The 113,437-nt window shown below is 62.3% G+C and carries 102 protein-coding genes, 2 tRNA genes and 2 pseudogenes (2 of these 106 running past the window's edge); 30 read left to right on the plus strand and 76 right to left on the minus strand.

The features are described 5' to 3' along the window. Positions 1-66, plus strand: partial view of a LysR family transcriptional regulator gene (locus ACN6KF_RS09345; RefSeq protein WP_434956584.1) — the 3' portion only. The gene continues 834 nt to the left of window position 1, outside the view; 66 of the gene's 900 nt are visible here — the last part of the coding sequence; its start codon lies beyond the left edge, outside the window; the stop codon is at positions 64-66. 120 nt (positions 67-186) lie between these two features. Here ACN6KF_RS09345 and guaA read toward each other — a convergent pair whose 3' ends face one another. The 6 genes from guaA to ACN6KF_RS09375 form a co-directional block, all read right to left on the minus strand. Continuing rightward, positions 187-1,737, minus strand: coding sequence for a glutamine-hydrolyzing GMP synthase (gene guaA / locus ACN6KF_RS09350; RefSeq protein ID WP_434956585.1), 1,551 nt, complete (start codon positions 1,735-1,737; stop codon positions 187-189). Positions 1,738-1,949: 212 nt separating this feature from the next. Then, entirely contained in the window at positions 1,950-3,254 is a 1,305-nt protein-coding gene (locus ACN6KF_RS09355) for an RsmB/NOP family class I SAM-dependent RNA methyltransferase (RefSeq protein WP_434956586.1), read from the minus strand. Between the two features lie 3 nt (positions 3,255-3,257). Further along, complete coding sequence (locus ACN6KF_RS09360) at positions 3,258-3,680, minus strand: MAPEG family protein (RefSeq protein ID WP_434956587.1); 423 nt, start codon at positions 3,678-3,680, stop codon at positions 3,258-3,260. After that, the gene (gene guaB / locus ACN6KF_RS09365) at positions 3,680-5,176 is read right to left on the minus strand and encodes an IMP dehydrogenase (protein WP_434956588.1); all 1,497 of its coding nucleotides are present in this window, start codon (positions 5,174-5,176) and stop codon (positions 3,680-3,682) included. The genes ACN6KF_RS09360 and guaB overlap by 1 nt, the downstream gene beginning before the upstream one ends. A 227-nt stretch (positions 5,177-5,403) precedes the next feature. Next, positions 5,404-6,621: an LL-diaminopimelate aminotransferase gene (locus tag ACN6KF_RS09370; protein WP_434956589.1), complete on the minus strand. Its 1,218-nt coding sequence runs from the start codon at positions 6,619-6,621 to the stop codon at positions 5,404-5,406. A 135-nt stretch (positions 6,622-6,756) separates the two neighbouring features. Next, positions 6,757-7,134 (minus strand): hypothetical protein, encoded by a 378-nt coding sequence (locus tag ACN6KF_RS09375; RefSeq protein ID WP_434956590.1) that lies wholly within the window; start codon positions 7,132-7,134, stop codon positions 6,757-6,759. Positions 7,135-7,298: 164 nt separating this feature from the next. Here ACN6KF_RS09375 and ACN6KF_RS09380 point away from each other — a divergent pair, with 164 nt between their 5' ends. Next, on the plus strand, positions 7,299-9,128 hold the full coding sequence (locus tag ACN6KF_RS09380; RefSeq protein ID WP_434956591.1) for a PHA/PHB synthase family protein: 1,830 nt from the start codon (positions 7,299-7,301) through the stop codon (positions 9,126-9,128). Positions 9,129-9,267: 139 nt separating this feature from the next. Continuing rightward, positions 9,268-10,932, plus strand: a complete 1,665-nt coding sequence (locus ACN6KF_RS09385; protein WP_434956592.1) for an L-lactate permease — start codon at positions 9,268-9,270, stop codon at positions 10,930-10,932. Between the two features lie 42 nt (positions 10,933-10,974). On the opposite strand, the gene ACN6KF_RS09390 is transcribed toward ACN6KF_RS09385, so the two are convergent. The 4 genes from ACN6KF_RS09390 to ACN6KF_RS09405 form a co-directional block, all read right to left on the minus strand. Further along, positions 10,975-11,760: an inositol monophosphatase family protein gene (locus tag ACN6KF_RS09390; RefSeq protein WP_434956593.1), complete on the minus strand. Its 786-nt coding sequence runs from the start codon at positions 11,758-11,760 to the stop codon at positions 10,975-10,977. A gap of 53 nt (positions 11,761-11,813) precedes the next feature. After that, positions 11,814-12,945, minus strand: a protein-coding gene (gene prfB / locus ACN6KF_RS09395; protein WP_434956594.1) for a peptide chain release factor 2 whose coding sequence is annotated in 2 segments (ribosomal slippage) — positions 11,814-12,875 and positions 12,877-12,945 — 1,131 coding nt in all. Because the reading frame shifts where the segments join, the coding sequence is not laid out codon by codon here. A 195-nt stretch (positions 12,946-13,140) separates the two neighbouring features. After that, the gene (locus ACN6KF_RS09400; protein WP_434956595.1) at positions 13,141-15,555 is read right to left on the minus strand and encodes a penicillin-binding protein 1A; all 2,415 of its coding nucleotides are present in this window, start codon (positions 15,553-15,555) and stop codon (positions 13,141-13,143) included. 258 nt (positions 15,556-15,813) lie between these two features. Further along, positions 15,814-17,124 carry an N-acetylmuramoyl-L-alanine amidase gene (locus ACN6KF_RS09405; RefSeq protein ID WP_434956596.1) on the minus strand — a complete coding sequence of 437 codons (1,311 nt, stop codon included), beginning with the start codon at positions 17,122-17,124 and terminating at the stop codon, positions 15,814-15,816. Between the two features lie 811 nt (positions 17,125-17,935). On the opposite strand from ACN6KF_RS09405, the gene ACN6KF_RS09410 reads away from it, so the two are divergent. The 5 genes from ACN6KF_RS09410 (at position 17,936) to ACN6KF_RS09430 (ending at position 24,278) form a co-directional block, all read left to right on the plus strand. Then, the gene (locus tag ACN6KF_RS09410; protein ID WP_434956597.1) at positions 17,936-20,644 is read left to right on the plus strand and encodes an Rne/Rng family ribonuclease; all 2,709 of its coding nucleotides are present in this window, start codon (positions 17,936-17,938) and stop codon (positions 20,642-20,644) included. A 252-nt stretch (positions 20,645-20,896) separates the two neighbouring features. After that, a complete protein-coding gene (locus ACN6KF_RS09415; protein WP_434956598.1) occupies positions 20,897-21,676 on the plus strand; it encodes an NAD kinase in 780 nt (259 codons plus the stop codon). A gap of 5 nt (positions 21,677-21,681) precedes the next feature. Beyond that, positions 21,682-22,284: a hypothetical protein gene (locus ACN6KF_RS09420; RefSeq protein ID WP_434956599.1), complete on the plus strand. Its 603-nt coding sequence runs from the start codon at positions 21,682-21,684 to the stop codon at positions 22,282-22,284. Between the two features lie 30 nt (positions 22,285-22,314). Continuing rightward, a complete protein-coding gene (locus ACN6KF_RS09425) occupies positions 22,315-22,836 on the plus strand; it encodes a CoA-binding protein (protein ID WP_434956600.1) in 522 nt (173 codons plus the stop codon). 155 nt (positions 22,837-22,991) lie between these two features. Then, positions 22,992-24,278: an O-acetylhomoserine aminocarboxypropyltransferase gene (locus tag ACN6KF_RS09430; RefSeq protein WP_434959643.1), complete on the plus strand. Its 1,287-nt coding sequence runs from the start codon at positions 22,992-22,994 to the stop codon at positions 24,276-24,278. On the opposite strand, the gene ACN6KF_RS09435 is transcribed toward ACN6KF_RS09430, so the two are convergent. Then, the gene (locus ACN6KF_RS09435; RefSeq protein ID WP_434956601.1) at positions 24,257-25,348 is read right to left on the minus strand and encodes a COX15/CtaA family protein; all 1,092 of its coding nucleotides are present in this window, start codon (positions 25,346-25,348) and stop codon (positions 24,257-24,259) included. The genes ACN6KF_RS09430 and ACN6KF_RS09435 overlap by 22 nt on opposite strands. A gap of 369 nt (positions 25,349-25,717) precedes the next feature. On the opposite strand from ACN6KF_RS09435, the gene ACN6KF_RS09440 reads away from it, so the two are divergent. Next, a complete protein-coding gene (locus tag ACN6KF_RS09440) occupies positions 25,718-25,951 on the plus strand; it encodes a DUF2842 domain-containing protein (RefSeq protein ID WP_434956602.1) in 234 nt (77 codons plus the stop codon). Between the two features lie 16 nt (positions 25,952-25,967). Here ACN6KF_RS09440 and ACN6KF_RS09445 read toward each other — a convergent pair whose 3' ends face one another. Next, complete coding sequence (locus ACN6KF_RS09445) at positions 25,968-26,834, minus strand: LysR family transcriptional regulator (protein ID WP_434956603.1); 867 nt, start codon at positions 26,832-26,834, stop codon at positions 25,968-25,970. 94 nt (positions 26,835-26,928) lie between these two features. On the opposite strand from ACN6KF_RS09445, the gene ACN6KF_RS09450 reads away from it, so the two are divergent. Next, the gene (locus ACN6KF_RS09450; protein ID WP_434956604.1) at positions 26,929-27,939 is read left to right on the plus strand and encodes a zinc-dependent alcohol dehydrogenase family protein; all 1,011 of its coding nucleotides are present in this window, start codon (positions 26,929-26,931) and stop codon (positions 27,937-27,939) included. 26 nt (positions 27,940-27,965) lie between these two features. Here ACN6KF_RS09450 and ACN6KF_RS09455 read toward each other — a convergent pair whose 3' ends face one another. From ACN6KF_RS09455 to ACN6KF_RS09500, 10 genes are all read right to left on the minus strand, one after another. Continuing rightward, a complete protein-coding gene (locus tag ACN6KF_RS09455) occupies positions 27,966-28,496 on the minus strand; it encodes a DsbA family protein (protein WP_434956605.1) in 531 nt (176 codons plus the stop codon). Further along, positions 28,496-28,765, minus strand: a complete 270-nt coding sequence (locus ACN6KF_RS09460; RefSeq protein WP_434956606.1) for a DUF1467 family protein — start codon at positions 28,763-28,765, stop codon at positions 28,496-28,498. Before ACN6KF_RS09460 ends, ACN6KF_RS09455 begins: the two co-directional genes overlap by 1 nt. Positions 28,766-28,798: 33 nt before the next feature. Then, entirely contained in the window at positions 28,799-29,164 is a 366-nt protein-coding gene (locus ACN6KF_RS09465; RefSeq protein ID WP_434956607.1) for a TfoX/Sxy family protein, read from the minus strand. Positions 29,165-29,176: 12 nt separating this feature from the next. Beyond that, a complete protein-coding gene (locus tag ACN6KF_RS09470) occupies positions 29,177-29,554 on the minus strand; it encodes a HesB/IscA family protein (RefSeq protein WP_434959644.1) in 378 nt (125 codons plus the stop codon). Between the two features lie 111 nt (positions 29,555-29,665). Beyond that, complete coding sequence (locus ACN6KF_RS09475) at positions 29,666-30,049, minus strand: SUF system Fe-S cluster assembly protein (protein ID WP_434956608.1); 384 nt, start codon at positions 30,047-30,049, stop codon at positions 29,666-29,668. Positions 30,050-30,060: 11 nt separating this feature from the next. Beyond that, positions 30,061-31,305 carry a cysteine desulfurase gene (locus ACN6KF_RS09480; protein ID WP_434956609.1) on the minus strand — a complete coding sequence of 415 codons (1,245 nt, stop codon included), beginning with the start codon at positions 31,303-31,305 and terminating at the stop codon, positions 30,061-30,063. A 116-nt stretch (positions 31,306-31,421) separates the two neighbouring features. Further along, entirely contained in the window at positions 31,422-32,744 is a 1,323-nt protein-coding gene (sufD, locus tag ACN6KF_RS09485) for a Fe-S cluster assembly protein SufD (protein WP_434956610.1), read from the minus strand. Positions 32,745-32,746: 2 nt separating this feature from the next. Next, positions 32,747-33,493: a Fe-S cluster assembly ATPase SufC gene (gene sufC / locus ACN6KF_RS09490; protein ID WP_434956611.1), complete on the minus strand. Its 747-nt coding sequence runs from the start codon at positions 33,491-33,493 to the stop codon at positions 32,747-32,749. A 54-nt stretch (positions 33,494-33,547) separates the two neighbouring features. Further along, the gene (gene sufB / locus ACN6KF_RS09495; protein WP_434956612.1) at positions 33,548-35,020 is read right to left on the minus strand and encodes a Fe-S cluster assembly protein SufB; all 1,473 of its coding nucleotides are present in this window, start codon (positions 35,018-35,020) and stop codon (positions 33,548-33,550) included. A gap of 54 nt (positions 35,021-35,074) precedes the next feature. Beyond that, positions 35,075-36,250 carry a cysteine desulfurase family protein gene (locus tag ACN6KF_RS09500; RefSeq protein WP_434956613.1) on the minus strand — a complete coding sequence of 392 codons (1,176 nt, stop codon included), beginning with the start codon at positions 36,248-36,250 and terminating at the stop codon, positions 35,075-35,077. A gap of 350 nt (positions 36,251-36,600) precedes the next feature. Between ACN6KF_RS09500 and ACN6KF_RS09505 the strand changes: the two genes are divergently transcribed. After that, positions 36,601-37,260: an alpha/beta hydrolase gene (locus ACN6KF_RS09505; protein ID WP_149255056.1), complete on the plus strand. Its 660-nt coding sequence runs from the start codon at positions 36,601-36,603 to the stop codon at positions 37,258-37,260. Between the two features lie 76 nt (positions 37,261-37,336). Further along, entirely contained in the window at positions 37,337-37,819 is a 483-nt protein-coding gene (locus tag ACN6KF_RS09510; RefSeq protein WP_434956614.1) for a GNAT family N-acetyltransferase, read from the plus strand. Between the two features lie 243 nt (positions 37,820-38,062). On the opposite strand, the gene ilvD is transcribed toward ACN6KF_RS09510, so the two are convergent. The 23 genes and pseudogenes from ilvD to ACN6KF_RS09625 form a co-directional block, all read right to left on the minus strand. Beyond that, a complete protein-coding gene (gene ilvD, locus ACN6KF_RS09515) occupies positions 38,063-39,904 on the minus strand; it encodes a dihydroxy-acid dehydratase (protein WP_434956615.1) in 1,842 nt (613 codons plus the stop codon). A gap of 132 nt (positions 39,905-40,036) precedes the next feature. Next, on the minus strand, positions 40,037-41,233 hold the full coding sequence (locus ACN6KF_RS09520) for a patatin-like phospholipase family protein (RefSeq protein WP_434956616.1): 1,197 nt from the start codon (positions 41,231-41,233) through the stop codon (positions 40,037-40,039). Between the two features lie 36 nt (positions 41,234-41,269). Beyond that, positions 41,270-42,940: a ribonuclease J gene (locus tag ACN6KF_RS09525; RefSeq protein ID WP_434956617.1), complete on the minus strand. Its 1,671-nt coding sequence runs from the start codon at positions 42,938-42,940 to the stop codon at positions 41,270-41,272. Positions 42,941-43,227: 287 nt separating this feature from the next. Further along, positions 43,228-43,983, minus strand: coding sequence for a biotin--[acetyl-CoA-carboxylase] ligase (locus tag ACN6KF_RS09530; protein ID WP_434956618.1), 756 nt, complete (start codon positions 43,981-43,983; stop codon positions 43,228-43,230). Between the two features lie 13 nt (positions 43,984-43,996). Continuing rightward, positions 43,997-45,427 carry an NADH-quinone oxidoreductase subunit NuoN gene (nuoN, locus tag ACN6KF_RS09535; protein WP_434956619.1) on the minus strand — a complete coding sequence of 477 codons (1,431 nt, stop codon included), beginning with the start codon at positions 45,425-45,427 and terminating at the stop codon, positions 43,997-43,999. A 14-nt stretch (positions 45,428-45,441) separates the two neighbouring features. Then, entirely contained in the window at positions 45,442-46,941 is a 1,500-nt protein-coding gene (locus ACN6KF_RS09540; protein ID WP_434956620.1) for an NADH-quinone oxidoreductase subunit M, read from the minus strand. Next, positions 46,941-49,064 (minus strand): NADH-quinone oxidoreductase subunit L, encoded by a 2,124-nt coding sequence (gene nuoL / locus ACN6KF_RS09545; protein ID WP_434956621.1) that lies wholly within the window; start codon positions 49,062-49,064, stop codon positions 46,941-46,943. Before nuoL ends, ACN6KF_RS09540 begins: the two co-directional genes overlap by 1 nt. 4 nt (positions 49,065-49,068) lie before the next feature. Continuing rightward, positions 49,069-49,377 (minus strand): NADH-quinone oxidoreductase subunit NuoK, encoded by a 309-nt coding sequence (gene nuoK, locus ACN6KF_RS09550; RefSeq protein ID WP_068282543.1) that lies wholly within the window; start codon positions 49,375-49,377, stop codon positions 49,069-49,071. Positions 49,378-49,380: 3 nt separating this feature from the next. Further along, positions 49,381-49,989: an NADH-quinone oxidoreductase subunit J gene (locus ACN6KF_RS09555; protein ID WP_434956622.1), complete on the minus strand. Its 609-nt coding sequence runs from the start codon at positions 49,987-49,989 to the stop codon at positions 49,381-49,383. 103 nt (positions 49,990-50,092) lie between these two features. Next, positions 50,093-50,611 (minus strand): NADH-quinone oxidoreductase subunit NuoI, encoded by a 519-nt coding sequence (nuoI, locus tag ACN6KF_RS09560; protein ID WP_068282998.1) that lies wholly within the window; start codon positions 50,609-50,611, stop codon positions 50,093-50,095. Further along, the gene (gene nuoH, locus ACN6KF_RS09565; RefSeq protein ID WP_434956623.1) at positions 50,608-51,657 is read right to left on the minus strand and encodes an NADH-quinone oxidoreductase subunit NuoH; all 1,050 of its coding nucleotides are present in this window, start codon (positions 51,655-51,657) and stop codon (positions 50,608-50,610) included. The genes nuoI and nuoH overlap by 4 nt, the downstream gene beginning before the upstream one ends. Positions 51,658-51,666: 9 nt before the next feature. After that, on the minus strand, positions 51,667-53,745 hold the full coding sequence (nuoG, locus tag ACN6KF_RS09570; protein ID WP_434956624.1) for an NADH-quinone oxidoreductase subunit NuoG: 2,079 nt from the start codon (positions 53,743-53,745) through the stop codon (positions 51,667-51,669). 276 nt (positions 53,746-54,021) lie between these two features. Continuing rightward, a complete protein-coding gene (nuoF, locus tag ACN6KF_RS09575; protein WP_434956625.1) occupies positions 54,022-55,323 on the minus strand; it encodes an NADH-quinone oxidoreductase subunit NuoF in 1,302 nt (433 codons plus the stop codon). A 117-nt stretch (positions 55,324-55,440) separates the two neighbouring features. Beyond that, positions 55,441-56,157, minus strand: a pseudogene (gene nuoE, locus ACN6KF_RS09580) (NADH-quinone oxidoreductase subunit NuoE); the annotation flags it as partial. A 155-nt stretch (positions 56,158-56,312) separates the two neighbouring features. Next, positions 56,313-57,500, minus strand: a complete 1,188-nt coding sequence (locus ACN6KF_RS09585) for an NADH-quinone oxidoreductase subunit D (protein ID WP_434956626.1) — start codon at positions 57,498-57,500, stop codon at positions 56,313-56,315. An 86-nt stretch (positions 57,501-57,586) separates the two neighbouring features. After that, positions 57,587-58,198 carry an NADH-quinone oxidoreductase subunit C gene (locus ACN6KF_RS09590; RefSeq protein WP_434956627.1) on the minus strand — a complete coding sequence of 204 codons (612 nt, stop codon included), beginning with the start codon at positions 58,196-58,198 and terminating at the stop codon, positions 57,587-57,589. An 11-nt stretch (positions 58,199-58,209) separates the two neighbouring features. Beyond that, positions 58,210-58,797: a NuoB/complex I 20 kDa subunit family protein gene (locus tag ACN6KF_RS09595; RefSeq protein ID WP_149255038.1), complete on the minus strand. Its 588-nt coding sequence runs from the start codon at positions 58,795-58,797 to the stop codon at positions 58,210-58,212. Continuing rightward, the gene (locus ACN6KF_RS09600) at positions 58,788-59,153 is read right to left on the minus strand and encodes an NADH-quinone oxidoreductase subunit A (protein ID WP_434956628.1); all 366 of its coding nucleotides are present in this window, start codon (positions 59,151-59,153) and stop codon (positions 58,788-58,790) included. The genes ACN6KF_RS09595 and ACN6KF_RS09600 overlap by 10 nt, the downstream gene beginning before the upstream one ends. 480 nt (positions 59,154-59,633) lie before the next feature. Next, positions 59,634-59,710 (minus strand) — tRNA-Asp (locus ACN6KF_RS09605). Between the two features lie 95 nt (positions 59,711-59,805). Continuing rightward, on the minus strand, positions 59,806-60,483 hold the full coding sequence (locus ACN6KF_RS09610; RefSeq protein ID WP_434956629.1) for a COG3904 family protein: 678 nt from the start codon (positions 60,481-60,483) through the stop codon (positions 59,806-59,808). Between the two features lie 137 nt (positions 60,484-60,620). After that, positions 60,621-62,039 carry an AtzE family amidohydrolase gene (locus ACN6KF_RS09615; protein ID WP_434956630.1) on the minus strand — a complete coding sequence of 473 codons (1,419 nt, stop codon included), beginning with the start codon at positions 62,037-62,039 and terminating at the stop codon, positions 60,621-60,623. Beyond that, positions 62,036-62,227, minus strand: a complete 192-nt coding sequence (locus ACN6KF_RS09620) for a DUF4089 domain-containing protein (RefSeq protein ID WP_434956631.1) — start codon at positions 62,225-62,227, stop codon at positions 62,036-62,038. Before ACN6KF_RS09620 ends, ACN6KF_RS09615 begins: the two co-directional genes overlap by 4 nt. 75 nt (positions 62,228-62,302) lie before the next feature. Continuing rightward, the gene (locus ACN6KF_RS09625; RefSeq protein WP_434956632.1) at positions 62,303-63,109 is read right to left on the minus strand and encodes a glycosyltransferase family 2 protein; all 807 of its coding nucleotides are present in this window, start codon (positions 63,107-63,109) and stop codon (positions 62,303-62,305) included. A gap of 410 nt (positions 63,110-63,519) precedes the next feature. Between ACN6KF_RS09625 and ACN6KF_RS09630 the strand changes: the two genes are divergently transcribed. Next, the gene (locus ACN6KF_RS09630) at positions 63,520-64,593 is read left to right on the plus strand and encodes a class I SAM-dependent methyltransferase (protein ID WP_434956633.1); all 1,074 of its coding nucleotides are present in this window, start codon (positions 63,520-63,522) and stop codon (positions 64,591-64,593) included. Between the two features lie 28 nt (positions 64,594-64,621). On the opposite strand, the gene ACN6KF_RS09635 is transcribed toward ACN6KF_RS09630, so the two are convergent. From ACN6KF_RS09635 to ACN6KF_RS09665, 7 genes are all read right to left on the minus strand, one after another. Then, on the minus strand, positions 64,622-65,065 hold the full coding sequence (locus ACN6KF_RS09635; protein ID WP_434956634.1) for a GNAT family N-acetyltransferase: 444 nt from the start codon (positions 65,063-65,065) through the stop codon (positions 64,622-64,624). After that, on the minus strand, positions 65,065-66,063 hold the full coding sequence (glpX, locus tag ACN6KF_RS09640; protein WP_434956635.1) for a class II fructose-bisphosphatase: 999 nt from the start codon (positions 66,061-66,063) through the stop codon (positions 65,065-65,067). The genes ACN6KF_RS09635 and glpX overlap by 1 nt, the downstream gene beginning before the upstream one ends. Positions 66,064-66,152: 89 nt before the next feature. Continuing rightward, positions 66,153-67,478, minus strand: a complete 1,326-nt coding sequence (locus ACN6KF_RS09645) for a homoserine dehydrogenase (RefSeq protein WP_434959645.1) — start codon at positions 67,476-67,478, stop codon at positions 66,153-66,155. A 124-nt stretch (positions 67,479-67,602) separates the two neighbouring features. Beyond that, complete coding sequence (locus tag ACN6KF_RS09650) at positions 67,603-67,746, minus strand: hypothetical protein (RefSeq protein ID WP_434956636.1); 144 nt, start codon at positions 67,744-67,746, stop codon at positions 67,603-67,605. Beyond that, positions 67,743-68,660, minus strand: a complete 918-nt coding sequence (locus tag ACN6KF_RS09655; RefSeq protein WP_434956637.1) for an alpha/beta hydrolase family protein — start codon at positions 68,658-68,660, stop codon at positions 67,743-67,745. The genes ACN6KF_RS09650 and ACN6KF_RS09655 overlap by 4 nt, the downstream gene beginning before the upstream one ends. Before the next feature lie 86 nt (positions 68,661-68,746). Further along, positions 68,747-69,511: an RlmE family RNA methyltransferase gene (locus ACN6KF_RS09660; RefSeq protein WP_434956638.1), complete on the minus strand. Its 765-nt coding sequence runs from the start codon at positions 69,509-69,511 to the stop codon at positions 68,747-68,749. Continuing rightward, entirely contained in the window at positions 69,508-70,701 is a 1,194-nt protein-coding gene (locus ACN6KF_RS09665) for a Ppx/GppA phosphatase family protein (RefSeq protein ID WP_434956639.1), read from the minus strand. Before ACN6KF_RS09665 ends, ACN6KF_RS09660 begins: the two co-directional genes overlap by 4 nt. A gap of 22 nt (positions 70,702-70,723) precedes the next feature. Between ACN6KF_RS09665 and ACN6KF_RS09670 the strand changes: the two genes are divergently transcribed. Both ACN6KF_RS09670 and ACN6KF_RS09675 read left to right on the plus strand, forming a co-directional pair. Beyond that, entirely contained in the window at positions 70,724-71,917 is a 1,194-nt protein-coding gene (locus ACN6KF_RS09670) for a bifunctional 2-C-methyl-D-erythritol 4-phosphate cytidylyltransferase/2-C-methyl-D-erythritol 2,4-cyclodiphosphate synthase (protein WP_434956640.1), read from the plus strand. 27 nt (positions 71,918-71,944) lie between these two features. Continuing rightward, positions 71,945-72,454, plus strand: coding sequence for a CinA family protein (locus ACN6KF_RS09675; protein WP_434956641.1), 510 nt, complete (start codon positions 71,945-71,947; stop codon positions 72,452-72,454). On the opposite strand, the gene ACN6KF_RS09680 is transcribed toward ACN6KF_RS09675, so the two are convergent. Beyond that, the gene (locus tag ACN6KF_RS09680; protein WP_434956642.1) at positions 72,451-72,921 is read right to left on the minus strand and encodes a type II toxin-antitoxin system RatA family toxin; all 471 of its coding nucleotides are present in this window, start codon (positions 72,919-72,921) and stop codon (positions 72,451-72,453) included. The two genes, ACN6KF_RS09675 and ACN6KF_RS09680, sit on opposite strands and share 4 nt — an antisense overlap. A 157-nt stretch (positions 72,922-73,078) precedes the next feature. On the opposite strand from ACN6KF_RS09680, the gene ACN6KF_RS09685 reads away from it, so the two are divergent. Next, positions 73,079-73,993 (plus strand): bifunctional helix-turn-helix transcriptional regulator/GNAT family N-acetyltransferase, encoded by a 915-nt coding sequence (locus ACN6KF_RS09685; protein ID WP_434956643.1) that lies wholly within the window; start codon positions 73,079-73,081, stop codon positions 73,991-73,993. A 39-nt stretch (positions 73,994-74,032) separates the two neighbouring features. Here ACN6KF_RS09685 and lipA read toward each other — a convergent pair whose 3' ends face one another. The 9 genes from lipA to ACN6KF_RS09730 form a co-directional block, all read right to left on the minus strand. Further along, positions 74,033-74,992 carry a lipoyl synthase gene (gene lipA, locus ACN6KF_RS09690; RefSeq protein ID WP_434956644.1) on the minus strand — a complete coding sequence of 320 codons (960 nt, stop codon included), beginning with the start codon at positions 74,990-74,992 and terminating at the stop codon, positions 74,033-74,035. 129 nt (positions 74,993-75,121) lie between these two features. Continuing rightward, on the minus strand, positions 75,122-76,561 hold the full coding sequence (lpdA, locus tag ACN6KF_RS09695; RefSeq protein WP_434956645.1) for a dihydrolipoyl dehydrogenase: 1,440 nt from the start codon (positions 76,559-76,561) through the stop codon (positions 75,122-75,124). Between the two features lie 79 nt (positions 76,562-76,640). Beyond that, positions 76,641-77,186, minus strand: coding sequence for a hypothetical protein (locus ACN6KF_RS09700; protein WP_434956646.1), 546 nt, complete (start codon positions 77,184-77,186; stop codon positions 76,641-76,643). Beyond that, complete coding sequence (locus ACN6KF_RS09705; RefSeq protein ID WP_434956647.1) at positions 77,183-78,547, minus strand: pyruvate dehydrogenase complex dihydrolipoamide acetyltransferase; 1,365 nt, start codon at positions 78,545-78,547, stop codon at positions 77,183-77,185. Before ACN6KF_RS09705 ends, ACN6KF_RS09700 begins: the two co-directional genes overlap by 4 nt. Positions 78,548-78,557: 10 nt before the next feature. Continuing rightward, positions 78,558-79,934: a pyruvate dehydrogenase complex E1 component subunit beta gene (locus tag ACN6KF_RS09710; RefSeq protein ID WP_434956648.1), complete on the minus strand. Its 1,377-nt coding sequence runs from the start codon at positions 79,932-79,934 to the stop codon at positions 78,558-78,560. 56 nt (positions 79,935-79,990) lie between these two features. Further along, entirely contained in the window at positions 79,991-81,049 is a 1,059-nt protein-coding gene (gene pdhA / locus ACN6KF_RS09715; protein ID WP_434956649.1) for a pyruvate dehydrogenase (acetyl-transferring) E1 component subunit alpha, read from the minus strand. A 264-nt stretch (positions 81,050-81,313) separates the two neighbouring features. After that, complete coding sequence (locus ACN6KF_RS09720) at positions 81,314-81,628, minus strand: FtsB family cell division protein (RefSeq protein WP_434956650.1); 315 nt, start codon at positions 81,626-81,628, stop codon at positions 81,314-81,316. Positions 81,629-81,815: 187 nt separating this feature from the next. After that, entirely contained in the window at positions 81,816-83,096 is a 1,281-nt protein-coding gene (gene eno / locus ACN6KF_RS09725) for a phosphopyruvate hydratase (RefSeq protein WP_434956651.1), read from the minus strand. A gap of 97 nt (positions 83,097-83,193) precedes the next feature. Then, positions 83,194-83,724, minus strand: a complete 531-nt coding sequence (locus ACN6KF_RS09730) for a hypothetical protein (protein WP_434956652.1) — start codon at positions 83,722-83,724, stop codon at positions 83,194-83,196. Positions 83,725-83,865: 141 nt separating this feature from the next. Between ACN6KF_RS09730 and queF the strand changes: the two genes are divergently transcribed. Continuing rightward, positions 83,866-84,327, plus strand: a complete 462-nt coding sequence (queF, locus tag ACN6KF_RS09735; RefSeq protein WP_434956653.1) for a preQ(1) synthase — start codon at positions 83,866-83,868, stop codon at positions 84,325-84,327. 166 nt (positions 84,328-84,493) lie between these two features. On the opposite strand, the gene kdsA is transcribed toward queF, so the two are convergent. The 5 genes from kdsA to ACN6KF_RS09760 form a co-directional block, all read right to left on the minus strand. Then, the gene (kdsA, locus tag ACN6KF_RS09740; protein WP_434956654.1) at positions 84,494-85,327 is read right to left on the minus strand and encodes a 3-deoxy-8-phosphooctulonate synthase; all 834 of its coding nucleotides are present in this window, start codon (positions 85,325-85,327) and stop codon (positions 84,494-84,496) included. Positions 85,328-85,503: 176 nt separating this feature from the next. After that, entirely contained in the window at positions 85,504-86,379 is an 876-nt protein-coding gene (locus ACN6KF_RS09745) for a VOC family protein (protein ID WP_434956655.1), read from the minus strand. Between the two features lie 93 nt (positions 86,380-86,472). After that, positions 86,473-88,101 (minus strand): CTP synthase, encoded by a 1,629-nt coding sequence (locus ACN6KF_RS09750; RefSeq protein ID WP_434956656.1) that lies wholly within the window; start codon positions 88,099-88,101, stop codon positions 86,473-86,475. A gap of 125 nt (positions 88,102-88,226) precedes the next feature. Further along, positions 88,227-88,631: a preprotein translocase subunit SecG gene (secG, locus tag ACN6KF_RS09755; RefSeq protein WP_434956657.1), complete on the minus strand. Its 405-nt coding sequence runs from the start codon at positions 88,629-88,631 to the stop codon at positions 88,227-88,229. Between the two features lie 111 nt (positions 88,632-88,742). Then, complete coding sequence (locus tag ACN6KF_RS09760; protein ID WP_434956658.1) at positions 88,743-90,449, minus strand: lysine--tRNA ligase; 1,707 nt, start codon at positions 90,447-90,449, stop codon at positions 88,743-88,745. 156 nt (positions 90,450-90,605) lie between these two features. Between ACN6KF_RS09760 and ACN6KF_RS09765 the strand changes: the two genes are divergently transcribed. After that, entirely contained in the window at positions 90,606-91,241 is a 636-nt protein-coding gene (locus ACN6KF_RS09765; protein WP_434956659.1) for a MarC family protein, read from the plus strand. Between the two features lie 138 nt (positions 91,242-91,379). Here the strand turns inward: ACN6KF_RS09765 and ssb are convergent, their stop codons facing one another. After that, a complete protein-coding gene (gene ssb, locus ACN6KF_RS09770; RefSeq protein WP_434956660.1) occupies positions 91,380-91,874 on the minus strand; it encodes a single-stranded DNA-binding protein in 495 nt (164 codons plus the stop codon). 419 nt (positions 91,875-92,293) lie between these two features. On the opposite strand from ssb, the gene ACN6KF_RS09775 reads away from it, so the two are divergent. After that, positions 92,294-92,734 (plus strand): hypothetical protein, encoded by a 441-nt coding sequence (locus tag ACN6KF_RS09775; protein WP_434956661.1) that lies wholly within the window; start codon positions 92,294-92,296, stop codon positions 92,732-92,734. 263 nt (positions 92,735-92,997) lie between these two features. Here the strand turns inward: ACN6KF_RS09775 and ACN6KF_RS09780 are convergent, their stop codons facing one another. Then, positions 92,998-94,539, minus strand: coding sequence for a hypothetical protein (locus ACN6KF_RS09780; RefSeq protein WP_434956662.1), 1,542 nt, complete (start codon positions 94,537-94,539; stop codon positions 92,998-93,000). A 532-nt stretch (positions 94,540-95,071) separates the two neighbouring features. Between ACN6KF_RS09780 and ACN6KF_RS09785 the strand changes: the two genes are divergently transcribed. Beyond that, the gene (locus ACN6KF_RS09785) at positions 95,072-95,200 is read left to right on the plus strand and encodes a YgdI/YgdR family lipoprotein (RefSeq protein WP_245197435.1); all 129 of its coding nucleotides are present in this window, start codon (positions 95,072-95,074) and stop codon (positions 95,198-95,200) included. An 861-nt stretch (positions 95,201-96,061) separates the two neighbouring features. Here ACN6KF_RS09785 and ACN6KF_RS09790 read toward each other — a convergent pair. After that, positions 96,062-97,027 (minus strand): annotated as a pseudogene (locus tag ACN6KF_RS09790) (transposase). A gap of 291 nt (positions 97,028-97,318) precedes the next feature. Beyond that, positions 97,319-97,687, minus strand: a complete 369-nt coding sequence (locus ACN6KF_RS09795) for a helix-turn-helix domain-containing protein (RefSeq protein ID WP_434956663.1) — start codon at positions 97,685-97,687, stop codon at positions 97,319-97,321. Positions 97,688-98,290: 603 nt separating this feature from the next. Here ACN6KF_RS09795 and ACN6KF_RS09800 point away from each other — a divergent pair. Further along, positions 98,291-99,055, plus strand: coding sequence for an outer membrane protein (locus tag ACN6KF_RS09800; protein ID WP_434956664.1), 765 nt, complete (start codon positions 98,291-98,293; stop codon positions 99,053-99,055). 408 nt (positions 99,056-99,463) lie between these two features. Here the strand turns inward: ACN6KF_RS09800 and ACN6KF_RS09805 are convergent. Continuing rightward, a tRNA-Ser gene (locus ACN6KF_RS09805) sits at positions 99,464-99,554 on the minus strand. Positions 99,555-99,909: 355 nt separating this feature from the next. On the opposite strand from ACN6KF_RS09805, the gene mazG reads away from it, so the two are divergent. The 9 genes from mazG to ACN6KF_RS09850 all read left to right on the plus strand — a co-directional run bounded on the left by mazG (position 99,910) and on the right by ACN6KF_RS09850 (position 110,119). Continuing rightward, positions 99,910-100,752, plus strand: a complete 843-nt coding sequence (gene mazG, locus ACN6KF_RS09810; RefSeq protein ID WP_434956665.1) for a nucleoside triphosphate pyrophosphohydrolase — start codon at positions 99,910-99,912, stop codon at positions 100,750-100,752. Between the two features lie 143 nt (positions 100,753-100,895). Next, on the plus strand, positions 100,896-101,699 hold the full coding sequence (locus tag ACN6KF_RS09815) for a DeoR/GlpR family DNA-binding transcription regulator (RefSeq protein WP_434956666.1): 804 nt from the start codon (positions 100,896-100,898) through the stop codon (positions 101,697-101,699). A gap of 511 nt (positions 101,700-102,210) precedes the next feature. Beyond that, positions 102,211-103,740, plus strand: coding sequence for a glycerol-3-phosphate dehydrogenase (glpD, locus tag ACN6KF_RS09820; RefSeq protein WP_434956667.1), 1,530 nt, complete (start codon positions 102,211-102,213; stop codon positions 103,738-103,740). Positions 103,741-103,790: 50 nt separating this feature from the next. Next, positions 103,791-105,287, plus strand: a complete 1,497-nt coding sequence (gene glpK, locus ACN6KF_RS09825) for a glycerol kinase GlpK (protein WP_434956668.1) — start codon at positions 103,791-103,793, stop codon at positions 105,285-105,287. 61 nt (positions 105,288-105,348) lie between these two features. Next, positions 105,349-106,068, plus strand: a complete 720-nt coding sequence (locus ACN6KF_RS09830) for an MIP/aquaporin family protein (protein WP_434956669.1) — start codon at positions 105,349-105,351, stop codon at positions 106,066-106,068. Between the two features lie 156 nt (positions 106,069-106,224). Next, positions 106,225-106,722, plus strand: coding sequence for an AAA family ATPase (locus tag ACN6KF_RS09835; protein ID WP_434956670.1), 498 nt, complete (start codon positions 106,225-106,227; stop codon positions 106,720-106,722). 175 nt (positions 106,723-106,897) lie between these two features. Continuing rightward, complete coding sequence (locus tag ACN6KF_RS09840) at positions 106,898-108,817, plus strand: SGNH/GDSL hydrolase family protein (RefSeq protein WP_434956671.1); 1,920 nt, start codon at positions 106,898-106,900, stop codon at positions 108,815-108,817. Positions 108,818-109,154: 337 nt separating this feature from the next. Beyond that, entirely contained in the window at positions 109,155-109,403 is a 249-nt protein-coding gene (locus ACN6KF_RS09845) for a YMGG-like glycine zipper-containing protein (protein ID WP_105862915.1), read from the plus strand. 197 nt (positions 109,404-109,600) lie between these two features. Beyond that, positions 109,601-110,119 carry a hypothetical protein gene (locus tag ACN6KF_RS09850; protein WP_434956672.1) on the plus strand — a complete coding sequence of 173 codons (519 nt, stop codon included), beginning with the start codon at positions 109,601-109,603 and terminating at the stop codon, positions 110,117-110,119. Positions 110,120-110,132: 13 nt separating this feature from the next. Here ACN6KF_RS09850 and ACN6KF_RS09855 read toward each other — a convergent pair whose 3' ends face one another. The 4 genes from ACN6KF_RS09855 to ACN6KF_RS09870 all read right to left on the minus strand — a co-directional run. Continuing rightward, positions 110,133-110,855: a class I SAM-dependent methyltransferase gene (locus ACN6KF_RS09855; RefSeq protein WP_434956673.1), complete on the minus strand. Its 723-nt coding sequence runs from the start codon at positions 110,853-110,855 to the stop codon at positions 110,133-110,135. Beyond that, positions 110,848-112,209, minus strand: coding sequence for a GTPase HflX (gene hflX, locus ACN6KF_RS09860; protein ID WP_434956674.1), 1,362 nt, complete (start codon positions 112,207-112,209; stop codon positions 110,848-110,850). Before hflX ends, ACN6KF_RS09855 begins: the two co-directional genes overlap by 8 nt. Before the next feature lie 50 nt (positions 112,210-112,259). Further along, positions 112,260-112,517, minus strand: a complete 258-nt coding sequence (hfq, locus tag ACN6KF_RS09865; protein WP_068290859.1) for an RNA chaperone Hfq — start codon at positions 112,515-112,517, stop codon at positions 112,260-112,262. Positions 112,518-112,746: 229 nt separating this feature from the next. Further along, positions 112,747-113,437 carry the 3' portion of a D-amino-acid transaminase gene (locus ACN6KF_RS09870; RefSeq protein WP_434956675.1) on the minus strand. 170 nt of this gene lie beyond the right edge of the window, so the window shows 691 of its 861 coding nt (coding positions 171-861); its start codon lies beyond the right edge, outside the window; the stop codon is at positions 112,747-112,749.

A 113,437-nucleotide genomic window follows, 5' to 3' on the forward strand; every position in this document is an offset into this window, starting at 1 on the left:
CGCAATCCCTCGGCAGCGTTCAGAGCGTTCATTGACCTTGCTCGCGAAGTCGCCAATCAAGGATAGCGAATGGAACCATGCCCCGGGGCGACTGTCCGGATCGCCTGTTTTCTTTCGCCTTCTATCAGCAGCAGAGCGATTTCGAAACCGCCGTTTACCGCCGAACACCGCCGTTTCTACTACCTATCACTCCCACTCGATCGTGCCGGGGGGCTTGCTCGTCACGTCGTAGACCACGCGGTTGATGCCCTTCACCTCGTTGATGATGCGGGTCGCGGCCCGGCCGAGGAAGTTCATGTCGAAGGGGAAGAAATCGGCGGTCATGCCGTCGACCGAGGTCACGGCGCGCAGGCCGCAGACGCTGTCATAGGTGCGCCCGTCGCCCATCACGCCCACGGTGCGCACCGGCAGCAGCACGGCGAAGGCCTGCCAGATCTTATCGTAGAGGCCGGCCTTGCGGATCTCGTCGAGATAGATGGCATCGGCCGCACGCAGCGTGTCGAGCTTTTCCCGCGTAATTTCGCCGGGGATGCGGATGGCCAGGCCCGGGCCCGGGAAGGGATGGCGGGCGACGAAGGCTTCCGTGAGGCCGAGTTCACGGCCGAGCGCCCTCACCTCGTCCTTGAAGAGTTCGCGCAGCGGCTCCACCAGCTTCATGTTCATGCGCTCGGGCAGACCGCCGACATTGTGGTGCGACTTGATCGTCACCGAGGGGCCGCCGGAGAAGGAGACGCTTTCGATTACGTCGGGATAGAGTGTGCCCTGGGCCAGGAATTCGGCGCCACCGATCGTGCGCGCCTCCTCCTCGAAGACCTCGATGAAGAGACGGCCGATGGTCTTGCGCTTCACTTCCGGATCGGTGACGCCGGCAAGCTCGCCGAGGAAGCGCTCGGACGCGTCCACATGCACCAGGGGGATGTTGTAGTGCTCGCGGAAGAGGCCGACGACCTGATCGGCTTCCCCGGCCCGCAGCAGGCCGTGGTCGACGAAGACGCAGGTAAGCTGGTCACCGATCGCCTCATGGATGAGCACAGCCGCAACTGAGGAATTGACCCCACCCGACAGGCCGCAGAGCACCCTGCCCTTGCCGACCTGCTTGCGGATCTTCTCGATCATCTCGGCGCGATAGGCCGCCATGGTCCAATCCGACTCGATACCGACGATCTTCTGCACGAAGTTCTTCAGGAGATTGCCGCCATCGGGCGTATGCACCACTTCGGGATGGAACATGGTGGTGTAGTAACGCCGCTCCTCGTTCACCGCGATGGCGAAGGGGGCGTTCTCAGAGGTGCCGACCACCCTGAAACCGGCGGGCAACTGGGTAACCCGGTCGCCATGGCTCATCCACACCGGATAGCGCTTGCCCGGCTCCCAGAAGCCTTCGAACAGTGGGCTCGCCTCGAGGATCTCGACATCGGCGCGGCCGAACTCGGCGGCGTGCCCACCCTCGACCTTGCCCCCGAGTTGGGTTGCCAAAGTCTGCTGGCCATAGCAGATCGCCAGGATCGGCACGCCGGCGTCGAACACAGCCTGCGGTGCGCGGGGGCTGCCCGCCGTCGTCACCGAGGCCGGGCCGCCGGAAAAGATCACGCCCTTCGGCTTCAGCTTCTCGAAAGCCTCGGCGGCGCTCTGGAAGGGATGGATCTCGCAATAGACACCGACTTCGCGCACGCGGCGTGCGATCAGCTGGGTGACTTGCGAACCGAAATCGATGATGAGGATGGCGTTGTGTGTCATGGCAGGGAGGTAGTCGACCTAGGTTTTTGATGCAACCGAAGGAAGGCCAAAATCTTGCAACGTCGCATAGTATTCAGCAAGATTTTGCATAAGATCTTGCGCTGGCGCCAATTCGCGGCGATGAGCGTGAATTGGTGTGCCGGTCTTCACACCGGCAATATAACTCAGGCAAGCACCGCAGTTCCATGCCGGTCTGAAGACCGGCACACCATCTACTTCCTGTGCAGCAGGGCGATAAAAAAACCATCCGTGCCGGAACGATGGGGCGAAAGCTGCAAGCCGGTGCCGCCCGACGAGCTGAAACGCGCGAAAGCCGAGAGCCCCGCGCCCTTGGCCAGTTCCGGCAAGGAGGCAGCGGTGAAATCGGCATGGTCGGCCAGGAAGGCCTTCACCGAGGCATCGTTCTCTTCGGGCAGCACGGAGCAGGTGACGAAGACCAGCCGCCCGCCCGGCTTCACCGCGCGGGCACCGGCCCTGAGCACGGCGGCCTGGTCTTTCTGGCGATCGGCCAGGCTGGAGGGGCGCATGCGCCATTTGGTGTCGGGGCTGCGGCGCCAGGTGCCGCTTCCCGAGCAGGGCGCGTCCACCAGCACCAGATCCATGCGGCCGTCGAGATCGTCGATCGCCAAGGCGCCACCAGATACACGTCCTCTTGGCGTACGGACCTGAACGTTGCGCACACCCGCCCTGGCGAGCCGGTCATGTATCGGCGCCAGGCGGCGCTTGTCGCTGTCGGTGGCGAAGACCTGGCCCTTGTTCTCCATCGCGGCCGCGAATTCCAGCGTCTTGCCGCCGCCGCCGGCACACAGGTCGAGCACCTGCTCGCCGGGTTTCGCCGCCGCGACGAGGCCGGCCAATTGCGAGCCCTCGTCCTGGATCTCGAACCAGCCCTTCTGGAAGCTCTCCTCGGCCTGGACAGCCGGGCTGCGGCCGTCGGCGCCGAGCGGCACGCGCACGCCCCAGCGTGATAGCGGCGTGGCGCTGGCGCCAAGAGGCTCCAGTTCGGCGAGCAGCTTGTCCCGCGAAGTCTTCAGCGTGTTGACGCGCAGATCCACCGGCGCGCGTTCGGCCAGGGCCCGCCCCTCCGCGATCGCATCCTCCCCGAAAGCCGCCTCGAAGGAAGGCCAGAGCCAGCGTGGCACGTCCGCCTGGATGTCCGGCTCGGCATCGGCCAGCTTGCGTCCGGCCAGCGCCTTGCGCTCGTCATCTGTCAACGGCTCTGGCGCGAAGCGCTCGCCGGTGAACAGCGCGTCGAGCGTTTCGATCGTCTCTCCGCGCTGCAAAACCAGCATGCCGATCAGCGAGGCGCGTGGTGTCTCGCTGTCCATCAGCCAGCGCGCCGAGGCGCGGCGGCGCAAGGTGTCATAGACCAGTCCCGCCAGCGCGGCACGGTCGCCGGAACCGGCGAAGCGATGCGAGAGCCCCCAGTCCTTGAGCACATCGGCAGCAGGACGGCGGCGGGCCTCGATATCGGCGAGAATTTCGAAGGCGGCGGAAATGCGGGCAGCAGGGATCATCGATCAGGCGCCTGTGTAAACTTTGAAGGCAAAAAGCAACCAGGCAAGGATCAGCGCCGCCACACCGACGGAATAAGCCCGGAAACGAAACTTTACGCGATTGGACGTGATGTGAATGCCCGCATGCACATAGCGCGAAACCACGAAGATCCAGGCAAGCACGACGAAGAAGATATCCGTGGCATGCGTGATCAATTCCAGGGCGGTGATCGCATAGAACAATACCGGGATCTGGAACTGATTGTCGAAGCTGCTGCTCACCTGCAGTGGCAGCTTGGGCCAAGCGCGCCCGTTGAGCCGCACATCATCAAGGTCGATACCTCCTTGACGCAAGGCCGCAGCCCGAACCATGCCGAGGCGAAACAACAATGCGAATGTCAGCAGGACCTGCAGGAAGACGGGCGTGAGAACGGCTGCAATCGACATCAGTTGCGGCCGGGATAGTTCGGGCTCTCGCGGGTGATGGTCACGTCATGCACATGGCTTTCGCGCAGGCCGGCATTCGAGATGCGTACGAAGCGCGCGCGCTCCTGGAAATCGGCGATCGTCTCGGCGCCGACATATCCCATCGAGGCGCGCAAGCCCCCGGCGAGCTGGTGCAGCACGGCTGAGACCGGACCCTTGTAAGCAACCTGGCCTTCGATTCCTTCCGGCACGAGCTTCATCGAATCCTTGATGTCGGCCTGGAAATAGCGGTCGGCCGAGCCGGCGGACATGGCACCGATCGAGCCCATGCCGCGATAGGATTTGTAGGAGCGGCCCTGATAGAGATAGACCTCGCCGGGCGTCTCGTCGGTACCGGCCAGCATCGAGCCGACCATTGCGACCGAAGCGCCGGCCGCGATCGCCTTGGCGAAATCGCCGGAGGTCTTGATGCCGCCGTCGGCGATCACCGGTACGTCATGCTCGCGCGCCGCATTGGCCGAGTCGATGATGGCGGTGAGCTGCGGCACGCCGACGCCCGCCACGATGCGGGTGGTGCAGATCGAGCCCGGACCGATGCCGACCTTGATGGAATCGGCCCCCGCACCGATCAGGGCGCGGGTCGCCTCGCCGGTGGCGACATTACCGGCAACCACCTGCACCGAATTGGACTGGCGCTTGATGCGCGCGACCGCGTCGAGCACCTTCTGCGAATGGCCATGGGCGGTATCGACCACGATCATGTCGACGCCGGCATCGATCAGCATTTCGGAGCGGGCATGGCCGCCATCGCCGACGGTGGAGGCGGCGGCAACGCGCAGGCGTCCCTCACCGTCCTTGCAGGCGTTGGGATGCAGCGTCGCCTTCTCGATGTCCTTGACGGTCATCAGGCCGACGCAGCGATAATCCTCGTCGACCACCACCAGTTTCTCGATGCGGAACTGATGCAGCAAGCGCTTGGCCTCTTCCTGCTCCACGCCGGTCTTCACCGTGATCAGGCGTTCCTTGGTCATCAGTTCGGCCACGGGCTGGTCGAGCTTGTCGGCAAAACGCACGTCGCGATTGGTGAGGATACCGACCAGGATGCCGGGTACGCCCGGCGCTGCGCCGGTGACAATCGGGATGCCGGAGATGCGATGGCGCTTCATCAGGGCCAGCGCATCGGCCAGCGTCGCTTCCGGCGGGATGGTGATCGGGTTCACCACCATACCGCTCTCGAAACGCTTGACCTGGCGGACCTGCTCGGCCTGCTCTTCGGGGGTAAGGTTGCGGTGGATCACGCCGATGCCGCCATTCTGCGCCATGGCGATCGCCATGTTCGCCTCGGTTACCGTGTCCATGGCCGAAGCCAGCAACGGCAGATTGACCGAGATGGAACGGGTGACGCGCGAACGGATGTCGGCCTGAGCCGGCAACACTTCGGAATGTCCGGGTGTCAGCAGCACGTCGTCAAAGGTAAGCGCTTCAGGAAAAAGCGATAAATCAACGATGCGTGTCATTGCCAACTCTCAATCAGGAAAAGCAGAATTGATCCGGCTTCGGGGGGCAGGAATTCGTTCCGCCGGAGCTGGGTTGGCGCGATCGTTTACCATTTGAAATCGACAAGGGAAAGACGGGCAGCCGTCTTTTTACTGCCTGTCAGCCATGCATTTTTCGTCGTGAGAGGAAATTTCGGTGTGCCGGTCCTCTCAGCTCCGTCGATGTGGAGCAGGACCGGCACACCGCATCACGCTGATTTCGTCAGAGGCAGCACATTGTGCAGGGTCTGGTCGGCGCCATCCATGAACTTACGGATATTGCGCGCCGCCTGGCGGATGCGCTGCTCGTTCTCCACGAAGGCGATGCGCACGAAATCGTCACCATGCTCGCCGAAGCCGATACCGGGCGCGACCGCAACAGACGCCTTCTCGATCAGGAGCTTGGAGAACTCGACCGAGCCCAATTCCTTGAACTTGGGCGGAATCGGCGCCCAGGCAAACATCGAAGCCGGCGGGATCGGCACTTCCCAGCCGGCGCGGGCGAAGCTTTCGACCAGGGCATCGCGACGCTTGCGATAGGTCTCGCGCATCTCGGCGATGCAATCTTCCGGACCGTTCAGCGCCGCGGCCGCCGCGACCTGGATCGGCGTATAGGCGCCGTAGTCGAGATAGGATTTCACGCGGGCGAGCGCGGCGCAGAGCCGCTCATTGCCGACGGCAAAGCCCATGCGCCATCCCGCCATCGAGAAAGTCTTGGACAGGGTGGTGAATTCGACCGCAACATCCATCGCGCCCGGGATCTGCAGCACGGAGGGTGTCGGCTCCGAGCCGAAATAGATTTCCGAATAGGCAAGATCCGAGAGCACGAACAATTCATGCGTCTTGGCGAAGGCGATCAGGTCCCGATAGAAATCGAGGCTGGCGACGCAGGCCGTGGGATTGGCGGGATAGGAGACGATCACCGCGATCGGCTTGGGGATCGAGTGCTTCACCGCTCGCTCGGCCGAGCGGAAGAAATCCTCGTTCGGCTCGGCCGGAACCGAGCGGATGACGCCACCCGCCATCAGGAAGCCGAAAGCGTGGATCGGGTAGGACGGATTGGGGCACAGCACCACGTCGCCGGGCGCGGTGATGGCGGTCGCCATATTGGCGAAGCCTTCCTTGGACCCCAGCGTGGCGACGACCTGGGTATCGGGATTGAGCTTCACGCCGAAGCGGCGGGCATAGTAATTGGCCTGGGCCTTGCGCAGGCCCGGAATGCCCTTGGAGGCCGAATAGCGATTGGTGCGCGGCTTCTGGGCCGTTTCGATCAGCTTGTCAGTGATGAATTTCGGCGTCGGCAGATCGGGGTTGCCCATGCCCAGGTCGATGATATCTGCCCCCTGCCCGCGTGCTGCCGCCTTTACCCGGTTGACCTGCTCGAAGACATAGGGCGGCAAACGGCGGGTTGAGTAAAAGTCGGACATGACGATGCTTTCGCGCGACGGCGCATTCAGGGTTACGGGGAGCGAACCTCTAAATCATTTCGATGAATGATGGCAAAAGAAATGCCAAAAATCTGCGCCAATCGTGAAAATCGATCTACGGCAGCACGATATCGATCATTGCGGTGGGAAGAAGCCGACATGCTTGCGCTGCGACGGGGGAACACGCTTTGAGGCTACCTTGCGGTTGGCCTGTGAACGCGCCTTGAGTTCCTCAGGACTGGGCTGCCGCCCCGGTGTCGCCAGCAGGCTGGCTTCCAGTGCCTTGCGCTCGCTCATGGACAGGATCTGGTCGCCGCGGGGCGGCGGCAGCGCGCCGATCCTGGGATAGGCGTTGGGTTGGCTCACGCGGGACTGAGTGACGAAAGGCTGGGGCGTCGGCAACGGACCCGAGGTCAGCCCGAAGCGCTTGCTGGTCTGGCCAGAGCCCCCGGCACAGCTTGCAAGCCCGATGCCGGCCAAGACGGCGACGACGAGGAAGGAATGGATCCGCATGACGTTCTCGCAATTTCTCCCCCTCTTATAGAGCGCCGGCCGATCGGCAAACAGGGAAAATCGATGAAATCAACGTCATGGTTCACAAAGCCATGCGAAGAAGCATTCACAGGAAGGAAAAACATGTTCTAATGAAGGGCCGTGAGAAGCCAAGAAGGGACGCGATGAAGAACGACAAAACCGCCAATCCGCCCCCCTCAGCCGAAACCGTGGCAGCTTTCGGACCGGTCGATATCGAGGTGCTCGCCCGCAATATGGGCCGAGCCGTGGAAGAAGGCGGCAAGGCTCTGGCGGCCTATCTGCGCCCGCGGGAGGATGGCAGGGTCAAGAGCGACATCACCGAGGAAGTCACCGACGCCGTCAATTCCATCGGCCATCTCGCCCAATATTGGCTGTCCGATCCGCAGCGCGCGATGCAGGCCCAGACCAGCCTTGCCAGCGGCTTCATGTCCCTCTGGACCTCCTCGTTGCAGCGCATGGCCGGCGAGGAAGCCAAGCCTGTGGCGGAGCCTGACCCGAAAGATGCACGCTTTCGCGATCCCGAATGGAGCCAGAACCAATATTTCGACCTGCTCAAGCAGGCCTATCTGATCACCAGCCGCTGGGCGGAAAAATTGGTGCACGAGGCCGACGGGCTCGAGCCTCGCATGCGCCACAAGGCCGATTTCTATGTCCGGCAGGTCTCGGCCGCGATCTCGCCGAGCAATTTCATCGCCACCAATCCTGCGCTCATCCGCGACACGCTGGCCGAGAACGGCGAAAACCTGGTGCGCGGCCTGGAGATGTTGAAGGAGGATATCGACGCCGGCGAGGGCGAGCTGAAGATCCGTCAATCCGACACCTCGAAATTCGAGGTGGGCGTCAATCTCGCCACCACACCGGGCAAGGTGGTGTTCCGCAATGCCACCATGGAGTTGCTGCAATATACGCCGACCACGGCCGACGTGTTGAAGCGACCCATCCTGATCTGTCCGCCCTGGATCAACAAATTCTACGTCCTCGACCTGACGCCCGAAAAGAGCTTCATCAAATGGTGCGTCGACCAGGGCCTGACCGTCTTCGTGATCTCCTGGGTGAACCCGGACGAAAAGCAGCGCAACAAGGGCTTCCTCGAATATATGAAGGAAGGTCCGGTCACCGCCCTCGACGAGATCGGCAAGATCACTGGTGAGAAGGAAGTTTCCGCCATCGGCTACTGCGTCGGCGGCACCTTGCTGTCGGTGACGCTGGCCTGGCTGGCCGCCAAGGGCGACACACGCATCGCATCCGCCACCTTGTTCGCTACGCAGGTCGATTTTGACAAGGCTGGAGATCTCAAGGTCTTCGCCGATGAGGACCATATCCAATGGATCGAGAAAACCATGGCCGAGCACGGCTATTTTCCCGGTTCCAAGATGGCGGCCGCTTTCAACATGCTGCGCAGCCAGGAATTGATCTGGCCTTATCTCGTCAACAATTACATGCGCGGCAAGCAACCTACCCCGTTCGACTTGCTCTACTGGAATGCGGATGCCACCCGCATGCCCGAAAAGAACCACTCCTTCTATCTGCGTAATTGCTATCTGGAGAACAACCTCACGCGCGGGCGCATGACGGTGGGTGACGAGACCCTCGACCTCAAGAAGGTCAAGATCCCGATCTACGAACTGGCCACGCGCGAAGACCACATCGCCCCGCCCAATTCCGTGTTCATCGGAGCGCAGGCCTTTGGCGGGCCGGTGCGCTATGTCCTGTCCGGCTCTGGCCACATCGCCGGCGTGGTGAACCCGCCGGCCCGCAAGAAGTACCAATACTGGCTGGGCGGCCCCACCACGGGCAGCTATGAGGACTGGCTGGAGGGAGCCACCGAACACCCCGGCTCCTGGTGGCCGGACTGGCTGACCTGGCTGAAGAAGCAGGCGCCCGAGGAAGTCCCCGCCGACAAGCGCAAGCCTGGCGGACGTCGCAAGCCACTCGGCGATGCCCCCGGCAGCTATGTGCGTGTGAAGTCTTAAGGCGAACCGAGACGGATCATGCGGCCCCGCGCATGTAGCAGGGCCGCATCTGAATACCTGTCTTGATTTTACGGTCAAATCGTCCGACGTTCCACATGGCATACCCCAACGATACAAGTCGTAATCGGGAAGCCCTGACATGTGGAATCAGACTTACAACCCCCTCGGCAACGAAGTACTTTCCACCATAGCGGCCGCCATCCCCGCGGTAACCTTGCTAGTTCTGATCGCCAGCGGCAAGGTCAAAGCCCATATCGCGGCGGTGGTCGCCCTCATCGCCGCAAATCTCATCACGGTCTTCATCTTTACCATGCCCGCGGGCCTGTCGATCCGTGCCTCCCTGCTCGGCGTCGTCACCGGGTTCTTCCCGATCGGGTGGATCGTTCTCAACGTGATCTACCTCTACCGCATCACCGTCGAAAGCGGCCGGTTCGAACTCCTGCAGCGGGCCATCGGTGGTGTCACCGAAGACCGCCGCCTGCAATTGCTGCTGATCGCCTTCTCCTTCGGTGCCTTTTTCGAAGGGGCATCCGGCTTCGGCACGCCCGTTGCCATCACCGGCGCGATCCTGATCGGCCTCGGCTTCTCGCCTCTGGCGGCTTCCGGCCTGTCATTGATCGCCAACACCGCACCGGTCGCCTACGGCGCCTTGGGCACGCCGATTCAGGGACTGGCATCGGTGACCGGGCTCGATCCCTATATGCTGGGCGCCATGGTCGGCAGGCAATTGCCCCTGTTCTCCCTGATCGTGCCCTTCTGGGTCATCGGAGCCTTCGCCGGGTGGCGCGGCATGATCGGCGTATGGCCGGCGATCCTGGTCACCGGCATCTCTTTCGCCGTGCCGCAATTCCTGATCTCCAACTACATCAATCCCTGGATCGTCGACATCGGCGCCTCGCTGATTTCGATGGGCTGCCTGATCCTCTTCCTCAAGGTCTGGCAGCCGAAAGAGCTCTGGCTCTCGCCGGCCCTGCGCAGCAACGACCCCTCGGCAAATCTGGCAAGGCCTCGCACGGAGGCCGATCGCGCCGCCTTGACCCAGAAGCAGCTCTGGGGTGCCCTGCTTCCCTGGATCCTGGTTTGCATCTTCATGCTGATCTGGGGCACCGGGGCCTTCAAGACCTGGGCCAACGCCATCTTCTCCTGGAACTACCAGGTGCCTGACCTTCACAATCAGATCAGCAGGGTGGCGCCCGTCGTCCCCAAACCCACGCCGGAAAGCGCGATCTTCTCCTTCACCTATCTGTCCTTCACGGGCACGGGCATGCTCCTGGCAGCCCTCGTGTCCGGCCTGCTGATGGGTTTTTCGCCCGCCAAGCTCATCGTCGAATATGGCCGCACCATCAAGGTGTGCGCGATCTCGCTGATCACTATCTCGGCCATGCTCGCGATCGGCACGCTGACACGCCTGTCCGGCGTCGACGCCACCCTTGGTCTCGCCTTTGCGGCGACGGGCGTGTTCTATCCCTTCTTTGGAACGTTGCTCGGCTGGCTCGGTGTCGCACTGACCGGCTCGGACACCTCCTCCAACGTGCTGTTCGGCAACCTGCAGAAGATCACCTCGCAGCAATTGGGCCTGTCACCGGTGCTGATGGCAGCCGCCAATTCCTCCGGCGGCGTGATGGGCAAGATGATCGATGCACAATCGATCGTCGTGGCCTCTACCGCGACCAATTGGTATGGGCATGAAGGCACGATCCTGCGCTACGTCTTCCTGCACTCGATCATTCTGGCCTGCCTCGTCGGCCTGTTCGTGACCCTGCAAGCCTATGTCTATCCCTTCACCGCCATGGTGCTGGGATGACATATTCCCCAGGCCGGGATGAGAGCCGGCCTGAATCTCGCTTCAGCCGAGCACTTCCACGAGCGCCGGATAGATCGCCGGCCCTCCCGCGATGATGGCGTTGCCCTGCACCAGGCCGTCACCGGCAAGGAAATCGTTGGTCTGGCCGCCGCCGGCGCGGATGATGGCGATGGCGCCGAGGCAATCCCAGGAGTTGATGTGGGATTCGACATAGCCGAGCAGGCGGCCGCAGGCGACATAACACAGGCACAGCGCGCCCGAACCGTTGCGCTGATACATGCCGCCCGCTTCGAGCAACCGCGCCAGCACGGCCAGAACTTCGCTCGGCTTGATGCGGTTGTTGTAGCCGACGCTGACCACGCCTTCGCTGAGAGCACTACCCTTGTGAGGAGCGATCGGCCGGCCATTGAGCGTGGCCGACGCGATCAGCCCGCCGGCGAACAGTTCATCGTCCTTGGGCGCGTAGACGAGCCCGAACTGCAATGCGCCATCATAGACGAATGCGATCGACACGCACCAGGAAGACAAGCCGCTCAGGAAAGGCTGGGTGCCGTCGATAGGATCGACGACCCAGATGCCGCGCCTGTCCCCAATGCCGCTCGGCCCGGTTTCCTCGCCGAAGAAGCCATCGTCCGGATAGGATTCGGCGATACGCTTCTTGATCAGCAGCTCGGTCTGCAGGTCGGCCTCGCTGACCACGTCCTGCAATCCCTTGCTCTTCACCGTCAGGCTGCCTAGCTCGTTGAAATAGCCGAGCGCCAGGGCACCGGCCTCCTTGATCAGGCCGTGGGCAAAGGAGTAGCGCTGATAGATCGGATCGGAACTCATCTCTAACGTGCTCTATTCAAAAGAAAAAGCCGGAGCGCAGCTCCGGCTTCTCACTAGTCGATGTCTTCGACCGCGTCGGGCCCGCCGCCATAGACGCGCTGGGCCAGGGCGGACTTCATGAAATCGTCGAGGTCGCCGTCCAGCACGTCGCCGGGCGTACCCGAAGTGTAGCCCGTGCGGGTGTCCTTCACCATCTGATAGGGCTGCAGGACATAGGAACGGATCTGGTGGCCCCAGCCGATGTCGGTCTTGCCGGCATGGGTCGCCATTGCCGCTTCCTCGCGCTTCTTGAGCTCCGCCTCGTAGAGGCGCGCCTTCAGCATGGCCCAGGCCGTCGCACGGTTCTTGTGCTGCGAACGATCCTGCTGGCAGGCCACCACGATGCCCGAGGGATTGTGGGTGATGCGTACAGCCGAATCCGTCCGGTTGACGTGCTGACCACCGGCGCCGGAGGCGCGATAGGTATCGATGCGGCAATCGGACTCGTTGATCTCGATGTTGATCGAGTCGTCGATCACCGGATAGACCCAGACGCTGGCGAAAGACGTGTGCCGGCGTGCGTTGGAATCATAGGGCGAAATGCGCACGAGGCGATGCACGCCCGACTCCACCTTGGCCCAGCCATAAGCCTTGGTGCCCTTCACCAGGATGGTGGCCGATTTGATACCGGCGGTTTCCCCGTCCGTGAAGTCCATCAACTCGACCTTGAAACGGTGCCGCTCGCCCCAGCGCGTATACATGCGCAGGAGCATATTGGCCCAGTCCTGGCTCTCGGTGCCGCCGGCTCCGGAGTTGATTTCGATATAGGTATCGTTGTTGTCGGCTTCACCGGAGAACAAAGCCTCGAATTGCCGTTCGACGACCTCTTTCTTGAGCGCGGTCAGGGCGATCTCCGCCTCGTCGACGATCGACTCGTCGCCATCGGCCTCGCCGAGCTCGGCGAGCTCGAGCGTCTCATCCAGATCCTTCTCGATGCGCACGAGAGCAGACAGCCGATCATCGAGATCGGTGCGCTCACGCATCAGCTTCTGTGCCTTCTCGGCGTCGTTCCAGAAGTCAGGTTGTTCGGAGAGGTGGTTCAGTTCTTGCAGGCGGGCGTAGGAGGTATCCCAGTCAAAGATGCCTCCTCAGCAGTCCAGCAGACTGCTTGATTTCGTCCGCCAAGGACAGGATTTCAGCGCGCATGAATGAATCGCTCGTTCGGGATTGCTAGAGTAAAGCGCGTTCAAGTGTGAACGCTTATTTGCTCTAATTCTTTGTTTCCAAGCCAATCCAACGGATTGGCTAGAGCGTCTTTGTGATTCTAGATGATTCCGTCAAATCGCAAAACGCTCTAGTCGGGCTTCATATAGGCAAGCTACCGGGTGAGGGAAAGGACAATCAGTAGAGATCGCCCGTCCCCATCGAGACGGGCCCGCCACCACCGCCCTCCGAGCCACCGCCGGAGCCGATGACGGTGTAGTTGTCGGGCGGCGCCGTGCCGGGTTTGAAGGCTTCCAGAATGGCACCGCCGCCATCGGAGCGCATGCCGGTCTTGCGGTCGATGCGGATCAGCTTGATGCCGGGCGGCACGCGGAAGGGCACCGGCGCCTTGTCCGCCAGGGCGGCCTTCATGAAGGAGCCGAAGATCGGCCCGGAGAGACTGCCGCCGGTGACACCATTGCCGATATGGCGCGGTGTGTCGTAGCCGACATAAAGACCGCAGACCAAATCGGGCGAATAGCCCATAAACCAGGCATCCTTCTCATCGTTGGTGGTGCCTGTCTTGCCGGCGATCGGGCGATTGAGCGAACGCAGCGACTGGGCCGTGCCGTGCTGAATAACGCCTTCCAGCATGGAAGTGACCTGATAGGCCGTCATCGGATCGAGCACCTGTTCGCGCGGATCGAGCAGATGCGGTTCGTCCTGGTTGCTCCAGGCATCGGCATTGCAGCCCTGGCAGATGCGCTCGTCATGCCTGTAGATGGTCTTGCCCCAGCGGTCCTGGATGCGGTCGATCAGGGTCGGCTTGATCAGGCGCCCGCCATTTTCGAGCATGCCATAGCCGGCGACCATGCGCATCACCGTGGTGTTGCCAGCCCCAAGCGCGCCAGACAGGTAAGGCGGAAGATCGTCATAGACGCCGAAGCGTCGCGCATATTCAGCGATCAGTGGCATGCCCACGTCCTGGGCGAGACGCACCGTCATGACGTTTCGCGAATATTCGATGCCGAAGCGCAGCGTCTGGGGGCCGTAGAACCTGTTGCTGTAATTGGAGGGGCGCCAGGTCTCGCCATTGCCCTGGTTGATCTCGATCGGCGCGTCCATGACCACCGAGGCCGGCGTGTAGCCATTGTCGATGGCGGTGGCATAGACGAAGGGCTTGAAGGAAGAACCGGGCTGGCGCTGCGCCTGGGTGGCGCGATTGAACTCGCTCTGATCGAAGGAGAAGCCGCCGACCATCGCGAGCACGCGGCCGGTATAGGGGTCCATTACCACCATGGCGCCGGAGATTTCCGGGATCTGCCGCAAGCGATAGGTGCCATCGGTCTTGGGTTCGACATAGACGATGTCGCCCACCTTCAGGACCTGGCTCACCTTGTTGGCGGCCCGGCCGCGCTGACGTGCCCACTTCACGCCGTCCAAATTGATCGAGCCGGTCGGTCGGTCGGCGGAAATCGAGCCGAACCGGTCCAGTGGCGGCTGCAGGCCGATACGGGCCGAGTTGTCGCCGGCATCCAGAACGATGGCGAGTTGCCAGGGCTTGATATCGCTTAGACGCTTCTCCGCCCCCAGCGTCACGCCCCAATCCTCGCCGAGGTCGACATTCTTGACCGGGCCGCGGAAGCCGCCACGCTCGTCGAAGCGCACCAGCCCCGCCACCATGGCATCACGAGCCAGGCGCTGGAGCTTCGGATCGAGCGTAGTGCGCACGGACAAGCCGCCTTCATAGAGCTTGTCCTCACCATAGCGCTCGGCGATTTCGCGCCGGACCTCCTCGGTGAAATAATTGGCCGCGTAGCTCTGGGCGCCTTCGAAGGAACGCGGCGTCACCGCAAGAGGCTCGGCCTGCGCCTTGCGTCCCTCTTCCTTGGAGATGTAGCCATTGGAAACCATCTGGTCGATCACCCAATTGCGTCGACCGACGGCCGCGTCGTGGTTGCGGATCGGATTGTAGTTGTTCGGCCCCTTCGGAAGAGCGGCGAGATAGGCGACCTGGGCGATGCCGAGTTCGTCGACTGATTTGCCGAAATAATTGAGGGCGGCGGCGGCCACGCCGTAATTGCCCATGCCCAGGTAGATTTCGTTCAAATAAAGCTCGAGGATCTTGTCCTTCGAATAGGTCTGCTCCATCCGCAGGGCCAGGATGGCTTCCTTGATCTTGCGCACGATGTTCTGGTCGGGTGCGAGGAAGAAATTCTTGGCAACCTGTTGCGTGATGGTGGATGCACCCTGCTGGCGGCGGCCCTTATGCGTGACGTTCGCGATCATCGCGCGCAGCACGCCCTTGGGATCGATGCCGACATGATTGTAGAAATCATTGTCCTCCGCCGACATGAAGGCGTGGGTCAGAAGCGGCGGCATCACTTCGATCGGCAGATAAAGGCGGCGCTGGCGCGCATATTCGGCCAGGAGCGCACCATCACCCGCATGCACCCGGGTCATCACCGGCGGTTCGTAATCCTTGAGCGCTGCAGTATCGGGCAGGTCGCGTGTGTTGGCCCAGACATAGAGGGCCACGAACGATCCCCCGACAAGGAACAACATCGATGCCGTTGTGAACAAAAATCCAAGGAACCGAACGAAAAGTCTCATCACAACGCTTTCATCGGCACTATCTTCCCTGCCCTGCCATTGCCGGGTTTGGGCCGAAGCCGTTCGTTTTCACACCGGCAGCCCCGGCACATTCCACTGACGTCTAACATGCCGGGCCAGCCGAACCCAAGGGCGGCGTCCGCACCTGCATGCTTTTGCAGGGCTTTTGTGGAGAAACTGCGGCTCTCCGGCAACATGCCTGTGCACGGGCCCTATAGGAAGGCCTTTTGAACGCTGCCAAGCAGATCGCAAAACGCTTCAAGGCGTCGCGGGCGCAGAGCCGCTCGATGCCGCGGGCTGATTGGCGCGGCGCTGCTGGAAAAAGCCGTCGATCGCCGTCACCACGGCATCGGCGGCGCGGTTGCGCCAGTCATCCGATGTCAGAAGTTTCACGTCGTCCCGGCTCGACAAATAGCCCAGTTCCAACAGCACCGAGGGGATGTCGGGCGCAGTCAGCACCTTGAAGCCAGCCGAGCGGTGCGGATTCTTGTTGAGCGTGGCGGCCGCCTGAAACTGATCGATGAGGACCTTGGCAAATCCGTTGGAGAAGGACTTGGTCTCGCGCCGCGTGAGATCGATCAGAATATCGGCCACATCGCCAGGCTCCGAGGCCAGGTCAACGCCCGCGATCGCGTCGGCCTTGTTCTCCTGCTCGGCATAGCGCGCCGATTCGGCGTCGGATGCCCGGTCCGAGAGAGTGTAGATCGTCGCGCCCCTGACACCGAAGGGGTCGTGCAGGGTATCGGCATGCACGGAAATGAATAGCGATGCCCGGTTGGCTCGGGCGAACTGAACGCGGCCGGCGAGTGTGATGAAAGTGTCGCTGTCTCGGGTCAGGACCGCGCGATAACGGCCGGAACCGTTGATCTTGTCGGCGAGCCTCCTGGCAAATTCGAGCACGATGGTCTTTTCCTGCTCACCCGATTTGGATGTCGCCCCCATGTCGATGCCACCATGACCGGGATCGACCACGACTACGGGCAGGCCCGGCTGGTTTTCCGGCAGCAGAGGGGGCGAGGGTTGCGGCGTTTGCGGGTGCACACTCATATCCGAGCTCTTCTGGCTCGCCGCCGTGCGCAGGAAGGCAGCCCGCTCCGTCTTGACCAGATCGATGACCAGCCTGGCGGGTTGATCGTCCAGTGCATCAAGGAGGAAGGACTTGTCCACCGCCGCCGGTTCGGTCAGATCCAGAACGATACGCGACTTTCCGGGCGCGATCAGACCGAACCGATAGGCGCTGACCACGCCGCGTCCGTGCTTGCCTGTCTCAGGAGGCATACCGAACTCGATCTGCGGCAGATCGACCACCACGCGATAGGGATCGGGCAGCACGAAGACGCGAAAATTCAGACCGCTCACGGGACCGTGAAGATCGACGATCAGACGCGTGCGCCTGTCGTCGCCAGCCAGCCGTGCGTCGCTGGCCGTCAGGGCGGACGGCGTGGGAGCTGCAGGTGCTTGGGCGGCGGGTGGCTGCGTCGCTGCTGGCTCGGCCGTAGCCGGAGGGGCAACGGGGCCCTGGGCGGCGCGAGCCCCCTGGACCAGCCCCACCCCCAACAAGACGAGCATGCCTATCGCGGCGAGCCTCATTCCGCCCATCATCTCCAAATTGCATCGAACAGGCCTGCCGCACAGGCAGGCCCGGCAGATCGAAAAGCCACGCAGGACACTCGGTCACGCCCCCTGTCGCTGCAAGGCGGAATCCCACACGGAATTTAGCCCCGCCACTATCCGCTTGGAAGTGGCGAAACAATGATGCTGGCGCCAAAGGGTATCCCCAACGTTAACGCAGCTCCCACATTGTCCGTGTCCTTCTTGCAACAGCCAACGGAAATCCTTGCCAAATCGAACAATAACTCGATAAAACAATTCTGCTCTCGAATGGTTCTCCGACCATGCCGAATTCGAGCATCAGAATGGTCCCTGCAGACCGGTTGCGCCGTGAAAGCGTGACGATCGTATGCGGTGCCGGCCAAGCCGAGATTATTCGGCTACTGATGTGTCCTTAGAGGATAAGGAGAATCACGGGTGGCGTGCGGATCGCCTAGCGATCCGGATCGGCGCGAGCGCCGGTCGGATATCCTGTCCCGCCCATCGACCGAGAGCGCCGTCGCGGGATTCGTCCCGCGACCCGAACCCGGTGATGGAGCGATGCAAACAATAGCATCCCCCGGACGTCGTGAAGTGAAGCAGCGTGCACTCCCCGAGCGGATTGCACGAACACTGCCGCTTTCGCTTTCGGGACATACCATTCGCCCCTCATCGAGCCTTGTCCCAGCCAACAGAGCAAGCGCCTGCCGCCTTGGCAGGGCTGTATCGGCGTTCGTCGCCTGCAGCCCCGTGCATGATCCCGGCCGCGCTTGCCAGAGAGAAAATAATAATGGCCAACAAAATGTTGATCGACGCCGCCCACCCGGAGGAAACCCGGGTCGTGGTGGTCCGCGGCAATCGCGTCGAGGAGTTTGACTTCGAAGCAGCCAATCGCAAGCAACTGCGCGGCAATATCTATCTCGCCAAAGTCACCCGGGTCGAACCGTCCCTTCAGGCGGCCTTCGTGGAATATGGCGGCAACCGCCATGGCTTCCTCGCCTTTTCGGAAATCCATCCCGATTACTACCAGATTCCGGTCGCCGACCGTCTCGCGCTCCTGGCCGAGGAGCAGCGCTCGCATCGGGACGAGGATGACGAGGACGAAAACGGCAACGGCGGTGGCGGCGAAGGCGGCCGGCGCGGCGGACGTGATCGTCGTCGTGGTCGCAACCGCGGCCCGCAGCGCGCCGAGGCGGCCGAAGCCACCGACGCGGATGCTACCGTTTCCACGCCTGCGCCCGAAGCCGAAACCTCCGACGAGGAAGGCGGCTCAGGCGGCATCGTCGAGGTCGGTTCCGGCAGCGACGAGGAGCATGTCGAGGCGCTCGGCGGGGGCGATGTCGCCGACGATATCCCCGAGCGCGTGGTGCGCACCCGCAAGCAGTACAAGATTCAGGAAGTGATCAAGCGCCGCCAGGTGCTGCTGGTCCAGGTGGTCAAGGAAGAGCGCGGCAACAAGGGTGCGGCGCTGACCACCTATCTGTCGCTGGCGGGCCGGTACTCGGTGCTGATGCCCAATACCGCCCGTGGCGGCGGCATTTCCCGCAAGATCACCAATGCCGTCGACCGCAAGCGCCTCAAGGCCGTGGCCAGTGAGCTCGACGTGCCAGATGGCATGGGCGTGATCCTGCGCACAGCCGGTGCCTCGCGCACCAAGGTCGAGATCAAGCGCGACTTCGAATATCTGCTGCGCCTGTGGGAGAATGTCCGCGACCTCACCCTGAAGTCGGCAGCGCCGACCCTGGTCTATGAGGAGGGTTCGCTGATCAAGCGCTCGATCCGCGACCTCTACAACAAGGACATCGACGAGGTGATCGTTGCCGGCGACGATGGCTATCGCGAGGCCAAGGACTTCATGCGCATGCTCATGCCGAGCCATGCCAAGAACGTCCAAGCCTATCGCGAGGCGGCGCCGCTGTTCCAGCGCTTTGGGGTGGAAGCCCAGCTCGATGCGATGTTCTCGCCTTCGGTCAACCTGAAATCGGGCGGCTATATCGTCATCAACCAGACCGAGGCGCTGGTTTCGATCGACGTCAACTCGGGCCGCGCCACGCGTGAACACAATATCGAGGACACCGCCCTCAAGACCAATCTGGAAGCGTCCGAGGAAATCTCCCGGCAGCTGCGCCTGCGCGACCTTGCCGGCCTGATCGTCATCGACTTCATCGACATGGACGAGAGCCGCAACAACCGGGCCGTCGAGCGCAAGCTTAAGGATTGCCTGAAGAATGACCGGGCGCGCATCCAGGTCGGCCGCATCTCGCATTTCGGCCTGATGGAGATGTCGCGCCAGCGCATCCGCACCGGCGTGCTGGAATCCTCCACCGAAGTGTGCGCCCATTGCGGCGGCAGCGGCCATGTCCGCTCGGTCACCTCGGTGGCGCTGCATATCCTGCGCGCGCTCGAGGATCAGCTTCTCAAGAGCGCCACGCATAATCTGGTGCTGCGCACCCGGACGGCCACCGCACTCTATGTGCTCAACCACAAGCGCGGCCATCTCTACGCGCTGGAAGCCCGGTTCGGCGTTTTGATCACCGTCAGTGCCGATGAAACCATCGTGGGCAGCCAGAACTACCTGATCGAGCGCGGCGATATCGCGACGCCGCTGGAAGTGCGTCCCGTCGCGACCACGGTTCAGGTCGACTCCTTCCCGCCGGCCGAGGAAATTGCCGAGGTCGAAAGCGAGGCCGAGGAGGAAGACGAGAAGGAAAAGGAAGCCGAGGGTGGCCGCAAGCCGCGCCAGCAAGTCGCGGATGGCGAAGCCGAATCCGGGGAAGGCAACCGCAACCGCAAGCGTCGCCGTCGGCGTCGGCGTCGGGGCAATGGTGTCGGCGCCGAGGCGGATGCGCAGAACGCCGCGGCCGGTGAGAATGACAACGACGGTGAAGACGAGGGCGAGGAAACCGTGTCTGCCGGTGAGCCAGTCGTCGCCGAGCCCCCTGTCGCGGCGGACGTGACGCCGCCGCCCGCGGCCGAAGCTGTGGCGCCGAGCGAGGATGACGGAGTCGAAGCCGGCAAGCGCAGGCGCCGTGGACGGCGCGGCGGCCGTCGCGAGGCCGAGGCCGAAACGGCGACTGTTGCCCAAGCCGAAACGGCGGCTGTTGCCGAAGCCGAGGCACCCGCAGCAGCGCCCCCCGCAGTCGTCGAGGCCGTGGCAGCGGAAGCCGTCGAGGCCCCTGCCGTCGCCGAAGTCGTGCCAGAGGCGGTTGCCGAGGAAAAGCCGAAGCCCAAGCGCCGGGGTCGCAAGCAGGTGGCGATCAAGACCGAAGCAGACAGTGAACCGGCACCGGCCCCCGCTCAGGAAGCCGCACCCGTCCAGGCCGAAAAGGCTCCGGCGCCGGCTCCCGTTGTCGTCGAGCCCATCCCCGAGCCGGCACCGGAAGAGGTCGTGGCCACCGCCGTGCGCGAAGTCGTGGTGTCCAATCCTTCGGCCTATGTCTATGTCGACGCCGTCGACCCGGCCAAGCCGAAGAAGGCCGGATGGTGGTCGAAGAAATGACATGATCCCCCGGGATCTTTGGAGGCGCCGCACTGATCTTCAGTGCGGCGTTTTCTTATGCCGGACCTATCAACCGCAGGTCATTCTTTCCTCACCCAGTGTTTCCGCCAGATCGTCAAACGCTTTGAGCATTGGCAGCCGGCATTCTTTCGCGATAGGCTGGCGCCGGGCTTACGTCGCCTGCCTCACTCATCGGATCCGGGCGCGCGTCTGTCCCCTGGTCCAGCGAACATTCCCAATGCGATTTCATTCGTGACCAGCAAACATCATTTCGAGAAGATTACCTTCGTAGCCACCGCGACAACGTCGGCACGCAAGGCGCTCAAATCGCTCACCGCTCGCTATGGCGACGTTCCGATCGAGGAGGCCGAGGTTGTCGTCGCTCTCGGCGGCGACGGCCTCATGCTGCAGACGCTGCACAAATTGATGGGGCGCAAACTTCCCATCTACGGCATGAATCGCGGTTCTGTCGGCTTCCTGATGAACGAGTTCCGCGAGAACGATCTGCATGACCGCCTGGCCAAGGCCCGGCGCAGCGTGGTGCATCCGCTCGCCATGTGCGCGGTCGACACGCACGGCCAGAAGTCGAAATCCTATGCCATCAACGAGGTTTCGTTGCTGCGTGCGCGCTTCCAGGCCGCCAAGCTCAAAATCTCGATCGATGAACATGTGCGGCTGGAAAGCCTGATCTGCGATGGCCTGATCTTGGCGACTCCGGCCGGGTCGACCGCCTATAACCTGTCGGCCAACGGCCCGATCCTGCCGCTGGAGGCGCCCTTGCTGGCGCTCACCCCGATCTCGGCCTTCCGCCCCCGCCGTTGGCGTGGAGCCATCCTGCCGCAGCGCGCCCGCGTCACCATCGACGTTCTGGAGGCAGGCAAGCGGCCCGTCAATGCGGTCGGCGACAATGTCGAGGTCAAGGACGTGCAGCGCGTCGAGATAGCCATGGATTTGTCGCAAGACCTCATCATGCTGCACGATCCCGGGCACTCACTCGACGAACGCATTCTGCGCGAACAATTCGATTGGTAGCCACCATGCACGCCTCCCCCGTCAGGCAATTTGCCCATCGTTTATGTCTCGCTACCGGCCTTGCTCTATCGGCGTGTTTCCTGGCCGGCTCTGCGGGTGCGAGTGACGATCAAATCAGGCTGACCCCGTCGATGGTGGAGAAATTCATCGCAGCCCGTGGTGAATTGACGGTCCTTGCTGCCGATCTTGCCAAGAAGTATGGCGACCGTTCCGACACGCCCGGCGATGATCCGGTCGCTTCCCTGCCCGCGTTCCAGGATATCGCCGAAGCCAAGACGCGCATCGACGCCATCTTGGCCAAATATGAATTCAAGGATCTCGACACGCTCGATGTCGTTACCAATTCGGTGATGCTCGCCTATCAGGCCGACGTCCCCGACAACAACGGCACGGCCGACAACGCCCCGAACGATCCCGAAGCCGACAAGGCCAAGGCCAGGGCCGAGATCGAGGCGGATCAGAGCCTCACCCCCGAAAAGAAGAAGGAAGCCTTGCAGCAACTCGACGAGCAATTTGCTTCGCTGCAAGCCTTGACGCCACTTCCCGGCAATGCCGAAGTGGTGAAACCCTTCCTCGACAAACTCAAACCGATAGCCGAAGCTAATTGATTGAGCGGTCGACGACCGGCGGATTTGTAAATGAACCACGACAGCTATTCTGACGATTATATCGGCGACATCCTGCGCAAGGTTCACAGCATCGCCATGGTCGGCGCCTCGGCCAATGAGGTCAGGCCGAGCTATTTCGTGCTGAAATATCTCAAGCTGCGCGGCTATCAGATGTTCCCGATCAACCCGGGCCTCGCCGGCAAGACCATCCTGGACCTGCCGGTTTACGCCAGCCTGGCGACCCTGCCCGGTCCCGTGGACATGGTCGACATCTTCCGCAATTCCGAGGCAGCCGGTGCGGTCGTCGACGAGGTTCTCGCTCTGCCTGTCCTGCCCAAGGTGATCTGGATGCAGCTGACGGTGCGCAATGATGCCGCAGCCGCGAAAGCCGAAGCCGCCGGCATCGAGGTGGTGATGAACCGCTGCCCCAAGATCGAATATGGCCGGCTTTCCGGCGAGATCGGCTGGGCCGGTGTCAATTCCGGAGCGATTTCCTCCAAACGCGCCACCCGCGATCCGCGTGGCTTCCAGCGCCTCGGCCTGCGCCGGTAGGCTGTTGATACTGCCTGTCATTGCGAGCACAGCGAAGCAATCCGGAGCCCTCCTGCAAAAACTGGATTGCTTCGCTGCGCTCGCAATGACACCAATTCACCAACGCCGTGTCATTGCGGCCAAATATCCTGCAAGAACATCCAAGGAGGATCATGATGTCGGCTGAGCAACAACCAGGGTTTTCAACGCTTGCGGTGCACGCGGGCGCACAGCCCGATCCGACCACCGGCGCCCGCGCCACCCCGATCTATCAGACGACATCCTTCGTCTTCGACGATGTCGACCATGCTGCCTCGCTCTTTGGGTTGCAGGCCTTCGGCAACATCTATTCGCGTATCACCAATCCCACGAATGCCGTGCTGGAAGAGCGCGTCGCCGCGCTGGAAGGCGGCACTGCCGCCCTCGCGGTCGCCTCCGGGCACGCCGCCCAGATGCTGGTGTTCCACACCTTGCTGCAGCCGGGCGACGAGTTCATCGCCTCCAACAAGCTCTATGGCGGCTCGATCAACCAGTTCAACCATTCCTTCCGCTCGTTCGATTGGAACGTGCGCTGGGCCGATGCCAACGATCCCTCCAGCTTCGCCGCCGCGGTGACGCCCAAGACCAAGGCGATCTTCATCGAATCCATCGCCAATCCTGGGGGCATCATCACCGATATCGCCGCGATCGCGGCCATTGCCAAGAAGGCCGGCGTCCCCCTGATCGTCGACAACACGCTCGCCTCGCCCTATCTCACCCGTCCGATCGACTTCGGCGCCGACATCGTGGTGCATTCGGCCACCAAATTCCTGGGTGGACACGGCAATTCGATCGGTGGCGTCATCGTCGACGGCGGCAAGTTCGATTGGCTGGCTTCCGGCCGCTATCCGTTCCTGTCGGCGCCGCGCCCTGAATATAACGGCATCGTCATCGGCGAGACCTTCGGCAATTTCGCCTTCGCCATCGCCACGCGCGTGCTTGGCCTGCGCGATCTCGGCCCGGCTCTGTCGCCCTTCAACGCCTTCCTGATCCTGACGGGTATCGAGACGCTGCCGCTGCGCATGCAAAAGCACTCGGACAACGCCCTAGCGGTGGCACACTATCTTGCCGAGCATCCAAGCGTGGCCTGGGTGTCCTATCCCGGCCTCGACAGCGATCGCTACAACGCCCTCGCCCGCAAATACTGCCCCAAGGGCGCCGGGGCCGTGTTCACCTTCGGACTGAAGGGTGGCAATGACGCCGGCATCCAGCTGGTGTCGAACGTCAAGCTATTCTCGCATCTCGCCAATGTCGGCGACACCCGCTCGCTGATCATTCATCCGGCTTCCACCACCCACCGGCAATTGTCCGATGAGCAGAAGAAAGCAGCGGGCGCCGGTCCGGACGTGGTGCGCATCTCCGTGGGCATCGAGGATGTCAAGGACATCATCGCCGACCTCGATCAGGCCCTCGCCGGAAACTGAGCAGCAGATCCTGCGACCAGCCGCTGCGCGTGCACCGTCGCAGCGGTCAGGAGGAGGACACCGCCAAGCTGGTGCAGGATGCCTGCCCATAGCGGCACGACCAGCACAAGCGTGACGATGCCGATGGCGGCCTGGCCAAGCGCCGCGGCCGCGACCAGCAGGGCCCGGCTCCGCGCCGGGCCGTTGCCTCCTCGAACCGCCAGCCAGGCCTGCAGCAGGGCCAGCGCCACGATGAGATAGGCCACCATGCGGTGCTGGAACTGCACGGTCAGCGCATTCTCGAAATGATTCACCCAGGTCGGCGCCATGATGTAGAGATTGTTCAGGGCCGGGATGAAATAGCCGTCCATCAGCGGCCAGGTGTTGTAGGCAAGCCCTGCCCGCAAACCAGCCACCAACCCGCCCATGAAGATCTGCACCAGGATGAGCGGCACCAGCAGATAGCCAATCGCCTTCGCCGCCCCTGGAATGGCCCCGCTGTTTCGTTCATTCCTGAGCGAGGATGCAACCCAGACAATAGCTGTGAGAATGAGACAGGCCAGGCTGAGATGCATCGCCAGGCGGTATTCCGAGACCTCGGTACGGTCGGCCAGGCCCGACTTCACCATCCACCAACCCAGCAAGCCCTGGCTGCCGCCGAGCGCCAGCAAGCCGACCAGCTTCACGGTGAGCCTTGGCGTCAGCCAGCCACGCAGCCAGAAGATCAGGAACGGCACGGCAAAGACGATGCCGATCAGGCGCCCGAGCAGGCGGTGGCTCCATTCCCACCAATAAATGAACTTGAATTCCCCCAGCGACATGCCGAGGTTCAGTTTCACATATTGCGGGATCTGTTTGTATTTTTCGAATTCGGCTGCCCATTCGCCGTCTGACAGCGGTGGAATCGTTCCCTTGATCGGCTGCCATTCGGTGATCGAAAGCCCGGATTCGGTCAGGCGCGTGGCGCCGCCGACCACCACCATGGCAATCACCAACACGGCCACGATGACGAGCCAGGCTCGGACAGCGGTGAGATGGCCGCGGCTCATGCCAATGATGGCGGGATTGTCTGCGATGGCGGCCACGCGCATGCCTTTCCTGATCGACCGGCTGACAGCGTTTTGCGATCTGACGGGACCGCCAGGATGGGCAATAACGCACGAGCCAATCCAGCGGATTGGCTCGGAAACAGAGAGCTGGAGCAAATAAGCGTTCACAATTGAACGTGCTTTGCTCTAAAGCGTTTTGTGATTATAGGAAATCACCTAGAATCGCAAAGACGCGTCGAAACAAAGAGTTAGGGCAAACAAGCGTTCGGTCACGAACGCGCTTTGCTCTAGGGCGTACAGATATAGAAATCGCCGGCCAGGGGCAACGCGCGCTCGCGTCGCACTCCGACGGCATGTCGGCTTACGCCGTTCCAGCTGGCGAAGACGACGCCGACCACGGAGTTCGAGATCATGGCCCAGGACTACAAGCCCCCGTCCCTGCGCAAACTGGTCGGTTCATTGGCGATGCTGGTCCTGGTGGTGGTCTACGCCCTCCTCGCCATGGCGCTGGCGGAAGGTCGTATCACCGACGCGCCAGCCTGGCTGCAGCCCATCCTCTACGCCATTCTGGGCCTTGCCTGGGTCTTCCCGGCCATGCTCATCATCAAGTGGATGGAAAAGCCCAGGGGCAAGCCCAAGGGGTAGGAGCAGCACTCTCGCGTCACCGCAATTGGGCACTGACGGCCTGCGCAAAGATATCGACGACCGGATCCAGCAGGCGAAGATGCGGTGAACGCTGCATCTGCACATCGAGAACCAGGTTGAAATCGCCTGTCTCTTCCGGCACGGCAATGCCCGCATTGGCGGTCCGTTCCAGGATCCGGCGCGGCAACAGGCTGAGGCCGAGCCCCTCTCGCACCAGGGCCAGTTGCAGGCTGGAATCCTGGACTTCCGCAACCACCTGCAGCGCCCGCCCCCGCCGAGCCATTTCGAAAGCCAGGCGTTTGCGGGCATCGCATGGTTCGGGACTGAGAATCCAGCCAGCCTCGTCTATCGAAACGCCGCCCTTCCCGGCAGCATCGGCGCTGGCGGTGATGATTGCTAGATGCTCTTTTCCGAGAATGGTCAGGCGCTCGGCGACTATCTCGGCCGAAAGCAACACGGCGGCGTCGAGAGTGCCGCGCGCAAGCTGCTCGGACAAAGGCTGGCTCCACCCGGTGGTCAAGCGCAGCATCACGCCCGGAAATCTTAACCGCAGATCGTGAATGATCGGCGCCAGGGCTCCACTGGCGATGCCGTGCGCAATGCCGAGTCGCAGCACGCCCTCCGGCTCACGCCGCCTTGCCATCCGGGTCAACTCGTCATAGGCAGCCAGGACTTTCCGACACCGCGCTAGTGCCTCGACACCCAGGGGTGCCAAAGTGGGCGGTTTCAGGCGACGATCGAGCAATTCGAAGCCAAGGATCTGTTCGAGCCGCTGGATCTGGCGAGTGACCGCCGGCTGGGTCAGGGGCAGGCGTTCAGCCACCCGCTGGATCGAGCCTTCCTCGGCGAACAGGACGAAGGTACGCATCTCGCTCAGCATCATACATTTCCTGCATATTAATTCTTACTATTATGAATTTGAATATTATGCGCCGCATGCGCATCCTTGCCAAGCAGAGTGAGGCAAGGAGAGCCCAATGAAGGCAATCATCGTCGACGGCGAGCCGGGCATCGGCAATCTGCGCCTGGTCGACAGACCGATACCGGCACCGCGGCGCCAGGAAGTCGTGGTCCGAGTCCGCGCAACCGCGCTGAACTACCGCGATCTCGAAATCGTCCGAGGCAGCTACCATACGCGTTTTCCGCTTCCGCTCATCCCGATCTCCGACGGGGTCGGCGAAGTCGTCGCGATCGGCGAGGACGTCACCCGCGTGGCGGTCGGCGACCGGGTCTGCAGCACCTTCTGGCAGCGCTGGGTCGCCGGCAGCTTCGACATGGCGGAACCGAGCTATCAGCGCGGTGGTCCGCTCGACGGGCTGTTGGCGGAATACGCGGCTCTCGATGAACAGGCTGTCGTGCCCGCCCCCGCCGACCTCACCGACCTCGAAGCAGCCACCCTGCCCTGCGCCGGTGTAACGGCATGGCACGCCCTGGTCACGGCGGGACACCTCAAAGCCGGGGACACCATTCTCGTGCTCGGCACTGGTGGGGTTTCGATCTTCGCCCTGCAATTTGCCGTCAATGCCGGCGCCCGCGTGATCGTCACGTCCAGCAGCGACGAGAAGATCGAGCGCGCCAAGGCACTGGGGGCGACGGCCGGGGTGAACTACAGGAAGCATCTGCACTGGGGCGAGGCCGTGCTCGAACTAACGGGCGGGCGCGGTGTCGACCATATCCTGGAAGTCGGCGGCCCCGAAAGCTTTGCCCAGTCGCTGAAGGCGGTGCGTCGAGGCGGCCAGATCAGCGTGATCGGCTATCTCGGTGGCACCGAGGGGGCGATCAATCCACTCGATATCTTCCGGCGCCAGGTGACGGTTCGGGGCATTCCGGTCGGTTCACGTGCCTCCTTCGAGGCCATGAATCGGGCAATCCACACCAGCAAGCTCCGACCGGTGATCGATCGCAGCTATCCCTGGACCGACATCGCCCAAGCCTTGCATCATCTCGAAGAAGGATCGCATTTCGGCAAGATCGTGCTTCGGCATTGAGGCAACGGCCGCAGCCCGCAATGATCTCAGCCCCGCTGCTCCGCCGCGGCCAGCAAGGCCGCATGCAGGCCCCTGAGGTCGCGGCGACCATCGTGGCGAACGCCGTTGATGAACAAAGTGGGCGTGGCATTCACGCCGCTGGCGATGCCGCTCTGGAAATCGAGTTCGATCCTGCCCGCATAGTGACCAGCCAGGGCAGCCTCGACGGTGTCCGTGCCGAGACCGAGCCTGCGACCGTAATTGCGCAGGGCGCGATCGTCCAGCGCGTGCTGATTGTCATAGAGAATGCGGTGGGCATCCCAGAACCGGCCAATTTCGCTCGCGGCCTCGGCAAGCCCGGCAGCGTGCAGGGCATGGGGATGCGGTTCGATCAGTGGAAAATGCCGGAAGACATAGCGAAGCCGTTCACCCATCAGGCGTTGGACCCCGTCGATGACACCCACGGTCTCCCCGCAATAGGGGCATTCGAAATCGCCATACTCGACCAGGGTGACCGGCGCGTCGGCCAGCCCCTTCACATGGTCGTCTGCACTGATATCGCGCGAGAGTACGGCCATTACTGCTTGAGATCCGGCACGACGTCGAAGATCTGGTGCGGCATCCAGTGCTTGGACACGATGAGATAGACGCAGGTGAATATCGTGACGGCGATGGCCGTCGTGATTCCCGCCTTCATCAACAGCATCGGCTTTTGAGGCGCCCCGGCTTCGGTGCCCGGCACCACCTCCCCGCCCTCGACCTGGCTCTTCACGCCAAGCGGCAGCACCGCGAACAGGGTCATCCACCAGATGACGAAGAAAAGGGCGATCGAGAGCACGATGGACATGGGAATGATCCAATATCGACAAGGCGAGCACGCTCACAATGGCTGCGGCGGGCTCTTCCTGGAACGCTTTGCTTTAGACGCCTGTCTTGGCGCGCGCAAGGACGCAGCCAAACCCAGACGAGCCCATTTCAGGGCCTCGTCCGGATCGTCGAGCGCGTTATCAGGCAGGCTCCAATAGGGCAATTGCACCGTCCGGTTCTTGCCTTGATAGCGAAACGGGCGGGAGCCTGCTTCCTCGAACAGAGGCTGCGTCTGCGCATCCGCCTTGATCCAGATCTGGTCAGCTCCGCCAAGGGCGAAGACCATACCATCGGAATAAAGGCCGATCCCGCCGAACAGGCGGCGGATGGACAGACGCGGCATGCCGGCGAAAAGATCGCGCAGATGCTCGTGATCCATCCGGCAAAAGCCTCAATTCGTCGCTTCGAGGGCGCCGTTCGCGGCCGGTGTGATCGCCACCGACTCGCCGCAGCCACAGGCCGAGGTCTGGTTGGGATTATTGAACACGAACTGCGCCGCGAGCTTATCCGTCTTGTAGTCCATCTCGGTGCCAAGCAGGAACAGCACGGCCTTGGGATCGATCAGAACCTTGACGCCCTTGTCCTCGACCACTTCGTCGAGCGGATTGACAGCTTCAGCATATTCCATCGTGTAGGACATGCCGGCGCAACCACCATTCTTGACACCGACGCGCACGCCCTCATAGGCCTGCTCGGCATTTGCCATGATGGCCTTGATCTTCTCGGCCGCCGCATCTGTCAGCGAAACGACCTTGAACTTGGGACGGATCTTGCTCACTGGAACACTCCAACAACACCGGGTTCAAGGCCCGGCGCTCGGGTTACCGCATGAATATAAGCGCGACTCAGCGCAAATGCGAGAGGGACGGAACTGGATCCGTCACCACATATCCAGCGCAACCCGCGCTTCATCGGACATGCGTGACTGATCCCACGGCGGGTCGAACACCATCTTCACCTGGACCTCGGCGACACCTGGCACGCTCGCCACGGCATTCTCCACCCAGCCGGGCATTTCGCCCGCGACCGGACAGCCAGGCGCGGTCAGCGTCATGTCGATGCTCACCTTGCGGTCATCGGCAATCTCGACGCGGTAGATCAGGCCAAGTTCGTAGATATCGGCCGGGATTTCCGGATCGTAAACGGTCTTGAGCGCCGCCACGATCGCATCGGTCAACCGATCGATCTCTTCCGGCGGCAAGGCAGTCGCCCCTGCGACCGCCGGTTCATTGGGCCGCGTCTCGGCCAGATTTCCGTCGGCCATCACTGCCTCCGTCATGCAAAAAAGCTCTGCGCCTTGATCAGCGCCTCGACCAGTGCATCTACCTCGTCGAGCGTATTGTAAAGCCCGAAGGATGCGCGGCAGGTCGAGGTTACGCCATATCGCGCCAAAAGCGGCTGAGCGCAATGTGTTCCCGCGCGCACAGCAATACCATAACGATCCAGCACGGTCGCGACGTCATGCGCATGGGCATTCTTCAGTTCGAAGGACACGATAGCGCCCTTGCCCGGCGCTTCACCGAAGATCCGGATCGAATTGAGCTTGGAAAGGCGCTCCTGGGCATAATGTTGGAGCTTTTCCTCGTGAGCCCGGATGTTATCACGGCCGAGGGCCATCATGTAGTCCAGCGCCGCGCCCAGGCCGATCGCCTGCACGATTGGCGGCGTGCCGGCCTCGAAACGGTGCGGCGGCGTGGCATAGGTAATGCGGTCCTCCGTCACCTCGCCGATCATCTCGCCGCCACCGTTGAAGGGAGGCATCTTCTCCAGCCAATCCTTCTTGCCGTAGAGCACGCCGATACCGGTGGGCCCATAGACCTTGTGGCCGGTAAAAGCGTAGAAATCGACGTCGAGATCCTGAACGTCGACGTCGAGATGCACGGCGCCCTGGCTGCCATCGGCCAGCACCGGAATGCCGCGGGCATGGGCCAGCGCGACGATTTCCTTAAGCGGCGTCACAGTGCCGAGCACGTTCGACATATGGGTTACAGCCACCATCTTGGTGCGCGGACCCAGCAGCTTTTCAAAGGCTTCCAGATCGAAGGAACCGTCGTCCCGGATCGGCGCCCATTTCAATACGGCGCCGGCGCGCTCGCGATGGAAGTGCCACGGCACGATGTTGGAATGGTGCTCCATGATGGAAAGCACGATCTCGTCGCCCTCACCGATCTCGAGCAGGCGCCCCATGGAGGCGGCTACGAGGTTGAGCGATTCCGTTGCCGAGCGCGAGAAGATGATCTGCTCGATCGAAGGAGCGTTGAGGAACTTGCGTACGCTCTCACGACCGGCCTCGTACGCCTCGGTCGCCGCATTCGCAAGATAGTGCAAACCTCTGTGAACATTCGCATATTCATGCGTGTAAGCATGCATCATACGATCGAGCACCGCCTGAGGCTTCTGCGCGGAGGCACCGTTGTCGAGATAGACCAGCGGCTTGCCGTGGACCTGCAGGGACAGGGCCGGAAAGTCGGCGCGGACCTTGGTCAGGTCATAAGGAAGTGCGGCGACGGGCTTGTTCACATTCCCATTCCTTCGCTCGGAGTGGCGGTCTCAAGCCTATTCGGCATGCCGAGATGGCGGGACCACCAACCCCATCAATCGCAATTCTGGGATGGCGGCCAGAGGCCGCCACTCCCTCAGACCCGCTTGTCGAGCCAGGCCAGCGTGAGGGCGTTGAGCCGCTCGCGCAGTTCCTCGTTCTCCACTGTCTCGATGGCCTCGCCGACGAAAGCCTGCACCAGGATGGCCTCGGCCTCCTTCTGCGGGATGCCACGGGCCTTGCAGTAGAACAGCAGATCCTCGTCAAGGGCGCCGCAGGTCGCGCCGTGGGCGCATACGACGTCGTCGGCGAAGATCTCGAGTTCCGGCTTGGCATCGGCCTCGGCCGTTTCCGACAGCAGCAGCGAGCGGCTCATCATGCGCCCGTCGGTCTTCTGCGCACCGGGGCGGACCACGATCTTGCCCTGGAACACCGAACGAGCATCGTCGTCGATCACGGCGTGGAAGAGCTCACGGCTCTCGCCACCCAGCGCGGTATGATCCACCACCAAAGTGGTGTCGGCATGGCGGTTGCCGGCCAGCAGCGTGGCGCCCGACAGCAAGATCTTGGCGTCATCGCCCTCATAGGTGACGAAGAGCTGGTTGCGCGCCACGGCAGCCCCCGCCTCCAGCGCAAAGCTCTGCAGCAGGGCTTCCTTGCCAAGAGAGGCTAGAACCGTGGAAATATGCTGTGCTTCAAGGCTTTGCACCTGGAAGCTGATGCGTTGCAACTGCGCGCCATCGCCCAACTTCACGGCGAGGGCCGCATTGGTCTGATGGGCGACGCCCTCGGGCCCCTCGTAGCTGTCGATCAGCGTCAGCCTGGCGCCGGCTCCCAGAGCCACGAAGGAACGGGTGAAGGTCGCCTGCGGCACCGTTCCGGTGTGACGGGTTTCGATCGCAACGGGCAAGCCGATCTCGATACCCGCTTCGACGCTGACCACCACGCCGTCGCTCATGAAGGCGGTGTTGAGGTCGAGCACGGCGTTATTGGGCGCGCCGGCACTGAGATCGGCGACGAGTTTCTCGTCCGTCGAGGCCAGTGCCTCGGCCAGAGAAATCACCCTCAGTCCGGCCGGCAGCGCCGCAATGTTCGACAGCGCCGGCGAAAAGGCACCATCCACCACAACCAGGCGAATATGATCGAGCCCGGCGAGGAAATCCTCGGCCTTGCCGCCCGCGTTGGGCATTCCTTGCGGACTGGTCGCGACAGGGTTGGCGTCGCGCATCAGGGTACGCAGGTCGGTATATTTCCATTCCTCGACCCGGCGGTGCGGCAGGCCGCTTTCGCGAAAGCGGGCAATCGCCCCTTCGCGCAGGCCGCGCACCGCGCCGGCGCCCGGCAGCGCCGCGCGCAGGCCGCCGAACGCCTCGTCCAGAGCCGTTTCGGCCGAAGTCTTCACAGCAACGATATTGGCCATGGTTACGCAGCTTCCTCGTAGTCGCGATAGCCGTTGGCTTCGAGCTCGAGCGCCAATTCCTTGCCGCCTGACTTCACGATGCGGCCCTTGGAGAGGACGTGCACGCTGTCGGGAACGATGTGGTTGAGCAGGCGCTGATAATGGGTGATGACGATGAAGGAACGCTTGGGCGAACGCAGCGCGTTGACACCATCGGCCACGATGCGCAGCGCATCGATGTCCAGGCCGGAATCGGTCTCGTCGAGCACGGCAAGGCTGGGCTGCAGCAATGCCATCTGTAGGATCTCCATGCGCTTCTTCTCACCACCGGAGAAGCCGACATTGAAGGCACGACGCAGCATTTCCTTCGCAATCTTAAGCTCATCGGCAGCGCTGTTCACCCGTTTGATGAAATCGGGCGTGGTGAGCTCGGCTTCGCCGCGCGCCTTGCGCTGGGCGTTCAAGGCCGCCTTCAGGAAGGTCATGGTGGCGACGCCGGGAATTTCGAGCGGATACTGAAAGGCCAGGAAGACGCCGCGAGCCGCGCGCTCCTCGACCGGAACTTCGAGAATGTTCTCGCCGTCGAGCAGAATCTCACCCGCGGTGACCTCGTAATCCTCCTTGCCGGCCAGAATATAGGACAGTGTCGACTTGCCTGAGCCGTTCGGACCCATGATGGCCGCGACTTCGCCGTCTGCCACCTTGAGGCTCAGGCCCTGGATGATCGGCTTGCCGTCGATTTCGGCATGGAGGTTCTTGATTTCGAGCATCGTAAAGTTCCTAGAAATAGTAACGCCGGAGCGTGAAAAGACTGGCGCGCCGGATCAGCCGACGCTGCCTTCGAGGCTGATGGAGATGAGCTTCTGCGCTTCGACCGCGAATTCCATCGGCAGGTGCTGCAGCACGTCCTTGACGAAGCCGTTGACGATCAGCGCCGTCGCCTCTTCGGCCGACAGGCCGCGCTGGAGGCAGTAGAACAGCTGGTCGTCCGAGATCTTCGAGGTGGTGGCCTCATGCTCGAACACCGCCGTCGAGTTCTTCGACTCGATATAGGGCACGGTATGCGCCCCGCAGTGCTCCCCGATCAGCAGCGAGTCGCAATTGGTGAAGTTGCGGGCGCCGGTTGCCTTGCGATGGGCCGAGACCAGGCCGCGATAGGTGTTGTTGGAGTGGCCGGCCGAAATGCCCTTGGAGATGATCCGGCTTTTGGTGTTCTTGCCCAGATGAATCATCTTGGTGCCGCTGTCGACCTGCTGGCGGCCATTCGATACTGCGATCGAGTAGAACTCGCCCTGGGAGCCTTCGCCGCGCAGGATGCAGGACGGATATTTCCAGGTGATGGCCGAACCGGTCTCGACCTGAGTCCACGAGATCTTCGAGCGCGCGCCGCGGCAATCGCCACGCTTGGTAACGAAATTGTAGATGCCGCCCTTGCCCTCGGAGTCGCCCGGATACCAGTTCTGCACCGTGGAATATTTGATCTCGGCGTCATCGAGCGCGATCAGTTCGACCACGGCGGCATGGAGCTGGTTCTCGTCGCGACGGGGCGCCGTGCAGCCTTCGAGATAGGAAACATAGGCGCCCTTGTCGGCAATGATCAGGGTGCGCTCGAACTGGCCGGTCTTTTCCTCGTTGATACGGAAATAGGTCGACAGTTCCATCGGACAGCGCACGCCCGGCGGCACATAGACGAAGGAACCGTCCGAGAACACGGCCGAGTTGAGCGTCGCGTAGAAATTGTCGGTGGTCGGAACCACGGTACCGAGATACTTCCTCACCAGATCCGGATGCTCACGCAGCGCCTCGGAGATCGAGCAGAAGATCACGCCGGCCTTCTTCAATTCGTCCTTGAAGGTGGTGACGACGGAGACAGAGTCGAATACCGCGTCGACGGCGATGCGGTTGGCCGGCGCCACGCCCTCGAGGATCTCGACTTCGCGCAGGGGAATGCCGAGCTTCTCATAGGTCTTGAGAATGGCCGGATCGATCTCGTCGAGCGAGGTCAGCGCGGCGTTCTTCTTGGGTGCTGCGTAATAATAGAGATCCTGGAAATCGATCGGCGGATATTCCACGCGCGCCCAGGTCGGCTCCTGCATGGTGATCCAGCGCCTGTAGGCGTCGAGACGCCATTCGGTCATCCAATCCGGCTCGCCCTTCTTGGCCGAGATGTAGCGCACGATCTCTTCGGACAGGCCCTTGGGTGCAAGCTCCATCTCGATGTCCGTGACGAAGCCATATTTATACTGGTCGACGTCGATCGCCCGGACCTGTTCGACGGTTTCCTGGACTGCAGGCATGTTGGTCTCCTGGTGCCGCCCGAAAGCGGCAAATTTTACAGATCGAACAGGGCTTTATGCGGCCCGATGCTTTCTGTCATGTAAGTTCTTGCGCAGCCTTTTCCAGGCCGCGATGAAAAACTCGATCTCTTGGACTGTGGTTTCCCGTCCCAGCGACACGCGCAAGGCGCAACCGGCCAGCGCCGGCGCCACGCCCATCGCGGTCAGCACATGGCTGACCTTCACCTTGCCCGACGAACAGGCAGATCCCGAGGAGACGGAAATACCCTCAAGATCCAATGCGATCAATGACGTTTCCGCCGCCATCCCCGGCTCGGCCACATTGAGCGTGTTGGGCAGGCGCGGTACTCCCTCGCCAAACACGACCACGTCCGGCGACGCTTCGCGCAATGCCGTCTCCAGCATCGAGCGCAGAGCGAGGCTTCTCTCGGCATAGGCCGCAAGATCCCGTGCGGCGGCACGTGCCGCCGCGCCGAAACCGGCCAGCGCCGGCACGTTCTCGGTGCCGGCCCGCAGTCCCTTTTCCTGGCCACCGCCACGGATAAGTGGGTTAGGCTGATGCAGGCCATCGCTACCCAGAACCAGAGCGCCAGCACCGAGCGGCCCGCCGAGCTTGTGGCTCGAAATCGTTAGAAGGTCGGCTCCAATCTCATTGATCAGACACGATATCTTCCCCGCTGCCTGTGCAGCGTCGCAATGAAACAGGCTGCCGGCCGCGTGAACGCGCGCTGCGATCTCTTCCACCGGCTGCACCACACCGGTTTCATTGTTGGCCAGCATCACCGAAACAAGACCGGTCTCTCCCCTCGCGCGCCATTCGTTCAGCAGGGCATCGAGGGCATCGAGGTCGAGCACCCCGTTTCCATCCACTGGCAACAAGGCGATATCGGCATTCTGCGGATGGGCGCCATTGGTCACGCTGGCATGCTCCACGCTGGACACAGCCATGCGTCGAAGAGAGGGCTGACCGGGCCGCTGCCAGTCTAGATTGAGGGCCAGATTGTTGGCTTCGGTGGCGGAGGCGCAAAAAACCACGTTCTTGGCCAAGGCACCGATGAGATCGGCAACCTCATGCCGGGCCGACTCGACCAGCTTGCGTGCCGCACGGCCATCCGCGTGAACGGAAGACGGCGCACCGCAAAGCTCCAGTGCCGACAGCAAGGCGGCCCGAGCCTCCTGCCGCAATGGCGTGGTTGCATTGTGGTCCAGATAGGTGCGCGACCTGGTCAAACCCCAAAAATCCGTTGTTCTACCGCTCCACCAATGCGGAAAAGCTTGCAAAACGCCCTGCTCTTCGTGTTAAGAAGCGCTACCCGAACGCGGGCTGGGTGCAATGCGTCCTTATCGGCGCATGGATCGGAGCGCATCGCGTAGCAGCGATGAGCTACTTTAGAATTATTCTAAGTCATTAGAATTATTCTAAAGTTCTACTCCTGCCGACCTCAGCCGTCAAGGCCAGTCATCGGAGCCGGAGCGCGGGTCCCGAGCAGGGTTTGAAAGTTCTAGCAGAATTTGATTGGCCGGAAGCCGTTCCGATCAACCAAATTCTGCTCTGGCACACGAAAAAGGCAACTCAATATATGCCCGAAGTTACGTTCACCGGCCCGGCAGGCCGCATCGAAGGCCGCTTCCAGCCGTCCAAGCAACGCGGAGCCCCCATTGCGATCGTCCTGCATCCGCATCCGCAGTTCGGCGGGACGATGAACAACAAGATCGTCTACGATCTGTTCTACGCCTTCGTGCAGCGGGGCTTTTCGGCCTTGCGCTTCAACTTCCGCGGCGTCGGCCGTAGCCAGGGCTCCTTCGATCATGGCGCGGGCGAACTCTCCGATGCAGCTTCCGCCCTCGACTGGGTCCAGGCGGTGACGCCGGAAGCCAAATCCTGCTGGATCGCCGGCGTCTCCTTCGGCGCCTGGATCGGCATGCAGCTCCTGATGCGCCGCCCGGAGATCGAGGGCTTCATCTCGGTGGCACCACCGGCCAACCGCTTCGACTTCTCCTTTCTCGCCCCCTGCCCGTCCTCCGGTCTGATCGTCCATGGCGACGCCGATCGCGTCGCGCCGCTCAAGGATGTCGAGACACTGGTCTCCAAGCTGAAGACGCAGAAGGGCATCGTCATCGAACAATCGGTCATTGCCGGTGCCAATCACTTCTTCGACAACAAGACGGACGAGTTGATCGCTTCCTGCTCGTCCTATCTCGACAAGCGCCTCGGGCTGAACGACATCGACGCGGCCTGATCCGCGTCGAAATCTTGGTTCCAGGCAACACAGCCAGCCCGCCTTCCATGGCGGGCTTTTTTGTTGGAGCACGACAATGTCCCTGATCATCCGCCGCGCCGAACCGGCCGATACCGCAACAGTGTTGGATCTGATCCGCGGCTTGGCGCTCTATGAGAAGCTCGAACACGAGGCGATCGCCACCGAAGCCGACATCCAGGCCAGTCTATTCGCCACCAATCCACGCGTCTTCTGCGAGATCGCGGAATGGCAGGGCGAGACGGCCGGCTTCGCCCTGTGGTTCTACAGTTACTCGACCTTCCTCGGCCGCCACGGCATCTATCTCGAAGATTTGTTCGTCCGTGATGCCTATCGCGGCCACGGCATCGGCCAGGCCCTGCTCGGCCATCTCGCCAAGCGTTGCGTCAGCGAGGAGTTAGGCCGCCTCGAATGGTCCGTGCTCGACTGGAACGAGCCTGCCATCGGCTTTTATGAAAGACAGGGCGCCGTGCTGCGCAAGGAATGGATCGGCTGCCGGTTGACCGGCGAAGCGCTGGAAGCGCTGGCGAAACAGGGCTGACAACAGCCTCTTCTTGAGATGCCTGCGATTCCCAGAATATGCTGGTCATTAAGAAACGGACCGACGAGTCGCGGGAGCCTCAACTTTTGTCATCACCGGGCTTGTCCCGGTGATCCAGGGGCCATCAATCTCGATAAGATGCGGTGTCTGGATACCCGGGACAAGCCCGGGTATGACAAAAGTGGAGTTCTTCTCGGTCTCGTTGTGAATTTTGAGTCAGGCTCTAAGACCAGCAGACCGGCGTCAATCGAAATCGGGCACCTGCCTGACAGCGCCCTTGGCGGCGCTGGTGGCCATGGCGGCGTAGGCGCGCAGCGCCGTGGTGACCTTGCGCTTGCGCGGCGCGGCCGGACGCCAGGGCGCGGCTCCCTTGGCGGCGCGCCGACGATCGAGCTCGTCATCCGGCACGGCCAGCACGATGGTGCGGTTGGGAATGTCGATCTCGATGCGATCGCCCGGCTCGACGAGGCCGATAGTGCCGCCCTCTTCCGCTTCCGGAGAGGCATGCCCGATCGACAGGCCCGAGGTGCCGCCCGAGAAGCGCCCATCGGTGATCAGGGCGCAAGCCTTGCCCAGGCCTTTCGACTTCAGATAGCTGGTCGGATACAGCATTTCCTGCATGCCCGGGCCGCCGCGCGGCCCCTCATAACGGATGACGACGACATCGCCGGCCTTGACCTTGCCGTTGAGGATGCCGTCGACCGCCGCGTCCTGGCTTTCGAACACCACGGCCGGCCCGGCGAATTTCAGGATGGATTCGTCGACGCCGGCGGTCTTCACGATGCAGCCGTCGAGAGCGAGATTGCCCTTCAGCACGGCCAGGCCGCCATCCTTGGAATAGGCATGCTCGGCCGAGCGGATCACGCCCTTCTCGCGGTCAAGATCGACATCGTCCCAGCGCCGGTCCTGGCTGAAGGCGACCTGGGTCGGCACGCCGCCCGGCGCGGCCTTGAAGAACTCGCGCACGCTCTCGCTCTTGGTGCGCACGACGTCCCAACGGTCCAAGGCTTCCGCCAGGCTGGCCGAATGCACGGTCGGCAGGTCGCGGTTGATCAGGCCGGCGCGGTCGAGCTCGCCGAGAATGCCCATGATGCCGCCGGCACGGTGAACGTCCTCCATATGAACGTGGCTGACGGCCGGGGCGACCTTGCAGAGCACCGGCACATGGCGCGACAGCCGGTCGATATCGTCCATGGTGAAGGCAATCTCGCCTTCATGGGCTGCAGCCAGAATATGCAGCACCGTGTTGGTCGAGCCACCCATGGCTATATCGAGCGTCATGGCATTCTCGAAAGCGCCGAAACTGGCGACCTGGCGCGGCAGCACGCTTTCGTCGTTCTGCTCATAGTAGCGACGCGCGAGATCGACAATGAGATGGCCGGCCTCGACGAAGAGACGTTTGCGGTCGGCATGGGTGGCCAGGGTCGAGCCGTTGCCGGGCAGCGACAGGCCAAGGGCTTCGGTGAGACAGTTCATCGAATTGGCGGTGAACATGCCCGAGCAGGAGCCGCAGGTCGGGCAGGCCGAGCGCTCGATTGCCTTCACATCCTCGTCGGAGACCTTGTCGTCGGCCGCGGCGACCATGGCGTCGACGAGATCGAGCGCCTTGGTCTTGCCGCCCAGGACGACCTTGCCGGCTTCCATCGGGCCGCCCGACACGAAGACCGTGGGAATGTTGAGGCGCAGCGAGGCCATCAGCATGCCGGGCGTGATCTTGTCGCAATTGGAGATGCACACCATCGCGTCGGCGCAATGGGCATTGACCATATATTCCACGCTGTCGGCGATCAGTTCGCGCGAAGGCAGACTGTAAAGCATGCCGTCATGGCCCATGGCGATGCCGTCATCCACCGCGATGGTGTTGAACTCCTTGGCAACGCCGCCGGCCTGCTCGATCTCGCGCGCCACCAATTGGCCGAGGTCCTTGAGATGGACATGGCCGGGCACGAATTGGGTGAAGGAGTTGACGACCGCGATGATCGGCTTGCCAAAATCCCCGTCCTTCATGCCGGTGGCGCGCCAGAGGCCACGGGCACCGGCCATGTTGCGGCCATGGGTAGTGGTACGGGAACGATAGGCGGGCATCGGCGTCTCTGTGCGTTCGTTAAATCAGGCGGGGAAGCGATCGTATATGAGCCGCCGAACCGATAATGGCAAGCCGCAGTTCATGGACCGATGGAATTCCTGCTGGCTGCCATGGCGATCTGAGGAAGGGCTTCACGCTCCCCGGCCGAAATCGTAGCTGGCAAAAGCTTCGGCATTGCGGGGTTTGCGAAAGATCTCCGGGTGGGCAAGCGCCCGCCTGGCATCCTCATAGCCCGCAGCCCAGTGCTCCTCCATCATCAGGCGCGAGAAATCGTAATCCTTGCTGGCCCCTTCATATTTCTGGGCGCGATAGATCAGTTGCACCACGTTGCAGCTCTTGCGCTCGACGGCCTTGCTCAGCAACCCGACATCCTCCTCCTGGCCGAAATCCTCCGGCAGCTTTGCCAGGATGCGCTTGAGGGCACCGCGCAGGCGCTGATAGTCGCGAGCACGGGTCGTGGCTGCACGGGTGCGGCTGGAATACTGGATCTCCTTTTGCCGGACCTCGACCTCGGCCATGTCCTTGGGAATGTCGCCGCGGGCGTTCCATAGATCGACCTGGAACGCGAGCGTATCGAGGTCCTGCCGCTCCAGGATCCATTGCAGCGGCGTGTTCGAGACCAATCCGCCATCCCAATAAAACTGCCCGTCGATCTCGATCGGGGGAAAGCCGGGCGGTAGCGCCCCGCTTGCCATGATATGTTCCGGCGTGAGGCGGGCGGTGCCGTTGCCATTGTTGAAATAGGCGAAGTTGCCGCTGGCGATGTTGACGGCGCCGACCGCAAAGCGGGTCTCGCCGCTGTTGAGCCGCTCGAAATCGATCAGCTCCAGCAAAGTCTGCTTCAAAGGCGCGGTGTCATAGAAGCTGGTGGCGCCGGCCGAGCCGGGCGGCATCAGGTAAGGCGGCGGAAAGCGAGGCTCGAAGAATTTCGGCGCCCCCTTCAGCAGAACCTGGCCGGCCTGGAACTGGTTCACCAGCTTGTGCTGGCGGTCACCCTCCCGGGCGAACAGGCGGATCCATTCGAGGGCCGGCTCGAAGGGCGGATCGCTCACCATCTCCCAAAAGCGGCGCAATTGGGCGACACGCTTGCCGGGGGCATTGCCCGCGATAAGGGCCGCGTTGATAGCGCCGATGGAAATGCCGGCGATCCAGTTGGGCTGAACGCCCCCTTCTTCGAGAGCCTGGTAGGCGCCGGCCTGATAGGCCCCGAGCGCACCGCCGCCTTGCAGCAGCAGCGCGACACGCTCGAAACCGTTATGGCCTTCTTCCGGCTCCTCCGGCTTGCGGGTACGGCGTGTCTTGCTGCTGCTTCGGTCTGTAGCGGTCACGGGGCAAGGTCCATTCTGTGGCTGCCAAGCCGCCTATCAGACCACCAGCACGATCACATGACAGACGGGCTTCTTGCCCCATACCCCGTTCACGGCCGAACGCACGGCGCGCTCGACCGCCAGTTCCACCGCGTCCGGATCACGCCGCTTCGGCTTGGGCAGGCTCTCGAGCACCTGCAGGGCCGCCTCGGCAATGACCTCGTCCATCAGGCGCCCATCGCCGATGCGCAGCGGCAGACCCGAAAACTTCACATCGGGCTCGTTGACGATCTCGCCCTTCTCCGACAGCGCCAGGGCGATCGAGACGGCGCCGGACCAGGACAGACGCCGCCGCTGGGGGATGGTTTCCTCCGCCGCATTGATCAGCACATCACCATCGAGGCAGATGCGGCCGGTCGGTGCCTCGTCCACCACCTGGGTGCCGCCCTCCCGCAGCGCGATGATCTGGCCGTCACCGGCGGCAACGACCTCGGGCACCCCGAGCGAACGGGCAAGGTCGGCGTGCTCGGCGAGGTGCCAGGCCTCGCCATGGACGGGGATGGCGATCTTCGGCCGGGTCCATTGATACATGTCCGTGAGTTCGCCACGGCGGGGATGGCCCGAGACATGCACGAGTTGGTTGCGATCGGTCACGATTTCCGCGCCCTGCCGTACCAAGCCATTGATGATGTTGCCGACAGCCTTCTCATTGCCCGGAATGGTGCGCGAGGAGAAAATTACCGTATCGCCCTTGGCCAGGGTGACCTCGGGGTGTTCGCTGCGGGCGATACGCGCCAGAGCGGCGCGCGGTTCACCCTGACTGCCGGTCAGCACGGCCACCACCTTCTCGCGCGGCAGGAAGCCATAGCTTTCCGGGCTGAGGAAATCGGGAATGCCGTCGAGCAGGCCACATTCGCGTGCAACCTGACAGACCCGTTCCATCGCCCGGCCGACAAGCACCACGCTGCGGTCATTCTGCATGGCGGCTTCGGCGATCGAGCGGATGCGTCCGACATTGGAGGCGAAGGTGGTCACCGCCACCCTGCCCTTCTTGGCGGCGATGATTTCCCCAAGGCTCTTGGCGACGTCACGCTCGGACGGCGAGCGTCCCTCGCGGATCGCATTGGTGGAATCGCAGATCAGTGCCAGCACGCCCTCGTCGCCCAGCGCCTTCAGGCGTTCGGAATCGGTGCGGGGCGGGATCACCGGCGTCTCGTCGATCTTCCAGTCGCCGGTATGGATGACCATGCCCGCCGGCGTGCGGATGGCCAGCGCGTTCGATTCCGGAATTGAATGAGCGACATTGATCAATTCGATGTCGAACGGACCCAAGGTGAAGCGGGCCTGGGACGGGATGATGCGCACGTCGAGCTTGGGGGCATCCGGATCATGCAGGCGCTTGGCTTCCAGCAGGGCTGCCGTGAACCTGGTGGCGTAGATCGGCACCTGCAGCTTGGGCGCCAGGTGAATGAGCGCGCCGAAATGGTCCTCATGCGCATGGGTGATCACAATGCCAGTCAGGTTCTTGCGCTGGCCTTCGATAAAGCGCGTGTCGGGCATGACGAGATCGACGCCGGGCAAATTTTCATCGGCAAACGATACGCCGCAATCGACCATCAGCCATTGGCGTTTGTTGGCCGGTCCATAGCCGTAGAGAGCCATGTTCATGCCGATCTCGCCGATGCCGCCCAGGGCGCAGAAGACGAGATCGGTGGTGTCGCGTGCCATATCAGGTTCCTTACGGGCGCGAACGCGCCACTGTTTCATAACCGGCTACAAGCGTGGCAACCGACATGTTCATGAATCGGATGAATTAAAGCGTTTTGCAGCTTGGCGGAATCGCCAAGAATCGCAAAAACGCGTCGAACCAGAGAGTTCGAGCAAAAGAGGGTTTCCGTCTACAGCATCGGACCCGATGTCGGAAGCGCTCCTGATGCTGCGGGTCGTTGTCGCCGCATCGTTTTCGCCGAAGACCGGCGCCCACCTTTCGGCACGATGCTCCGGACGCGCTTTGCTCAAGAAAGCAGGCCCGGAAAGAAGATCTCGCCTGCGGAAATTTCCCGACGCGCGCCGGAATCGTCGCGCAGGATCAGGACCCCTTCCGCATCCAAGGCCTCGAATACACCGTCTATGTCACCAGAGGGCAGCCGCACCACGATCCTGCGCCCGAGACCTGCGGCACGTTCCAGCCATGCTTCCCGTATCGTCGCAAAGCCGAGGCCCCGCTGCCATTGCTCCAGGCGTCGGGCGAAGCCATCCGTCAAGGCCGCAAAGAAATTCACCACATTGACGGTCGCATCGGTCATGGCCAGATGCGTGGCAGGATAAGGCGTGCCATCCGGATGGCTGGCGATATTGACGCCGCAGCCGATGACCGCCGAAAAGCCGCCGCCGGCATGGGCACCTTCGACCAGGATGCCGGACACCTTGGCCCTGCCGATCAGTACGTCATTGGGCCATTTCAACGCCAGGGCCGGAGCCGCCCGAGGGGCCGTTGACAACACGGCATCACTCAGCGCCAGCGCCGCGACGAAGCACAGATCCGCCGCCCGCCTCGGTTCAGCCGGATCGACCAGCAGGAGCGAAGCATAAAGATTGCCTCTTGGCGAACTCCAGGGGCGGCCGCGCCGCCCCTTGCCTGCTACCTGCTCGCCGGCAGTCACCCACAGACGGTCCTGGCCACGTTCCAGCGCTTCGGCATTGGTTGAGCCAATGCTGTCGAAATGTAGATGACGGAAGCCTGCCGCCTGTGCTCCTGCCCCGAGTTTCATCGCCTCGAAAGCATCAGCCCGCAGCCGCGACGAGGGCTGCGGCCGTCGCGGCCGGGCCGGTGATCAACGTCGGCCAGACGATGAAGAATACGGTCACGATGGTGGCGAGCACCAACACGGCACGCAGTGTCACCGGCATCGGCTCAAAGGCCTCGGCTGGCTCGTCGAAGAACATCAGCTTGATGACGCGCAGATAATAAAACGCGCCGACCACGCTGCAGAGCACGCCGAGGATCGCCAGAGGCCACAGTCCCTGATGCACGGCGGCGACAAAGACGTACCACTTGGCCCAGAAGCCAGAGAGCGGCGGGATGCCGGCCAGGGAGAACATCAGGGCCGCCAAGGCATAGGCCGTCAAGGTATCCGTCCGCGACAGGCCGGCGAGATCGCTGATGCTCTCGACATAGACGCCCTTGCGCTTCATCGACAGGATCACCGCGAAAGTGCCGAGGGTCATGGCAAGATAGAGCGCCAGATAGATCAGCACGCCCTGAACGCCCTCGGAAGTGCCCGCCGCCAGGCCGACCAGGGCAAAGCCCATATGGCCGATGGAGGAATAGGCCATCAGTCGCTTGATATTGCTCTGGCCGATGGCGGCGAAGGAACCAAGCGCCATCGAGGCGATCGCGATAAACACCACGATCTGCTGCCACTGCGCCAGCGCCGAGGGGAAAGACGTGATGATCACGCGGACCATCAAGCCCATGGCCGCGATCTTCGGCGCGCCGGCGAACAGCGTCGTCACCGGCGTGGGGGCGCCCTCATAGACGTCGGGCGTCCACATGTGGAAGGGCACGGCGGAGATCTTGAAGGCCAGCCCGGCAAGCAGGAAGACAATGCCGAAGACCAGACCGAGGCCGACATGCCCCTGCACGGCGGTGGCGATACCGGTGAACGACACCGTACCGGCAAAGCCGTAAATCAGCGAGGCGCCATAGAGCAGCATGCCCGAGGACAGGGCGCCGAGGACGAAATATTTGAGGCCCGCTTCGGTCGACTTCAGATCGTCGCGATGGATCGAGGCAATCACATAGAGGGCGAGCGACTGCAGTTCGAGCCCGATATAGAGGGCAATGAGGTCGTTGGCCGAGAGCATCATCAACATGCCGGTGGTGGCCAGCAGGATCATCACCGGATATTCGAACTTCTCGATGCCTCTCGAGCGCAGGAAGTCGCCCGACATCAGGATGGCCGCCCCCGATCCGATCAGCACCAGGATCTTGGTGAAGCGCGCGAAGGCGTCGACGGTGAAGGACCCGTTGAAGGCCTTGCCGTCATGGCTGATTGCCACCAGCACCACGACCACCGCCAGCAGCAGCACCGAGAGCGTGGTGACGAGGCCGTAGCCGCGGGGCGCCGAGAAGACGCCGATCATCAACAATGCGATAGCGCCGAGAACCAGAACGATCTCCGGAAGCGCCGTTGCAATTTCAGAAGCAGACATGGCTCGCCTTCGGATCAGTTAAGCGCAACGCTGGCAGCTTTCGCCGCCTGGATGAGATGGGTGACGGCAGCCTCGCTCATGTTCAGGATCGGCTTGGGATAAACACCGAAATAGATCGTGAGGAGAACCAGGGGCGCCAGGATGATGAATTCCCGGCCCGTCAGGTCGGCGATGCCGGCCAGGCTCGGCTTCTCCAGCGCCCCATAGACGACCCGGCGATAGAGCCAGAGCGCATAGGCCGCCGAAAGGATCACGCCCAGCGTGGCGAAGAAGGCCACCCAGGTGTTGGCCGAGAAGGCGCCCACCAGCGTGAGGAATTCGCCGACGAAGCCTGAGGTGCCGGGCAAGCCGACATTGGCCATGGTGAAGACCATCAGCGCCAGCGCATACCAGGGCATGCGATTGACCAAGCCGCCATAGGCCGCGATCTCGCGGGTATGCATGCGATCATAGACCACGCCGACGCAGAGGAAGAGCGCGCCCGAGACGATGCCATGCGAGATCATCTGGAAGATCGCCCCCTGCACGCCCTGCTCGTTCATCGAGAACAGGCCCATGGTGACGAAGCCCATATGGGCGACCGACGAATAGGCGATCAGCTTCTTGATGTCCTCCTGCATCAGCGCCACCAGGGAGGTGTAGACGATGGCGATGACGGAGAGGGTGAACACCAGCGGCGCGAAATATTCGGAGGCCGCGGGGAACATCGGCAGCGAGAAGCGGATGAAGCCGTAGCCCCCCATCTTCAGAAGGATGCCGGCCAGGATCACCGAGCCCGCCGTCGGCGCTTCGACATGCGCGTCAGGCAGCCAGGTATGCACCGGCCACATCGGCATCTTCACCGCGAAGGAGGCAAAGAAGGCCAGCCATAGATAGGTCTGCATATGGGCCGGGAACTGGTGCTTGAGCAGCACGGCGATGTCCGAGGAGCCCGCGTTCCAATACATCGCCATGATGGCGATCAGCATCAGCACCGAGCCGAGCAGCGTGTAGAGGAAGAACTTAAAGCTGGCATAGATGCGCCGCTGCCCGCCCCAGACGCCGATGATCAGGAACATCGGGATCAGGCCGCCTTCGAAGAACAGGTAGAACAGCACGATGTCCTGCGCGCAGAACACGCCGATCATCAGCGTTTCCAGCACGAGGAAGGCGATCATGTATTCGCGTACGCGGTTCTGGATCGAACGCCAGGAGGCGAGGATGCAGAATGGCATCAGGAAGGTCGTCAGGATGACGAAGGGCAACGAGATGCCATCGACGCCCATGCGGTAGTTGATGGCGCCACCCGTGGTGCCGCCGAGCCAGTTGGTGTTCTCGACGAATTGGAAGCTGGTATTCGCCGGATCGAAGGCGAACAGCGGCAGCAACGAGACGACGAAGGTCGCAATGGTGGTCCACAGCGAGATGATGCGCGAATTGCGTTTCACGCCTTCGGGATCGCCCCGAAGCACGAGCATCAGCACCACCCCGACCAGTGGCAGAAAGGTCGTAACGGAAAGAACCGGCCAGGACATCAGTGCGTGCCTCCGAGCATGGACCAGGTGAACAAGGCCGCAATGCCGATCAGCATGGCGAAGGCATAGTGATAGAGATAGCCGGTCTGCAGCTTGACGACGCCGCGGGTGACGTCGACGACGCGGGCGGAAACACCATCCGGGCCGAGGCCGTCGATGGTGGCGCCGTCGCCCTTCTTCCACAGGAAGCGGCCGAGCCACTTGGCCGGGCGAACGAAGGCCCAGTCATAGAGCTCGTCGAAATACCACTTGTTGAGCAGGAAGTTGTAGAGCAGCGGATTGCGTTCGGCGATCGCCGCCGGCACCGTCGGCTTGACGATGTACATGTAGTAGGCCGTCAGGAAGCCGATCAGCATCATGGTGAAGGGCGCCAGATGCACGAACGCCGGAACGTGCTCCATGCCCTCCAGGATCTTGGTGCCCTCGCCCAGCGAGACCGCCTCGCGCCAGAAATGCTCCAGCCCTTCCTCGGTGATGAAGGCATGGTGGAAGGCCATGCCGGCGATCACCGCGCCGACAGACAGCACCGCGAGGGGGATCATCATCGGCAGCGGCGATTCATGCGCATGATCATAGGTGTGCGCATCAGCCCTGGTCTGCCCGTGGAACGTCATGAAGATCAGGCGCCAGGAATAGAAGGAGGTCATCAGCGCGGCGACGATCGTCATCCAGAAGGCATAGAGCGGGATCAGGCGGCCGCTTTCGGCATAGCTGGCCCAGGCCGCCTCGATGACGGCATCCTTGGAATTGAAGCCGGCGAAGCCGATCTGGGTGAAGGGCAGGCCGACACCGGTGAGCGCCAGCGTGCCGATGATCATGGCCGCGTAGGTCCATGGAATCTTCGACTTGAGGCCGCCCATCTTGCGCATGTCCTGCTCGTGATGCATCGCCACGATCACCGAACCGGCACCGAGGAAGAGCAAGGCCTTGAAGAAGGCGTGCGTGAACAGGTGGAACACGCCGACATTGTAGGCGCCGACACCCAGAGCCACGAACATGTAGCCGAGCTGCGAACAGGTCGAATAGGCGATGACGCGCTTGATGTCGTTCTGGACGAGGCCCACGGTAGCGGCGAAGAAGGCCGTGGTAGCGCCGATAAAGGTGACGAAGGCCAGCGCATTAGGGGCATGCTGGAACAGGGGCGACAAGCGCGCCACCATCACGATGCCGGCCGTGACCATGGTCGCGGCGTGGATGAGCGCGGAGACCGGCGTCGGGCCTTCCATGGCGTCCGGCAGCCAGGTGTGCAGCAGGAACTGCGCCGACTTGCCCATGGCGCCCATGAACAGCAGGAAGCAGGCGACTTCCAGAGCCGGCAGGGTATAGCCGAGGAAGTGGATGGTGGTAGCAGCCTTGCCGGCGGCTTCCTTGAAGATACCCTCGAAGCCGACCTGCCCGAAGATGACGAACACCGCGAAGATGCCGAGCGAGAAGCCGAAGTCGCCGACGCGGTTGACCACGAAGGCCTTGATGGCGGCTGCATTGGCCGAGGGCTTCTTGTACCAGAAGCCGATCAGCAGATAGGAGGCCAGACCGACGCCTTCCCAACCGAAGAACATCTGCACCAGATTGTCGGAGGTCACCAGCATCAGCATGGCGAAGGTGAACAGCGACAGATAGGCGAAGAAGCGCGGCCGCGAGGGATCCTCTTCCATATAGCCGATGGAATAGAGGTGGACGAGCGAGGACACGGTGGTGACCACCACCAGCATGACCGCCGTCAGCGTATCGATGCGCAGGGCCCAGTCGATCTGCAGCTTGCCGACATGGATCCAGTCGAGCACCGGCACCGTGGTGGTGGCGCCGTTGAAGCCGACATTGATGAAGGCGACCCAGGACAAAATGCAGGACAGGAAGAGCAGGCCCGTCGTCAGATACTCGGCGAAGCGGATCTTGCCTGGGGAGTGGGGAGATTCCTCGACGGCGTGATGATCGTCATGACCATGGGCATCATGGCCATGGTCATCGTGTCCATGCGCAGCATGAGAGCCATGGCCGTGGTCGTCATGACCATGTCCGGAGGTCTCGGCGGCATCGGCCGGCGCCAGGCGCCAGGTCAGCATGTTGGCGATGCCGGCAATCAGGAAGCCGAGGAGCGGCAGGAAGACAATTGCGTTATACACGCCCTCAGCCCTTCATCACGTTGATATCTTCGACGGCGATCGAACCGCGGTTGCGGTAGAACGCCACCAGAATGGCAAGACCGATCGCAGCCTCGGCGGCGGCGACCGTCAGGATCAGCAGGGTGAAGACCTGGCCCGTAATGTCATGCAGCGCCGCGGAGAAGGCGACCATATTGATGTTCACCGCAAGCAGGATGAGTTCCACCGACATCAGGATGACGATGACGTTCTTGCGGTTGATGAAAATCCCAAGCACGCCGATGGTGAAGAGAACGGCGGCAACGGCGAGAAAATGGGAAAGATCGACGGCCATGTGTCAGATCCCCTGCCCTGGCTGAACTTTGACGACCTCCACCGACTGCGCCTTGGTGCGCGCCGATTGCAAGGCCGGATTCTGGCGCTTGACGCCTTCCTTGTGGCGCAGCGTCAGCACGATGGCGCCGATCATGGCCACCAGCAGCACCAGCCCGGCGCCCTGGAAGAAGAAGACATAGTGCGTGTAGAGCACGCGTCCGAGCGCCTCGGTGTTGGTGACGGAGGTGTCGATCTGCGTCTGCGGATTGACGACGATACCGGGGGAGATCGCCCAGCCGACCACCACCATCAGGAGTTCGATCAGCACGATCAGGCCGACCAGGAAGCCGATCGGCAGATATTGCAGGAAGCCCTGGCGCAATTCGGTGAAATCGACGTCAAGCATCATCACCACGAAGAGGAAGAGCACGGCGACGGCGCCGACATAGACCACGATCAGGATCAGCGCGAGGAACTCAGCCCCGGTGAGCATGAACAGGCCGGCCGCGTTGACGAAGGCCAGGATCAGATAGAGCACCGAATGCACAGGGTTGCGCGACAGGATGACCATCAAGGCCGATGCCACGCAAACAAAGGCGAACAGGTAGAAGAAGGCTGTCGCCACATTCATGTTCAAACCCCTCTCCGGCTCGTTTCCGTGCCGTCTAGTCTCAACCGCTTCAGCGTGGCTGAAGCACTACAAACAAACTCGGCCCCGCAGGTCCGCTCGGTGCCTAGCGATAAGGCGCGTCCTTGGCGATATTCTTGGCGATTTCCCGCTCCCAGCGGTCACCATTGGCCAGAAGACGATCCTTGTCATAGAACAGCTCTTCGCGCGTCTCGACGGCGAACTCGAAGTTCGGCCCCTCGACGATGGCATCCACCGGGCAGGCTTCCTGGCAGAAGCCGCAATAGATGCATTTGACCATGTCGATGTCGTAGCGGGTGGTCCGCCGCGTACCGTCATTGCCGCGCGGGCCGGCCTCGATGGTGATGGCCTGGGCCGGGCAGATCGCCTCGCACAATTTGCAGGCGATGCAGCGTTCCTCGCCGTTGGGATAACGGCGCAGGGCGTGCTCACCCCGGAAGCGCGGCGACAACCGTCCCTTTTCGAAAGGATAGTTCAGCGTCGCCTTCGGCTTGAAGAAATAGCGCATCGACAGGAAGAAGGCCGAAACGAATTCCTTCAGGAACAGGGCCTTGGCGGCCTGATCGAGACCGACACGCGGCCGGCTGGGATTGGCGGCGGTCATGGTGCCCATCCGGTGATCTGGAGGAAGCCAGCAACGATCACGACCATGGCGATCGACAGCGGCAGGAAGACTTTCCAGCCGAGACGCATCAGCTGGTCATAGCGGTAGCGCGGCACGAAAGCCTTCACCATCGCGAACATGAAGAATACGAAGGTCACCTTGACCAGGAACCAGATGAAGCCCGGGATCCAGGTGAAGGGCGGCAGATCGATCGGAGCGCTCCAGCCACCCATGAACAGGATGGTGGTCAGGGCGCACATGGTCATGATCGCCACATACTCGCCCAGCATGAACAGCAGGTAGGGCGTCGAGGCGTATTCGACCATGAAGCCGGCCACGAGTTCGGACTCGGCTTCGGCCAAGTCGAAGGGCGGCCGGTTCGTCTCAGCCAGGGCCGAGATGAAGAAGATGATGAACATCGGGAAGAGCGGCAGCCAGTACCAGTTCAGGAAGGTCAGCCAGGGCAGACCGATCAGGCTGGCGAGGCCGCGGCTCTGCTGAGCGTCGACGATGGCCGTCAGGTTCAGCGAGCCGGCGCAAAGCAGCACGGTGATGATGACGAAGCCGATGGAGACTTCATAGGACACCATCTGGGCGGCGGCGCGCAGGGCCGACAGGAAGGGATATTTCGAGTTCGAGGCCCAGCCCGCCATGATGGTGCCGTAGACGCCGAGCGAGGAGATGGCGAAGACGTAGAGGACGCCGACATTGATGTCGGCGATCATGGTGCCGGCCGCCACCGGCAGCACCGCCCAGCCCGCCAGGGCGAGCACGCAGGTCACGAAGGGGGCAAGCAGGAAGACGCCCTTGTTCGCACCTGCCGGGATCACCGGCTCCTTGAGCACGAATTTGAGCAGGTCGGCGAAGGACTGGAACAGCCCCCACGGACCCACCACGTTGGGCCCGCGTCGCAGCTGCACGGCCGCCCAGACCTTGCGGTCGGCCAGCAGATAATAGGCGATGAAGACAAGTAGGCAGACCAGCAGCACCAGGCTTTGCACCAGCGGCAGGCCGACCTTCCAGAGCAGTGTTTCCCAGATCGTCATGGCCCGTCCTTATTCCGCCGCCAGCGGCAGCGCGCCCGAGGCGAGCTGCGAACACTGCGCCATCACGGCCGAGGCGCGCGCGATGGGGTTGGTCAAATAGAAATCGCTGATCGCTGCAGCGAAGGCTGACTTGTCGACGTCTCCGCCGAGTCCCGCCAGGGCCGTCACGCCGGAGGCATCGCCGGCGGCGACTTCGCCGATCCGGCCGAGGTGGGGAATGGCCGCGAACAAGGTCTTGCGCAAGGCACCGAGCGAGTCGTAGCCGAGTTTGGCGCCGAGCGCTTCAGAGAGCGCCCGCAGGATCGCCCAGTCCTCGCGCGCCTCACCCGGCGGGAACGCCGCGCGGTTGGCAAGCTGGACCCGCCCTTCGGTGTTGACGAACAGGCCCGAGCGTTCCGGATAGGCTGCCGCCGGCAGGATCACATCGGCACGATGTGCGCCGCGGTCACCGTGGCTGCCCTGATAGACCACGAAGGCGCCCGGTTCGATGGTGACCTCGTCGGCGCCGAGCAGGAAGAGCACGTCGAGTGCCCCGTCCTTAGCCATGCCGGCTGCATCGAGACCGCCCTCCCCCGGCACGAAGCCGACATCGAGCGCTCCCACGCGCGAGGCTGCATTGTGCAGCACGCCGAAGCCGTTCCAGCCGTCCTTGACCACGCCGAGGGCCTGGGCTGCCTTGGCGGCCAGCGAAAGCAGGGCCGCACCGTCGGCGCGCGCATAGACGCCGCCGCCCACGATGATGACGGGCTTGGCCGCCCCCTTCAGCAGGTCGGCGAACGAGCCCTTGCCGGCAGCCAGCTCGGCCAGGGTATCGGGGCCGGCTCCGACATAATCATAGCCATAGGTCAGATCGGCCTGTTCACCGATCAGGCCAACCTTGACGCCGCGCAACCAACGCTTGCGGATGCGGGCATTGAGGACCGACGCTTCCTTGCGCGGATTGGTGCCGACCAACAGGATCGCGTCCGCCTCTTCGAGACCAGCGATCGTCGGGTTGAAAAGGTAGCTGGTCCGGCCCAAAGCGGGATCGATCTTGGCGCCGTCCTGGCGGGCATCGAGGTTCTTGGAACCGAGCTTGCCGATGAGATCCTTCAACGCGAACAGCTCTTCCACCGCGGCGAGATCGCCGGCGATGGCGCCGATGCGCTCAGGCTTGGCTGCCTTCACCTTGGTCGCGATGGCGGCAAAGGCCTCCTGCCAACTCACAGGCTTCAGGCGACCATCGACACGCAGATAGGGTCGGTCGAGGCGCTGGGTGCGCAGGCCGTCCCAGATGAAGCGGGTCTTGTCGGAGATCCACTCCTCGTTCACCAGTTCATTGGTCCGCGGCACGATGCGCAGCACTTCCCGCCCGCGCGCATCGATGCGGATGGCGGAGCCCACCGCATCCATCACGTCGACGGATTCGGTCTTGGAAAGCTCCCAGGGACGGGCATGGAATTCATAGGGCTTGGAGGTCAGGGCGCCGACCGGGCAGAGATCGATGACATTGCCCTGCAGTTCGGAACTCATCGCCTTTTCGAGATAGGTGGTGATCTCCATATCTTCGCCACGGCCGATGGCGCCGAGTTCGGAGACGCCTGCCACCTCAGTGGTAAAGCGGACGCAACGCGTGCAATGGATGCAGCGGTTCATCACCGTCTTGACCAGCGGGCCGATATATTTGTCCTCGACCGCACGCTTGTTCTCGGCATAGCGGTTCTTGTCGACGCCGTAGGCCATGGCCTGGTCCTGCAGGTCGCACTCGCCGCCCTGATCGCAGATCGGGCAGTCCAGCGGGTGGTTGATGAGCAGGAACTCCATCACCCCTTCGCGAGCCTTCTTGACCATCGGGCTCTTGGTGAGCACCACCGGCGGCTCGCCGTTCGGGCCAGGACGGAGGTCTCGTACCGCCATGGCGCAGGAGGCCGTGGGCTTGGGCGGACCGCCCTTCACCTCGACCAGACACATGCGGCAATTGCCGGCAATCGACAGGCGCTCGTGGAAGCAGAAACGCGGGATCTCTGCACCCGCGACCTCACAGGCCTGGAGGAGTGTGTACTCCGCCGGGACCTCGATTTCCTGTCCGTCGACGATCAACTTGGCCATGGATAACCTTGACGATCAGGCCTGGAATGCAAGACGCAGTCCAGACTCTTTCCAAACTCGACTTCGCAAAATTCAGTGCCGCGATCAACATCGCGAAACGAAAATTCAGCGCTGTGACAGGCCGGAAACGGGAGACGATCCCAGCCCAAAGTGTGTTGCGATTTGATGGAGTCACCAAGAATCGCAAAACGCGTTCGATCAACGAGCCAGAGCAAAGTGCGTTTTCGCTAAAACGCGTTTTGCCTTGGTAGATTGTAACCGGCGGAAGCCGGCCTGTTATTCCGCCGCCTGCAGGACAGGATCGGAATGGGGGTTGGCGGCATACTGATCGATGCGCGCTTCGATCTCATGACGGAAATGGGTGATCAGGCCCTGGATGGGCCAGGCCGCCGCATCGCCGAGCGCACAGATCGTATGCCCTTCGACCTGCTTGGTGACGTCGAGCAGCATGTCGATCTCGCGCTTCTGGGCGCGGCCATCGGCCATGCGGGTGAGCACGCGCCACATCCAGCCCGTGCCCTCGCGGCAAGGGGTGCACTGGCCGCAGCTCTCATGCTTGTAGAAATAGGCAAGCCGCGCGATCGTCCGCACGACGTCGGTGGACTTGTCCATCACGATGACTGCGGCGGTGCCGAGGCCAGAGCGCAGCTTCGACAGCGAGTCGAAGTCCATCGGCGTGTCGATGATCTGCTCGGCCGGCACCATGCGCACCGACGAACCACCCGGGATCACGGCCTTCAGATTGTCCCAGCCGCCACGGATGCCGCCGCAATGGCGCTCGATCAGTTCGCGGAACGGAATGCCCATCGCCTCTTCGACGTTACAGGGCTTGTTCACATGCCCCGACACGCAAAAGAGCTTGGTGCCGACATTGTTGGGATTGCCGATGCCAGCGAACCAGCCTGCGCCGCGGCGCAGGATCGTCGGGGCGACGGCAATCGACTCGACATTGTTCACCGTGGTCGGGCAGCCGTAGAGGCCCATATTCGCCGGGAAGGGCGGCTTCATGCGCGGCATGCCCTTCTTGCCTTCGAGGCTTTCGAGCAGCGCGGTCTCTTCGCCGCAGATATAGGCGCCGGCACCGTGATGAACGTAGAGGTCGAAATCCCAGCCGTTCTTGTTGTTCTTGCCGATCAGGCCGGCCTCATAGGCCTCGTCCACGGCGCGCTGCAGAGCCTCGCGCTCGCGGATATATTCGCCGCGAATATAGATGTAGCAGGCATGCGCATTCATGGCGAAGGAGGCGATCAGGCAGCCTTCGACCAGATGCTGCGGATCATGCCGCATGATCTCGCGGTCCTTGCAGGTGCCGGGCTCGGACTCGTCGGCATTGACGACGAGATAGTTCGGCCGTCCATCGGACTTCTTGGGCATGAACGACCATTTCAGGCCGGTCGGAAAGCCTGCGCCGCCGCGGCCCCTGAGCCCCGAGGCCTTCATCTCGTTGACGATCCAGTCCTGCCCCATCTCGAGGATCTGCTTGGTGCCATCCCACGAGCCACGCTTGATGGCCGCCTGCAGTCCGGGCGACTGGAGGCCGTAGAGATTGGTGAAGATGCGGTCGCGATCAGCAAGCATGGCGGATCCGGATATCTGAGAACGGGGATCGTCCTGTCGCCGATGCAAGGCTTGCGGCAGAACACGTCGTCGGAAAGGAGCCGGTCATCCCAACCCCTGCCCTGTTAAAAGTCACGATTTGGCCGGCGCCGCAGCGGCGGCCTCGGCCGCCGCTGCCTTGGCAGCTTCCAGCTTGGTCTTTTCCTCGGCCAGGCGTTGCTTCCAGGAGCCGATCATCGAGCCGTCATAGAGCGACGGGTCTGTCAGGGTCTGGGCGCCGCCTTCCGGCTCGGACGAAAAGCGGCCATTCTGCGGCCCGGGCTTCACTTCCTTGCCGGCGGCAAGATCGTCGATGATGCGTTCCATGATCTCGGGGGTGAGATCCTCGTAGAAATCGGCATTGATCTGCACCATTGGTGCATTGCAGCAGGCGCCCAGGCATTCGACCTCGAGCCAAGAGAACTTGCCGTCATCCGTCACATGACGCTCGGGACCGATGCGCTTCTTGACCACGTCCCGGATGGCTCCGGCGCCACGCAATTGGCAGGGCGTCGTGCCGCAGAGCTGGATGAAATGTTTGCCGACCGGCTCCAGCGCGAACATGGTGTAGAAGGTCGCGACTTCCAGAACGCGGATCTTGGGCATGTCGAGACGGGCTGCGACCACCTCGATCGCCGCCTGGGATACCCAGCCACCGGCCTGCTCCTGCGCCTTCCACAACAGCGGAATCACCGCCGAAGCCTGGCGGCCGGGCGGATATTTGGCGATCTGCTTGTCCACCCACGCCTCGTTTTCGGGCGTGAAGGCAAAGCTTGCCGGCTGGAGTTCCTGGGGCGCGAGCCTGCGGACGGACATGCGCATTCCTCTTTAACTGCTAGAGCAAAGCGCGTTTTGGCAAACGCCCTTCTACTCTCACTTCTGGTTTCGACGCGTCTTTGCGATTCGTGGTGATCCCCTCAAATCACAAGACGCTTTTGCAGCCGGTTCAAGGCCGGCAGCAACCTAAGAAATCAACGATCGACTTCGCCGAACACGATGTCGAGAGAACCCAGAATGGCGGAGACGTCGGCCAGCATGTAGCCACGGCACAGCCAGTCCATCGACTGTAGATGCGCAAACCCTGGTGCGCGGATCTTGCAGCGATAGGGCTTGTTGCCGCCGTCGGAGACTAGATAGACGCCAAATTCGCCCTTGGGCGCTTCGACGGCCGCGTAAACCTCGCCGGCAGGCACGTGATAGCCCTCGGTGTAGAGCTTGAAATGATGGATGAGCGCTTCCATCGAACGCTTCATCTCGCCGCGCTTGGGCGGCACGACCTTGTTGTCGGCGGCAGAAACCGGCCCGCTCGTCGTACGCAAAAGCGCGCAGCATTGCTTCATGATGCGGACCGACTGGCGCATCTCTTCCATGCGGATGCAGTAGCGATCGTAATTGTCGCCGTTCTTGCCGATCGGAATGTCGAAATCGAGCTCGGAATAGCATTCATAGGGTTGCGACTTGCGCAGATCCCAGGCGGCGCCCGAGCCACGCACCATCACACCCGAATAGCCCCATGCCCAGGCGTCATCCAAAGCGATGATGCCGATATCGACATTACGCTGCTTGAAGATGCGGTTGTCGGTGAGCAGCCCCTCAAGGTCGTCGCAAACCTTGAGGAAGGGATCGCAGAAGGCCTCGATGTCGTCGATCAGTTCCGGCGGCAGGTCCTGGTGGACGCCGCCCGCGCGGAAATAGGCGGCATGCATGCGGCTGCCCGAGGCACGCTCGTAGAAGATCATCAGCTTCTCGCGCTCTTCGAAGCCCCACAGTGGCGGGGTCAGCGCACCACAATCCATGGCTTGCGTAGTGACGTTGAGCAGATGCGAGAGGATGCGGCCGATCTCGGAATAAAGGACGCGGACAAGCTGGCCACGCCTGGGCACTTCCAAGCCAAGCAGGCGTTCGATGGCCAGGCAATAGGCATGCTCCTGATTCATCGGCGCGACGTAATCGAGCCGATCGAAATAGGGAATGGCCTGCATGAAGGTCTTGGCTTCGATCAACTTCTCGGTACCGCGATGCAGCAGGCCGATATGGGGATCGACACGCTCGACCACCTCGCCGTCCAGCTCCATGACCAGACGCAACACGCCGTGCGCCGCCGGATGCTGCGGGCCGAAATTGATCGCGAAATTGCGCAGATGCGGTTGGTCGTTCATGTCGTTTCCAAACTTTCCGAGTTGGCCAGCTTGTTCGGAGCCATTTCGAGAGTCTTGCTAGTCCTGATCCGGCGCGCGGGAACGCGTCAGCTCGCCTTCGCCTTCTCGTCGCCGGGCAGCACGTAATCGGTACCTTCCCATGGCGACAGGAAATCGAAGTTGCGGAATTCCTGGTTGAGCCTGACGGGCTCGTAGACCACGCGCTTGGCTTCGTCGTCCCAGCGCACCTCGACAAACCCGGTCATCGGGAAGTCCTTGCGCAGGGGGTGGCCGTCAAAGCCGTAGTCGGTCAGGAGCCGGCGCAGGTCGGGATGGCCGGTGAACAGGATGCCGTAGAGATCGTAGGCTTCGCGCTCGAACCAGAGCACGCCGGGGAACAGCTCGATAGCCGAGGGCACCGGGGTCGCCTCGTCCGTCTCCAGCTTCACGCGAATGCGCACGTTCTTGGTCGGCGAAAGCAGATGATAGACCACATCGAAGCGCTTCTCGCGAGCCGGATAGTCGGCTCCACAAACATCGATGATCGACACGAAGCGCGAGCCGGAGTCATCACGCAGATGCTTGAGAACAGCCAGGATGTTGTCTGCATCCGTGCTGACGGTCAGTTCGCCGAAGGCGTGGACCAGGCCAGACACGGCTTGCGGAAAGGCAACTTGAAGCGCCTCGCCGATCTCCTGCAGGGTTTGCGAATTTGCCATGTCAGCTCCGCTCAACGCTCGATAGTGCCGGTACGGCGGATCTTCTTCTGCAGCAGCAGCACGCCATAGAGCAGCGCTTCCGCAGTGGGCGGGCAGCCGGGCACGTAGATGTCAACGGGCACGATGCGATCGCAGCCACGCACGACCGCATAAGAGTAGTGGTAGTAGCCCCCGCCATTGGCGCAGGAACCCATCGAGATCACGTAACGCGGCTCTGGCATCTGGTCATAGACCTTGCGCAGGGCCGGCGCCATCTTGTTGGTCAGGGTGCCCGCCACGATCATCACGTCGGACTGCCGAGGCGAGGCGCGCGGCGCGAAGCCGAAGCGCTCGACGTCGTAACGGGGCATCGAGACCTGCATCATCTCGACCGCGCAGCAGGCAAGGCCGAAGGTCATCCACATCAGCGAGCCGGTGCGGGCCCAGTTGATCAGGTTGTCGGCCGAGGTGACGAGGAAGCCGCGATCGGCCAGCTCAGCGTTGATGTCCACGAAAAATGGATCGGTCGAACCGACCGGCTTGCCGGTGTTCGGGTCGATGATGCCCTTGGGCGCCGGCGCCACCAGCGTGCCGCCGGCTGTGTCCAGGTTCAATCCCATTCGAGCGCGCCCTTCTTCCACTCATAAACGAAGCCGATGGTCAGCACGGCCAGGAAAATCATCATCGAGATGAAGCCGAACAGGCCAACCTCCTTGAAACTGATCGCCCAGGGGAACAGGAATGCCACTTCGAGGTCGAAGATGATGAACAGGATCGACACCAGATAGAAGCGCACGTCGAACTTCATGCGCGCGTCGTCGAAGGCGTTGAACCCGCACTCATAGGCGGAAAGTTTTTCCGGGTCCGGGCGCTGATACGCCACGAGGAAGGGCGCCACCAGAAGCGCCAGGCCAATGACGGCCGAGACCCCGATGAAGATGATAAGCGGCAGATAGCCGGCGAGAAGGTTGTCCATCAGCACGAACCCTAAAGCGGCTTGCGATTTGGTGGGCTCACCAGGAATCGCAAAGACGCGTCGAGACAAAGAGTTGGAGCAATGCGGCGTTTTCGCTGAGACGCACGTTGCTCCAGCTGTGATCGACCGGGAGCGCTTGAACTCGGGGCCACCACGTTTGGACGATACGAGTATGGGCGCGCTTCGACAGCGGCACTCACACCGGTCATCCCTCTACAGCGCTTTGGAAAACCACCATCATGCTGCGTCGTGAACGACCTGCAGCGAGCCTTAAACCACGGCTATGGGAGGCGCAAGCTTGGAAGCGTTCCAGCCAAGAGATTCCTACCGCACTGCGGCAGAATATCGGGCGATTCTGGCATGATCTTGGCGCATAGCCGATATGAGTTGCAAGGAGCCATATGCCTGCAACCGACCGCCTTGCGTATTGTCGGGCTGAAAATGCAAAAGCCAGCCCGAAGGCTGGCTTTTTGTCACAAATGGCGAGAGAGACGGGACTTGAACCCGCGACCTTCGGCGTGACAGGCCGACGCTCTAACCAACTGAGCTACTCCCCCGTCTCCGCCAGCGGCGGCGAACCGTGCTGGCGTGGCGCGGTGATTAGAGGGCCACCCGCGCAGTGTCAAGCGACATTTCGCAACGCACTGCAAATTCAGTTCGCAATGCGCGCCAGCCGAAAGCGCTTGATGTCCTCCGGCGTCAGAATCCGGATGCTTCCGACGCCATATCGCTCCGCGAGATCGATCAAAGCGGGGTTCACGCCCATTCTTTTTGAGTAGTCGCGCAGCATCTGCGTCACTTCCGGGAATCGCCTCGTGCTGCGCAGGACCGAGAGCGGATCGCTGCCGGAACTGTTGGGCAGATATTCGCGATGCACGCCGACTCGCGATCCGGCCGTGACGAATCGCTTATTGCCGCCCATCAGCGCATAGACACAGGCCGACATGCAGGAGCCGTTGACCGCAATTGTCTGCCCGCCCAGCGTGATCACGCGTCCAACGAACACGCTCGTGCGCAATTTCCGCAGCACATGGCCCAGATTGACGCCTTCGACCAGATGGCCACCGGGCGAATCGATGATCAGCACATTGCTGGTGCCGAGTTTCGAGGCCTGTTGAGCGAAGGCGATGAAACGCTGCACCGTGCCGCTCGTCATCTCGCCATTGGCGACCATCAGGCTGGGACAGCGCTTGCCGCATTTGGAGCCGAAGGACAGGCTCACCACCTCGAAGTCCATGGCGGCGGCGGATGCCGACTGCGACAGGGCGGCCCAGCATAGCCCCATCGCAAGTGCCCCCAACCCGATGGCACGCAACAAAGAACCAATCATTATGTCTGCTTTTCCTTGGAGCAAAGCGCGTTTGGACGGAAACGTTTGTTTGCTCTCACTCTGTAGGTCCTACGCGTCTTTGCGTTTCCTGGCGATTCCGCCAAATCGCAAAACGCCATAGCCTAGCGGATCGGACTCTATTCGATATCGGCGACCGGTGCCCGCACGACCCCTGCCGTTTCCAGCGCCCAGGCAGCCCGCAAGGCCAGATCCTCCCGCCAGGCGGGAGCGATGATCTGAACGCCAATCGGGAGTCTCTCGCCCTCGCTCCAGAGCGGCACCGTAACCACGGGCAATCCAATAAAGGAAATTGGTTGGGTAAACAGCCCGAGATTCGCACGAAGCGGCATAGTCTGGTCACCGATCTCGATAGTGGTCGCATCGATTCTGGGGGCTCGGCAGGGCGTGGCCGGTGCCAGGATCAGGTCGATTCGTTCGAAGATGCGATGCATCTCCGCTTGGAACCAATGCCGAAAGTGATGCGCCGCTGTTACCCAGGTCGCTGGCACCATGTTGCCCGCGATCAAGCGGTCCCGCACGGCCGGCGCAAAATCCTTGGCACGCACGCGCAGCCTTTCGCGATGCAGTCCTCCACTCTCGGTAATGGTGATCAGGAAGGCGGCAGCGCGGGCTATCGCTGCCTGGGGGATCTCGACGGTCTCGCTGGCGTCGAGCGCTTTGGCGCAGCGCCGTACGGCCTCGATAGCATCGCGATTGCCTTCTGGATGAAAGTAACCGTCGGCCACGGCGATACGCAGCCCCTCGATCCCCCGGCCGAGTTCGAACAGGGCCGGCTGCGCCGGGCGTTGAGCACAGCTTGGATCGTCGGGATCGGGCCCCTGCATGGCATCATAGGCGAAGGCGAGGTCGCGGGCCGAGCGTGCCAGCGGGCCCATGTGATCGAGGCTGGCGACGAAAGGAAAACTGCGTGCGCGGCTAAGTCGACCATAGGTCGGCTTCAGGCTGAACAGCCCACACAGAGAGGCCGGCACACGGATCGCTCCATTGGTGTCGCTGCCCAGGGCCAGGGGTACGAAGCCTGCCGCCACCGCGCTGGCCGGGCCGCTGGAGGATCCGCCGGCCAGATGATCGAGTGCGTGGGGATTTCGGGAAGGCGCCCCATGCGGGTTCTGGCCGGTAAAATCATAGGCGTATTCGCTCATGTTGAGCGCGCCCACGCAGATCGCCCCCTGCCCTTCCAGGCGCTCGATCAGCGTCGCATCCCGGGTGGCCGGCCGATTGTCCCGGTTGATCCTGGAACCAGCGAGTGTGACGAGCCCGGCGATGTCGTAGAGGTTCTTCACGGCGAAGGGGACGCCGGCCAGGGCCCCGACCGGCTTGCCGGCGGAATGGCGGGCATCGATGGCATCGGCCCGTGACAGTGCGCGCTCAGTGAGCACAGCGGTAAAGGCCCCCACTTTGCCATCCAGGCGTTCGATTCGCGCGAGGCTGTGTTCGATCGCCGCGCGGGCAGTGAAGCGGCCGCTGCGGATGCCGGAGGAGATTTCCAGAACGCCCAGTTGCGGCGAGCAGCCCTGATCGAGCAGGCTTGTCATGCTTCGAAAACCGCAGCGGGCTGATTGCTGTCCTCGATCGGGAAAGACAGCACCAGTTGCGCCAATTCGGCAGTCAATTTCAGATTGGCGGCGACGCCTTCACGAAAATCAGGATCGACTTCGATTCCGATCATCGGTGCCATCGCATCGATGACCGCCTGCGCATCGAATTCGGGTTTGTCGCTCATCGCATCGCCCCTCGAGAAGGATGTAGGCGGACTGTCCCTCCTTCATCTCGCGAAGACAAGCCAAATGATAGGGCATCACCGAAGTTTGCGCAGGCGACGCCTCTCCATATGCTTGGCCAGGCGAAGAAACCGGAAATAGGCATAGTTCGTCGCCGTCGCGATGCCGTAGAGGCCGCGTACGAAATGACGGCGTACAATATAGGCCTTCAGGAAGTTGAGGGGGAACTCGGTCAGAATCCGCCAACTGCCGAGTGTCTTTCCTCTCTTGTCGAGATCTTCGGCCTGTTGCTCGGTATAGGCATTCAACTTGGCAATTTCGTCGCCGAGCGAGCGAATCGAATAATGATGAATGCGCCCCTTGAGCCGTTCGATTCGCGGCTGATCGTTGAAATGCACGCGATCGTGCACGGTCGAATCGGCATAGCGGCCGCGATCGAATCGATAGAGCCGCACCGGCGCCAACGTGTATCCCCAGCGATGAGGCTCCCTTTCCCCCGGAAAGACCTCCGCGATGTTGATCTCGTACCCATCGGCCTGAGGGCCGCTGCCCGAGAACAGGGTGCGGATCTCGGCCGCAAGCTGCGAGGACACAAGCTCGTCCGCGTCGATATTGAGGATCCAGTTGTGGCGGCATTGCGTTTCGGCGAAGCGCTTTTGCGGACCATAGCCGGGCCAGGCATTGTGGATCACCTTGGCGCCGAGCTTCTCGGCGATCGCCTGCGTGCCGTCGGTCGATCCTGAATCGACCACGACGAGATCATCCGTCAGGGCGCGCACCGCTTCAATCGTCGCGCCGATGCGATCGGCCTCGTTGAAGGCGATGATGAAGACGGACAATGGCGGCGGGCCCGGCAGCCCGGATGGTGATGCGGGTGGCGACATGGCGGTGATCTAATCGATGCCTCGAAAAATGACCAGCCCGTCGACCGGAACCCCGGGATTTTGTCCATCCCGACGTTGCGGCATCCGCCTAATGGCCAAGAGCAGCGCTCATCTTGCTGTGGTATTATTCATCGCGCACAAGGTATGGTTGTAACGAAAGATCCCGCAAGGACGAAGATGTCATCGTCGCCGGCTTGGGTTCCCGGCGCAGGCGTCATGCAAGCCTTCGCTCTCGTCTCGTGATCGAGCCAGTTCAGGCGTCGCCAATTTCACGGTTCAAGTCGCAGATCGCTGTCACCCGGCAGTGATGCCTCATGCCTGCCTCGAAACGAAACACGCAAGGACCGCATCGCCGAGGGAATCCGATTGGAATGCCGACGACGGCCGCATCCAACGACAGGAGAGCAGCGATGGCCGTACAGAATAGAACGATAGACCCCGACAAGCTCAACGCCTTCATGGGCAAGATGCTCGGCGATGTCGGCGCCGCGATAAATGCGTCGCTGCTCCTCATCGGCGACAAGCTCGGCCTCTACAAGGCCCTCGCAGAGGCCGGGCCGATGACATCTCAGGAACTCGCCGAGAAGACCGGGACCTCCGAGCGTTACATACGCGAATGGCTCGCCGCGCAAGCCGCATCCGACTATGTGGACTATGATCCCGGGACCGGCCGCTTTTCCATGCAGCCGGAGCAGGCCGCGGTCTTTGCCGATGAAGACAGCCCCGTCTTTCTGGGTGCTGTCGGCGATCTTGTCGCCGCGACCTTGCGAGACGAACCGGCCATCTCCGATGCGTTCCGGACTGGCAAGGGGGTCGGCTGGGACAAGCGGAACAAATGCCTGTTCTGCGGCACGGCCCGTTTTTTCCGCACCGCCTATCGCCACCATCTCGTGCAGGAATGGCTGCCCGCCTTGGACGGCGTGGTTGAAAAACTGGAGCAAGGCGCGAGCGTTGCCGATATCGGCTGCGGACACGGCGTCTCGACCATGATCATGGCTCGCGCCTTCCCCAATTCGCGCTTCCACGGCTTCGACTATCACCCCGGCTCGATCGAAGACGCCAGAAGTGCCGCCGCAGCCGCGGGAATGGCCGACCGCGTCACCTTTGAGGTGAGCACGGCCAAGACGGTGCCGGCGCACGGCTACGATCTCGTCTGTTTCTTCGATTGCCTGCACGACATGGGTGATCCTGTCGGAGCCTTGCGCCACGTCAGGACGACGATGGCCCCTGAAGGCACCTGCATGCTGGTGGAACCCTTCGCCAATGACAGGCTCGAGGACAATTTCAATCCGGTCGGGCGTATCTACTACGCCGCTTCCACCGTGATCTGCACGCCGGCCTCACTCGACCAGGAAGTCGGCCTGGCGCTCGGCGCGCAAGCCGGGGAGGCTCGGCTGCGCAAGGTGGCGGCGGAAGCCGGTTTCACCCGCTTCCGCCGTGCAACGGAAACACCGTTCAATCTCATCCTCGAAGCGAGGCCGTAACCAGAGCGGGATGAAGCCGGCCGGCCGTTCAGGCCGGCAGCATCTTGCGGTACTGGATGAAGCCCGATCGGGATGCCACCTGGTCATAGACGGCTTGCGCTTCCACATTGGTTTCGTGCGTCAGCCAATAGACGCGGCTGGCACCCCAGCGCGTGGCTTCCTGATAGGACCATTCGATCAATCCGCGGGCGACGCCTTGGCGGCGGGCCCATTCGGCGGTGAACAGGTCCTGCAGATAGCAATAGGGGCCCGGCGTCCAGGTCGAGCGATGCAGGATCAGGTGCACGATGCCGGCAAGCCGGCCGTCGATGAAGGCGCCATAGACGGACATCGGCTCGGCGGGATCGTGGAATCGTGCCCAGGTCAGTGCCGTCGTCTCCTCGGGCACCGACGCCTTGTAGAAAGTGAGGTAACCCTGCCAGAGCGGTTCCCAGGCAGGGCGTTCCTCGGCGGTGAGCGCACGAATATCCATCAGTCGAGATTGAATTTCGACATCTGGCGATGTTCGCCATGGATGCGGCGCACCGTGCCGTTGAGCGAACGGTAGATCACCGTCTCGGTGGTGATCACGGGCCCGCGGAACTTCACGCCCTGGAGCAGAGCCCCGTCGGTCACGCCGGTCGCGGCAACGATGACGTCCCCGGAGGCGAGTTCCTCCATCTTGTATTTGCGGGCCGGATCGGTGACGCCCATCTTCAGGGCGCGCTCACGCTTGGCCTCGGTGTCGAGGATGAGACGGGCCTGCATCTGGCCGCCGACGCAGCGCAGTGCCGCAGCCGCCAGCACGCCTTCCGGAGCGCCGCCGATGCCCAGATAGATGTCGATGCCGGTCTCGTGGGCATTGGTGGTGAAGATGACTCCCGCGACGTCGCCGTCGGTGATGACGCGAATCGAAGCGCCGACCTTGCGGATCGCCTCGATGATCGGGGCGTGGCGCGGACGATCGAGCACCAGCGCGGTCAGTTCGCGCGGCTTGACGCCCTTGGCCTTGGCCAGGGCATGCAGATTGTCTTCCACGCTGGCGTCGAGATCGACGATGCCTTCGGCATAACCGGGCCCGATGGCGATCTTGTCCATGTAGACGTCCGGCGCGTTGAGGAGCGAACCGGCCGAGGCCATCGCCATCACGGCGATCGAACCCGGCATGTCCTTGGCGCAGAGCGTGGTGCCTTCCAGCGGATCGACGGCGATGTCTACCTTGGGGCCAAGGCCATTGCCGACCTTTTCGCCGATGAACAGCATCGGCGCCTCGTCGCGCTCACCCTCGCCGATGACGACGGTACCGTCGATCGGCATCTTGTTGAGCTCGCGCCGCATGGCGTCGACAGCCGCCTTGTCGGCGGCCTTTTCATCCCCTCTTCCACGCAGCAATGCCGAGGCAACGGCGGCGCGTTCGGTCACACGAACCAGTTCAAGGGAAAGGATGCGCTCAATGACATCCGTCGGCTTGACCTGAATAATCTCCGACATGGCTTCCTCCGTTGTTAGGCGTGTCGTCAGTTATGGTTTGGCGTTTGACGAGGTCAAACCATAACTGACGACACGCCCTGAGATGTTGCTTATTCGCGCTCGATGCGGATCAATTGCGGCGTTTCCACGATGTAGCCATCGGAAACCATGGCGTCGACGGCGCCGCGAATATCCGCCTCGGTCGTGGCGTAGGTAATGAGGATGACGGGCACCGCGCCGGCGACCTTGCTCGGGTCGTCGCCGCCATAGACCCTGCCGCCCCGGTGTTTCTGCACGATCGATTCCAGCGAAATCCCGCGTTCGGCCATGCGGGTGGCGATGCCCGCCGCCGCGCCCGGCCTGTCCGCCACCGAAAGGCGGACATAATAACCGCCCTTGTGGGCCTGCATGGCGGCCGCCGGCAGCGGCTCGAGATCACCGGTCTTGCGCCCGAACGGTGCTACGGCCTGTCCTCGCGCGATATCAGCAATATCGCCGACCACCGCAGAGGCCGTAGCCTCGCCGCCCGCGCCGGGGCCGACCAGGGTCAGTTCCGGAACGGCATCGGCATCAACAGCCACCGCATTGGTGACGCCGTTGACCTGCGCGATCGGGGTCGACTTCGGCACCATGGTGGGGTGAACACGCTGCTCCACACCTGCTTCGGAACGGGTGGCGACTCCGAGTAGCTTGACGCGATAGCCAAGTTCGTCGGCGGCCAGCAGATCCTCGGTGGTGATGCGCTCGATACCCTCGACATGGATGGCATCGGCATTCACCTGCGTGCCGAAGGCCAGGCTGGTGAGCAGAGCCAGCTTATGGGCGGTATCGAAGCCGCCAATATCGAAGGTGGGGTCGGCTTCGGCATAGCCCAGGCGCTGAGCCTCCTTCAGACAGGCGTCGAAAGACAGGCCCTCGGCCTCCATCTTGGTCAGGATGTAGTTGCAGGTGCCGTTCAGGATGCCGTAGACGCGATCGATATTGTTGCCGATAAGCGCCTCGCGCAGCGTCTTGATGATCGGCACGCCGCCGGCAACGGCTGCTTCGAAATTAAGAGCGACGCCGGCCTCCTCTGCCCGCCTGGCGAGATCGAAGCCATGGCGCGCCAGCAGAGCCTTGTTGGCCGTTACCACCGGCTTGCCGGCATCGAGGGCGGCCTTCACCGCCTCATGCGCTGCTCCCTCCTCGCCGCCCATCAATTCGACGAAGACATCGATGCCGGGATCGCGAGCCAGCTCGACCGGATCGTCGAACCAGCGAAAGCGCTCCATTGGCAAGCCGCGGTCGCGCGTTCGCGAACGGGCGGAAACGGCGGTGACCGTCACGCCCCGGCCGCAACTGGCGGCAAGCGCATTGGCACGACGATCGAGAAGGCGAATGGTGGAGGCACCGACGGTGCCAAGGCCGGCAATACCGATTTTGAGAGGATCAGCCATCATCAGTCCGAACTAGAGATTGCGCACTTGTGCAATGGCACGCTGCCGGGATCAAGTCATCCAGACAGGGATTTCTCGCGATGAACTTTCCAACTTTGGTGGATAGAGCACCAAAAGGCAGCCTTCAGGCACCGGCATCGAAATGGCGCGCAGCCGTCTCGCGCAGGTCGCGATCGTCGCTGAGCCGGCAGCATGCCTTGGGCAGGCTGGCGCTGGAAAAGGCGTTGCTACGCGTCATATCGCGATAATGATTGATCAGGCCGCTCATCCGGCGCGCCCGCTTCCCAACCTGGCGAAGAAGGCCAGGCTGCGCATCGTCTCTTCCGGCAGCGCCGAGAAATGGTCGCCGCGAACGGCGGCGTGCTCGACCGGCAGCCCGGCAGCCTTTGCGCGCCGCTCCGTCAGCACCGACATGTCCTGAATGTGCACCTCTGCCGTGCCGTGCTGGATGAGAACCGGGCATTTGAAGCTCGGGGCATAACAGACCGCCGAACGCATCTCGAATTCACGCGGGTCGTCCGTATCGAAGCGGATATCCTCGGGAAAACGCTTGAAAAAGGCAAAAGCACTGGGATTGCCCGAGAAGGAGGAGGCACCGCGAAAGCCGCCGCTGCTGAGGGCGGCAAGCAGCGTCAGTGTGCCGCCGACGCTGTGGCCGCAAACGAAGAGCCGCGAAGGATCGACGTCGGATTGGGCCACCAGCACCTCGGCGGCCGCCAATACGTCGGCGCTCTCATCGTAAAAGCCTGAAAAGGCTCCCCTCTGCCCATTCTCCGCCCGGAAGGCCGGTACCATCACCACATAGCCGGCCTGGAGGTAAGGCCTGGCCAGTTCCCAGTGGCCGAGCCCCAGCGCATTGCCGCCATGAAGGAAGAGGACCGCCGGTTTCCTGCCGCCCTTTCCGTCTGGTCGAGATCGCCAGGCCAGCAGGTCGAGGGAGCCCGATCGATAAGGTAGAATCTGGGCTCCGCGTGGGGGTTCCGTCAAAACATCGCCGTGATCAGGCGCCGGACCTGACTTGAGGAGATGGCTGCGGAAACTCTGGCGATCCGGCGCGTAATCACGCGTGACCAGCGGCGGCAGTGCCGGAGAGGTGGACACCGCCTTCGCCTCGAAGGGCAGGAACGAGGCCGCAGAGACTGCAAGGAATGATCGGCGCGTCAGTCGTAGGCGGCAAGCCATGCCAGCGATTCCGAAGATACCGTTTCCGTGCCTTGATAGCGGCAATCATGGCGATTCTTGCGCGAAGAGATAGAGAGAACTTCCGCTCAGGCGTTGCCGGTCTCTCGATCGGCCGAAGGGCCCCTCCCCCGAAACCCGGTCGCCAGCACATACATCTCGCTCGAACCCGCGCGGCTCGCCGCCGGTTTCAGGTGTTTCACCACCGCGAAGTCGCGCTTGAGAAGGGTCAGGACATCGCCTTCGGTACCGCCCTGGAAGACCTTGGCGAGGAAAGCCCCGCCTGGGGCCAGTACCTCTACGGCGAAATACGCCGCCGCTTCCACCAGCGCAATGATGCGCAGATGATCCGTGGCACGATGGCCGACCGTATTGGCGGCCATGTCGGACAGGACGAGATCGGCGGGGCCGCCGAGCATCGCCTTCAACCGGTCGGGCGCGGCATCGTCCATGAAGTCCATCTGCTCGAAATCGACGCCTGGAATGGGATCGATGGGCAGGAGGTCGATCGCCACCACCTTGCCGCGGCCATTGACGGAATCGGTGATCTCCGCCGCCAGCTGGGACCATCCGCCAGGGGCCGCGCCGAGATCGAGCACACGTTGGCCGGGCTTAAGGAGCTTGGCCTTGTCGTTGATCTCGATCAGCTTGTAGATCGCGCGCGAACGCCGTCCCTCCCGCTTGGCGCGGGCGACATAGGGGTCGTTGAGCTGGCGCTCGAGCCAGAGTTGCGAGGAATGTGTCCGTCCCCGTGCCGTCTTCAGCCGAACGCCCAGTTCACGCGCGCCACTGCCCCGGCCGGAACTGTTCTTGCCTTTGCCGGGACCACCGCCCTTGCCTGCTCCACCACTCACGGGTTGCGCCCCGCACCGTTGTGACGCCAGACGCGATCCTCCTGCATCATCTGCACCAATAATCCTTCGCGCAGGCCCCGATCGGCCACGCGCAATCGTTCACAGGGAAAAGCCCGCCGAATGGCCTCGAAAATGGCGCATCCGGCCATCACCAGATCGGCCCGCTCCGGGCCGATACAGGCATTGGCGACGCGCTCCTCATAGGTCATATCCAGCAGGCGTTCGAGCACGTCGTCGATCTCGCCGCGCGACATCCACAAGCCATCCACCCGACGCCGATCATAGCGCGGCAGTTCGAGATGAATGCCGGCCATGGTAGTCACCGTGCCCGAGGTGCCCAGCAAATGCAGGCGCTTGACCTGCTTGGCGATGGCCTCCCGGTGCGAGAATGAGGCCAGCATGGTCGAAACATCGTCCACCATGCGCTCGAAACTCTCGCGCGTCACCCTGACGCCGCCATGACGTTCGGAGAGCGTCACCACCCCGACGGGGAGCGACGTCCAGCCACGCACCTTGGGCTGCCGGTTCCGATCAGCCGGATCGATGTCGAGCCAGACGATCTCGGAGGAGCCGCCGCCAATATCGAAAAGCACCACACCGTCGAGATTGCGATCGATCAAGGGAATGCAGCCTGCGGCTGCGAGCCTGGCCTCGGTCTCCCGGTCGACGATTTCGAGGTCGAGCCCGGTTTCCTTCAGCACGCGCTCGACAAACAGCAGGCCGTTATCGGCCGCACGGCAGGCCTCGGTGGCGATCAACCTTGCCCGGTCAACGCGGCGATCCCGCATCTTCTGAGCGCAGACAGCCAAGGCGTCGACAGCCCGGCCCATGGCGTTGATATGCAGGCTGCCACTGGCTCCCAGCCCCTCGCCTAGCCGCACGATGCGAGAGAAGGCGTCGATGACGCGAAATCCTTCTCCCGTCGGGCGCGCAACCAGAAGGCGGCAATTATTGGTGCCAAGATCAAGCGCGGCATAGGTGTGGTGACGGCGCGGCTGTTCTCCTTGCCGGAATTGCGGCACGGGCAGATGTGCACCCTCACTCGACCGAGGCGCTTGTGCCTCCAAACTTCGATCCACCAAAATACTACCTTGACCCTGCCCGGTCGCAATTTTCCTGCGCCACAGGCATTTCGCCACTTCGTCTACGAGTGTAACAAGTTCCGCGCCGGTGGCGAGAAAGAATTCCATCTATGTTCGTGTTATCAAGATCATGAAGGCTCCAGCCAAGTTGCGCGTAGCAGCGCTGATCGTCGCAGCGGGACGCGGATCGCGTGTCGGCGGCGCCGTTCCCAAGCAGTATCGCCTGTTGGGCGGACGAACCGTCCTCGCCCGCACCCTCGCCCTTTTCGAGCAGCATCCTGCCATCGACAGCATCGTCACGGTGATCGGCGCGGGAGACGAGGCGTTCTTTACGGCAAGCTCTGCGGGAATCAGCAAGCAGGCCGGCTGGGTTCTCGGCGGCAGCACCCGGCAGGCGTCCTGTCTGGCGGGCCTGAAGGCACTTATCGGCGACAGGCCCGACATCGTGCTGCTGCACGACGCGGCACGCCCCTTCGCCAGCCCCGCCTTGATCGACCGGGCCATCGAGGCCGCCCGAGCGCACGGGGCAGCCGTGCCGGGGCTGGCGGTCACCGATACCATCAAACAGATCGACCTGGACGGCAGGGTCAAGGCGACGCCGGAACGCAGCCTGCTGCGGGCTGTACAGACACCGCAGGCCTTCGGCTTCGACCTGATCCTGTCGTCCCATCTCGCGGCAGCGGAAGCCGGCATCGAGACACTGACCGACGATGGCGCGGTCGCCGAGTGGGCCGGCCATCCTCTCCATATCTTCGAAGGCGAAGCAACCAACATGAAACTGACGACCGAAAGCGACTTCCAGCGTGCGGAACGGGCAGCCAACGAATTGGCAGCCCTCGGCGATGTCCGAACGGGAACAGGCTTCGACGTCCATGCTTTCGCCGAAGGCGACCATGTCTGGCTCAATGGCGTGAAGATCGCCCACGACCGCAAGCTCAAGGGGCATTCGGATGCCGATGTCGGCCTCCACGCCCTGACCGACGCCATTCTGGGTGCCATCGGAGACGGCGATATCGGCTCGCATTTCCCTCCTTCCGATCCGCAATGGAAGGGAGCCTCGTCCGATCGTTTCCTGGCTCATGCCGTTGGCCTGGTACGGGCGCGCGGTGGTGCCATCGCCCATCTCGACGTCACGCTGCTGTGCGAGGCACCGAAGATCGGCCCGCACCGAGACGCCATGCGGGCGCGCATCGCCGAGATCGCCGGAATTGCCGTCGACCGGGTGGGAGTCAAGGCGACCACCACCGAGGGCCTGGGCTTTACCGGCCGACGCGAAGGCATCGCCGCCATGGCGTCGGCGACCGTAAGGCTCCCCTGGGGATGATCGGGAGCATCATAAGGAAAGCGCATCATGAATGACGAGATCTTCTTCGAGCGTGCCGCAAAGGTGCTCGCTGCCTGCCGCGCCAAGGGCCTCATGGTGGCAACGGCGGAATCCTGCACGGGCGGTCTCGTGGCCGGCGCCCTCACCGCCATCCCCGGCTCGTCCGACGTGGTGGATCGCGGCTTCGTCACCTATTCCAACGAGGCAAAAGCGCAGATGCTCGGCGTATCGCCGGCCCTGATCGAGCGTGACGGCGCGGTGAGCGAAAGCGTCGCCTTCGCCATGGCCGAGGGAGCGGTGCTGCATTCCCGGGCGGGACTGGCGGTTGCGGTCACGGGGGTCGCCGGCCCTGGTGGCGGCACGGCCGCCAAGCCGGTGGGCCTGGTGCATTTCGCGGCCTGGAGCCAGCAGGGACCACGCCTGCATGTGGAGCGCCGCTTCGGTCAGCTGTCGCGTTCGGAAATCCGCCAGCAAGCCGTAGAGCAGGCCCTCGACCTCCTATTGAAACTTGCTGGCGAGATCAGGATTGCCGTCTAGGACGCCGCGGTCACCTTGCGCCCATAGACGACGTCAGCCCGTTTCTCAAAGGCTTCGGCGAAACGGCGGAACGCGGCCTCGAACATGGCGCCCATCAGCATGCCGAGGGTGCGGGAGCGGAAGCTGTAGTCGATGAAGAACTCGACGACGCAGCCTCCTGTCCCGTCATCCAAAAAGGACCAGCGGTTCTCCAGATGGCTGAAGGGGCCATCGAGATATTCGACGAGGATCTGCAGCTTGTCCCTGTCCATGGTCACGCGGCTGGCGAAGGTTTCGCGGATCAACTTGTAGGCCACCGTCATGTCGGCGACCATGACAAGCCGGCCGTCGTCGTGAGGCTGACGGCTGCGAACCCGCAGCGCCGAGCAGAGCGGCACGAAGAGCGGGTATTTTTCGACATCGGCCACCAGATCGAACATGTCGGCTGGCGAATGCTTGACGCGGCGCGTGGTGCGGAAAGAAGGCATGATCAAACTCCGATGCCTTCATATAGGCAAGGGACGGCATGCAAAACAGTTTAATCGAGGCGTTCCGGCTTGAGATGGCGAGACCAGCTCGCGATTTCGTTTGACAAATCGTCGAGGGATTACAATGTTGACTTAGTCAACATTCAATGGCTCCCCCATGTCCGTCATCGACGATATCCGCGATTTCAACCGCTTCTATACCCATAAGCTTCGCCTGCTCGATCGGCACATGCCAGCCAGCTCCTTCCCCTTGCCGGAGGCGCGCGTGCTTTACGAACTCGCTGCCGGCGGGGAGCAAACTGCCGCCGACATCGGCCGGCGCCTCGACATGGACAAGGCGCATCTCAGCCGGATCGTCGCGCGCCTGAAGGCCGACGGCCTGCTGGAAAGCCGCACCGATCCCGCGCATGCCCGCCGCGATCTCCTGTCGCTATCTCCTGCCGGCCGCCATGCGTTTGCCGAGCTCGAAGCCGGCACCACAGCGCAGCTCAACAGGTTGCTCTCCCCTCTCGGCGAGGGAGATCGCGGTCAACTCGTCGGCGCCATGCAGGAGATCAAGAAGCTGCTCGACGTGAAAGAGCCTTCGCCGCAGCCGGTCATTCTCCGCAAGCCCAGGCCCGGGGATCTTGGCTGGGTCATCCATCGCCAGACCCAGCTCTATCACCAGGAATATGACTGGGACTGGACCTATGAAGGGCTGGTCGCCACGATCCTGGGTGATTTTGTCGCCAATTTCGATCCGGCCCGCGAGGATGCCTGGATCGCCGAGCTCGACGGGTGCATCGTCGGCTCGATCTTCCTGATGAAGAGCGATAGCGTCCCCATCGGCAAGCTGCGCCTGCTCTATGTCGACCCCAGCGCCCGTGGGCACGGGCTCGGCAAGAGGCTGGTACGCGCCTGCATCGAGCGTGCCCGGGCGCTCGGCTATGCCTCGCTCACGCTGTGGACCAACGACATCCTGATAGCGGCAAGGAAGATCTATCAGGCAGAAGGCTTCCAGCTGGCGGCGGAGAACCGCCACCATTCCTTCGGCAAGGACCTCGTCGGCCAGACCTGGACGCTGGATCTATAGAGCGTGGTGCCGAAGAGCGGACGCCGGTATTGTTGACGATTACCGCCCCAGCTTAGCAGACCGATTGGCCTTCAGCCGGGCGAAATCGTCGCCGGCATGATGGGAGGAACGCGTCAGCGGCGAGGAGGAGACCATCAGGAAGCCCTTGGTGTAGGCCACCGTCTCATAGCTCTTGAATTCGTCCGGCGTGATATAGGCGACCACCGGGTGGTGCTTGCGGGACGGCGCCAGATACTGACCGATGGTGATGAAATCGACATTGGCCGAGCGCAGATCGTCCATCAGCTGCAGAACCTCGTTCCGCTTCTCGCCAAGGCCGACCATGATGCCCGACTTGGTGAAGATGGTGGGGTCGATCTCCTTCACCCGCTGCAGCAGCCGCATCGAATGGAAATAGCGCGCGCCGGGACGAACGGTGAGGTAATTGGAAGCGACCGTTTCCATATTGTGATTGAACACGTCCGGCTTGGCCGCCACCACGATCTCGAGCGCGCCTTCCTTGCGCAGGAAGTCGGGCGTCAGGATCTCGATGGTCGTCCCGGGCGAATGGTGGCGGATCGCCTTGATCACTTCAGCGAAATGCTGGGCACCGCCATCCTTGAGATCGTCGCGATCGACCGAGGTGATCACCACGTGGCTGAGGCCGAGCTTGGCCACGGCAATGCCGGTGTGCTCGGGCTCCTTGGGGTCGAGCGCCCCGGGCATGCCTGTCTTGACGTTGCAGAAGGCGCAGGCCCGCGTGCAGGTGTCGCCCATGATCATGAAGGTGGCGTGCTTCTTGTCCCAGCACTCGCCGATATTGGGGCAGCCCGCCTCCTCGCAGACGGTGACGAGCTTGTTCTCCTTGACGATCGCCTGGGTGTCGCGCCACCCCGGTGAACCGGGCGCCTTGACGCGGATCCAGTCCGGCTTGCGCAACATGGGCTGATCCGGCCGGTGCGCCTTTTCGGGATGGCGGGGCCGGTTGTCGTTGTTGAGGAGGTCGAGGACGACAGCCATGACAAGCCTTTCGGTTCACTGCGGCCGGTATATCAGGAACGCCCGCGCTGCACCATTGCCGGACAAGCCCGGCAACCTTCTCCTGATCGCATGCCTCGCGCGATCGCAGGCATGCGATCAAGTCGATCATTACATATGGATGGCGCGCCCATAAGCGTCCAGGACGCTCTCATGCATCATTTCCGACAGGGTCGGATGCGGGAACACCGCATGCATGAGGTCTTCCTCGGTGGTCTCCAGGTTCATGGCGATCACGAAGCCCTGGACCAGTTCGGTCACCTCGGCGCCGACCATGTGTGCCCCCAGGAGCTTGCCGGTCTTGGCGTCGAACACCGTCTTGACCAGGCCTTCGGGCTCGCCGAGGGCAATGGCCTTGCCGTTGCCGATGAAGGGGAAGCGGCCGACTTTCACGGTGAAGCCCGCCTCCTTGGCCTTCTTCTCGGTCAGGCCGACGCTGGCGATCTGCGGCGTGCAATAGGTACAGCCGGGAATCTTGTCCTTCTCGAAGGCATGCGGGCTCTTGCCGGCGATCGCCTCGACACAGACCACGCCCTCATGCTCGGCCTTGTGCGCCAGCATCGGTGGCCCGGCAACGTCGCCGATGGCGAAAATCCCCGGCACATTGGTTTTGCCGAAGCCGTCGACCACCACGCAGCCGCGATCGGTCTTCACGCCAAGCTTCTCCAGGCCGAGATTCTCGATATTGCCGACCACGCCGACGGCTGAAATCATGCGGTCGGCCTCGATTACCTGCGACTTGCCGTCAGCCGTCTCCACCGTCGCCTTGACCGAATTGGCCGTCTTCTCGACCTTGGTCACCTTGGCGCTGGAGAGGATCTTCATGCCCGCCTTCTCGAAGCGCTTGCGCGCATGGGCGGCGATTTCCTCGTCCTCCACCGGCAGGATCTGCGGCAGCACCTCGACAACCGTGACCTCGGCGCCGAGCGTGCGATAGAAGGACGCGAATTCGATACCGATGGCGCCCGAGCCGACCACGATCAGCGATTTGGGCATGTCCGGCGGCACCATGGCGTCGAAATAGGTCCAGATCAGCTTTTTGTCCGGCTCCAGGCCCGGCAGGACGCGTGGGCGGGCGCCAGTGGCGACGATGATGTTCTTGGCCTGGTAGGTTCCGGGGCCCTGCGCGCCCTTGGGCGCCGGGATGGCCGGCCCTTGCACCGACTTGGTCGAAGCCTTGACCACGATCTCGCCGGGCTTGGTGATCTCGGCTTCGCCCCAGATCACGTCAACTTTGTTTTTCTTCAGGAGGAAGCCGACGCCGGTGGCGAGCTGGGCGGAAACCCCGCGCGAGCGCTTGACCACGGCGCCGACATCGGCGCTGATCGAGCCACTGAGCACGAGACCGAAATCCTTGGCGTGCTGGGAATTATGCAGAACCTCGGCCGAGCGCAGCAGCGCCTTGGTGGGGATGCAACCCCAATTGAGGCAGATACCGCCCAGATGCTCGCGCTCGACCACGGCCGTCTTCAGGCCGAGCTGGGCGGCACGAATGGCGGTGACATAGCCGCCGGGGCCGGAACCGATCACGATGACGTCGTAGGAACTCATTTGAGGTCTCCTCTTGGGCGCTACACCGAGGGCTCGCCCTCCGTCACAGCGCCGAATTCAGATCGGGAATGGTTCGGCGCTATCCGGCAGTCGCCGGAGCGGCCGGTGCCGGCACGGTGCTCGATTGCGTTTTCCAGTCCCGGGCGAAAATGCAGCGTTTCCGGCCAGAGGTGAGCCCGAGGGTCACCGGCAGTTCGACGCAGATTTGATGGGTTGGCGGCAATCCGCGCTGGCGGCGCTCCTGGGCTGCCTGCCCGTCCTTCTGGATCTGCTGTTCTATAGTCGCAGTTGTTGTAGAAGGATCTCTAGCCCGCTTTGCCCGGTCGATTGCGACCTGATCGGTATCGACGACCGTCCAGGCTACTGGGAAAACGCCTTGCGCGCCGGTGCGCCAACCATGACCCGATCCGTCGCCCTGGAGCTTCACCAGGATGCCGTCGCCAATGGACGCCGTGCCGGACATGGCAAGTTCGCGTGCCTGATCCATGGTCGGCTCGGGCTTGGGTGGGGCCGCAACGATAGGCTTGCCGGCCAAGCCCGGGGTGTTGCACCCGGCAAGCCCGGCCGCCAGCGCCAGGATCACGATACCCGGCGCGAAAGTCCGTCCTGCGGCCCCGCCGCTCACACCAGCATCCCCATGGGTTTTTCGATATAGCCCTTGAAGGCTTGCATCAGCTCGGCACCGAGTGCGCCGTCGACGGCGCGGTGGTCGGTCGACAGGGTCAGCGACATGATCGTCGCCACCTTGATCTCACCGCCATGCACCACCGGCTGCTTGATGCCGGCTCCAACCGCCAGAATGGTGGCGTGCGGCGGGTTGACGATCGCCGCGAACGACTTCACCCCGAACATGCCGAGATTGGAGACCGAACCGGTACCGCCCTGATATTCCTCCGGCTTGAGCTTGCGGCCCTTGGCCCGCGCGGCCAGGTCCTTCATCTCGTTGGAGATGGCGGAAAGCGTCTTGGACTCGGCATTGCGGATGATCGGGGTGATCAGGCCGCCCGGGATGGAGACGGCGACGCCGACATCGGCACGCTTGTGCTTGAGCATGGCGCCATCGGTCCAGGATACGTTCGCATCCGGCACGGCTTTGAGCGCCAGCGCATAGGCCTTGATCACCATGTCGTTGACCGAGACCTTGAAGGTGGGCTTGCCTTCCTTGGTCAGCGGGGCGCCGTGGTTGATCTGCTCGCGCAGGGCGAGCAGGGCGTCGATCTCGACTTCCACCGTCAGGTAGAAATGCGGGATGGTCGACTTGGCCTCGGTCAGGCGGCGCGCAATGGTCTTGCGCATGCCGTCATGCGGAATCTCCTCGAAGGAACCAGGAGCGAAGAGCTTCTTGGTGACTTCGTCCGAAGCGCCGGCCGGCGCGGCGGGAGCTGGCGCCGCCTGGGGAGCAGCCGCGGCCTGGGCAGGAGCCGCCGCAGGGGCGGCCTTGGCGCCGCCGCCGGCGATGGCCGCCTTGACGTCCTTCTCGACGATGCGGCCATGCGGGCCGGAGCCCTGGATGGCGCCGAGGTCGAGGCCGGCCTCCTTGGCGAGACGCTTGGCCAGAGGCGATGCGAAGATACGCGTACCGGCCTGGGCTGGAGCAGGCGCCGACGCGGCGGCAGGCGCTGCGGCCGGAGCAGTTGCTGGCGCGGCCTGAGCCGGTGCAGCAGCAGCCGGAGCCGCGGCGGCCGGAGCGGCAGCCTTCGGGGTTGGAGCCCCGCCGCTGGCGGCGACGGCCTTGACATCCTCGCCCTCGCTGGCGATCACGGCGATGAGGTCGTTGACCGGCACGTCGGCGGTGCCTTCCGGCACCACGATCTTGGCCAGAACGCCCTCGTCGATGGCTTCGACTTCCATCGTCGCCTTGTCTGTCTCGATCTCCGCCAGCACGTCACCGGACTTGATGGAGTCGCCTTCCTTCTTCAGCCATTTGGCCAGGTTGCCCTTCTCCATCGTGGGAGACAGAGCCGGCATCAGCACATTCACAGGCATCGGCAACTCCTCAGCGATAGAGGACGGCTTTGGCCGCCCCGACGACGTCAGCCACGCTCGGCAGAGCCAGTTTCTCGAGGTTCGCCGCATAGGGCATCGGCACATCCTTGCCGGACACACGAGCCACCGGCGCATCGAGATAGTCGAAGGCCTGCTCGTTGACGCGGGCAGCGATTTCCGAGCCGACGCCGGACTGTTGCCAGCCCTCCTCGATCACCACGCAACGACTGGTCTTGCGCACCGATGCGATGACCGTGTCGGTGTCGAGCGGGCGCAGCGAGCGCATGTCGATGATCTCGGCATCGATCCCCTCGCCTGCCAGGGCCTCCGCCGCCTTCAGGGCATAGGTCATGCCAATCGACCAGGCGACCAAAGTGACATCCTTGCCCGGCTTGACCACCTTGGCCTTGCCGATCGGCAAGACGAAATCGTCGAGCTTGGGCACGGGATGGCTGTGGCCATAGAGGATTTCATTCTCCAGGAAGACCACCGGATTGGGATCGCGAATGGCTGCCTTGAGCAGGCCCTTGGCGTCGGCCGCCGAATAGGGTGCCACCACCTTCAGGCCCGGCACATGCGAGTACCAGGAACCATAGTCCTGGCTGTGCTGGGCACCCACGCGCGCCGCCGCGCCGTTGGGGCCGCGGAACACGATCGGGCAGCCCATCTGGCCGCCGGACATATAGAGGGTCTTGGCCGCGGAATTGATGATGTGGTCGATCGCCTGCATGGCGAAATTGAAGGTCATGAACTCCACGACCGGGCGCAAGCCCGTCATGGCAGCGCCGGTGGCGATACCGGCGAAGCCATGCTCGGTGATCGGCGTATCGACGACGCGCCGTGCCCCGAATTCCTGCAACAGCCCTTGAGTGATCTTGTAGGCGCCCTGGTACTCGGCAACTTCCTCGCCGATGACGAAGACGTTGGCGTCGAGGCGCATTTCCTCCGCCATGGCATCGCGCAGGGCTTCGCGGACGGTCTGGGTGACGAACTCGGTGCCGGCCGGAATCTCGCCAGAGGCATCATGGGCTTCAGCCGGCGCCGGCGCCGACTGCACCACGGCGGGAGCGGCAACGCTGGGAGCCGGAGCCGCGGCGGGAGCAGCGGCCGGCTGGGCCGGTGCCGACGTTGCCGGCGCGGCTGCCTCGCCCTCACCCTGGATGAAGGCGATCTTGGTATTCACCGCGACATTGTCGGTACCCTCGGGCACCAGGATCTGCGTGAGCACACCTTCGTCGATGGCTTCGACTTCCATCGTCGCCTTGTCGGTCTCGATTTCGGCGATCACGTCGCCGGACTTGATGGTGTCGCCTTCCTTTTTAAGCCATTTGGAGAGTTTGCCCTGCTCCATGGTGGGAGAGAGGGCCGGCATCAGGATATCAGGCATGGGTGCCTCGAAGTCTGGAGAATGGAATTACGCGAGCAGGCTGGAACTGCCGACCATCACTTCAGGATGTCGGTCCACAGCTCCGAGGGATCGGGCTCGGAATCGCTGGTGGCGAAATCGGCGGAATCGTTGACGATGTCGCGGATTTCGGAATCGATCTTCTTCAGCTCCTCCTCGCTCGCCCCATGCTCTTCCAGCAGGCGTGCGCGGCTCTGTTCGATCGGATCGTGCTCGGTCCGCATCTTCTGGACTTCGTCCTTCGAACGGTACTTCGCCGGATCCGACATCGAGTGGCCGCGATAGCGGTAGGTCAGCATCTCCAGGATGTAGGGGCCCTTGCCGGAACGAGCATGTTCGATCGCCTTCTGGCCCGCCGCGTAGATGGCGCGCACATCCATGCCGTCCACCTGTTCGCCGGGAATGTTGAAGGAGAGGCCACGGCGGGAGAAGTCGGTCTGGGCCGAGGCACGATTCACCGACGTGCCCATGGCGTATTTGTTGTTCTCGATCACATAGACGACGGGAAGCTTCCACAGCGCCGCCATGTTGAAGCTTTCATAGACCTGGCCCTGGTTGGCGGCGCCGTCGCCGAAATAGGTCAGGCTCACCTTGCCGTCGGAGCGATAGGCATTGGCAAAAGCCAGGCCGGTGCCGAGCGATACCTGCGCGCCCACGATGCCGTGGCCGCCATAGAAAGCCTTCTCCACCGAGAACATGTGCATGGAGCCGCCCTTGCCGTGCGAATAACCGCCCTGGCGTCCGGTCAGCTCGGCCATGACGCCGCGAGGGGCCATGCCCGCCGCGATCATATGGCCGTGGTCACGATAGCCAGTGATGACCTGATCGCCTTCACGCGAAGCCATCTGCAGCCCGACCACGACGGCTTCCTGCCCGATATAGAGATGGCAGAAACCGCCGATCAGGCCCATGCCGTACATCTGTCCGGCCTTCTCCTCGAAGCGGCGGATCAGCAACATCTCGCGATAAGCCTTGAGCTCCTGGTCGCGGGAGAACGACGATGCCGTCCTGGTTGCCCCCGCTGCCTTGCCCGAGCGGGCGGCAGTCTTCGAAGCCTTGCTAGCGGTAGCAGCGGCCTTTGCGGCTGTAGCGGCCATGAACCCTCCGATTATTGGTGGCTAAGCTGAGGAAGTGCTAGCGCATCCAATATCAAAAAGCGAGAGCCACACCCAAATGCTGCACTGCAACATATTGAACATGCAACACAATTATGAATAAACTCAATTTCAGTTCATTTAGCAATGAACTCAATTCCCGTTATTCTTCGACACATTTTTGTCAAACTTCGACACTGCCCTGGAACGTCGTCGAAATAGATTCGATTTAACGGGAGAGAAGTCGCAACAAGTGGAAAGCCGATCCTACTTGGTCAGCAACACTACTTCGTCATTGGGATGAACGAGGCCCAGCACGTCACGCGCCTTCTCATCCAGCATGTCCGGATCGATCGCCTGTGACCTGAGCAGGTTCACACGCCGATCGAGAGCGGCATGCTCCTTCTGCAGCAGGACCAATTCACTGCCCAGATCCTGCTTCTGCTGGTCGAATTGGTGCTGTGCCTGGATGCCATGCTCGCCATTGAAGGCCTGATAGGAGAAATAAGCGATGGCTGCGGCCGCTCCCGCCAGAAGCGCGAGCTGGTTCAAGATGGCGCGGATGCGTGTGCGAATGACCATGCGGCCATGGTTAACCCTGGATGGTTGATATTCCGTTGACGCCGCTTGCTGCAGCGCAAAATCCACGACGTTTCAGCCCCTCCCGCATGCCGGTCCGGCAGGACCGCCATGCAAAAATGCGGCCCAAATAAAAAAACCGGGGAGCAGAAGCTCCCCGGCTTTGGTCTTCAACCCAAGTGAATCAGGCTCAGGCGAGCGCCTTCAGCGCGGCGCGGCCGCCATAAAGAGACTGCGTGCCGAGCGCCTCTTCGATGCGCAGAAGCTGGTTGTACTTGGCCGTGCGGTCGGAGCGCGCCAGCGAGCCCGTCTTGATCTGCCCGCAATTGGTGGCCACGGCGAGATCGGCGATGGTGGAGTCCTCGGTCTCACCCGAACGATGGGACATCACGGCGCGATAGCCTGCCTTGTGAGCCATTTCCACGGCCGCGAGCGTCTCGGTCAAGGTGCCGATCTGGTTGACCTTAACCAAAATCGCGTTACCCAGCCCCTTCTTGATACCCATCGACAGACGTTCGGTGTTGGTGACGAACAGGTCGTCGCCGACGAGTTGCACCTTGCTGCCAACCTTGTCGGTGAGCAGCTTCCAGCCCTCGAAATCATCCTCGGACAGGCCGTCCTCGATCGAGACGATCGGATAGTCCGCCGTGAGCTGGGCGAGATAATCGGCCTGTTCGGCGATCGAGCGCTTCACGCCCTCGCCGCTATAGTCATAGACGCCATCCTTAAAGAACTCGGTGGCGGCGCAGTCGAGCGCCAGCATGACATCCTCGCCTGGCTTGTAGCCGGCCTTCTCGATGGCGCTCATCACGAAATCGAGCGCAGCCTTGGCGGATGGCAAGTTGGGAGCAAAGCCGCCCTCGTCACCGACATTGGTGTTGTGGCCAGCATCCTTCAGCCCCTTCTTCAGGGTATGGAAGATCTCGGCGCCCATGCGCAGGCCTTCGGCGAAGGTCGGCGCGCCGACCGGCATCACCATGAATTCCTGGAAGTCGATGGGGTTATCGGCATGCATGCCACCATTGACGATGTTCATCATCGGTACCGGCAGGACGCGAGCGGCAGGGCCGCCGATATAGCGCCACAGCGGCAGGCCGGCTGACTGCGCAGCAGCCTTGGCGACGGCGAGGGAAACGCCGAGGATGGCATTGGCGCCCAGGCGGGACTTATTCGGGGTGCCGTCGAGGTCGATCATGGTCTGGTCGATCTGGATCTGGTCCTCGGCGTCCAGGCCGCCAAGCGCCTCATAGATCTCGCCATTGACGGCTTCCACCGCCTTCTCGACGCCCTTGCCGCCATAGCGCTTGCCGCCATCACGTAATTCGACAGCCTCATGCGCGCCAGTGGAAGCGCCTGATGGCACCGCAGCCCTTCCCGTGGATCCGTCTTCCAGCAGGACATCGACCTCGACCGTCGGATTGCCGCGGCTGTCCAGAATTTCGCGGGCGATGATGTCGCTGATAGCGGTCATGGGGCTGCTCCTGTTTGTGATGACGGATTGTTCGTCGCGCTCATAGCGGATGAACGGCCATGGCGGAAGAGTAAAACAACGTCACCAAACCGCCATCTCAGACGCGCGCCGCCTTGGGAGGCAACAAACGAGCCTGTACTTCGTCGAGCATTTCCCGGCGCGCCGGTGTCATGCCACCAGCAGCTTCAGCCACCTTGTGCATGAGATCGATCAGGTCCTTGCGCTCTCCCGCCGCGAGCTGCTTGTCGAACAGCGGCGCCAATTCACGGAACAGCACCGAAAAGCTCGGCGTATTGCGGGCGACATATTCGGCGAAGGTCCGATGTTCGACCAGTTTGTCGCCATAGCCGAACACGGTGCGGGCAGCCTCGTCGATCAGGCTTTCCGCAGCCGGCAGCACGGCGTGGTCGACACTGCCGAGCTTGATCAACAGGGCAAGCGCGCCATCGCGCGCTTCCGTCACCGAGCGCACAGCCGCCTTGACCTCCGCGTCTCGAGCCCGCTGCATGCGCCGCTGGCGCGCTGCCGCACTGAAATAAGAGGCGATGACCTCATGGCCATCAAAACGGATCAGCCAAAAGACGACCCAGCCCATCAGGGCACTCAGGATCAAAGCGATGACCGGCATGGCATTCCCCAGCGTTAGCACGAGAGATCTGCCACGAAATAGTCACATTGTCACGACAGGCGACGTTCCCTCCGAAACAGCTTGCATGGGTGCAAGAAATCACCGATTGCCGAGCAGATGAACCATGCATGGGAGCCAAACATGACCAGTTTCGACCCCTCCTCTCTTCAACTCGGCAGCGACAGCAAGATCCCCGCTACTCCCGAGGAAGCCAGGCTCGACCGCGTTCCCAATCCGCAGGCCGATACGCTCTATCTCGCGCGCTTTACCTGCCCGGAATTCACGTCGCTCTGTCCGGTGACAGGGCAGCCCGATTTCGCCCATCTCGTCATCGATTATGCGCCGAAGGACTGGCTGGTCGAATCCAAGTCGCTCAAGCTCTACCTCACCAGCTTCCGCAATCACGGTGCCTTCCATGAGGACTGCACGGTGGCCGTTGGCCGCCGCCTGGCCGACCTCCTGGAACCGCACTGGCTGTGTATCGGCGGCTATTGGTATCCGCGCGGCGGCATCCCGATCGATGTGTTCTGGCAGACCGGCAAGCCGCCCGAGGCCCTATGGCTGCCCGATCAGGGCGTCCCGAGCTATCGCGGACGGGGCTGAGCTCCGCGGAGTGTCAGCCTCACAGCTCCATCACCTGATGGAGCGGGGCTGACATCTTTCTTGGCTGGGAATGCCGCGTATCCAGGCTTGTCGATCTCGTTCCATCACTTGATGGAGCTGAGGAGATCGGCGCTCCAAAAGTTGCTCGCAAACCGCAACCGTGACGCTAGCTCTTGGCGATGGCGTCGAACTGCTTCAGGCGCGTGAGCAGCGCCTCGAGTTGATTGAGGGGCACCATGTTCGGGCCATCGGAGGGGGCGTGATCAGGATCCTGATGCGTCTCGATGAAGACGGCGGCCACGCCCACCGCCACGGCAGCGCGGGCCAGCACCGGCACGAATTCGCGCTGGCCACCGCTCGACGTCCCCTGTCCGCCCGGCTGCTGCACCGAATGGGTGGCGTCGAACACCACGGGCGCGCCAATCTGCTCGGCCATGATCGGCAGCGCACGCATGTCGGTCACCAGCGTATTATAGCCGAAGGAGGCGCCACGCTCGGTCACCAGCACATTGGGATTGCCCGCCTCGGTGATCTTGGCGACGACATTCTTCATGTCCCAGGGCGCCAGGAACTGCCCCTTCTTGACGTTGACGACCCGCCCGGTGCGGGCAGCGGCCACCAGGAGATCGGTCTGGCGCGAAAGAAAAGCGGGAATCTGCAGCACGTCGACGACCTGAGCGACCTTGGCGCATTGATCGTTTTCATGGACGTCCGTGATCACCGGCAGGCCGAACTTCTCGCGGATCTCGGCGAAGATCGGCAGTGCGTTGTCGAGGCCGACGCCGCGGGCTCCTTTGGCGGAGGTGCGGTTGGCCTTGTCGAAGGAGCTCTTGTAGATCAGGCCCAATCCAAGCTTGTCCGTGATCTCCTTGATGGCCGAAGCCATTTCCATGGCATGCTCGCGGCTCTCCATCTGGCAGGGGCCGGCGATCACGGTGAGCGGGAGCGCATTGCCGATGCGAAGCTTGCCGAGGGAGACGACGGGATTGGCGGCGGTCATGAGCGCTCCTGAGGTTGATCGATATCGCGGAGATAAGGCTGGCGGCAGTCGAAGGCAAGCTTGGCGCATGCTACGGGGCATCAGGCGTCTCGCCCCTAATGCGCTGATTTTAACGAGATAGATGCGCGATTGCGTCAGGCGAGGCGTCTACGATCCTGGAAATCGTACCCCTCCGATCAAGTCTTGGGCTCTTCGAAAATCAGGGCGGTGCCGAAATTGTCGGCGGCCGCGATGGCCAGATGCTTGCGGTGGCGGATGAAGGGAATGCCTGCCTCATCCAGGCGGGCAGCGACCGCTTCGAGCGGTGCCGTCACCTTGAAGGCAGCCAGACGCGGTCCGTGGGCCAGCGACAAATCGGGCTCCAGGCCCAGCACGTCGCGATAGCAATCCGGCGACATCGCCTCGACCGTCCCGCGTGGCGTGACGATCGCCATGTTGCGGGCGCTGGCGCAGACCGCCCTTGCCCCCGTGAAGGCCTCGAAGAAAGGCACCGTTGCCGCCGGCTCAGCGGCCAGTATGACGATGCCGCCGACTTTGACCGCCCCGTTCGCGTGACGCTGGAAGTCGGGATTCCAGAAATTCTGCGGCTCGTGCTGCTGTGTGGCGAAAAAGCCTGCAGCCGGCATGGCGGTGTCGGCGGCAAAGGCGAGCGTGAAGGCGACACGAACCACCGAACCATCCGGCCGCGTGGCCTGGCGTTCGAAGAAGAACGGCTCAAAGCCGCCAATATCGGCCTCGTCGAAACTGAGTTTGTCGGCGGCGGCATCCTGCGCTTCCACCACCAGCATCGCGAAGCCGTCCCCGAAGCGGGCCAGATAGTCGCGGGAGAAAGAGGCGAAGCGGGAGCGATCGGCCCAGGCGGCATCCGTGATGCCGTCAGCCCCCACCGTGATCAATTCCAGGAAGATGCCCGGAAATTGCACCACGTGGTTCTCGGTACCCCAGGGATGGCTGTTGCGAGCGCCGACCGTGAAGCCGAGTGCCCGGTAATGCGCAGCGGCGGCATCGAGGTCGCGAACGGCAAGAACGAGATGATCGAGACCGCGGGACATGAGGTCGCTCCAGTCGGAATCGGGGGGCGGGTCTTCAAACCCGCCTGAAACAGGGTCTTGTCAGGAAGCGCAGGTCTGAAGACCCGCCCCCCGTCAAACCAACCGGCTTTGCTCGACGGCGGCCGCGATGAAGCTAGAGAACAGGGGATGCGGCTCGAAGGGACGCGACTTCAGTTCGGGATGATATTGCACGCCGATAAACCAGGGATGGTCGGCATATTCGATGGTCTCCGGAAGCAGGCCATCCGGCGAAGTGCCACAGAACACCATGCCCTTGTCTTCGAGGCGCTCGCGATAGCTCATATTCACTTCATAGCGATGGCGATGGCGCTCGGAGATCGAGGTCGAGTTGTAGATATCGGCAATCTTGGAATCCCGCTTCAGCGTGGCTTGATAGGCGCCGAGGCGCATGGTGCCACCGAGATCGCCGCCCTGGGCGCGCTGCTCGAGCTCGTTGCCCTTCATCCATTCGGTCATCAGGCCGACGACCGGCTCCTTGGTCGCGCCAAACTCGGTCGAGTTGGCGCCCTTGATACCAGCGAGCGAACGGGCGCCCTCGATCACCGCCATCTGCATGCCGAAACAGATTCCGAAATACGGCACCTTGCGCTCGCGGGCGAAAGTCACCGCCTTGATCTTGCCCTCGGCGCCGCGCTGGCCGAAGCCGCCGGGAACCAGGATGCCGTGAACATGCTCCAGATGCGGAGCCGGATCGTCCTGTTCGAAGATCTCGCTCTCGATCCAGTCCAGCTTGACCTTGACGCCATTGGCGATGCCACCATGGGTCAGCGCCTCGGTCAGCGACTTATAGGCATCCTTAAGGCCGGTATATTTGCCGACGATGGCAATGGTGACCTCGCCCTCGGGATTGTGGACGGTCTGGGAAATCTTGCGCCAGCGCGACAGATCCGGCTTGGGCGCGTCCTCGATGCCGAAAGCCGCCAGCACCTCGGTGTCCAGGCCCTGCTCGTGATAGGCGATCGGCACGTCATAGATCGAAGCGACGTCGCGCGCCTCGATCACCGCGGTTTCGCGCACATTGCAGAACAGAGCGAGCTTGCGGCGCTCTTCCTTGGGAATCTCCCGGTCGGAACGACAGAGCAGGATGTCGGGCTGGATACCGATCGAGCGCAGTTCGGCGACCGAATGCTGCGTCGGCTTGGTCTTGAGCTCGCCCGCCGAGGGAATGAAGGGCAGCAGCGTCAGATGGGTGTAGATGCAGGCACCGCGCGGCAGGTCGCTCTTGATCTGGCGGATCGCCTCGAAGAAGGGCAGGCCTTCGATGTCGCCGACGGTGCCGCCGATCTCGACCAGCACGAAATCCACGCCGTCATTACCCTTGAGGACGAAATCCTTGATGGCGTTGGTGACGTGGGGAATGACCTGGATGGTGGCGCCGAGATAGTCCCCGCGCCGCTCCTTGGTGATGATGTCGAGATAGATCCGGCCCGTGGTGATGTTGTCATCCCTGGAGGCCGGACGCCCGGTGAAGCGCTCGTAATGGCCGAGGTCGAGGTCGGTCTCGGCCCCGTCATCGGTGACGAAGACCTCGCCATGCTCATACGGGCTCATGGTGCCCGGATCGACATTGAGATAGGGATCGAGCTTGCGAAGGCGGACTTTGTAGCCGCGCGCCTGAAGAAGCGCGCCAAGGGCCGCTGAGGCCAGCCCTTTGCCAAGCGAGGAGACCACGCCGCCGGTGATGAAAATGTACCGCGTCATGGAGCCCCACTTAGACAAAAACACAATGATTCGACGAGCGGACAATCGCTGCCCGCAGGATTATTTTCAGTTCACGCAAAGACGCGACAGTCCTCAGCCCGACAAATGACCGCCGGGCTACACAGTTACGGCTTGGCCGGCGCAGCCGGTTCGCCACCGCCCTGCAACTGGTCGAACACCGAACCGCCATTGGACGGGGCCGGAGCCGCCGGTGCCGGCTGAGCGGGAGCCGATGGCGAAGATTGGGCCGGCTGGCTGGCCGGCGCGGCCGGACGATACTGGTCGAGCAGCGAACCACCCGGGCGGCTCTGCTGATTGGCGAGAATCGTCAGCAGCAGGCTGGTAATGAAGAAGGCAGCTGCCAGACCGGCCGTCGTCCGCGTCAGCAGATTCGCCTGGCCGCGTCCGGTCATGAAACCGCCCGTTCCGCCGCCGATGCCGAGCCCCCCACCTTCGGAGCGCTGCAACAGCACCACAACAACAAGGGCCAGCACCACCATCAGGTGGATCGAGATGAGAACGGTTTGCATGAACTGATCCGGAAAGAATTCGGGCGCGTTCCTACACGAAGCGAGGCCCGCTGACTACCCCTGTCATATGGGAAGCTGGCATGAACTGCGCCAGCCCCCCGTTTTTGAAGATCAACCAGGCTGCCGGGAGGCAACAAAAGCCTCGTGCTCACGCACGAGATCACCCGACAATGCCTTGGCGATCAGTGCCCTCGTCTCCGGGATGCCGTAGATCGCCGCGAAAGAGCCGAAGCGAGGGCCGCGCTGCTCGCCCAGGAGGATGCGATAGAGGGTGTTGAACCACTCCAGCGAGACGCCGGGGCGCTCGGGCGTGGCGCCCTTGGCCTTGAAGTCCTGATAGGGCGGCAGAGCGCGGCCGACATCGTAGACCGCCTCCTGGATCGCCGCGGCGTCCGCATCGTCAGGCAGGGCACCGAGGGCGTCGGACAATTTCTGCAGTGCCCCCCTCTCCTCCTCGGTCGGCACGGCATAGCTCTTGGCGGGCTTCACGAAATCCTGGAAATAGCGGATCGCGTAGCCGACCAGCCTGTCGAGCTGCGGATGGGTCTGCGGCGATGCGTCCGGAGCATGGCGACGCAGGAAGCCCCACAGCACGTCCTTGTTCTCCGCATTGGCAACGGCAACCAGATTGAGCAGCAGCGCGAAATTGATCGTGGTGCGCGCCCCTTCCTGGCCGATCGTCTCCGGCGCCGGCGGATTTCCGCCATGAATATGCCAGACCGGGTTGCCAAGCTGGTTCTTTGCATCCTGCCGCCCGAAGCCGCCCAGAAACTGCAGATACTCGTCGACGGCTCGTGGAATGGCGTCGAAATGCAGTTTCTTGGCCGAGCGGGGCGACTGGTACATGTACAACGCCAGGCTCTCCGGCGTGGCATAGGTCAACCATTCGTCGATGGTCAGGCCGTTGCCCTTCGACTTCGAGATCTTCTGACCGTGCTGGTCGAGGAAGAGTTCGTAAACATAGTGCTCCGGGGCCGTGCCGCCGAGGATCTCGCAAATGGCGTCATAAACAGGCGCGTTGGTCTGGTGGTCCTTGCCGAACATCTCGAAGTCGACATCCAGCGCCGCCCAGCGCGCGCCGAAATCCGGCTTCCATTGCAGCTTCACCTTGCCGCCGGTGACCGGTAGCGTCTTGTCGACACCGTCCTCGTCGGTGAAGGTGATGGTCCCTGCCTTGGCATTCACGTCCTTGAGCGGCACATAGAGCACCCGCCCGCTGCTCGGAGAGATCGGCAGGAACGGCGAATAGGTCGCCTGCCGCTCCTCGCCGAGGGTCGGCAGCATGACGGCCATGATCTCGTCGTACTTTTCGGCGGCCTTCAGCAGCACGGCATCGAGCTTGCCGGATGTGTAGTATTCCGTCGCGCTGGCGAATTCGTAATCGAACCCGAACGTATCGAGGAACCGGCGGAGCATGGCGTTGTTGTGATCGCCGAAGCTCTTGTAAGCGCCGCCAAACGGATTGGGAACACGGGTCAGCGGCATCTGCAAATAAGGCTTGAGCGCTTCGGGATCCGGCACATTGTCCGGGATCTTGCGCATGCCATCCATATCGTCGGAGAAGCAAATCAGCCGGGTCGGGATACGATCTTCCGTCAGCAGGCGAAACGCATTGCGCACCATGGTGGTACGCGCGACCTCGCCGAAGGTGCCGATATGCGGCAGGCCCGAGGGGCCGTAGCCGGTCTCGAACAGGATCTCTTTCTTGTCGCCGGCGCGCTTCTGCAGACGGGCAACGAGCTTCCTCGCCTCCTCGAATGGCCAGGCGGCAGAGACATTGGCGGCCGCGACGAGCTCGGCCGGATAGAGATTTGACATGTTCGATCCGATTTCTTTCTGCTGCTTGTGGATGGGAAGCCAAGCGGAGTGCGAAGCGGCTTGATTTTTCTCGACCGCAAGCGGAAGGCACAGCCATATTCAGGCTGGGCCGCAGCGTCAATCTTGGCGCGTGCAAATGATCGGTCGAGGGGCGTGATGACGTCGATTCTGGACTATCTGACCGCCGCTCTCGTCACTTTGCTGGTGGTGGTCGACCCGCCCGGCCTCGGCCCGATCTTCCTGGGCGTCACTCGCGGCATGAACAAGGAGCAGCAGCACTCGGTCGGCTGGCGCGCCAGCGTGATCGGCTTCGGCGTGCTCGCCTTCTTTGCCGTCGCCGGGGAACCCTTCCTCAGGCTGCTCGGCATCACCACGCCGGCCTTCCGTATCGCCGGCGGCCTGCTGCTCTTCGCCATCGCCTATGAAATGGTGTTCGACCGCTCCACCATGCGTAAGAACGAGACTGCGGAGACCGCCATCACCAAGGACTTCATCTCCAATGTCGCTGCCTTCCCGCTCGCCATCCCTTTGATTGCCGGTCCCGGCGCCATCACGGCCGTCATGTTGCTATCGGCCCAGACCCATGGCGAGCCGGCCAAATTCGCATCCCTGTTTCTCGTCATCGCCTTCGTGACGGCCTGCTGCTACGTCTCCTTCCGCCTTGCCGGCGTGATCAACAAGCTTCTGGGGATCACCGGCAATGTCGTGCTGACCCGACTTCTCGGCATCGTCCTGTCGGCCCTGGCGGTGCAGTTCATCGTCGATGGCGTCAGGGCGATCGTGACCGGATAAGGGCCCGCACTGCGTTCGACACCATTTCTCCGTCTCGGCAGGGCGATGATCGAGCCTTCGATCGCGCACAAAAGCAAGACGCCGGCCACGAGACGTGACCGGCGCTTCAGGCACCTTGTCGACGGGTCTGTTCCGACGTCAGAACGGGATGTCGTCGTCCATGTCGGCCGAGGAGAACTTGCTCGAACCGGCCGGTGCCGGACGGCGCTCCATCGGGCTCGACGAGCCGAAATCATTGCCCTGATAGTCCCGGGCGCCCTCACCCTGCCCACCGCCGCCGCCGCGCGAGTCCAGCAGTGTCATTTCACCGCGATAGCGCTGCAGCACGATCTCGGTGGAATATTTTTCCACGCCCGAAGCGTCATTGTATTTGCGGGTCTGCAGCTGGCCCTCGAGGTAAACCTTGGCACCCTTCTTCAGATATTGCTCGGCGATGCGTGCCAGCCCCTCGTTGAAGATGACCACGCTGTGCCACTCGGTCTTCTCCTTGCGTTCGCCGGTGGCCTTGTCGCGCCAGCTTTCCGTCGTGGCGATACGCAGGTTGACGACCGGCTCGCCCGAATTGAGCCGCCGCACTTCAGGATCGCGGCCGAGATTACCGACCAGAATGACCTTGTTCACCGAGCCCGACATCGAGGCTTCCTTCCTTCGCTTCACAGCGTGCCGGCCGAACCGCCCTGCACGCCCCATGGCACCCCGAAAGGCGCCTCCATCATTTCTGCTCTAGCATGCTCCCGGCGCCACGCCTGCAAGGGAATTGGCTTCGTGCACAATTAGTTTTGTTCCACATTTGTTCGTGCAATGCAAGCGCCCGCCTTAACGATCCGCTTACCAAACCACCCCAAAGACCACACCATACCGCAGTCTGTCGTTCCGCCTCGAATCATGTGGGAATCTGCGGCATCTGGCCAAGAAAACCTTGCCTTTGCCCGATAACTTGCCCAACAAGCAGGTCGAAAATCAGAACCGCGCTTTCCGTCATCGCTCTTTCGCCACATTGGGCGTGCAGGGGAGCCGCACACTCATTCTTAGTTCCATACGAGGGCAGCAAAATGGCAGGACCAGGACAACAGCGCGAAGCGACCGACGGAGCCAACACGGTAGCGGCTCTGGGTTTGCGGCGCGCCGCTTTGCGCGGCATGCTCGCTTCCCCGATCATCGATGCGGATGACCAGAAGGGGCTGCGCGACGAACTGGTCTCCGAGCTGCGCTCCATCGCCAATTCGATCTCCCGCGCCCCCGCCAAGAACGCCGTCGAGCTCTGCGCCAAGCTGGACGTGCTCGGCGAGGAATATCGTCCCGACGGCGACAGCGGCTCCATCCGCGAGCTGATCGCCTCGATCCGCCGTGACGTCGTCAGCCTGACCGGCCGTCCGGCGGTTCAGGAGCGCGCCTCCTTCCAGACGATCCGCCCGATGCACAATGCGCGCGCCGCCGAACCGACCCAGCAGCCGGCTTCGGCCGAAGCGGCTGGTGAAGCCAAGGCCGACTAAGCCTTTCCTTCGAGGCCGAAATCATCACCCCCGTGGAGCGATCCGCGGGGGTTTTTCTTTGGCTCTCGATCTCTCCCTTTGGCGTTGGCCGCGAGCAAAGCGTGTTCACGTGTGAACGCTTGTCCCAACGCTGCGTTCCGGCACGTCTCTACAAGTCCAGGCGATTCCGTCTCGTTGGCGAAAAGCCGTTGGTTCCAAACAAAAGGGGCAGGCTCGCGCCTGCCCCCATTCACTGCATCGACCTTGGGATCGACAATCGCTCCTTATTGAGCGTTGTCGCCCTCGCCTTCATCGTCGCCGCCTTCGTCACCGCCGCCGGCACCAGGTGCGGCTCCACCGCCGTTGCCGGCGCTGAGCACCTGGCCATTGACGCTCACGGCCTTGGTTGCCGCGTCGAAGTCGACGTCCCAGACGGCCTTGCCGTCAGCACCGGTCTTGGCCAGCCCCTTGATCAGGGCGATGCCCATCAGGGCCGATTCCTTGTTGGGAACCTGGGCGTTGTTCACGGCCGCAATGATCTGGTCGAGATTGGTGGCCGAAATCGTCACCTTGCCCTTCTGGCTCGGCATGACGCTCATCTTGCCTTCCGCGCTCACCGCTCCGGCCGGGGCGGTGAAGGTGCTGGGCGCCAGGGTCACATGCGGCTGTCCGGCCATGAAGAGAGCCAGGAATTGCGGCGTCAGTTCGTTGGGGATCGGCGGATCCTTGCTCGCATCGAAATTCTCGATCGCCAGCTTGGCGATGGCCTCGAGGTCGACGCCCTCGAACTTCACGTCGATATTGCCCTCGCCCGGAACCAGCGGAGCCACCCAACCCGGAATGGCCGGGGACTGCGGCAACGCCAAGCCATCATATTTGATGTCAATGCCATAGGAGGCATCCTTGACCGCGCCGGTCATGCCGACGCCGTAGCTCAGGCTTCCGAGCTTGACCGGACCCAACGGCGTCTCGACGGTGACCTCATTCAGCTTGGTCGTGCCGGACAGGTTGTTCCACAGTGGCAGGGCTGCAGTCAGCTTCTGCTTGATCTCGGCCTGCTTGCCGATCAATTCCTTGGGATCCTTGGAATTGGCGGCCATGCCAATGAATTCCAGCACTGTCGTAAGCTGGAGATTGTCGACCTTTCCATCAGAGGCCAGCGACTTGGCCGAAACCTTGATGGTAAGGGGCTTGGTCTTGCCGACGATGTTCTCGACGAAATCGGTGGCCGAGCCGGTGGTGCTGATGTTGACGCCCCCACCACTGCCGGCGGTTCCGGTCAGCTTGGAGGTGATCGCGCCCATGCTCGCGGTCACGGTGCTCTCGGGATCCTCCATGTCCATCGCCATCGAGGCGCAGGTCACTTCATAGGTCGAGAAGGTCGAGATCTTCGGATCGAACACGCCTGCCGACTTGCAAGGCGCCGCAACCTTCATGGCGAAAGGCTTGTCGCCCTGGGTGCCGCTGAAATTGTAGTTGATCGGCGAATCGCTGGTCACCGCATAGGTGCCGTCCGAATTGGGTGTGGCCAGATAGGTGATCGGATCGAAGCTCGCAGTGACGCCGGCTCCCTTGAGCTGGGCCAGGGTGGAGGCCAGATCAAGCTTCACGGCATAGGCGCTGCCCTGCGGGGTGATGGACAGGATGCCCTTCTCGAAAAGGCCGCTGCCGAACGTCTTGGCCAGGCTGTCTTGCAGTTGCTTGGCGCCATCCGCCGATACGCCCTGCGCAAAGGCGGGAGCGCTCAGCAGCGTCGCGGCCAGTAGCGTGCTCCGAAAGGCCAGCCTGGCGGCGGGACTGCGGCGTTTCATGCGAAGAAGTTGCATGGAGTTTCCTTCAGTGGGTGGGAAGCCGTTTCGCGGCGCACTCTTAACCCAAAATCATGAGGTGCGCACGCTTGGGTCGATGAAAGAGCGGTGGACGTTCAGGACCGGCTGTGAACCGGTACAGCGGCACTAGGCCCCGTCAGGATCGGAAACGAGGTGCCGAAACGCACATGACACATTCAATAGTCTCCGTGACGGGAGCGTTTATCACGCTGCAGGCGAGCCATCCTGATGGCTGTTATGGATCATGGATGGGGCAGCGGACAGTTCCGTGCGTCACAAACCTTCCTGGATAGAGAATTGCGGCAAGAGCGTCGCGATGGCAGTCGAGCGGCTACCACTACTCAGGGTAGCACCCTAGCACCAGCCTTCAATCGATACATGACAAGAGGTCAAAAAAACGGCAAGAATCGGGATTGCCAGCATGAAACGTTTACGGTTTCGCAGCATTATGCGATGAAAACAAAAGTGCCCTCGGTAATGGTTCGGTGTTAGACCTACATCGCTGCTGTCCGAAAAAATGGAAGCGACAATGACAATTCTCAAGATCCTCACCGCCGTTTTCGTCCTGGCTGGCTTGGCAGCCTGCGCCAGTGACTACGGCCAGGCCGACCGCCGTCCGGCTTACGTCGTCGGGCCGGATACGCCGTTCCCGCGCTGAGCTCGGCACACTGCTCGTGAGCGTTTAGCCCAACACCCGAGCACCCGAGGTGGCATTTGCGCGTTGTAGCAGGGCATGAGCAGCCTCCATCAGGTTTTAGCCTGCACGAACACCCTGCCATCCGGCGGGGTTTTCTTTTGTCCAGACGTCCACGGGCGCCGATTCGCTACCCTGCTGCCGACTGGCCCGCATTACGGCATCCGTCTCCCGCCTCGCGGATGCACTGGGATGAATTGCCTATTTAAAAGAAATACGGGGAAAGAGAGCGCACTCTCCTTCCCCAAAAAAGTTCTGTTTTCCGTTAAGCTTTCGCGAGATAAGTCTGCGCCTGGACACTAGCCTTGCTATCGTCGCCTGGCAGAAATAACACCCGTAAACTCTTGAACGGCATTGTTAGCATAACGATGCTACATGGAAAATCTAACCTGTCCATAGCCCAAACTCCCTTTAGGAAGTGATGGTCGAATTATATCGATTTACGCCAGGGCGGGCGCATCATAATACCATAAAGCAAATACGCCTCTCACGATCAGGCGACGACGATCGGGTGAACAGGGGGCATCACGCCCCCACGATACCGATCGGCCCAAGACAAAGTCAGGGCATGTCGAGCAGATATCTGAATGAAGGGGGGGTGGCGGAGACGCAGTCCGCCTAAAAATTCTTCTATTGATTTGTTTGTATCGATATATTTTTTATCATTAAACCGCTTCCCTACTTTCTTCCCCACTGAAAACTCGGGTTTTAGGGACGATATGGACTCCAAATTTGTGTGGATTCCCCCCTGCCCGCGAATCGGCGACGATGGCAGCCACGCCCGGAATCGAACCCGGATCGGCAGCTTATACCAACCTGCGCTGATCAGAACCCATAGGCCCATTTGCGACGTCCGATGGTCATGATGTGCCCAGGCTGGTCGATGAGCTTGTTCCAGGCCTGGCAGCAATGGTCGACGATATTGTCGTAGAATGTGAAGACGCGGTTGGAGAGCCAGTTTTCGCGCATGAACTGCCAGATGTTCTCGACCCCTTGGGCGACAGCGAAGCGCCTTCGCTTCGCGAAAGCCGGGTTCAGCTCGGGACATTTGGCAGGCAGCGAGATGATGCTGATGTTGCCGGGCATCCCAAGCTTGTTGGTTGTGTGCCAACCAGCCTGATCCACCAGCACGACCGCGTGAGCGCCGGGTGCGAGAGCCAACGATACTTCGGCCAGATGCAGCGACATGGTTTGGGTATTGCAGAAGGGCAGGACCAGGCCGGTGCCCTTGCCCAGTTCAGGGCAGATCGCGCCGAAGATGTAGGCCGATTTGGTCCTCTGATCCTTCGGCGCCGACGGTCGGGTTCCGCGCCGCGCCCAGCGCCAAGTGATTTTGTTCTTCTGACCGACACGCGCTTCGTCCTGATCTGGAGGACGCGCAGCGAAACCATATCTCTATGGGCGTGCCCTTCGGGAGGGTTGCCCTGACCTTTGCCAACTCGGCGGCAAAGCCTCGCCATGGATCGCTGGGATCGGGCCACTTTCCACAATCTCGACCAGCGCCTGGTGCTGGGCATCGTTGAGCCGGGATCGAGGGCCGGAGGCCTTGCCATCCAGGAGGCCGCCCGGGCCACGGTCATTGGACAGAACCACCCAGTCACGCACGATCTGCAAGCCCACGCCGCCGATCCGTGCTGCTGCGCTCCGGCTCCCGCCGTCGTAAATCTCGGCCAAGGCCAGCAGGCGCCGCGCTTGGTTCGCACTTCTCGACGTCCGTGCCAATCGCCGCAACGCCGCTCCGTCATAATCCGCTCGCAAGCCGATCACCAAGCCCATGGTCACCCCCTCCATTCAAGGGCCCATAGATTCAGACTTTCGACTGCTTGGGAATCCCCAACGTGAGTCAGCGGTCACGCAGGCTGCGTATAAGTGAAGCTGGCGCAGTTGAAGAAAATGAAACCAGAGACCAAATAGCAAAACAGATGCAGAAGAGCCCCAAAATCCATGCGATAGAGACTATCGCCCAGAACAGATCTTTGAATTTGGCTCCCAATATTTTCTCTATAATTAAATTGTATCGGTGTATTTTCTAAATAGTTTTTATATTTTTCGCCAATATAAACATACATATAGGAGTTTATTTTAGTATTTACGTCGAACGTATTTGAATTGATCGACGCTTACATTAAGTATTTCGGCTAACTTAAGGTATATTGAAAGCGGCAGACTTGTGTCACCGTCTTCAATTCGGGAAATATCGGCGACAGAGACACCCGCCAAACTGGCCAGCTTCTCACGCGAGAGCCCCATATCCTCTCTCATGGACAAAAGAGATCTTTCGGCCGCGCCTTGTGAGCGGGCTCTGGCTGACGGGAGCTTGTTGTCCGATAACTGTTGCCGCTTCAACGACCGTTGCGTATCTGCTCTCATTCTATAGTAAAGGTCTGATGTTACCGTAAGGGCGCCCCTCGGTGGGCCGGCATCAGTTCCCTTGCCTTTTGATTTTTTCATTCAGAAATCCTCATCAAAGAGGATCCGATAACTGTTCGATAAGATGAATGTTCCCGAAAATGTACAAACGCGACACGACATCACGTGGATACATTGAGGCGATGACACTTTGTGCGCATCGCGAGCGTCACCTAAAGGGAGCAACCGTCCCGGCCGATGTAACCGGGGACTCCGAGCGGCCAGCCCGCGCCCGGCCGATGTTTGGACGTATCTTGAAGGTATGTCGTGCCGTTGCGCTCTACCTAGTGCTGAGTTGGCATCCGGGGAATTTCCCCAGATGCGCGAAGGGAGGACGCCGTCTTGTGATCAACCCCGCTCGCCGTTTCTTAATAAGAGGGCAAAAACACACTGGCACATCAGGGTTTTTCGCCTTTATTATTTCACATATACCCACAAATACGACGAATCATACTATAAGTATATTAATTTTTTGGAATATTTTTGATTTTAAATGATTTATTTATATAATTATTTTATTTTTCTCTACGATATGGTAATTTTCAAATATTAATACACATAATTTTTTCGAAATGTTGCCAATTGGCAACAGATTTTATCTCCTCTTAAAGTTATTGATGGGGAGTACTCTCTTGGATTGTAGCCATGCGCAAGCTTCTCTTCGCCGCTTCTGCTCTGGTGTGCCTCTCGGTTCCGGCTATGGCTGCGGATCTCGCGCCAGCAGCCATTGAGCCAACTTCACCGGTAGCGGCGCCCTTCAGTTGGACAGGCTTTTATGCTGGCGTGAACGCCGGGTATGCCATGACCAAGTCTGAAGAAGGGTGGCGGCACACCAGCGGAGGCGATGACCCTGACGCTATTGCGCTACGGCAGTCGCTCACCAACCACTCTTACGACCTTGACGGTTTCCTTGGCGGCGCTCAGATCGGCTACAATTGGCAGCAAGGGCATTTCGTAGTCGGTGCAGAAGCTGATGCCGACTTCTACCAGAAATCATTCTCCAAAACCCGCAGCCTTCTCCCCGATTTCCCTAGCAATTCGGTTACCCAGACTGGAAAAGCGACGGGATTATATACCGCCCGCGTTCGCCTTGGTTATGCATTTGATCAGACACTCATCTATGCCACCGGTGGTTGGGCGGGAACACAGTTGGATTTTCGTGACTCGTCAGTTTATCCGGGTAGTTTCCAGGGTGTGTCAAAATCGGAATTCAAATCCGGTTGGACCATTGGGGCCGGCGTTGAGCAAGCAATTAACGATCACTGGTCAGTGAAGCTTGAATACCTCTATGCCGACTTTGGAAGCACAAAATCATCTTCGTGCAACAACTTCTCTACCGATCTTTGCTATTCGCATAAGCACGACGTCACAACGAATGTCGTACGCCTCGGCGTCAACTACAAATTCTGATCGCCTTAGCTAAGTGCTCCTGTCGGCGCAGTCACCGTCAGGGCCGCCGCTCGACCCGATCGGGCGGCTGGGCCGCTCCACACCTGAATTTCTATGTTCAGCCCCAGCGCAGCAAACGCCGCATCGATCTGATCAAGCTTTGACGCATGATCAAGCAGGAATAGGCGGTCCACGGACCCCCGTTGCCAGCCAAGCCGGCGCGCCAGCTCCGCGCGGGTGATGCCGGCCGCACGAAGAGCCGTGTAAAGCTGCATTTTCAGCTGTGTCCCCAGGTAGGGTCGAACCATGACGCTCCGGGGCTCCACACGATCGGCTGGCGGGATATCTTCGCCGTCAGCGATGCGCGACGCTATGGCCTCTTCGATTGCATCCCTTGCGTGGCAATATGGATGTCATGGGAAGGGGGGGTGGCGGAGACGCAGGGATTCGAACCCTGGATACCCTTGTGGGGTATGCTCATTTAGCAAACGAGTGCCTTCAGCCTCTCGGCCACGTCTCCAATGCCCTCCGGATAGACAATCCCGTTCCGGCAATCAAGGTAAAATCGCAACGAGCCCCAAGCTTTGTGACGGGTACTGTCATCTGCGTGATCTCTTCGGTCTCAGTCGCAGCCGATCGGAGCGTGAAAATCACCGATCTGACACGCAAAAGCCCGCTCAAGCCCGGCAGAGATGTCGAGGAAGACACAAGCGCGGCGAAACGAGGCACCGGCACGACGAGCATTCCGTTCGAACCCCGTTTGCTTTAGAGGACAGTGCGCTCTAGCAAAACGCTCTTTGTTTCGATGCGCCTTTGCGGTTCCAGGTGATTCCGTCCAATCGCAAGGCGCTTTCGGAAGCCGTGGGAGGACCTGGATGAATAGCACCGCCAAATCGAGCACTGCCGTTGCTCCCAGTCGGGACATCGAGCGCCTGCTCGATATCATGGCCGCCTTGCGCACTCCCGGCACCGGCTGCCCCTGGGATCTTGAACAGGATTTTGACAGCATCGCCCCCTATACGATCGAAGAAGCCTATGAGGTCGCTGATGCGATCCAGCGCGGCGACATGGCTGATCTCACTGACGAGCTTGGCGATCTCCTACTGCAGGTGGTGTTTCACGCCCAGATGGCACGCGAGGAAGGTCTTTTCGATTTCGGCAATGTCGTCGAGGCGATCACCACCAAGCTGATCCGTCGCCATCCGCATGTTTTCGGCGAGGCCCGGAACCTGCCGCCGGCGGAGGTGAAGAAACTATGGGCGGAGATCAAGGCGCAGGAAAAGGCCGAACGCGCGCACCGCCATCCGCCGGTTGGCCCGACGAGTGCCCTCGAAGGCGTTCCCGCCGCCATGCCGGCCCTGACGCGGGCGGTCAAGCTGCAGGAGAAGGCGGGCAAGGTCGGATTCGACTGGAACGACATTCGCATGGTGCTCGCCAAAGTGCGCGAAGAGGCTGACGAGATCGAGGCCGCCCTCGACGAGGGAGCCGGCAAAGACGCGTTGGCGGCTGAAATCGGCGATCTGCTTTTTGCTGTCGCCAATATTGCCCGCCATGCCCATGTCGACGCAGAAGGTGCGCTGCGCGGCGCCAATGCTAAATTCGAGAAGCGCTTTCATTTCATCGAGGCTCGCCTGAGCGAGAAGGGCACGGCTCCGGCCCAGTCGAGCCTGGAAGAAATGGACGGATTGTGGAACGAGGCCAAACGAGCGGGCCTATAAGCCCCGCTCCTTCTGCCGAGAAGCGTGCCGCCCCACCGAGGCAGGCCTGCATAGCCGGCGCCCGCATGGCCTCACTGGCCGCAAACGGCATTCCATGCGACAAACCAGGCTCACCTGCATTCCTCGTCTTCGCGTGATCCGCCATGTCGTCCAGCCCGCCGCCCGCCGATGTATCCGCAGCTCTCAGCGTTGAGGAACGACGCGAAGCCATCGTCAATCTGGTGCGTCAGCACGGCTTCGTCGGCGTCGAAATGCTGGCGGGCCGGTTCAATGTCACCGTTCAGACGATCCGGCGCGATCTCAACGATTTGAGTGACGAGGGGCGGCTGGCGCGCTATCGCGGCGGCGGCGGCCTCCCCTCCAGCGTCGCCAATATCGACTACAGTGCCCGCCAGATCATGAACCAGGCAGAGAAGGAGCAGATCGCCAAGCTGGTGGCGCGCCACGTACCCGATCATGTCTCCATCTTCATGAATATCGGCACCACCACCGAGGCGGTGGCCGCCGCGCTGATCCATCACCAGGATCTGCGGGTGATCACCAACAATCTCAACGTGGCGACGATTCTCTCGCGGCACACCGATTTCGAGATCACCATCACTGGCGGCTCGGTGCGCAACCGCGACGGCGGCGTGCTCGGCCCGGCCTGCGTGGACATGATCAGTCAATTTCGCGTCGATATCGGCATCATCGGCATCAGTGGCATCGATACCGACGGCACGCTGCTCGATTTCGACTATGACGAGATCCGCGCCGCCCAGACCATCCTGCACAATGCGCGCAAGACCTATCTCGTCACCGACCACACCAAGTTCCAGCGCAGACCACTCCTGCGCATGGCGTCGATCACCGAAGTCAGCGCCGTCTTCGTCGACAAGGCGCCGCCTCGGGCGCTCACCGAATTGCTGGCGGCCAGCGGCACGGAGCTTCATATCGCCAGCGCCTGACCGGCATCGCTGCGTTGGGCCGTCCTCGAAGAGGGCCGGCTTGATTTGTGACACAGTTTGTCATGAAAAAAACAGCCCGCGGCTCCTTTCGAATTGGAACATTGCGAAAATAGCAGTCACGCGACGATTCAAATTTCAACACCCATTGATTGTGATTTAAAATCCGAAGGAACATTCGAGTCCCTATTATTTTACCTAAACTATCCACGATGCGACGTGTGCGGGCCAAATCCGCAGCCTAAACCAAGAAATCTCTCATATGCTGTCGGTATCTTATTATTGACGCCTCAAAGAGGTTTCACTTTTGGAACAGTTTGTCATTTTCGTTTTCCGGGAAACGAAAGGTAAAATTTTCTATTGCGAAAATACCAAACCGCGCCAACATGCCTTCCGAATATGACGCCCTCGCCGATGAGGGGCGAAATGCAGGGAGACGGAACGCAATGGTTCAGGCCATCTCGCCACGCCCGATCGACATCCTGACTGCCGTCACGATCCGCGGTGTCGCCCGATGAGCGAGCAGGCATCCTCCAACGACATCTTCGACGTCTTCGTCATCGGTGGTGGCGTCAATGGCTGCGGCATTGCCCGCGACGCCGTCGGGCGGGGTTATTCAGTCTATCTGGCAGAGATGAACGATCTGGCCAGCGGCACTTCCTCCAAGGCTACCAAGCTGATTCATGGCGGCTTACGCTATCTCGAATATTACGAGTTCCGCCTGGTGCGGGAGGCTCTCACCGAACGCGAGATCGTCTGGTACAACGCACCGCACCTCGTCCACCCGCTGCGTTTCGTGCTGCCCTATTTCAAAGGCCTGCGCCCGGCCTGGATGCTGCGGATCGGCCTTTTCCTCTACGACTATATCGGCGGCCGTAAGAAGCTGCCACCCACCCGGACGCTGGACCTTCGGCGCGACGAGGCCGGCAAGTCGTTGAAGCCGATCTTCTCCAAGGCCTTCGAATATTCCGACTGCTGGGTGAATGACGCCCGTTTCGTGGCCCTCAATGCCCGCGATGCCGCCGACCGCGGCGCCGTCGTCCGCACTCGCTGCAAGGTCGTCGCTGCGCGTCGCGACAGCGGCCTATGGCGCCTCCGGCTGCTGGATCAGACCAATGGTGCGGAGAACGAGGTCACCGCCCGCCTTGTCGTCAATGCGGCTGGTCCCTGGGTCGACAAGGTGCTGGCGGACGTGGTCGCGCACAAGGAGCCGAACCAGGTGCGCCTGGTCCAGGGCAGCCATATCATCGTACCCAAGCTCTTCGACCACGACCGCTGCTACATCTTCCAGAACCCCGATGGCCGTATCATCTTCGCCATTCCCTATGAGGACGAGTTCACCCTGATCGGCACCACCGACCAGGATTACAAGGACGACCCGGCCAAGGTCGCGATCACGCCCAGCGAGACGGACTATCTGTGCAAGGCGGCGAGCGAGTATTTCGCCAAGGAAATCACGCCTGCCGATATCGTCTGGACCTATTCGGGCGTGCGCCCCCTCTATGACGATCACGCCACGGCCGCCCAGGCAGCCACCCGCGACTATGTGATCAAGGAGGAGTTGATCGACGGCGCGCCGCTGATCAATATCTTCGGCGGCAAGATCACCACCTATCGCCGCCTGTCGGAATCGATCCTCGAACATATCGAGAAAACGCTTGGCGCCAGGGGCAAGCCCTGGACCGCGGACGCGCCCCTGCCAGGCGGCGACATGCCCAACGCGGATCTCGACGCCTTCATCCGCTCGCTGATGGCGCGCAAGCCCTTCCTGTCCCCTGCCCTCGCCCGGCGTCTTGCCAAGGCATACGGCACGCGCGTCCTCAAATTCCTGGAAGGCGCCAACAGCATGGCCGATCTCGGCCGCGATTTCGGCAAGGGCCTTACGGCCGCCGAGATCGACTATCTCGCCGACCAGGAATGGGCCGTGACTGCCGAGGACATTCTCTGGCGCCGTTCCAAGCTCGGCCTGCATCTGCCGCCCGAGGTGGCCGGTGACATCTCCGCCTATCTCGCCGCCAGGCAGAAGGCGCCCGTTCCCCACTGAACTCGTTCTGAGACCAAACCGGACTGCAAGAACATATCGAGGAGGAAAGCATGACCAAATATGTCGGGTCCATCGATCAAGGCACGACCAGTACTCGCTTCATCATCTTCGACCGTCGCGGCGAGATCATCTCCGTCGACCAGAAGGAACATGAGCAGATCTATCCCAAGCCCGGCTGGGTCGAGCATGATCCGGCAGAGATCTGGCGCAACACCCAGAGCGTGATTGCCGGAGCCCTGAAAAAGAAGGGACTGACCACGGCCAACCTCACATCGGTAGGTATCACCAACCAGCGCGAGACGGCGGTCCTGTGGAATCGCAAGACCGGCGCGGCGGTGCACAACGCCCTGGTCTGGATGGACACCCGCACCGATAAGCTCGTGGGCAAATTCGCCAAGGATGGCGGCCAGGATCGCCTGCGCGCCAAGACCGGCCTGCCGCTGGCAACCTATTTCTCAGGCCTGAAGCTGCGCTGGCTGCTGGACAACGTGCCCGGCGCCCAGAAGGCGGCAGAAGCGGGCGACCTCCTCTTCGGCAACCTCGACACCTGGCTGGTGTGGAACCTCACCGGCGGCACCAAGGGTGGCTTGCACCTGACCGACGTCACCAATGCCTCGCGTACCCAGATGATGAACCTGGAGACGCTGGACTGGGATGCCGATATTCTCAACCTGTTCGACATCCCGCGGGCCTGCCTGCCGCAGATCCGCTCCTCCAGCGAAGTCTACGGCAAATGCACCGGCGTGCTGGCCGACATCCCGGTGGCAGGCATCCTCGGTGACCAGCAAGCCGCCCTGTTCGGCCAGGCCTGCCTGCAGCCGGGCGAGGCGAAGAACACCTATGGCACCGGCTGCTTCATGCTGATGAACACCGGCGACAAGCCCTTCCACTCGACGGCCGGCCTGCTGACCACGCTTGGCTACAAGCTCGGCGACAACAAGCCCGTCTATGCCCTGGAAGGCTCGATCGCCATCGCCGGCGCTCTGGTGCAGTGGCTGCGCGACAACCTCAACCTGGTGAAAACCGCACCAGAGATCGAGTCTCTCGCCAATACCGTGAAGGACAATGGCGACGTCTATTTCGTGCCGGCCTTCTCCGGCCTCTACGCGCCGCACTGGAAGGAGAGCGCCCGCGGCGTGATCGCCGGCCTCACACGTTTTGCCAATAAGGGCCATATCGCGCGCGCCGCCCTGGAGGCGACCGCCTATCAGACCCGCGAAGTGCTCGACGCCATGACCAAGGATTCGGGCGTTCAGATCAAGGAACTGCGGACCGATGGCGGCATGGTCGTCAATGAACTCCTGATGCAGTTCCAGTCCGACATCCTCAATGTTCCGGTGGTGCGTCCCAAGGTCATCGAGACGACTGCATTGGGTTCGGCCTACGCGGCCGGCCTGGCGACGGGCTATTGGAACTCCACCAAGGACATCTCGGAAAACTGGGGCGTCGACAAGCGCTGGCATCCGATGATGAAGGAAGAGCAGCGCAGCAAGCTCTTCAGCGCCTGGAACAAGGCCGTCAGCCGCTCGCTCGACTGGGTCGACTGATCAACACCGGCAAAAGGGCCGCACCGGGGGGTGCGCGCCCAAAAACAAGAGGAAACATACCATGGCAGTTGGGTTTATCGGCGAGCTCATGGGCACCGCCACGCTCGTCCTGTTCGGTGACGGCGTGGTCGCCAATGTGCTGCTGGCCAAGAACAAGGGCCAGAATTCCGGCTGGATCGTCATCACCGCCGGCTGGGCCTTCGCCGTGCTCTGCGGCGTGCTCGTCGCCGTTGCGGCCGGTGCCCCGGGCCACCTCAATCCGGCGGTGACCCTCGCTTTCGCCACTGCGACCGGCGATTGGAGCAATGTCGTCCCGTTCATCGCGGCCCAGTTCATCGGCGCCTTCATCGGTGCGATCCTGGTCTGGCTCGCCCATCTGCTGCATTGGGGCGAAACCGAAGACCAGGGTCTCAAGCTCGCCGTTTTCTGCACCGGTCCCGCCATTCGTAACTATGGCGCCAATCTGGTGACGGAAATCATCGGCGGCTTCGCCCTGCTCTTCGTGGTCGCGGCCATCGGCTCCAAGGCCGTGGCAACGCCGGGTTATCTCGCCCCCTTCATCGTCGGCATGGTGGTTTGGGGCATCGGCGTCTCGCTTGGCGGTCCCACCGGCTATGCCATCAATCCGGCCCGCGACCTCGGTCCGCGCATCGCCCACGCCGTGTTGCCGATCCCCGGCAAGGGCGGCTCGGACTGGGGCTATTCCTGGGTGCCTGTCGTCGGCCCGGTGATCGGCGGCATCGTCGCCCTCATGCTCGCCAAGGCGACCGGCATGATGTAACGGGCGCGCCTGCAAGAGGCCAAGCGTCTTACTCCTGAAAATGGCCGGTTCATCCGGCCATTTTTATTGCCGCCGTTGCAGCGGCGTTACGGGCGTGACAGCTTCGCGAGCAGTCATGGGGGTGGCCTTTCAGGTCCCTTTCGGAGCAAGGCGGCGATGAAACGCATCCTGATCACGGGCATGTCCGGAACCGGCAAGACTTCGGTGATCCGCGAATTGCTGGCCCGAGGCAACGAGGCCCATGACCTCGACACGCCGGAATGGTCTCATTGGGTCCCTGCCGCCCCGGGAGACGATCTGATACCCGGCCAGGGAGAGGACTGGGTCTGGCAACTCGACAAGGTCGCGGCCCTGCTATCACGGTCGACGCCCGGGCCCCTGTTCGTCAGCGGCTGCGCCGAGAACATGGTTGCGCTCCTTCCCAAGATCGACGCCACCATCCTGCTTTCGGTTCCCCTCGCAACCATCCTGGCGCGGCTCGCGGCCCGCACCGGTGGCGGTTACGGCCATACCGAAGCAGAACGTCGCAAGGTCGCCGAACTGGTCGCGGCGGTCGAACCGCTGCTACGCCAGTCCGCCGATTTCGAGATCGACACCCGCCAGCCGGTCCAAGCGACCGTCGACGCGATATTTCGGTTCATGCGGGCCGACTGACCCCGGCGCGCCTCCTGCGATAACGGCGCCATCACGCCCCTCCCCCTAATCTGGCGAACCGATCGCATGCGAGGGGTCTGCCATGCCATATGAGCGTTCTGTCGGGCTTGGGCGATCGCGCCTGCGGCATATCGGGCACGGAGCCGGCCTTTGCGCTGCCGCCCTGGGGGTTGCCTTGAGCACAGCCCCAGCCGAGGCCGCGCCCGTCATCACCTGGGAAGTGGCCAACCGCTTCCCGCTGTTCCGCAACGAAGGCCATTTCCGCGCTCTCGCCGGCATCTATGCAAGCCTCCCCCTGGCCGATCGGCAGAACCAACCCGTGATGGCGCTGGAGGTCGAGCTCGAAAAACGCGCCGATGCCAGGCAACTCGGCAAAGCCTTTGGCGATCCCGCAACGATCTGGCGTTTCGGCTGGGCCTCCGCCCTTGTCCGCAGCACTTGTTTCAGCGAAACCAATCGCGGGCACTGGGCCTGCAAGCTGACCAATGGCGAGGATTATGTCGGCGCCCGCAAGGCCGACATCCTCGCCAGCGTCACGGAGGCCCCTGCCGGCCGTGAGTGCCAATGGTTGGTCAATGGCGCCGTGGCGGCGACGGCGGCTTGCGGCACCGTACAGGTTCGCCTTGCCGGCATTCCCATCGATGCTTCCTTCACCCTGAGCGTCAAGGCCGATGGCGCGATGCTGGGCGAAGCGGCCGAGCAGATCATCCGGCCGATCACCGTCCTCGGCATGGGCGATTCCTTCGCCTCCGGCGAAGGCAATCCGGACAAGGCTGCGGTGCTCGGTACCGACGTCAACAATTTCCAGGAATCTTCCCACCTGCCGGGTGAATCGGGATGGCGCGGCCGCCTGCGGCTTTATCCCCTCCGCGACAAACACAATTTCGACAAAAGCTTCGGGATCGGCGCCCTATGGATCAATCAGCAGTGCCATCGCTCGCTCTATTCGCACCAACTCAAGGCCGCCCTGGCGATCGCGCTCGAAGCGCCGCATGTCAGTGTGACCTATCTGGGCTATGGTTGCACCGGGGCGGAGGTCTTCGAGGGGCTTCTCGGCTATTGGACAGCCCGCGACGACGTTCCCAAGGATCGGCGGGGTAAGGTGGGTCAGTACGATGCCTCACCACAGTTGATGCGCGCCTTGCGTGACCTCTGTCCCATGCCCCTGAAGGGCTTCAACCGCTTCTCGTCGTCACCGCGCTTTTCCTGGGAGAGCGATCTCAAACGCTGCGCCGCCTTCAAGCGCAAACCCGACATCCTGCTGCTCAGCATCGGCGGAAACGATATCGGCTTTTCACGGGTCATTGCCGGTGAAGCCCTGGTTGCGAGCAGTAACTTCCTCTCGCTCCGCCGGGCGGCCGAAAAACTATGGATCAAGGGGGGCGATCCAATCACCTTCCAGGACGCCACCGCCATGGAGAGTTCGCTGGCCGAGCGGTATCGCATCCTGGGCCAGGCCATTGAACGGCTCCTGGGCCTGAATGCGTCCCAGGTCATTCAAACCGGCTATCCTCAGATGCTGCACACGGGCACCGGCACCTGTCCGCATGCCCCGAACGGAGAAGCGGGAACGGCTGGAATGGACCTTCACGAGATCTTCCGGATCGGCAAACCGACCACTGGACAGGAGTCCGTCACCTTCGTCGATGGTCTGAATGCCAAGATCCGCGATCTCGGTAGCGACATAGGCTGGCAAGTGGTGACCGGCTTCGCCGCGGGGTTCAAGGGCCATGCTTTGTGTCAGCCGGGCATGGCGGACGGCAGCAATGTTCCGGACGGGCTACGTTTTCCGGTCAGCAATCCCACGGGGCAACGCTGGATCCCGTTTTCGCCGCCGGCCTGGCAAGCCTACCGGCCGCGCCAACGCTGGTTTGTCACGCCAAACGATGCCTTCCTCACCGCCAACACCATGCGCACGCTGGCTGGCAGTGGCGGCGATCCTCATATGAACGGTCGAGCTCAGCCGGTCCTGGCCGCCACTCTCAGCGGCTCATTCCATCCCAATGCCCTCGGCCAGGCGGCCATGGGGGACGGGGTATTGAAAGCGCTACGCCAGAAGCTGGCCTTGCCCGACCCCAGCGCTCCGGCACCCTAGCGACCACTTTTGTCGCGCGCCGGGCGCCCGCCAATCCCCGCCATGCAGCCTCATCTCGACAGGACTGCAACCTGGCAAAGGCTCCAATATTAACCATGTTGCACGAATGCAAACTGCCCGATTCCTTCCGCCAAGAAACAGAAAAACCACCCTCTTTGTTCCTGATTAACGCCATTTCAGCTAGTAAAGCGTCTCAAATCAACGCCGGAACCCGTTGCCATTAACACATTGGGCTGAATCTTGTCTGACGGAGCCTTGCTTCTGTCCGATTCGAGACCAACAGTTAATATTCAGTAAATGAGCTATTCATCGTAGCGTAGCGTAAGGATGCTCAAGGATGAAGAGACTTCCGGGTTTGATCCTGATCACCGGTCTTGCCGTCAGCACGGCTTCCTGCAGTTCCAGCCCGGCTGGGCGGGCCTTCAATGGGGCCCTGATCGGTGGCACCAGCGGGGCCATCGTCGGCAGCCTGGTCGCTCGTCAGCCGACCACCGGTGCGTTGGTCGGCGGCGCCATCGGGGCAACCACAGGCGCCGTCGTCGGTCTCGTCACGACGCCCGAGCCGGCGAGGACCAGTTGGTTCTGAAGCCAGCGCTCCAAGCTCGCCCTGGAGCGTTTTGCGATTTGACTGCGCGCTTTGCTCTGGGAAGCAGAGTCCGTGGCGCCAGCCGGACAGCCAGAGGCAACGCGGACTGGTACCAGTTCCGCCCCTCCGATTGACGTTCGCGCCCACCGAGCGCCATAGTCCGGCTGTCGTTTTACGGCATGTGCGGAGTGGCCTCGATGTCGAGACCGGTCATGGGCCTGGCGGGGACCGTCATTCTGACGATCGGCACGGCGCTGCCGGCATTCTCGTCGGAACAGACGCCGTGGCCGTCTCGCGATCCCGGGCAGCCCGATGCGAGCGTGGCCATCACGAGCGCCTGGGCCGCCGTGCTGCGAGACATTCACGACCTCGCAGGCCTGCAGAAGGCGGCCGGCGCCGGCGGCAAGCTTCTTTCCGTCGATGCCGATCTGGAAACGCCCAGAGCGATCTATAGCTGGCGGGGATTGCATGGCCGCGGGCGGATGAGGGTTTTTCTCTATCGCACCGGGGATTTTGGCGTAGCGATCACGCCCGCGGACGGAGCGGGCGAAATCACCATGAACAATGCGGGGGCCTTCGTTTGCCCGACCTGCTCGCCCCCGGTCGATGCCTGCGGCCGGCGACCGTCATGGGTGTCGCACAGTGTGCATTGGGATGGCTCGGACTGCCATTGCACCATCACCGGCCCGCAGACACTTCGGCCCGGCCCGTGTTGAAGGCAGGTTCGGCCTAGTCGAAACCGGCAACCAGGATCAGCTCTCGGCTATCCGGCCTGACTGGCTGATAATCCCAATCCCCGTACCATGTCTGCCGCGAAAACCCGGCTTTCGCGGCGAGCGCCGATATCGCGGCCTGTGACGCGAAGCGCAATGTGCTGTGGCTGCAGACTTCCGTTCCATCTTCAAAACGATAGATGGAGCGGAACGATACCAGTTCGCCCCTCTTCTCGACATTGACATGAGCCGTGCCGGCACCTGTCGAGGGGCCCGACATCGATTGGCCGGCCCATTGTTTCCAGATCTGCGCGTCCGGATTGCGCGTCTCGAAAGCGAAACGCCCTCCTGGCACGAGTCTTTGCTTCACGGCCTGGAAGAAGGCCAGCGACGTCTCGTCGTCGAGCAAAACCTGGAAAGCATGCCCAGTCATCACCGCGAGATCGAAAGGCCCCTGGACGTCGCTGACCAATCCGTGAACCCAGCGCACCAGATGCCCATGCGGACGCAAGCGAGCGATGTCCAGCATGGCTGCGGCAGGATCGACGGCCGTGACGTCATGCCCCTGCCTGGCAAAGGCTGCTGCCATCATCCCCGTCCCGCATCCGATGTCGAGGATGGCCTGGGCCTGCCTCCCCGCCAAGGCGAGGTAGAACTCGCTGTCCGCCCCCCAGGGGTTCTGCACGTCGTAGAGAGCCGCAAGACGCGGGTCCGTGTAATGCGCGCTCAGCTCATTCAACAGCCACGATCCCGAACCGCCGCCTGACCTGTTCGGCTCTTTCCGGAGCCACGCGGACGGAAACATGGGTGACGCCATCCTCATCGGTCTCGCGAGCCAACACGTCGGTATTGGCATGGAGCCAGGCAAGGCCTGCACCGTCCGCCGGCGGGATGTCGATGGCAAGCGTCAGGCGCCCGGCAGCAACCACCGCCTCGACCCGATCAAGCAGCACCGGCAGTCCTTCCCCGGTCACGGCCGAGACGACGATCGGTCGATTTTCGCCATCACGCCGTGAAGCCGTCAACAACGCTTCGCGCGCCGGCTCTTCGATGAGATCGACCTTGTTCCAGACCTCGATCACCGACTGCCCGGCGCCCTCCTCGATACCGAGGCTGGCCAGGATGGAGCGCACATCGCCAGCCTGGGCTTCGGTATCACCATGAGAGATATCGCGCACATGCAGGATGACATTCGCTTCCAGCACCTCTTCCAGCGTGGCACGGAAGGCCGCGACCAGCATGGTCGGCAATTCGGAAATGAACCCCACCGTATCCGACAGGATTGCCTTGGTGCCGTGCGGCAGCTTGAGCGCGCGCAGCGTCGGATCCAGCGTGGCGAACAACATGTCTTCCGCCAGTACCTCGGCTCGGGTCAGGCGATTGAATAGTGTCGACTTGCCGGCATTGGTATAGCCGACCAGCGCCACGATCGGATAAGGCACCTTGCGCCGGCTGGCGCGGTGCAAGGAACGGGTGCGTTTCACCTGCTCCAGTTCACGCTCCAGCTTGACGATGCGATCCTGCAGAAGGCGCCGGTCCGACTCGATCTGGGTTTCGCCGGGACCGCCGAGGAAGCCGCCGCCGCCGCGCTGGCGTTCGAGATGGGTCCAGGACCGGACGAGGCGTCCCTTCTGATAGTTGAGATGGGCGAGCTCGACCTGCAGCGTGCCTTCCTTGGTGCGCGCACGCCGGCCGAAGATTTCCAGAATCAAGCCGGTGCGATCGATCACCTTGGCGCCCCAGGCTTTCTCGAGATTGCGCTGCTGCACAGGCGACAAGGCGCAATCCATCAGCACGAGGGTGATCTCCTCGGTCTCGACGACCGCCTTGATCTCCTCGACCTTGCCCTTGCCGATATAGGTCGAGGGGCGGATTTCCCCGAGCGTGACCACGACGGCGCCGACCACGTTGAGATCGATGGCGGCGGCGAGGCCGACGGCCTCCTCGAGCTTAGCTTCGGGTGATCGAACCAAATCGCTTTCGCTCCGGCGCGAAAGCACCGGAGCGACGACGTAGGTTCTTGTGCCGGAAGCAACTTCCAGCTCATGCGCATCGATGCGGTGCGCCGGATCCTTGAGAGTATTTGCTGTCAAACGTCAACTTTCGGGCCGGGTTGCCCCCGCCACCGCCGGTACGGCAAGAATCAAAGCTTGTCCGCGCCTTCGATCTCACCGCCTTCGAAGAGTTGGACGGGATGGCCCGGCATGATCGTCGAAATCGCGTGCTTGTAGACCAACTGGGAATGACCGTCGCGGCGCAAAAGCACGCAAAAATTGTCAAACCAGGTCACAACGCCTTGCAACTTCACACCATTCACCAGGAAGATCGTGAGCGGGATCTTGTTCTTGCGGACATTGTTGAGAAACGTGTCCTGTAGATTTTGGGTGCGCTCCGCCGCCATAATACCCCCGAAACTCCTTGACCGCGGTTGGTCCGCGGACATTCACAAGCAAAATCAGCCAACGCTGACGCGCCTGCCTTTCATGCAATCATCCTACATAGTCGACGGGGATGCTGCGTCGCGCAAGCAAAAGTTTGCAATCCCAACGCGTCATTCCGCCCAATCTGTCGGAATGATCGCAGATGGAGGTCAAGCCGTCATCTGTCAAGCAGCAATGGTATGCCCGCCACTAAAGTGAACGCTCGGCCACCTCGTGAAAGCGTGCCCGTAACCGCACCGTGAGGGCCCCCGGCTTGCCATCACCGATGGTCGTATCGTCGATGCGCACCACCGGCATGATCAGCGCCGTCGCCGCCGTCACGAAGGCCTCTTTGGCCGCCTTGGCCTCAGCCAGTGTGAAAGGCCGTTCGCCGACCAGCAGATTGTCACGCCGGGCAAGGTCCAGCAGTGTGGTGCGGGTGACACCGCGCAGAATGCCGCTCTCGGCCGGGCGCGTCAGCAGGGTATTTTCCCGGGTGATGATCCAGGCATTGCTGGCCGCCCCTTCGGTGACGTAGCCGTCCTTGTCGACGAACCAGGCCTCCTTGGCGCCGCGCTCCTTGGCCCGTTGCCGCGCCAGTGCATTGGGCAAAAGCCCCGTGGATTTGATATCGACCCGCTCCCAGCGATTATCCGGCAGGCTAATCACCGAAATACCGCTCGCGGCGCCGGCCTCCGCCTTGCTGCGATCGACGGAGCGGGCGGTCACCACCAAGGTAGGCGGCGTATCTGCCGCCGGAAACACGAAATCGCGCCGGGCCGCTCCGCGCGTCACCTGAAGATAAACCAGGCCGTCGCGGACGCGGTTGCGCCGGACGGTCTCACGCACGATCACCCTGAGAGCCCCCTCCCCGGCTGGCATGGCGATGCCCAGTTCCGAA

Origin of the sequence: Labrys methylaminiphilus subsp. lupini (assembly GCF_051161885.1) — a bacterium.
GTDB lineage: Bacteria > Pseudomonadota > Alphaproteobacteria > Rhizobiales > Labraceae > Labrys.

Excerpts from the sequence above, each read along its gene's own strand:
- guaA (WP_434956585.1), bottom strand. The coding sequence starts at position 1,737 with ATGACACACAACGCCATCCTCATCATCGATTTCGGTTCGCAAGTCACC.
- ACN6KF_RS09355 (WP_434956586.1), bottom strand. The coding sequence starts at position 3,254 with ATGATCCCTGCTGCCCGCATTTCCGCCGCCTTCGAAATTCTCGCCGAT.
- ACN6KF_RS09360 (WP_434956587.1), bottom strand. The coding sequence starts at position 3,680 with ATGTCGATTGCAGCCGTTCTCACGCCCGTCTTCCTGCAGGTCCTGCTG.
- guaB (WP_434956588.1), bottom strand. The coding sequence starts at position 5,176 with ATGACACGCATCGTTGATTTATCGCTTTTTCCTGAAGCGCTTACCTTT.
- ACN6KF_RS09370 (WP_434956589.1), bottom strand. The coding sequence starts at position 6,621 with ATGTCCGACTTTTACTCAACCCGCCGTTTGCCGCCCTATGTCTTCGAG.
- ACN6KF_RS09375 (WP_434956590.1), bottom strand. The coding sequence starts at position 7,134 with ATGCGGATCCATTCCTTCCTCGTCGTCGCCGTCTTGGCCGGCATCGGG.
- ACN6KF_RS09380 (WP_434956591.1), top strand. The coding sequence starts at position 7,299 with ATGAAGAACGACAAAACCGCCAATCCGCCCCCCTCAGCCGAAACCGTG.
- ACN6KF_RS09385 (WP_434956592.1), top strand. The coding sequence starts at position 9,268 with ATGTGGAATCAGACTTACAACCCCCTCGGCAACGAAGTACTTTCCACC.
- ACN6KF_RS09390 (WP_434956593.1), bottom strand. The coding sequence starts at position 11,760 with ATGAGTTCCGATCCGATCTATCAGCGCTACTCCTTTGCCCACGGCCTG.
- ACN6KF_RS09400 (WP_434956595.1), bottom strand. The coding sequence starts at position 15,555 with ATGAGACTTTTCGTTCGGTTCCTTGGATTTTTGTTCACAACGGCATCG.
- ACN6KF_RS09405 (WP_434956596.1), bottom strand. The coding sequence starts at position 17,124 with ATGCTCGTCTTGTTGGGGGTGGGGCTGGTCCAGGGGGCTCGCGCCGCC.
- ACN6KF_RS09410 (WP_434956597.1), top strand. The coding sequence starts at position 17,936 with ATGGCCAACAAAATGTTGATCGACGCCGCCCACCCGGAGGAAACCCGG.
- ACN6KF_RS09420 (WP_434956599.1), top strand. The coding sequence starts at position 21,682 with ATGCACGCCTCCCCCGTCAGGCAATTTGCCCATCGTTTATGTCTCGCT.
- ACN6KF_RS09425 (WP_434956600.1), top strand. The coding sequence starts at position 22,315 with ATGAACCACGACAGCTATTCTGACGATTATATCGGCGACATCCTGCGC.
- ACN6KF_RS09430 (WP_434959643.1), top strand. The coding sequence starts at position 22,992 with ATGTCGGCTGAGCAACAACCAGGGTTTTCAACGCTTGCGGTGCACGCG.
- ACN6KF_RS09435 (WP_434956601.1), bottom strand. The coding sequence starts at position 25,348 with ATGCGCGTGGCCGCCATCGCAGACAATCCCGCCATCATTGGCATGAGC.
- ACN6KF_RS09440 (WP_434956602.1), top strand. The coding sequence starts at position 25,718 with ATGGCCCAGGACTACAAGCCCCCGTCCCTGCGCAAACTGGTCGGTTCA.
- ACN6KF_RS09445 (WP_434956603.1), bottom strand. The coding sequence starts at position 26,834 with ATGATGCTGAGCGAGATGCGTACCTTCGTCCTGTTCGCCGAGGAAGGC.
- ACN6KF_RS09450 (WP_434956604.1), top strand. The coding sequence starts at position 26,929 with ATGAAGGCAATCATCGTCGACGGCGAGCCGGGCATCGGCAATCTGCGC.
- ACN6KF_RS09455 (WP_434956605.1), bottom strand. The coding sequence starts at position 28,496 with ATGGCCGTACTCTCGCGCGATATCAGTGCAGACGACCATGTGAAGGGG.
- ACN6KF_RS09460 (WP_434956606.1), bottom strand. The coding sequence starts at position 28,765 with ATGTCCATCGTGCTCTCGATCGCCCTTTTCTTCGTCATCTGGTGGATG.
- ACN6KF_RS09465 (WP_434956607.1), bottom strand. The coding sequence starts at position 29,164 with ATGGATCACGAGCATCTGCGCGATCTTTTCGCCGGCATGCCGCGTCTG.
- ACN6KF_RS09475 (WP_434956608.1), bottom strand. The coding sequence starts at position 30,049 with ATGGCCGACGGAAATCTGGCCGAGACGCGGCCCAATGAACCGGCGGTC.
- sufD (WP_434956610.1), bottom strand. The coding sequence starts at position 32,744 with ATGGCCAATATCGTTGCTGTGAAGACTTCGGCCGAAACGGCTCTGGAC.
- sufC (WP_434956611.1), bottom strand. The coding sequence starts at position 33,493 with ATGCTCGAAATCAAGAACCTCCATGCCGAAATCGACGGCAAGCCGATC.
- sufB (WP_434956612.1), bottom strand. The coding sequence starts at position 35,020 with ATGCCTGCAGTCCAGGAAACCGTCGAACAGGTCCGGGCGATCGACGTC.
- ACN6KF_RS09505 (WP_149255056.1), top strand. The coding sequence starts at position 36,601 with ATGCCCGAAGTTACGTTCACCGGCCCGGCAGGCCGCATCGAAGGCCGC.
- ACN6KF_RS09510 (WP_434956614.1), top strand. The coding sequence starts at position 37,337 with ATGTCCCTGATCATCCGCCGCGCCGAACCGGCCGATACCGCAACAGTG.
- ilvD (WP_434956615.1), bottom strand. The coding sequence starts at position 39,904 with ATGCCCGCCTATCGTTCCCGTACCACTACCCATGGCCGCAACATGGCC.
- ACN6KF_RS09525 (WP_434956617.1), bottom strand. The coding sequence starts at position 42,940 with ATGGCACGCGACACCACCGATCTCGTCTTCTGCGCCCTGGGCGGCATC.
- ACN6KF_RS09530 (WP_434956618.1), bottom strand. The coding sequence starts at position 43,983 with ATGAAACTCGGGGCAGGAGCACAGGCGGCAGGCTTCCGTCATCTACAT.
- nuoN (WP_434956619.1), bottom strand. The coding sequence starts at position 45,427 with ATGTCTGCTTCTGAAATTGCAACGGCGCTTCCGGAGATCGTTCTGGTT.
- ACN6KF_RS09540 (WP_434956620.1), bottom strand. The coding sequence starts at position 46,941 with ATGTCCTGGCCGGTTCTTTCCGTTACGACCTTTCTGCCACTGGTCGGG.
- nuoK (WP_068282543.1), bottom strand. The coding sequence starts at position 49,377 with ATGGCCGTCGATCTTTCCCATTTTCTCGCCGTTGCCGCCGTTCTCTTC.
- ACN6KF_RS09555 (WP_434956622.1), bottom strand. The coding sequence starts at position 49,989 with ATGAATGTGGCGACAGCCTTCTTCTACCTGTTCGCCTTTGTTTGCGTG.
- nuoI (WP_068282998.1), bottom strand. The coding sequence starts at position 50,611 with ATGACCGCCGCCAATCCCAGCCGGCCGCGTGTCGGTCTCGATCAGGCC.
- nuoH (WP_434956623.1), bottom strand. The coding sequence starts at position 51,657 with ATGACGATCTGGGAAACACTGCTCTGGAAGGTCGGCCTGCCGCTGGTG.
- nuoG (WP_434956624.1), bottom strand. The coding sequence starts at position 53,745 with ATGGCCAAGTTGATCGTCGACGGACAGGAAATCGAGGTCCCGGCGGAG.
- nuoF (WP_434956625.1), bottom strand. The coding sequence starts at position 55,323 with ATGCTTGCTGATCGCGACCGCATCTTCACCAATCTCTACGGCCTCCAG.
- ACN6KF_RS09585 (WP_434956626.1), bottom strand. The coding sequence starts at position 57,500 with ATGAACGACCAACCGCATCTGCGCAATTTCGCGATCAATTTCGGCCCG.
- ACN6KF_RS09590 (WP_434956627.1), bottom strand. The coding sequence starts at position 58,198 with ATGGCAAATTCGCAAACCCTGCAGGAGATCGGCGAGGCGCTTCAAGTT.
- ACN6KF_RS09595 (WP_149255038.1), bottom strand. The coding sequence starts at position 58,797 with ATGGGATTGAACCTGGACACAGCCGGCGGCACGCTGGTGGCGCCGGCG.
- ACN6KF_RS09600 (WP_434956628.1), bottom strand. The coding sequence starts at position 59,153 with ATGGACAACCTTCTCGCCGGCTATCTGCCGCTTATCATCTTCATCGGG.
- ACN6KF_RS09610 (WP_434956629.1), bottom strand. The coding sequence starts at position 60,483 with ATGATTGGTTCTTTGTTGCGTGCCATCGGGTTGGGGGCACTTGCGATG.
- ACN6KF_RS09615 (WP_434956630.1), bottom strand. The coding sequence starts at position 62,039 with ATGACAAGCCTGCTCGATCAGGGCTGCTCGCCGCAACTGGGCGTTCTG.
- ACN6KF_RS09620 (WP_434956631.1), bottom strand. The coding sequence starts at position 62,227 with ATGAGCGACAAACCCGAATTCGATGCGCAGGCGGTCATCGATGCGATG.
- ACN6KF_RS09625 (WP_434956632.1), bottom strand. The coding sequence starts at position 63,109 with ATGTCGCCACCCGCATCACCATCCGGGCTGCCGGGCCCGCCGCCATTG.
- ACN6KF_RS09630 (WP_434956633.1), top strand. The coding sequence starts at position 63,520 with ATGGCCGTACAGAATAGAACGATAGACCCCGACAAGCTCAACGCCTTC.
- ACN6KF_RS09635 (WP_434956634.1), bottom strand. The coding sequence starts at position 65,065 with ATGGATATTCGTGCGCTCACCGCCGAGGAACGCCCTGCCTGGGAACCG.
- glpX (WP_434956635.1), bottom strand. The coding sequence starts at position 66,063 with ATGTCGGAGATTATTCAGGTCAAGCCGACGGATGTCATTGAGCGCATC.
- ACN6KF_RS09645 (WP_434959645.1), bottom strand. The coding sequence starts at position 67,478 with ATGGCTGATCCTCTCAAAATCGGTATTGCCGGCCTTGGCACCGTCGGT.
- ACN6KF_RS09650 (WP_434956636.1), bottom strand. The coding sequence starts at position 67,746 with ATGAGCGGCCTGATCAATCATTATCGCGATATGACGCGTAGCAACGCC.
- ACN6KF_RS09655 (WP_434956637.1), bottom strand. The coding sequence starts at position 68,660 with ATGGCTTGCCGCCTACGACTGACGCGCCGATCATTCCTTGCAGTCTCT.
- ACN6KF_RS09665 (WP_434956639.1), bottom strand. The coding sequence starts at position 70,701 with ATGGAATTCTTTCTCGCCACCGGCGCGGAACTTGTTACACTCGTAGAC.
- ACN6KF_RS09670 (WP_434956640.1), top strand. The coding sequence starts at position 70,724 with ATGAAGGCTCCAGCCAAGTTGCGCGTAGCAGCGCTGATCGTCGCAGCG.
- ACN6KF_RS09675 (WP_434956641.1), top strand. The coding sequence starts at position 71,945 with ATGAATGACGAGATCTTCTTCGAGCGTGCCGCAAAGGTGCTCGCTGCC.
- ACN6KF_RS09680 (WP_434956642.1), bottom strand. The coding sequence starts at position 72,921 with ATGCCTTCTTTCCGCACCACGCGCCGCGTCAAGCATTCGCCAGCCGAC.
- ACN6KF_RS09685 (WP_434956643.1), top strand. The coding sequence starts at position 73,079 with ATGTCCGTCATCGACGATATCCGCGATTTCAACCGCTTCTATACCCAT.
- lipA (WP_434956644.1), bottom strand. The coding sequence starts at position 74,992 with ATGGCTGTCGTCCTCGACCTCCTCAACAACGACAACCGGCCCCGCCAT.
- lpdA (WP_434956645.1), bottom strand. The coding sequence starts at position 76,561 with ATGAGTTCCTACGACGTCATCGTGATCGGTTCCGGCCCCGGCGGCTAT.
- ACN6KF_RS09705 (WP_434956647.1), bottom strand. The coding sequence starts at position 78,547 with ATGCCTGTGAATGTGCTGATGCCGGCTCTGTCTCCCACGATGGAGAAG.
- ACN6KF_RS09710 (WP_434956648.1), bottom strand. The coding sequence starts at position 79,934 with ATGCCTGATATCCTGATGCCGGCCCTCTCTCCCACCATGGAGCAGGGC.
- pdhA (WP_434956649.1), bottom strand. The coding sequence starts at position 81,049 with ATGGCCGCTACAGCCGCAAAGGCCGCTGCTACCGCTAGCAAGGCTTCG.
- ACN6KF_RS09720 (WP_434956650.1), bottom strand. The coding sequence starts at position 81,628 with ATGGTCATTCGCACACGCATCCGCGCCATCTTGAACCAGCTCGCGCTT.
- eno (WP_434956651.1), bottom strand. The coding sequence starts at position 83,096 with ATGACCGCTATCAGCGACATCATCGCCCGCGAAATTCTGGACAGCCGC.
- ACN6KF_RS09730 (WP_434956652.1), bottom strand. The coding sequence starts at position 83,724 with ATGCCGGTCATCGCTTTGATCCTGAGTGCCCTGATGGGCTGGGTCGTC.
- queF (WP_434956653.1), top strand. The coding sequence starts at position 83,866 with ATGACCAGTTTCGACCCCTCCTCTCTTCAACTCGGCAGCGACAGCAAG.
- kdsA (WP_434956654.1), bottom strand. The coding sequence starts at position 85,327 with ATGACCGCCGCCAATCCCGTCGTCTCCCTCGGCAAGCTTCGCATCGGC.
- ACN6KF_RS09745 (WP_434956655.1), bottom strand. The coding sequence starts at position 86,379 with ATGTCCCGCGGTCTCGATCATCTCGTTCTTGCCGTTCGCGACCTCGAT.
- ACN6KF_RS09750 (WP_434956656.1), bottom strand. The coding sequence starts at position 88,101 with ATGACGCGGTACATTTTCATCACCGGCGGCGTGGTCTCCTCGCTTGGC.
- secG (WP_434956657.1), bottom strand. The coding sequence starts at position 88,631 with ATGCAAACCGTTCTCATCTCGATCCACCTGATGGTGGTGCTGGCCCTT.
- ACN6KF_RS09760 (WP_434956658.1), bottom strand. The coding sequence starts at position 90,449 with ATGTCAAATCTCTATCCGGCCGAGCTCGTCGCGGCCGCCAATGTCTCT.
- ACN6KF_RS09765 (WP_434956659.1), top strand. The coding sequence starts at position 90,606 with ATGACGTCGATTCTGGACTATCTGACCGCCGCTCTCGTCACTTTGCTG.
- ssb (WP_434956660.1), bottom strand. The coding sequence starts at position 91,874 with ATGTCGGGCTCGGTGAACAAGGTCATTCTGGTCGGTAATCTCGGCCGC.
- ACN6KF_RS09775 (WP_434956661.1), top strand. The coding sequence starts at position 92,294 with ATGGCAGGACCAGGACAACAGCGCGAAGCGACCGACGGAGCCAACACG.
- ACN6KF_RS09780 (WP_434956662.1), bottom strand. The coding sequence starts at position 94,539 with ATGCAACTTCTTCGCATGAAACGCCGCAGTCCCGCCGCCAGGCTGGCC.
- ACN6KF_RS09785 (WP_245197435.1), top strand. The coding sequence starts at position 95,072 with ATGACAATTCTCAAGATCCTCACCGCCGTTTTCGTCCTGGCTGGCTTG.
- ACN6KF_RS09795 (WP_434956663.1), bottom strand. The coding sequence starts at position 97,687 with ATGAAAAAATCAAAAGGCAAGGGAACTGATGCCGGCCCACCGAGGGGC.
- ACN6KF_RS09800 (WP_434956664.1), top strand. The coding sequence starts at position 98,291 with ATGCGCAAGCTTCTCTTCGCCGCTTCTGCTCTGGTGTGCCTCTCGGTT.
- mazG (WP_434956665.1), top strand. The coding sequence starts at position 99,910 with ATGAATAGCACCGCCAAATCGAGCACTGCCGTTGCTCCCAGTCGGGAC.
- ACN6KF_RS09815 (WP_434956666.1), top strand. The coding sequence starts at position 100,896 with ATGTCGTCCAGCCCGCCGCCCGCCGATGTATCCGCAGCTCTCAGCGTT.
- glpD (WP_434956667.1), top strand. The coding sequence starts at position 102,211 with ATGAGCGAGCAGGCATCCTCCAACGACATCTTCGACGTCTTCGTCATC.
- glpK (WP_434956668.1), top strand. The coding sequence starts at position 103,791 with ATGACCAAATATGTCGGGTCCATCGATCAAGGCACGACCAGTACTCGC.
- ACN6KF_RS09830 (WP_434956669.1), top strand. The coding sequence starts at position 105,349 with ATGGCAGTTGGGTTTATCGGCGAGCTCATGGGCACCGCCACGCTCGTC.
- ACN6KF_RS09835 (WP_434956670.1), top strand. The coding sequence starts at position 106,225 with ATGAAACGCATCCTGATCACGGGCATGTCCGGAACCGGCAAGACTTCG.
- ACN6KF_RS09845 (WP_105862915.1), top strand. The coding sequence starts at position 109,155 with ATGAAGAGACTTCCGGGTTTGATCCTGATCACCGGTCTTGCCGTCAGC.
- ACN6KF_RS09850 (WP_434956672.1), top strand. The coding sequence starts at position 109,601 with ATGTCGAGACCGGTCATGGGCCTGGCGGGGACCGTCATTCTGACGATC.
- hfq (WP_068290859.1), bottom strand. The coding sequence starts at position 112,517 with ATGGCGGCGGAGCGCACCCAAAATCTACAGGACACGTTTCTCAACAAT.